Raw genomic sequence first — 111956 nt, forward strand, 5'->3', positions numbered from 1 at the left:
ACAGGCCTTCGAGGTCGAGGACGCCGAGCCCGCCGGCCTGGCCCAGCGCGATCGCGGTGGCCGGTGACATCACCGAGTCCATCGGCGCCGCGATCACCGGCAGCTCGAAGCGGTACGCGTCGATCTGCCAGGCGACCGACACCTCTTGCGGGTCCCGGGTACGCCGACTGGGCACCACCGCGACGTCGTCGAAGGAGTACGCCCGACGTCCGCGCTTGCCGCGCCCGATCTCGATCTCGCTCACGCCGGTCAGGCTACCGGTCGCCCGCGCCGCGGCCACTCGCCCCTACGCTGCACGGATGGGCGAGCAGAACTGGGCCGGCAACGTCGACTACGGCGCGGCTCGACTGCTGCGCCCGACCAGCGTGGAGCAGCTGCAGGACATGGTCCGGCACGCGGGCCGGGTCAGGGTGGTCGGGTCCCGGCACTCGTTCAACGAGCTGGTCAGCACCCCCGACACCCTGATTTCGTTGGCCGAGCTGCCGTTCGACATCGAGGTCGGTGCCGACGGCCGGACTGCGACCGTGCCCGGTGCGGCGACGTACGGCGCGGTCACCGCGGCCCTGCACGCGCACGGCCTGGCCCTGCCCGCGCTGGCGTCGCTGCCGCACATCTCGGTGGCCGGCGCCTGCGCGACCGGCACGCACGGTTCGGGGGACGGTGTGAAGGGGCTGGCGTCGGCCGTCACCGCCGTCGAGTTCGTGCAGGCGGACGGAGCCCTGGAGACGCTGCGCCGCAACGATCCGGAATTCGCGGCCGCCGTGGTGAACCTCGGTGCGATCGGCGCCGTGGTGCGCGTGACGTTCGACGTCGTGCCCGCGTTCGACATCCGGCAGGACGTGTACGACGACGTGCAGATCGGCCCGTACGGCGACGAGCTGCTCGACGCACTCGGGCAGGCCTACAGCGTCAGCCTGTTCAGCGACTTCGGCTCGGACCGGTTCACGATGGCCTGGCTCAAGCGCAAGGTGCCCAGCGACGGCTTCGCCGCACCCTCGCCGACCTGGCGGGGCGGCCCGCTGGCGGACGGCGCCCGGCACCCGGTGCCCGGTCAGCCGCCACTGGGCACGACGCGGCAGAGCACGGTTGGGCCCTGGCACGAGCGACTGCCGCACTTCCGGCTCGACGTACCGCCGAGCAGCGCCGGGAACGAGCTGCAGTCGGAGTTCCTGGTTCCGCGTGGGCAGGCGCCGGCCGCCTGGCGGGCGCTGCTGCAGGTGCGGGAGGTGATCGCGCCGCTGCTGCAGATCAGCGAGGTGCGCAGCATCGCGGGCGAGGAGCAGTGGCTGAGCCCGGCGTACGCGCGCGACAGTGTGGGCTTCCACTTCACCTGGGTCCCTGACGTGGTCGGGGTCGACCTCGCGTTGACCGTCCTGGAGCCGCTGCTCGCGCAGTTCGACGCGCGCCCGCACTGGGGCAAGGTGTTCGTCACGCCCGTGCGGGAGGTGGCGCACCGCTACCCCCGGATCGCGGACTTCGCGGCGGTGGTGCACCGGCGGGACCCGGAGGGCCGGTTCCGCAACCGCTTCGTCGAGCAGGTCATCGGCTCGCACGCCTGAGCTCAGGCCGACGACCGGCCATCGGTTCACGTCGCGCAGGGAAACGAACTGGTTCGAGCACGCCGTGCCAGATCGGCACAACCGTGCCCGTCTGGCACGCGCCACCCGACGAAATCGATGGGTGTACGGCGGACTCAGCCCTTGCCGTCGGTACGCAGGCTGGTGTCGAGGTCGTCGTCCAGGCTGTCCAAGTCGGCCGACGGGTCGACCTCCGGCCCGTCGACCGGCTCGACGCCCCGGCTGTCCAAGTTGCCGTCGTTGTAGCTGCCGTCGTAGGACAGCTCTTCCGGCGGCTGGCCACCGTGCGGCTGCACACTCGCACCGGGCTCGGTCGCTGACGGCACGCCGTCCTGCTCGGTGAGGTCCTGCTCGCTGAGGTCCTGCTCGGTTAGGTCCGGTTCGCTCATACCGTCCAACGTGGCACGGACGGCGAGCGCCGCAACTCGGGCTCAGCGGCTGCTGTAGTTCGGCGCCTCGACGGTCATCTGGATGTCGTGCGGGTGCGACTCCTTGAGCCCGGCCGCAGTGATCCGGATGAAGCGGCCGTTGGCCTGCAGCTCGGGGATCGTCCGCGCACCGCAGTACCACATCGACTGGCGCAGTCCGCCGATCAGCTGGTGCGCGACCCCGGACAGCGGGCCACGGAACGGCACCTGCCCCTCGATGCCCTCGGGGATCAGCTGGTCGTCGGCCGAGACGTCGGCCTGGAAGTAGCGGTCCTTGGAGAACGAGCGGGACTGCCCGCGGGACTGCATCGCGCCGAGCGAGCCCATGCCGCGGTAGGTCTTGAACTGCTTGCCGTTGATGAAGACCAGCTCGCCGGGGCTCTCCTCGACGCCGGCCAGCAGCGACCCGAGCATCACCGTGTCCGCCCCGGCCACCAGGGCCTTGGCGATGTCGCCGGAGTACTGCAGCCCGCCGTCGCCCATCAGCGGCACGCCAGCCGGCTTGGTGGCCAGCGAGGCCTCGTGGATCGCGGTGACCTGCGGGACGCCGACCCCGGCCACCACGCGGGTGGTGCAGATCGAGCCCGGTCCGACGCCGACCCGCACGCCGTCCGCGCCGGCGTCCACCAGGGCCTGGGCGGCCTCACGGGTCGCCACGCTGCCGCCCATCACGTCGATCCCGGCGGCCGCCGAGTCACGCTTCAGCGCCGACACCATATCGAGCACGCCGCGGGAGTGGCCGTGCGCGGTGTCCACCACGATCAGGTCGACCCCGGCGTCCACCAGGGCCATCGCGCGCTTCCAGGCGTCGCCGTGGAAGCCGACCGCCGCGGCCACCCGCAGCCGGCCGGCGTCGTCCTTCGTCGCGTTCGGGTACTTCTCGGACTTGGCGAAGTCCTTCACCGTGATCAGCCCGCGCAACCGGCCGGTGTCGTCCACCAGCGGGAGCTTCTCGACCTTGTGCTTGCCGAGCAGGCCCATCGCGTCGTCCGGGCTGATCCCGACGTGGCCGGTGACCAGCGGCATCGGGGTCATCACGTCACGCACGAGGCGACTCTGGTCGGACTCGAAGCGCAGGTCGCGGTTGGTCACGATGCCCAGCAGCATGCCCTCGCGGTCCACGACAGGCAGGCCGGAGACGCGGTAGCGGGCGCAGAGCTCGTCGACCTCAGCCAGGGTCGCCTCGGGACCGGTGGTCACCGGGTGGCTGACCATGCCGGCCTCGGAGCGCTTGACCAGGTCGACCTGGCTGGCCTGGTCCTCGATCGACAGGTTGCGGTGCAGCACGCCGAGGCCGCCCTGACGGGCCATCGAGATGGCCATCCGCGACTCGGTCACCGTGTCCATCGGGGACGACACGAGCGGCATCGACACGCTGATCCGCTTGGTGACCCGGGACGTGGTGTTCGCCTCGGAGGGGATCACGTCGCTCTCGTAGGGCAGCAGGAGCACGTCGTCGAAGGTCAGGCCCAGGGCCGCGAACTTGTCCGGGACTGCGGTGCCTTCGTGGCTCATGCGGGCCTCTCTCGCGCGCGGGGATCGATGTCCCAGCGTACCTGCGCGAGGGGGCAGGTCAGTGCACCAGACCCCAGCGGAAGCCGACCGCGACGGCCTGCGCGCGGTCCGCGGCACCCATCTTGCGGAACAGTCGACGCGCGTGCGTCTTCACGGTGTCCTCGGACAGGTACAGCTCGCGGCCGATCTCGGCGTTCGAGCGCCCCCGGCTCATGCCGGTCAGCACCTGCATCTCACGCTCGGTCAGCGTCGGCTGGGTCACGCCCCCGGTCAGGCTTGCGGCGGGGTCCGCGTTGCGCCGGCCGGCGACGTCCGACAGGGACTGCACGACGGTGGCGGCCAGCTCCTCACGGGTGGCGTCCTTGACCACGTAGCCACGAGCGCCTGCGGCGATGGCGCGAGCCACCCCGTCGACGTCCTCGGCCACGGTCATCATCAGGACGCACGCCTCGGGGTGCAGCGCGATCAGGCGGCGGGTGGCCTCGGTGCCGCCGATGCCCGGCATCCGAACGTCCATCAGCACGAGCGAGGGCCGCTCGACCGGCCAGCGGGCGAGCACCTCTTCGCCACTGGACGAGGCGAGCACGCGGGTCACGCCGGGGATCGTGGCCACGGATCGGCGCAGCGTCTCCCGCGCGAGCGGCGAGTCATCGCAGACGAGCACGGTCGCCATGCGCAGCGTCCTCCTGGTCCGATCCAGTCAGCCGCTTTCCCTGCAGCCGACAGCACGACGGCCTCTGCGTCGTGTCCGACTGCTACATCGGCAGGATGGGTGCCGGACCTGAGGGTTAGCCCGATCGAGGGCGACACACCTCACAGGATCGAGGCGATGATCTCCTCGACGGTCTCGCTGAGCGACTCGACCCTGGTCACGAACGGCGGCACGTCACGCCCCCAGCCCGGTCCACCGACCAGCACCCGCGGCGCCGGCCGGACCTTCGCCAGCTCGGCCAGCACCTCGGTGCTCTGCACCGGCATCGACGCGTAGAGCATGACGATCGCCGGGCCGCTGCGGCGCACTGCGGCGAGCAGCGCGCCGTCCGGCATCCGCATGCCCAGCTGGCGCACCAGCACGCCGCGCTCGGCGAGTGCCGCGGACACCGCGTGCAACGGCAGGCTGTGCTGCTCGTCGGACGGGCAGGCCAGCAGGACCTGCGCGGTGTTCCGCGGTTGGTCCAAGCTGGCCGTGGTGGCGTGCAGCACGGTGGTCAGGCACTCGCTGAACAGGTGCTCGACCTCGACGCCCTCACCCGTCGAGGCGTACCGCTCGCCGAGCCCGATCAGCACCGGCGAGACCAACGACTCCCAGGTCAGCACAACGCCGTCCGTGCGCACCTGACGGCGCAGCACCTCGGTGATGCCATGCGCGTCCAGGGTCATGGACGCTCTGGCCAGCCCCCGGGCCGCGGCCGACGCCTCGCGCAGCGGGACGACGCGGCCGCCGCCGGCACGGGCCAGCCGCTCGCCGACGACGTCCAGCTCGGTGACGGCCAGGTCCTCGCTGGACCGGCCGCTGAGGGCGAACTCGGCGGCCTGCGCGGGCGAGAGCCCCTCGTGAGTCAGTCGGCGCATCACGACCAGCCTGGCCAGGTCGGTCTTGCTGTAGCGCCGGTGCGATCCGGCGAGGTGGTCGGTCGGGCCGAGTCCGTAGCGGCGGGCCCAGGTGCGCAACGTCGCCGGGGCCACCCCAAGGCGGCGAGCCACCGCTGCGACCGTGAGCGTGGACGACTCGGGCAAACCGATCTCCTCCTGCCTGCGCCGCTCGCTCACGCCATCAGTGTCCGGTCTGACGACCCTGTTCGCCACTCGATCATGACGATCCGTCGACGGTTGCATACGATCTGATCCGGGTCTTGAACTACACCTGGCGCGGTTGTAGGTTGATCTTGCAAACCGCTTCAAGAGTAGTTCAACACCTGAGGAAATGATCTCTGTTCACCCCGCTCGAGCCATGGGCGGGGCCAAGCGAAACATGCAGTGGAGGCCTTCCATGGCTGAGATCTCACGACTACCGGGGCCAGTTGCAGACCTGTGGGAATGGCAGTACCAGGGTGCCTGCCGGCGCACTGACCCTTCCGTCTTCTTCCATCCAGAGGGCGAGCGGGGACCGACGCGGCGGCGTCGCGACGACGCGGCGAAGGCCGTCTGCTCGACCTGCCCGGTCATCCAGCAGTGCCGCCAGCACGCACTGACCGTGCGAGAGCCCTACGGCGTGTGGGGCGCGATGACGGAGGACGAGCGCGAAGCGGAGTACGCGCGGAGCAAGTCGGGCAGCGGGCTCGCCACCGCAAGCTGACCCGGACGACGAAGCGGCCCGCCCCCACTCGGGGGACGGGCCGCTTCGTCGTTGCGGGTGGTCGGCTCAGTGGCCGTGACCGTGCCCGTGACCGTGACCGGCCGACTCGGGCTCCTGCTCCTTCTTCTCGACCACCAGAGTGTCGGTGGTCAGCACCATGGAGGCGATGGACGCCGCGTTGCGCAGCGCCGACCGGGTGACCTTGACGGGGTCGATGACGCCGTCAGCCATCAGGTCGCCGTACTCGCCGGAGGCGGCGTTCAGGCCGTGCCCGGCGGGCAGGCCGCGCACCTTCTCGACCACGACGTAGCCCTCGAGGCCGGCGTTCTCGGCGATCCAGCGCAGCGGCTCGGCGGCCGCCTTGCGGACGATCGCCACACCGGTGGCCTCGTCGCCGGACAGGTCCAGCGAGTCGTCCAGCACCGAGACGGCCTGCAGCAGAGCGGCGCCGCCACCGGCGACGATGCCCTCCTCGATGGCCGCGCGGGTCGCCGAGACGGCGTCCTCGATGCGGTGCTTCTTCTCCTTGAGCTCGACCTCGGTGTGCGCGCCGACCTTGATCACGCAGACGCCACCGGAGAGCTTGGCCAGCCGCTCCTGCAGCTTCTCGCGGTCCCAGTCGCTGTCGGTGCGCTCGATCTCGCCCTTGATCTGGTTCATCCGGCCGCTGACCTCGGACGCGTCGCCCGCGCCCTCCACGATCGTGGTGTCGTCCTTGGTGACGACGATGCGGCGGGCCTTGCCGAGCTGGTCGAGGCCGACCTGGTCGAGCTTGAGCCCGAGCTCCTCGCTGATCACCTCGCCGCCGGTGAGGGCCGCGATGTCACCGAGCATCGCCTTGCGACGGTCACCGAAGCCGGGCGCCTTGACCGCGACCGCGTTGAAGGTGCCGCGGATCTTGTTGACGACGATGGTGGACAGCGCCTCGCCGTCGACGTCCTCGGCCACGATGAACAGCGGCTTGCCGGTCTGCACGACCTTCTCCAGCAGCGGGAGCAGGTCGGTGACAGCGGAGATCTTGGCCTGGTGGATCAGGATGTAGGCGTCCTCGAGGACGGCCTCCATCCGCTCGGCGTCGGTGATGAAGTACGGCGACAGGTAGCCCTTGTCGAACTGCATGCCCTCGGTGAACTCGAGCTCCATCGTGGTGGTCGAGGACTCCTCGACCGTGATGACGCCGTCCTTGCCGACCTTGTCGAACGCGTCCGCGATCAAGCCGCCGACCGTGGCGTCCTGGGCGGAGATGGTGGCGACGTGCGCGATGTCGTCCTTGCCGTCGACGTCGCGGGCGGCCTTGAGCAGCGCGTCGCTGACGGCGTCCACGGCCTTGTCGATGCCCCGCTTGAGGCTGGCCGGGCCGGCGCCCGCAGCGACGTTGCGCAGGCCCTCCTTCACCATGGCCTGGGCGAGCACGGTCGCGGTGGTCGTCCCGTCACCGGCGACGTCGTTGGTCTTGGTCGCGACCTCCTTGGCCAGCTGTGCGCCGAGGTTCTCGTACGGGTCGTCCAGCTCGATCTCGCGAGCGATGGTGACGCCGTCGTTGGTGATGGTGGGCGCGCCCCACGCCTTGTTGATGACCACGTTGCGGCCCTTGGGGCCGAGGGTCACCTTGACGGCGTTGGCGAGCTGGTCGACGCCGCGCTCGAGCGACTTGCGCGCGTCGTCGTTGAACTCGAGGGTCTTGGCCATGTGAAGTCAGGTGCCTTTCGCAGAAGGATTGCAGTGCGCGACCGCCCCGGAAGGCACCGGAAGGCCGGGCCCGCCGGGGCGGTTGCTGTGCGGGCTCAGCCCGCGGATGTCACTTCTCGACGATCGCGAGGACGTCGCGCGCGGAGAGGATGAGGTACTCCTCGCCCGCGTACTTGACCTCGGTACCGCCGTACTTGCTGTAGATGACCTTGTCGCCGACGCTTACGTCGAGCGGGACACGGTTGCCGTTGTCGTCGATACGGCCCGGGCCGATGGCCTTGACCTCGCCCTCCTGGGGCTTCTCCTTGGCGGTGTCCGGGATAACCAGGCCGGAAGCCGTGGTCGTCTCGGCCTCGACGGCCTGGACCACGATGCGGTCCTCGAGCGGCTTGATGCTGACCGACACTTGCTGACCTCCCCCTTCGGGAATGTCGCTGATGAACGAATGGTCTGTGGGGGCCGTCGCACCGCCGTCGCGGGGGTCGGAGCGGGGCTTCCCGTTGGCACACTCGGGGTGAGAGTGCCAACGCTGAATCTATGCCGGTGATTAGCACTCGGTCAACCTGAGTGCCAAGCCGAGCGCCCAGCCGTGCTGCAGCCGGCCACGCCGTTGATCACGTTATGTGCGTCTACGCCCGCTTCGGCAGGCGTAGAACCCCCGAGAAGTGGACGGAACCCTCGAGGAGCGGACGTCGGAAGCCCGCCCGCAGTTGGACGACGGCGCACGTCGGACGACGACGCCCCGGACACGTTCGCCCGGGCGCGGGCGCAGTGACAGGATGAGGCCGACCGCAGCCGACCACCCCGGAGGATCGATGACCCAGCGTGTCGAAGCCGAGCTCGTAGCCAACGTGATCAAGGTGCTCGTCGCGCCCGGCGACCGGGTTGCGGTCGGCGACATGGTCGTGCTGCTGGAGTCGATGAAGATGGAGATCCCGGTCGAGGTCGAGTGGGCCGGGACGATCGCGGAGGTCGGGGTCAGCGAGGGCGACGTGGTCAGCGAGGGCGACCTGATCGTCGTCGTCGACGACAAGTAACCCTGGTGGATCTCGGCGGCATGCGGGCGTTGCTCACCCCGGACGGGTGGGCGCTGCTGGAGTCGCTGCCCCCGTATGACGAGAAGCAGGCCATCGCCCTCGGCGAGCGGCTGCGCTCGGAAGGCCACGACCCGGCCACCGTCGCCGCGGCTCTGACGCAGTCCAGGCTGCGAGCCAAGGCGCACGACAAGCTCGGCCCGTTCGCCGACGCGATGCTGTTCACCCCGGACGGCCTCGAGCAGGCCACCCGTCTGTCGGTCGCTGCGCACCACGCCCGCCGGTTCGTCGGCGCCGACGTGCAGCGGGTGGCCGACCTCGGTTGCGGCCTGGGCTCGGACGCGATGGCCTTCGCGGGGCTGGACCGCGCCGTCCTGGCGATCGACGCCGACGAGCTGACCGCGGCGTTCGCCACCGTGAACCTGCGGCACTGGTCCGACGCCGAGGTGCGTTGCCACGACGTGATGGCGCTCGACCTCGAGGGCATGCTCGAGCGCAGCGACGGCGTCTGGCTCGACCCGGCCCGGCGCACCAGCGGCCGAGGCGGCTCCAAGCGCACCTTCGACCCCGAGGCGTTCTCGCCGCCGTACTCGTTCGTGCTGGACGTCGCGTCTCGGTTCCCGGCGACCGGGGCGAAGCTGGCGCCGGGCATCGCGCACCGGCTGCTGCCGGACGACGCCGAGGCGCAGTGGGTCTCGGTGCACGGGGACGTCGTCGAGTGCGCGCTGTGGAGCGGCCGGCTGGCCCGCGAGGGCGTTCGCCGCAGCGCCCTGGTGCTCGGCGCGAACGGGTCGGTGCACGAGGTCGGCGACGCCGGCGAACCGGTCCGCCCGCCGTCCGGCGCGGTCGGGGCGTTTCTGCACGAGCCGGACGGCGCGGTGATCCGGGCGGGGCTAGTCGGTGAGGTCGCGGCACGGCTGGGCGCGCGGGTGATCGACCCGACCATCGCGTACCTGACCACCGACAGCGCGGCCACCGACCCGCTGGTGCACTCGTACGCCGTCGAGGAGGTGCTGCCGTTCCACCTCAAGGCGTTGCGCGCCCTGCTGCGCGACCGCGGCATCGGCACCCTGACGATCAAGAAGCGCGGGAGCGCGGTGGACCCGATCCAGCTGCGCCGCCAGCTGCGGCTGACCGGCGAGGCCGAGGGGACGATCGCGCTGACCCGGGTTGCCGGACGTCCGCATGTGCTGCTGCTGCGACCGCTTCCCTGAGCCGGGTCAGCCGGCGCCGGTTACAGAGTCCAGACGGTGTGAGGGATCTCCCAAACGCCAAGAAAGGCGTCAGAATCAGGCGTACGCTACAAGCCGCTGGACGTCGCGGTTCAGCGTCAGGGGGGCCTGTCATGGCCAAGCATGTTGACTTTCACGTCATCCTTCGCTGGGCCGGCAACGGCCGCTTCGACGTGACAATCCTATTCAACGCCCCCGATGACATCGAGGACTACCAGTACTTCAGCAGTGAGCCGATCAGCATCGACCTGGGCCGGCTCAACGACCTGAAGCAGGACATGCGCGCCTACGGCACCGAGCTGGGGCGGATGGTCTTCGGGCAGAGCGCGATCTCCTATCTTGACCGCGCGCTCAGGAACGCGCAGTCGCTGCCCGTGCACACGCGCCTCGTCGTCACCGATGACGCCCCGCTCGACTACCAGACCATCCGCTGGGAGGCACTGCGCCACCCCGAGTCAGGTGCTCGGCTCACGACGACTGACAACATCCGGTTCTCTCGCTACCTCAGCAACCCCGACGGTCGCTCCCCCGCATCGCTCAGCCTGCAGGACCAGCTTTCCGCTCTTGTCGTGGTCGCCAACCCCGCCGGAATAGAGGGATACCACGACGGTCTCAGCCGGTTGACCTCCATTGACGTCGAGGCTGAGATCGACCGGGCCAGGACGGCACTGGCCGGCATGTCGGTGCGGGTCCTGGCTGGCGACGAGGGACGGGCGTCGGCCGACAACATCATCACGGCGCTGCGCGAACGCAGAACAGATGTCTTGTTCCTGGTTGCCCACGGCACGTTCGACGAGCAGGGACCGGTGTTGTTCTTGGAGAACGAACGGGGCAACGTCGCCAAGATCGACGGGACGGACCTGGCGGACCGGATCGCCGACCTCCAGGCGAGCGTGCCGACCCTGGCCGCGCTCATCTCCTGCCAGTCCGCGGGGCGTGCGGACACGGCCGCAACGCCGGCGCAGGCAGCCGAAGCCGAGGACATCGTTCTGGCCCGCGACGCGTCGGCTGCGTCGCTGTGTGCGTTCGGACCAGCACTGTCCCTCGCTGGGTGCGCGGTCGTCGTGGCGATGCAGGGCAACATCTCGATGGAAACCTCAGCCAGGTTCGTACCCAAGTTCTTCAGAGAGCTCAAGAAGGACGGCATCGCGGCGCGGGCGATGGCCGAGGCACGCTCGGACATCAGCGACTCCGACGACTGGTACGTGCCCGTGCTCTACTCCCGGCTCAAGCGGGGTAGTCCGTGGTACGTGCCGCGATTCGGCAACCAGCGCGACGAACGACTTCGCAACCTCCACATGCGCATCGCTGAAGCGCACGCAACGCCGGTCGTCGGCTCAGGCGTGGGAGCCGAGGACGGCATCCTGCCGACACGACAGAGGATGGCCCGCGACTGGGCCGAACGCCGGCAGGCGCCGATTCTCGACCCGGCGAAGAGCGACCTCGCGTCGGTCGCGCAGTACATCGTCGTGGAGACCGACGACCCCGCGATGACTCGCGACGAGCTGGCCCAGTACATGCGAAGCTACTTGAAGACTGAACACGGGCCTCGACTGCCGGACCGGGACTTCAGCAAGGGTGACCTGGACGAGCACATCCGAGCGGTCGGGCGGCTCGTGCGAGAAGCGTCCGGAGGGAAAGACAACCACTCCAGGCTCGCTGCGCTGGAACTACCGGTCTTCGTCACCTCGGCCTGGAACAGCTTGCTCGAGGACGCGCTGCGGGCTGCCGGGAAAGAGCCAGTCACACTGCATTTCGAGTGGTACCGCAGCGTGCCATCGCAAATGCCCGCCCCCGACGAGTTCGGCGTCGAACGGCCGCTCGTGTACCACCTCTTCGGCACGTTGGACGAGCGGAAGTCCATCGTGCTCACGGAGGACGACTACTTCGCGTGGCTGCGCGCCTGGATGAAGCAGGTGGACAAGAGCGACGGGATACCAAGCTACATCAAGCCGCCCCTGACCGAGCATGCGCTGATGTTCCTCGGCTACGGCTTCGACGACTGGGAGTTCCGGATGATCTTCGAGGCCGTCAAAGGATTCGAAGGTAGGTCGTTCGAGTCGTACAGCCGGCACGTCGGCGTCCAACTCGAGAGTGGGGCGCTGCCCATCGAGCCCGAGGCCGTGCAGGAGTATCTGGAAAGCTACCTCGGCGGTGACCAGCTCGACATCTTCTGGGGCAGCTGTGGGGAGTTCCTCGAGGACCTCGAAGACACCAGGCCGACATCATGACCGACGTGGCCGCTTCCTCCCCCGCAGCACCCAGCAAGGGCGGCAGGTTCATGGATCCGACGAACCCCTATGTAGGGCCCCGACCGTTCAACCGGGATGAGTACTTCTACGGTCGCGAGCGGGACGCGTCCTCAGTGGTGGACTCCCTGCTGTCCGGCAGGGTCATGCTGCTGCACTCGCAGTCCGGGGCTGGGAAGACCTCACTGATCCATACATCGGTGGTGCCGAGCTTCGAGAAGCGCCAGTTCGTGATCTGCGCGACGACGCAGCCCTCCTTCTCGGCATTGAGAGTGAACCTGCCACCGCCGGCCGAGCTCTCCGTGCGCAACAGATACGTCTTCAGCGTGGTGAACGGGCTCATCGGCGAGTTCACCGACCGCCACGTCGCCGCCCAGATGACCCTGGACGAGGCCATCGGACAGTTCGTCGACCGTCATGGCGACAAGCGGCGTGCCCTCATCGTGATCGACCAGCTCGAAGAGGTGATGACCCTCGACCCCTCCGACGTCACCGGGCAGACTGCCTTCTTCGAACAGCTTGGACAAGCCCTCGAGGACCGTTCCCGATGGCTGCTGCTGGCCATCCGCGAGGACTACGTCGGCGCGTTGGACCGATTCAGACGGTTCCTCCCCGGCCAGCTCCGAGCCACGTTCCGTCTGGAGCTGCTCGACGAACGTGCGGCCCTGCGCGCAGTCCAGGAGCCGGCCAAGAAGGTCAACATCACGTTCGAGGACGACGCGGCGCAAGCGTTGGTCAACGACTTGAGGCTCGTCCAGTCCACCGCGCTGGACGCAGACGGCCAGAAGGTCCGGTACCCCTACATCGAGCCGGTGCTCCTTCAAGTGGTCTGCTACAGCCTCTACCGCAAGCTCAGGAACCGACAGCGCGAGAAGTTCACCGCCATCACCCTGAAGGACGTCGACGATTTTCGGCCGTTCGACCGCGCGATCTCGACTTTCTACCGCACCATCATCGACGAGGTCGCGGACGGCGACCGCAGGACCAACCAGCTCTTGCGCGACTGGGTCGGACACGAGCTCATTGGCAAGAAGGGCCTTCGCCGGCAGACCCGGCACAAGCCGCTGGTCGCCGACCCGGACCAGGCGCTGAGCGGGATGCAGTCCCGGTACCTGGTGCGCGACGACCCCCGCCCCGGCGGGATGCCGCTGTGGGAGCTGACGCACGACCGGCTCGTCGGCCCCATCATCGCGGACAACCAGGCCTGGCGGACGAAGAACCTTGAGTGGTGGCAGTGCCTTGCCGAGGACTGGCACGTCTCCGACCACGACCCGCGGTACCTGCTACGCGGGACCGACTACCGCAGCCTGCACACCGGCCGACGCCGCGAGCTCACCGAGACCGAAACCGCCTTCCTCGAAGCGTCGGCCAACGCGTCTACCGCCGACGGGCGGCTGGCCCTGCTGCGGGCGCAACTCGGCATGCTTCGCGTACTCGTCTGCGTGTCGCTGATCTTGAATGTCGTGCTGGCGTACTGGGTTCTTCGAGGCTTCTAGGAGACAGCCATGGGGTTCAGGGCATGCGCGGACGGAGGCGACCCGTTCGAGAAGAGAGTGCGCGAGCTGTACGGGGCTAACGTTGTGGGCGCCCCTCGGGCTGGGATCGACCCCTTGCTGACCGTCGCACGGCAGGACGACCGGCTGGAGCCGCGGGGTGCACTGAAGTACATCCTTGAAGGGGAGCCGGACCTTCCGGAGGTTACCTCCGCCCCTGCTCCGGCCATGTCGGGCACACGCTCCTCGGAGGTCAAAGCGAGGGTGGGGCTTGACCTGTCCGCTCACTTCCTGACCGCGCTCGGGCTACCGGTCCCAGGGGCGGAAGTGACCGCGACGCTCTGGGACGGCGCCACCAAGTTCGCGTTCGAGGTCCGTGACGTCCTGGAGAACCAGGTCGACCTCGCCGAGCTGGCGCGGACGATCGACGGCGAGGTGATAGCTGACAACGCCGCCACGTCGATCTTCCTCTCGGACGCCTCTCAACAGCTCTTGCTCGTGACGCGCACCCTCACGGCCACCACGTTCGCAGCGCGCGCCGGCTCAGCGGGGGGCCAGACCCTGGGTGTCTCCGTGGACGCCGTCTCCGACCTGATCGGAAAGGCGAACGCCGACGTGTCGTGGAAGCGCGAGAAGGACGACTGGGTCAGCTTCCACGGGCCAGTGCCGGTGACCTTCGGGTTCTCTGTTGTGCCATGCATCATCGGTCCAGACCGCCGGCTGAAGTTCGGACTCACCAGGAAGGACCTCACGTTCGGTGTCAAGAACGTTCAGCCGGTGATCGCGTCGGTCCCGGCCATCGCCGAGAACGGCCGTGTCGGAATCGTCCAGTTCGAGTAGACCGCGTAGCGGCTCGGATCAGCCCGAGTAGTCCAGGACGCCGTACCGCTCGCGGGTGCGCAGCGCCCAGGCGGAGGCCGGGACGGCGAGCAGCCCGGCGAGCACGATCAGGCCACCGAGCACGATCCACCCAGGCCCACCCCACTCGATGCACAGCAGGGCGATCAGTGGCGGCCCGACGATGCCGGACAACGAGAAGCTCATTCCGGCGAAGCCCTGGTACTGGCCCTGCCGGTCCCGTGGTGCCAGCCCCATCTGGATTCCCCACTGCCCGCCCGAGCCAACCATCTCGCCGACCACGTGCACCCCGGCCCCGAGTACGACAAGCACGACGGACAACCAAACGTCGCGGCCCTGGGACGCCGCGATCAGCGCGAATCCGCCCAGGATCCAGAAGCCGGCGATGGCGAGCGCCCGCGCCGAGGTCGTCACCGCGGTCGCACCCCGGGACAGCCGCACCTGGAACAGCGCGACGGACACCGTGTTGACCAGCAGGACGACGGCGACCAGCGAGTGCGGCGCCGACGTCCGGGTGGCGATCCACAGCGGGATCGCCAGCTCCATCACCAGGAAGTGGATCGCGAAGATCCCGGTGAGCAGCGAGACGACGACGTACGGGGTGTCCCGCAGCACCTGCATCCGCGGCGCGCCGTCCTCCCGGGCCGGCGCCGGCTCGACGTGCGGCAGCAGCCGCAGCGCGAACGCGGTCGCGACGAACGTCACCGAGTCGAGCGCGAACACCGACAAGTACGCCCACGTCTGGTCGATCGCCAGCGCGACGCCGCCGAGCAGCGCACCGAACGAGATGCCCACGTTCGTGACCGCCCGAAGGTAGGCCTTGAACGCGACCGCCTGGCCACCCTCGGCGAGCCGCGCGATCATCCCGCTACGCACCGCGCTAGCGCCGCGGTCGAACACGGCCTGCACGCCCAGCACGGCGCACAGCAGCCAGATGTTGTGGGTGACCAGCAGGCCGACGCTGGCCACGCCCGCGGCAGCGGTGAGCACGCAGAGCACCTCGCGGGGGCCGCGGGTGTCGGCTAGGTGGCCCAGCGGCACCTGGCCCAGCATCCCGGCGACCGCGCCGACCGACAGCGCCAACCCGACCTGGGTGGCGGGGATGCCGACGGCGTGGGTGAAGTAGAGCGCGAACGTCGTCATCATGGCGCCGTTGCCGGCTGTGTTGACCAAGGTGGCCACGGCCATCGTGCGCAGGTTGGGGTCGACCGGGATACCGCGCCGGGTCAGCCGGGTGGGCGCGGCGTCCTGAACAACACTCATAGGTACACTCTACAATTTATCTCGATGTCGAACTAACTGGTTTCGGGTCAGCGGCGAAGGAAGGTCGCCAGTCCGCGGGCCAGGCCCGCTGCGTACACCGAGTCCCGCCAGGACGCGCTGCGCATGTGCGCGGCGTCGGTGGCGTTCTTCATGTTGCCCAGCTCGACCATCACGGTCGGCACGTTGCTCCAGTTGAGCGTGCCGAGGTCGCCTCGGGTGTCCAGGCCGTCACCGCCGTTGTAGTTGGCCCGCGGCAGCCCGGCCGCCTGCAGCCCGGCCCGGACGTCGAGCGCGAGCCGGCCCGAGCCGGTGTAGATGTCATCGGTCCAGCCCTGCTTGCGGGCCGGGCGGATGGCGAAGAAGCCGTGGAACCGCGACGCCGTGCCGTCGGCGTGCACCGACACCACCGCGTCGGCATGCACCGTGTTGCCGAATCGGCCCCGGACGTCCACGCAAGGCCCCCAGGCGCTGGCCGAGTTGCTGCTCCGGGTCAGGTAGACCGTCGCGCCCTGAGCGACCAGCCGGGCCTTGAGGTACGTCGCCACCGACCACGCGAAGGTCGCCTCCGGGTAGCCGCTGGCGGTGGCCGTTCCCGTGGTGTTGCAGGGCTTGCGGCTGCCACCGGCGTTGACCAGCCGGCCGATCTGCGCCGCGTGCCTCGAGTTGCCGAGGTTGTGTCCAGGGTCGATCACGACCACCCGGCCGGCCAGCGGCTTCGCCGCCGACGCGGCCGTCACGACCGTTGGGGTGGAGCGGACCACCAGCCGAGCCGCACCGGTCGGGGGCGCTGACGTGCCGGACGTCGGCGACGCCGAGCAGGCGGTCACGGCAAGCGCCACGACGGGCAGCACGAATGGCAGCACGACGGGCAGGGCCGCAGGCGGGCAGCGTCGACCGAGGAGGCGCATACCCTCCTATCGGCCGGTGTCCCCCGATCCTGACCGGCCGACGGCGGCGAGCCAGAGCGCGCGCCAGCGTTCGCCGTCCACGCCAAGGGCGACGTCCACCTGGGTCGGTGGTATCCCGTGCGGGTCGTGGTCCAGGTCGCCCACCCACTGGCGTTGGTCCACCACGGTCTGGCCTCGGGTCCGTGCGCCGGCCAGCTCGACGTGCACGGCGAGAGAGGCCGTGGTCAGCCCCGCGGGATCGAGCACCGCGCAGACCGCACCGGCGTCGCCGATGGTCGCGGACGTCGCAGCGAACCGCTCGCACTGCGCGCGGATGAGCGCGCCGGCCAGGCGACCGGCCGGCTGCTGCATGGCGAGCAGCAGGTCAGCTTCGTCCAGCGTGATCCGGACGTCGTAGAACACGTCCAGGCCGTACATGGTCACCGGGACCTGCAGCTCGCGCGCCGCGTCCAGCACGATTGCGGCGGCCTCGGGATCGTGCCAGACGTTGAACTCCGCCGCCGCAGTGGCGTTGCCGACCGCCGCCGCGCCGCCCATGAACACGATGCGGGCCAACCCCTTGGCCGTCTCGGGGTAGCTGCGCAGCAGCAGCGCGATGTTGGTCAGCGGACCGAGCGGGACGAGGATGACCGGCTCACCGGCGCTCACCGCGGCGAGCAGCTCGTCGCGCAGCAGCTCGACCGCGTGACGCTGGTCGACCTCGGCGGGCTCGGTGGGCAGGCCGAGCGCTGCGTGGTCGAGGTCCCCCAGCCCGTCCTCGCCGTGCACGTGCCGGGCCGGCCGGGCCGGCTCCAGCAGCGGCCGGGTCGCGCCGCGCGCCACCGGCACCTCGTGCCGGCCGGCGGCCGCGAGCACCACCTGGGTATTGCGAACGACCTGATCGACGTCGGCGTTGCCGGCCACGCAGGTCACCGCGCGCAGGTCCAGGTCCGGGTGCAGGGCGGCGAGCAGCAGCGCGCACGCGTCGTCCAAGCCGGTGTCGACGTCGAGGATCACGGGGATGGCCACGCCGCCATGATGCCCGGTGCCCCGCCGGACCGACAGGCTCGAGGTGCGGACCGGGCAAAGCAGGCGCAAGGTGTCAGCCGTGAGCACCGTGACGACGCGCATCCCCGCCCGCCTCGACCGTCTGCCCTGGTCGCCCTGGCACCGCATGGTGCTGGTCGGCCTCGGCACCGTCTGGATCCTGGACGGGCTGGAGGTGACGATCGTCGGCTCACTGTCGGACCGGCTGACCGAGAAGGGCAGCGGGCTGGAGCTGACCGCGAGCCAGATCGGTGTAGCCGCGGCGATCTACGTCCTCGGTGCGTGCCTGGGGGCGCTCTACTTCGGGCACCTCACCGAGAAGCACGGCCGCAAGAGGATGTTCTTCATCACCTTGACCGTCTACCTGGTCGCCACCGTGCTGACCGCGTTCTCGTTCACGCCCATCTGGTTCTTCGCCTGCCGGTTCTTCACCGGCGCCGGCATCGGCGGGGAGTACGCCGCGATCAACTCGGCGATCGACGAGCTGATGCCGAGGAAGCTGCGCGGGCGGATCGACCTGGTGATCAACGGCTCGTACTGGCTCGGCGCCGCGGCCGGCGCCGCCTTGACCATCGTGCTGCTGAACGAGGACTTCCTGCCGGCGAACATCGGCTGGCGGGTGGCGTTCGGGCTGGGCGCGGTGCTCGGGCTGATCGTGCTCTTCGTACGGCGCAACGTGCCGGAGAGCCCTCGCTGGCTGTTCATCCACGGCCGCGACGAGGAGGCAGAGCGCATCGTCGCGGAGGTCGAGGCGCGGGTCGCCGAGGAGGTGGACGAGCAGCTGCCGGCGGTCGGCGCGGACGACGACCTCGAGATCGAGCAGCGCGAGAAGACGACGTTCCGCGAGATCGCCCGCACGCTGCTGGCGGACTACCGGCAGCGCACGCTGCTCGGACTGGCGCTGTTCATCGGGCAGGCGTTCCTCTACAACGCTGTCTTCTTCACCCAGGGCCTGGTGCTGACCACGTTCTTCGGCGTGGGCTCGGGATCCGCCGGGTGGTACATCATCCCGCTGGCCCTGGGGAACTTCCTCGGGCCGGTGCTGCTCGGTCGGTTGTTCGACACCATCGGCCGCCGCATCATGATCTCGATCTGCTACATCGGCAGCGGTCTGCTGCTGGTGGCCACGGCGATATTCCTGACCGGCCTCGACGCCACCACCCTGACGCTGTGCTGGTGCGCGGTGTTCTTCCTCGCCTCGGCCGGCACCAGCGCCGCCTACCTGACGGTCAGCGAGATCTTCCCGATGGAGACCCGCGCGATGTCGATCGCCCTGTTCTACGCGGTCGGCACCGGGCTCGGCGGCATCATCGGACCGCTGCTGTTCGGCAAGCTGGTCGCCACGAACGACCTGGGCAACGTCGCGGTCGGCTACTACATCGGGGCCGGGCTGATGATCGCCGGCGGCCTGGTCGAGGTGTTCCTGGGCGTGGACGCGGAGCGCAAGTCGCTCGAGGACGTCGCGGAGCCGCTGTCCGCCCAGGACGCCGACGAGTCCGGCACGACCTGAAGGCCCGGGTCCGCCGCCCGCCCGACCAGCCTCCGGTCCTGGTTGGATGTGGTCCGTGAGCAACCCATGGGACGAGGAGTTCCTGCCGTCGACCGGCGCGCGGAACACGCTGCAGTGGGCCCACGAGCACGGCGCGGAGACGCTGGGCGAGGCCTACGACCTGCTCGACCAGCTGGCGGTCTCGAACGACGTCCCCGAGGTGCTCGGGCACGACGACAGCGTCGACGACATGCGCGAGGAGCTCGAGCTCGGCATCGACCTCGTCGGCCCGGACGCGTCACTGACCGACCTGCTGTAGCCCTGACGTCCGACCCGGCTCGCCGGTCAGCTGCGCGCCGGCTCAGCGCGATCGCGACCGAGGAGGCGGATGAGCAGCCTCGGGTCGGTCGGCCACGCCGCCAACATGGTCTCCCGGGGCACACACCTCGCCGCGTAACGCAGCAGCAGGATCACCGCGACCACATCATCGAGCGGTCCGATGACGGGCAGGAACTCCGGCAGGAGGTCGATCGGCGAAACCACCCAGACCACGGCGATCAGTAGAGCGACCTTGGCCCGCCGCGGCACGTCCGGATTCTTGCGCAGGGCCCTGGCAGCGGCGACGCAGGACGGGAGGAACTCCGCGACCTGACGCATCAGCCCGTCCGGCAGCCGCGACGCGAACGCGATCATCACCAGGCAGCTGACCGCCCACAGCACGAGCGCTGCGCCCGCCAGCAGCAGGATTCGCTCCACGCCGAAACGGTACCTCTCGGCTCAGGTCAGGCTTTCGTCCTGCGGGCCCGCAGACCGGTGACGGCCAGCCAGACACCGACGAGCGCGACGACGGGTCCGACCACCGCCCACAGCGTCTCGCCGGACATACCGCTGCCGCCGATCCAGCCCATGCCCTGACCGAACCAGATGCCGCCGACCACCACCAGGAGCACGCCCACCAGGATGCGGACCACGTCACTCACCTCGCCTCTCCACCGAAAGGGTAAGTCCGGCGGCGCGCAATCGGTCGACGAGCGCGCCGCCCATCGCGGTGGCCGGAGTCAGCACTCCGGCCCGGTCCGGCAGCCCGCGGCCGTCGGCCAAGGCCAAGGCACTCTCGCCGAGCATCACGGCGGTCGCCGCGTACCCCGGGTCACCCTGCGCGGCAACGGTTGCGACGTACTGCGCGCCACTGGTGGTGGTGCTGCGCAGTCGCATCCGGAAGTATCCGGCGGCCCGCTTGTCGGCGCTCGGCCCTTCACCGGGCGACGGCAGTGCGCGGTCGACCAGGCCGCGCAGCCGCGGCTTCTGCATTCCCGTCAGCACGGCCCCCAGCACGCCGGTGACCGCGGTCGCGGTGGCCCGGCCCTTCGCACCCCGCCCGTAACCGGCCAGCTCGCGGTAGCGGAAGGTGCGCCCGTAGGCCCAGCCCTGCAAAGCGTTGCTGCGCCGCACGATCCGGGTGTTGAACGAGGCCATCACGAAGGGGCCAACCCACCCGCCGAGCTCGTCGCTCTGGAACACCGAGACGCGGTCCCGCTCGTCGCCGAGGTCAGGCTCGCGGTCCCGGTCCGGGCTGAGCGCGTACGGGTCGATGACCATACGGCGCAACGACTTCTCGGTCTGCACGGCCTCCACCTGCGCGCGCATCGAGTCGATGGTGCCGCCACTGAATCCGCCCTTCAGCACGGCCACCAGCGTCGTGTCGCCAAGCTCGCCCGCACCGTCGGACGCGGCGGCCTGGTGCAGCAGCAGCACGCCGAGGTCGGAGGGGATCGAGTCGAAGCCGCAGGAGTGCACGATCCGCGCGCCACTGGCCCGTGCCGCCTCGTCGCAGGCGTCGATGGCGGCCCGGACGAACAGCACCTCACCGGTCAGGTCCGCGTAGTGCGTTCCCGCTGCGGCGCAGGCCTTCGCGAGCGGCAGCCCGTAGCGCAGGTACGGGCCGACCGTGGTGGCCACCACCCTGGTACGGCCGGCGAGCTCGGCCAGTGCGTCCGGGTCGGCGCTGTCCGCGACCAGCAACGGCCAACGGCGGGCCCGCTCCCCCAGGCCACGACGTACCTCTTCCAGCCGCTCCAGCGAGCGCCCGCCCAGACCGATCCGGGTCCCCTCCGGGGCGTGCTCGACCAGGTAGTCGGCCACCAGCCGGCCCACGAAACCCGTCGCGCCGAACACGACGACGTCGAACTCACGATCGTCCTGAGAATTCAGCATGCAGCGACGATGGCACGGTGGATCCGCTGAGGCGACACGGGGTAGGCGGTTCTCATGGTCGGGGCGAACAGGCTGACCCGCAGCTCCTCGATCATCCACCTCACCTCGAGCAGCGCCGGCGGTGGTTCGCGGCCGGCCGGCAAGGCGTCCAGCGCCTTCGCCAGCTCGTCTGCGGCCATCTCGATCTGCGACTGCGAACCACGGTCACGCGCCGGGTCGCCGGGCAGCCGGTCCAGCCGCACCGCCATGGCCTTGAGGTACCGCAGCACGTCGGGCAGCCTCGCCGCACCGGCGTCGCGAACGAACGACGGCCGGACCAGCCCGTCCAGCTGCGCCTGCAGGTCGGTCATCGCGGGCAACAGGACCATGGACGTCGCCCCGCGCAGTCGCGCCTGGACGTCGAAGGCCGTCGCGAGCACCTCCTCGACCCGCTCCACCACGTCGAGGGTGCGCTGGTCGAGGCCGTCCGCGACGGCCTGGCGCAGGTGCTCGAACGCGGCCCGGTCGCGGACGTCCACGGCACCGCCCGCGGCGAGCACCAGCGCGTCGACGGCCGCGTCCGTGCAGTCGTTCACCAGCTCCGTCGCCGTGGCGTGCTTGGCTCGGCTGAGCACCAGCTTGCTCGCGTTGGACAGCTCAGAGAGCACGTAGGGCACCGGCGACCGGGTGGTCAGCCGCAACAGCCGGCGCAGACCGGCGGTGTGCGCGGCGTCGGCCTCCTCGCACGTGGTCAGCACCTGCACCGCGACGCTCTCGCCCTGGTCGACCAGTGCTGGGAACCCGGTCACCTCGTGGCCGTCCACGACGGTGCGGTGCTCGCGGGGCAGCGCGTCGAGGTCCCAGGCGTGCAGGCCGGATCGCTCGATGCTGTCCGGACGCCGGGCGATGGCCTCGCGCAGTCGCGGCCGCAGCTTCGCCTGCAGCGCAACCAGTTCCTGACCCTCCCCCAGAGGTTGCCCCTTGTCACCCTCGACCCGGAACGTGACGCGCAGGTGCGCGGGGAGCGACTGCGGCGCCCAGTCGTCCGGACCGATCCGGGTCCCGGTCAGGTCCTCCAGCGCGGCGCCGACCACGTCGAGCAGCGGGCCGTCCTGGGGCCCCACCCGGGCCAGCACGTCGGCCGCCCGGTCCGGGGCCGGGATCAGGCTGCGCCGCAACGACTTCGGCAGGCCGCGGATGAGCGCCGTCACGAGCTCCAGGCGAAGCCCCGGGATCTGCCAGTCGAACGGGCGCGGGCTGAGCTGTCCCAGCACCGGCAGCGGCACGTGCACGGTGACCCCGTCGGCTGCCGTCCCCGGCTCGAACTGGTAGGTCACCGCCAGCTCCGAGCCGCCAGCCGACCACGTCGTCGGGTAGGCGTCGTCGTCGACCGCGCCGGCCTCGTCGCGGACCAGCAGGTCGCGGGTGAAGGTGAGCAGCTCGGGGTCCTCGTGCCGACGGCGCTTCCACCAGACGTCGAAGTGCCTTCCGGAGGTCACCTCCGACGGGATCCGGTGGTCGTAGAAGTCGAAGATGACCTCGTCATCCACCAAGAGGTCACGCCTGCGGGTGCGTTGCTCCAGCGCCTCGACCTCGTCAAGCAGCTCGCGGTTGCGCTGCAGGAAGCGGTGCGGCGCTCGCCAGTCCCCCTCGACCAGCGCGTGCCGGATGAACAGCTCACGGGCCAGCTCGGGCTCCACGCTGCCGTAGCCGACCAGCCGGTCGACCACCAGCGGCACCCCGTACAGCATGACCCGCTCGCGAGCCATCACGGCGGCCCGCTTGGAGCTCCAGTGCGGCTCGCTGTACGTACGCCTGATCAGGTGCGGCCCAAGGGCCTCGGCCCACTCCGGCTCGATCCGGGCCACTGTGCGACCCCACAGCCGGGACGTCTCGACAAGCTCGGCGGCCATCACCAGCGTCGGCGGCTTGCGGCTGACCGCCGATCCCGGCCAGATCGCGAAGCGGGCGCCGCGGGCACCCAGGTAGTCGCGCTGCACCGGGTCGCGCACGCCGACGTGCGAGAGCAGCCCGGACAGCAGGGCGCGATGCAGCCGGTCGGCGTCCACGCTGCCGTCCTCGTGCAGCCCGCTGGAGCGCACCAGGCCCAGCTGCTTGACCACCTGCTTGAGCTGGGCGTGCACGTCCTGCCATTCGCGCACTCGCAGGTAGTGCAGGTACTCGCTGCGGCACATCCTGCGGAAGGCGTTGCCGGACAACGCCTTCTGCTGCTCGCGCAGGTACTCCCACAGGTTCAGCCAGGTCAGGAAGTCCGACGTCGGGTCGCGGAACCGGGCGTGCTGCTGGTCGGCCTGGGTCTGGGCGTCGACCGGTCGCTCGCGCGGATCCTGGATGGACAACGCGGCGGCGACCACCAGAACCTCGCGCAGGCAGCCCTCGCGGTCAGCCTCGATGACCATCCGGGCCAGCCGCGGGTCCAGCGGCAGCTGGGCCAGCTGGCGACCGGACGCAGTGAGCCGGCGACGGGGGTCGGGCTGGTCCGGGTCGATCGCGCCGAGCTCGTGCAGCAGCTGGACGCCGTCCCGCACGCTGCGCCGGTCCGGCGGCTCGACGAACGGGAATGCGCCGATGTCGCCGAGCCCGATCGACGTCATCTGCAGGATGACCGAGGCGAGGTTGGTGCGCAGGATCTCCGGCTCGGTGAACTCAGGCCGCGCCTCGAAGTCCTCCTGGCTGTAGAGCCGGATGCAGATGCCGTCGGCGACGCGACCGCAGCGTCCGGCCCGCTGGTTCGCCGAGGCCTGCGAGACCTTCTCGATCGGCAGCCGCTGCACCTTCAGACGCCTGCTGTAGCGGGAGATCCGCGCCGTCCCCGGGTCGACGACGTAGCGGATTCCTGGGACCGTTAGCGACGTCTCGGCGACGTTCGTGGCGAGCACGACGCGTCGTCCGGTGTGCGGCTGGAAGACCCGGTGCTGCTCGGCCGACGACAAGCGCGCGTAGAGCGGCAGCACCTCGGTGAACCGCAGGTCGAGCGCGCGCACCGCCTCGGCCGCGTCGCGGATCTCCCGCTCGCCGGACAGGAACACCAGGATGTCGCCGCCCCCGTCGCCGGTGAGCTCGACGACCGCGTCGCAGATGGCCTGCACCTGGTCGCGATCGGGATCGGCGTCCGGGTCGTCCGGGTCGACCACCGGGCGGTAACGCATCTCCACGGGGTAGGTGCGTCCGGACACCTCGATCACCGGCGCGTCGTCGAAGTGCCGGGAGAAGCGCTGCGGGTCGATGGTGGCCGAGGTGATGATCACCTTGAGGTCGGGGCGGCGTGGCAGCAGCTGCTTGAGGTAGCCGAGCAGGAAGTCCACGTTCAGGCTGCGCTCGTGGGCCTCGTCGATGATCAGCGTGTCGTACCGGGACAGCATCCGGTCGCGCTGGATCTCGGCGAGCAGGATGCCGTCCGTCATCACCCGCACCAGCGTGCGGGGGCCGGCCCGGTCGGTGAACCGCACGCTCCACCCGACCTGCTCGCCGACGTCCGTGCCGAGCTCCTCGGCGATCCGCTCGCACACTGTGCGGGCCGCGATCCGCCGCGGCTGGGTGTGTCCGATCATCCCGGTGATCCCGCGCCCCAGCTCGAGGCAGATCTTGGGCAGCTGGGTGGTCTTGCCGGAGCCGGTCTCGCCGGCCACGATCACCACCTGGTGGTCGCGGATCAGCGCCGCGATCTCGTCCCGCACCGCACTGACCGGCAGCTGCGGGTACGAGATGGGCGGCACGCTGGCGCGGCGCGCCTCGACGTCCGCCGGGGTGAACGGCGGTCGGCGGGCCCTGTGTGGGCGTTGCCCACTCCGCCGCCGCTGTTCACCCACGACGTCCACGATAGGCGCGCCGCGCAAGCGGGTTTGTGCGGGCTACGTGGTCCTGGAACTGCTCGGGCTCGTGGCCGACGAGCTGCCGGACGAACCCGGCTTCGCGTCCTTGCGCCGCTCCCGGCGGTCCTTGCGCGCGTCGCGGATCTGCTTGCGGAACTCCCGGAAGGCCTTCGCGTCGGCCGGGTGCGCCTTGGCCCACGCCTTCAGCTCGGTCCGGCGCTGCTCCGGCGACATCGCGGCGACCTTCTTCAGCTCGGTGACCACCGCCGGGTGCGCGTCGGCGAACTTCTGCCAGCCCTCGAGGCGGGTGACCAGCGCCTGCGCGGCCTTCGGGTGGGCGGCCAGGAAGTCGTCGAGCTCCTGCTGCTGCGCGTCGGTCAGGCCGGTGACCGGCGCGGACGAGGTCTTGGTCGGCGACGGCCCGTTGTCGGCCGCCATGGCCGGCAGGGCGAGGGCTCCCCCGGCGATGACGGCGGCCACGGCCCCGGCCGCGATGGTCTTGCGTCGCATCTGCACTCCTCGTGCTGTCGGTGGACGCCGCGGGTCCGCGACGTCGAGATCGACGGTAGGTGGCCGTTGTGCGACTGCTGTTGGCCGATTGTTCGAGGTCTGTGCGGGATGCTAGGCCGGTGAGCACGCGCAGCGCGGGCATCCTGGTGCACCGTCACACGTCCGGCGTCCTGCAGGTGCTGCTCGGCCACATGGGCGGCCCGCTGTGGTCCCGCAAGGACGAGGCCGCGTGGTCCATCCCGAAGGGTGAGTACGGGCCGGAGGAGACGGCCGAGGCCGCGGCCCGTCGGGAGTTCAGCGAGGAGCTCGGCCTGCCGGTACCGGACGGCGAGCTGCGACCGCTGGGCGAGCTGCGGGCCTCGAGCTCGAAGGTGCTGACGATCTGGGCGCTGGACGGTGACCTGGACGTCGACGCGGTGCGGCCGGGCACGTTCGAGATGCAGTGGCCGCCGGGCTCGGGCCGGATGCAGGAGTTCCCGGAGATCGACCGTGCGGCGTGGTTCGACCTGGACACGGCGCGGGTCAAGCTGGTGAAGGGCCAGCGTCCCTACCTGGACCGCCTGGCCGCTGCACTCACCGGCTGACCCGCACCGCGCTCACGCCGCGGCGGTCCCTCACGTGGCGTACTTCCACTCGGCCGGCTTCGTGGGCGTGGAGCCCTTGGGGTTGTGGCCGCCGCGGTCGCGAGAGTCCACGTGGATCACCTTGCCCGTGGACTGCTTGAAGCCCATGCCGGCAAAGAGCCCCAGGTTCTCCTTCTGGTCCAGCGTCAGCCGCCCGTCGATGTCAGTGGCCGCGCCGAACAGGTGCTGGCTCGAGCTCACGCCGCCGACCTTCTTGTTGTACTGCTTGCACCGACACCCGGACACGATCCGGATCGACTTGCCGCCGATCGAGGCCCGGTACTTCTCGAGCCGGCGCACATGCGAGCGCAATATCCAGATGCGCCGGCAGCTCTCGAAGACTGCGCCGTCCTTGCAGCGGAACTCCCGGTACGAGAAGTGTGCGCTCATGTCCGACTTGTGGGCCTTGAACCGGGCGTAGGAGATGCGCAGCGCATCGCTGGTCTTGGGGCCGAACTTGCTGTCCACCTTCAGGGCGGGGCCGAGGTTCCAACCGCGCTGGAAGCCGTTCACCGCAACGGTGAACTTCTTGTTCGCGTTGTCGAACCCGAGCTTGGTCAGCATGGCCTTCGCCTGGGCGTTCGTCAGCTGCGGAGCCATCACGCACCCCCGGGGGTGACGACGTCGTTGAACAGGTCGAGGTCGAACTCGTCGGCCGGGCCGAAGCCGACGTCGTCGACATCGCCCACGTCCACGTCGTCCACGAGCCCGTCGATCTCGTCGTCGCCCGGCAGGTCCTCGTCCGGGTTGTCGTCCTGGCCGTCCACGTCCGTGGGCGCATTCGGATCGACGTCCGGATCACCGTCCGGATCCGCCGTGTCCGGCTGGTCAATCCCAGCGCCCAGGTCCGTGAGGAACCCCTCCTCCTCCACGGCGACCACCGCCGGGAGCAGCTGTGGGTCCGCTATCGGATCTACCGGACCGACCACGAACTGCGATTCCTCGGGGCCGTCTCCACCGGTCTCGTCGTCCTTCATGCTTACCGACCTCCCCTGGCCACCCACCATGGAACTCCTCTCGGGTCCAGGGCACAAGCAAGAATCGAACTAGGCGAGCACCCGCGTCACCGGCATCGAGGAGTCGGCCGGCAGATCCAGCGCGGACGGCGCGCGACCGCGGCGGACCATGGAGGAGCCGAGGGCCGCGACCATAGCGCCGTTGTCGGTGCACAGGCCGGGACGCGGCACCCGCAGCTCGATCCCGGCGGCGGCGCAGCGTTCGGCAGCCATCGCCCGTAGTCGTGAGTTCGCTGCCACGCCGCCACCCACCAGCAACGTGTCGACTCCCTCGTCGCGGCAGGCCGCGACTGCCTTGCGGGTCAGGACGTCGACCACGGCCTCCTGGAAGCTCGCAGCCACGTCAGGCACGGACACGTTCTCTCCCAACGCGACCCGCTGCTCGACCCAGCGCGCCACCGCCGTCTTGAGCCCGGAGAACGAGAAGTCGTAGCGATGACGCTCGAGGTCCTTCGGTCGGGAGAGCCCACGGGGGAAGGCGATAGAGGCCGGGTCGCCGTCGCGGGCCACCCGGTCGATGTGCGGGCCGCCCGGGAACGGGAGCCCGAGCAACCTCGCCACCTTGTCGAACGCCTCGCCGGCCGCGTCGTCGATGGTCGCACCGAGCGGACGCACGTCGTGCGTCACATCCGGCACGAGCAGCAGCGAGGAGTGCCCGCCGGACACCAGTAGTGCCAGCGTCGGCTCGGGCAACGGGCCGTGCTCGAGCTGGTCCACCGCCACGTGGGCGGCCAGGTGGTTGACCCCGTACAGCGGCTTGCCCAGCGCGAGGGCGAGCGCCTTGGCCGCCGCCACTCCGACGAGCAGCGCGCCGGCCAGCCCCGGACCGCTGGTCACCGCGAACGCGTCAATGTCGTCCAACCGGACACCGGCTTGCCTGCACGCGCGCTCGATCGTCGGGGCCATCGCCTCGAGGTGGGCTCGGCTGGCCACCTCGGGCACCACCCCACCGAAGCGGGCGTGCTGCTCGACGCTGCTGGCCACGGCGTCCACCAGCAGGGTCTCGCCGCGCACGATGCCGACGCCGGTCTCGTCGCAGGACGTCTCGATGCCGAGCACCAGGGGCGCGTCACTCACCGGTCGAGGCTATCCGCAGCTGCATGACCCACGCGTCCGCGGGACCCTGCGGAGTCCTGTAGTACCCGCGGCGGACGGCGATCCGCTCGAACCCGACACTGCTGTACACCCGCTGCGCGGCCACGTTGTCGGCGCGCACCTCGAGCATCATCCGGCCGGCTCCGCGGGCCCGCGCCAGGGTGACCAGCTGCTGCACGAGGAAGCGACCCAGCCCCTGCCCCTGCCGGTCCGGCGAGACGGCCACCGTCATGAGGTCCGCGACCCCTGCCGCCACCGAGACCCCCGCGTACCCGTCGACGTCGCCGTCGGTTGCGCCCTGGAGCACGACGTAGTCCCGCTGCTCGCACTGGGCCAGCTCGGACCACCAGGTTGGCGCACTCCACGCCTCGTGGCCGAACAGCCGGTCCTCCAGCGGCAGCAACCGCTCGACGTCCCACCAGCGCATCGGCCGCACCACCGGGTCCGCGGCCGCAGTCATGACAGGACGCTCTTGCGCCCGCCGCCTTCATGCACGTCCGGGCGGCGCAGGTAGCGCGGGGTCAGGTCGCTCAGGTCGGCACCGGCATCCAGCAACCGGACGACGAGCCCGGCCAGCGCGGCCGCGGAGGGGTCGATCGGCCCGACCGAGATGCCCAGCGAATCCGGGTAGAGGTCGGCGCCGCGGCCGACGACCGCGCGTCCGTCGACCGGCACATCGTCCGGCCGGCTCACGTCGGGCCCGTGCACCCGGCGCGGGGTCGTGCCGACCGCACCGTCCGGGACCGACTCGTACGCCGCCCAGTACACCTCGCGCCGGCGAGCGTCGGTGGCCACCAGGAACGGGTCGTCGCCGACCGCGCCGTCCTCGGCGGCGCGCACCGCGAGCGCGTCCAGGCTGCAGACGCCGTGCACCGGCACGCCGAGCGCGTCGCCCATCGTGCGGGCGGTGACCAGGCCGACCCGTAGCCCGGTGAACGGCCCCGGCCCGGTGCCGACGGCGACGTCGGTCAGGTCCCGGGCGCAGGCGCCCGCCTCGCTGAGCACGGCCTGGATGCCCGGGGCCAGCAGTTCGCCGTGCCGCCGCGCGTCGACCGACAGCGACTGCGCGACCACGGTGTCACCGTCGTGCAGGGCCACCGTGACCGCCGGGGTCGAGGTGTCCAGGGCCAGCAGCAGCACGTTCAGACCTCCAGCTGGATGCCGGACCAGCGCTCGCCGATTCCGCGGATCCGGATCCGCCGCGGCTCGTCCAGCACGTCGTCCTCGTCGTCCACGTCGTCGCGCTCGTCGTCGTCCACGTCGTCGCGCTCGTCGTCGCGCTCGTCGTCCACGTCGGCCCCGTCGACCCCGTCGACCCCGTCGACCGTGGCCCCGTCGACCGCCCCGTCGACCGTGCCCCCGTCGACCGTGGTCGCGGCGCCGTGCGGTCGCAGGATCGCGACGTGCAGCCGATCGCTGGCCAGGTCGTCGACCAGCCCCTCGCCCCACTCGACCACGGTGACGCTGTCCTCCAGGCTCGCGTCCAGGTCGAGGTCGTCGACCTCGGCGATCGAGCCCAGGCGGTAGGCGTCCACGTGCACCAGAGCCGGCCCGCCGCGCTCGCTGGGGTGAACGCGGGCGATCACGAACGTCGGCGAGGTGACGGGTCCGCGCACGCCCAGACCGGCGCCGATCCCTTGGGTGAGCGTGGTCTTGCCGGCGCCGAGGTCACCTGTCAGCACGACCAGGTCGCCAGGGCGCAGCGTGCCGGCCAGCCGGCGCCCGAGGTCGTGCATGGCGTCGCGCGTGGAGGCGGTGAGCTCGATGCTCTTCTCGTCCGGCGCGGGCACGGCGGCCATCGTACGTGCTCGGCCTGCGTCCGGCGCAGCACGTTCAGGCGCGGCGCGGTCGGCGCAGCCGCGGACGGCGGCCGCCGCGTCCCTGGGCCCGGACGACGGCCCGGTCGGCTCGGTCCAGCAGATCACCCAGGTGCAGGTTGACCACGTCGGGGTGCTCGAGCATGACCATGTGGCCGGACTCGGGCACCAGCACGTGCTCGGCACCGGGCATCCGCCGGACGATCGCCTCGCTGTGCTCGGGCGGGGTGAGCAGGTCGTCCTCGCCGGACAGCACGAGGGACTCGATGCCGTCCAGCGCCGCCAGCGCCTCACCCTTGTCGTGCACGTCGAACCCGGGTAGGAACCCGGACACCACGTCGATGGGGGTCGCCGCGATCATCGCGGCGGTGAACCGGACCAGCTCCGATGGCACCGGTGAGGCGTAGGAGTAGCGCTTGACCAGCAGCTGTTCGAAGTCGCTGCCGATCCGGCGGGTCCGGTCGACCAGCCGGGGCGCGCGGGTGAGCCCGACCATCGCGACCGGGGCGATCCGGTGCGCCACCCGACCGACCGAGCCGGTCAGTCCCCAGTGCACGTCAGCCAGGCCGCCGGAGCTGGTGGCGAGCAGCGCGGCGCCGACCACCCGGTCCCGGATCAGGTCCGGGTACTCACCGGCCAGCGCCATCACGGTCATGCCGCCCATCGAGTGCCCGACCAGCACCAGCGGACCGGTCGACGCGACGGCGTCGATCACCGCGCGCAGGTCCGCACCGCACTGGTCGACCGTGTAGTTCTGCTCCGGCCCGGTGGCGGACCGGCCGTGACCGCGCTGGTCCCAGAACACCATCCGGTACCGGCCGCGCAGCCACTGCCGCTGGTAGTGCCAGATGTCCTGGTTCAGGCAGAAGCCGTGGCTGAAGACAACGGTGACCGGGGAGGTCTGCTCCGCGTCCGGCGGCCCGTCGACGTCCAGCTCGTCCACTTCCACGTGCAGCGCGGTGCCGTCGTCCGCGCTGACCCGCTGGGTGGTGCCGCGCAGCGACCCGTAGGACTCGCCGCCGGCCTCACCCTGCACCCGCCCGGCGGTCCAGCGTTCGGCGGCCAGCCCGAGCGCGGCGCCGACGCCGGCGGCAGCCAGCCCGGCACCGACGCCCAGCACGGTGCGCGACGGAGACCTCACGAGCCCGCATCCAGGTAGGTCCGCGGCACTCGAGAGCCGATCCGGGTGACGATCTCGTACGAGATCGTGTCCACCGCCTCGGCCCAGTCCTGCGCGGTGGGCTGGCCGTCGCGACCGTCGCCGAACAGGACGACGAGGTCCCCGGCCCGCACCTCGGCGACGTCGGGACGGCCGTCCAGGTCGACGACGACCTGGTCCATCGAGACCCGGCCGGCGATGGTGTGCCGTCGCCCTGCGACCCAGATCGGGCCGCAGTTTCCGGCGGCGCGCGGGACGCCGTCGCCGTACCCGAGCGGCACCAGGCCCAGCGTGGTGGCCCGCGGCGTCGTGTAGGCGTGGCCGTAGGAGACGCCGGACCCGGCCGGCACCTGTTTGACCAGGGCCAGCCGGGCGCGCAGCGTCATCGCCGGGCGCAGGCCGAAGTCGGCCGGGCCGCCAAGGTCGGGCACCGGCGACAGCCCGTACACGGCCAGGCCCGGCCGGACCAGGTCGTAGTGCAGGTCGGGCCGGGTCAGCGCGGCGGCCGAGTTGGCCAGGTGCCGGACCTCGGGACGGGCGCCGCGGGCGTGCGCGACGTCCAGCGCGGCCTCGAAGGCCTCAGCCTGCCGGTCGGTCGTCGGGTGCTTCGGGTCGTCCGCCCAGGCCAGGTGGGACCAGATGCCGACCACCTCGAGCAGGCCGTCGGCCTGCGCGGTCAGCGCGTGGTCGACCAGCGCCGGCCAGTCGTCCGCGCTGGCGCCGGCCCGGGACAGCCCGGTGTCGATCTTCAGGTGCACCCTGGCCGTCCGTCCGGCGGCCCGCGCGGCCGCCGCGATCTCGTCCACACCCCACGTCGCGTTGGCCGACAGGTCGACGTCGGCCGCTACCGCGTCGGTGAACGCGTCGCCCGGCACGTGCAGCCAGGACAGCACGCGCCCGGTGTCGCCGGCCGCACGCAGCCGCAGGGCCTCGGCGATCTGGGCCACCCCGAGCCAGGTCGCGCCGCCGGCTCGGGCCGCGCGGGCGGACGGCTCCAGACCGTGCCCGTACGCGTCGGCCTTCACCACCGCCATCACCTCGGCGGACGGCGCGTGCCGGGTCAGCGACGCCACGTTGGCCGAGATGGCCCGCAGGTCCACCTCGGCCTCGGCAGGCAGCACCGGACGGCTCGGATCGTTCACACTGGCCAGTCTCTCAGGGTCGCGACGGCGCAGGGCACCGCGTCGAGCAACCGGCCGGCGTCCACCGGGCCGCCGGCGCTGGCCAGCGCGCCCGCGCGGCCGTGCACCGCCGCGGCCACCGCACCGGCGAGCAGCGGCTCGAGCCCGGCCGCGAGCAGGGTCCCGGCCACGCCGGCGAGCACGTCCCCGGAGCCCGCGGTGGCCAGCCAGGGCGGCCCGCCGCGCTGCGCCAGGGCGGTGCCGCCGTCCGGGGGGACGACGAGCGTGGTGGAGCCCTTGAGCAGCACGGTGGCGCCGGTGAGCTGGGCGGCGCGGCGGGCGTGCTCGAGCGGTCGGGCCTCGACCTCGGCCCGGTCGACCTCGGCCCGCCCGGTGTCGTTGCGGTCCAGCCGGGACAGCAGCCGGGCCAGCTCGCCCGCGTGCGGGGTGAGCAGGGTGGCTGCCTGCCGGCGTTCGGTCAGCAGGTCCAGGGCGCCGGCGTCGACCAGGCAGGGCAGCTCGCCGGCGAGCACGTCGCGGACCCGGTCGCCCTGGCCGTCGCCGGCGTCGGGATCGAGCCCCGGACCGAGCACCCACGCCTGCACCCGGCCCTGGCCGGGCACCACCTCGGGCCAGCGGGCGCGGACCAGGGCGGTCGGTTCGGCCGGCCCCAGGTAGCGGACCATGCCGACCCCGCTGCGCACCGCACCGCCGGTGCACAGCACTGCCGCGCCGGTGTAGCCGGTCCCGCCGGCCACCACGCCGAGGACGCCGCGCCGGTACTTGTCATCGCCGGTGGCCGGCCACGGCCAGGCGGCGGCCAGCGCCGCGTCGTCCAGGGCGGCCACGGTCGGCGTGCCGTCGGCGGCCAGGTCGTCCAAGCCGATGTCGACCAGCTCGAGCCGCCCCGCGTGCTCGACGGCCGGGGGCAGCAGCAGCGCGGGCTTGGCCACGCCGAAGGTCACGGTGACGTCCGCCCGGACCGCGCCGGGGCCGACCTCGCCGGTGTCCGGATGCACCCCGCTGGGCAGGTCGACGGCGACCACACAGGCGGCTGGCGCGGCGCGGTCCAGCAGCGCGACGGCCTCGGCGTCCAGGCCGGGTCGCCCGCCGATGCCCAGGATGCCGTCGACGAGAACGTCGGCCAGCCCGAGCACGTCCTCGGGCAGGTCCGCGGCGCGGTGCACCCGGCCGCCGGCTCGCCGCAGCGCCGCCAGACCCTGCGGGTGGGCGCGCTCGGCCAGCAGGACGGCGTCCACCCGCGCCCCGCGGGCGCAGAGCCGGGCTCCTGCCCACAGCGCGTCCCCGCCGTTCGAGCCGGCGCCGACCAGGAGCACCACGCGGGCGCCGTACACCCCGCCCCGGGACGACGCCAGCTCGCGGGCCACGACCGCAGCCAGACCCGCGGCGGCACGCTGCATCAGGGTGCCGTCCGGCAGCTGCGCCATCGTGGCGGCCTCTGCGCGGCGCACGGCGGCGACGTCCCAGGCGGTACTCATCGGCCCCATCATCGGGGGGTCAGGCGGACTCTGCCACCACGACCGCGCTGGCGATCCCCGCGTCGTGCGAGATCGACAGGTGCAGGTGGACGGCGCCCAGCTCGCTGGCCCGGGCCGCGACGGTGCCGCTGACCTGCAGCTCCGGGCGGCCGGTGTGGTCGGCCACCACGGTGGCGTCCAGCCAGTGCAGTCCGGCCGGTGCGCCCAGCGCCTTCGCGAGCGCCTCCTTGGCCGCGAACCTCGCCGCGAGGGAGGCCAGCGGCAGGCTCCGCTCGGATTCGGTGAACAGCCGGTCGACCAGCTTCGGGGTGCGCCCGATCGTCTCGCCGAAGCGCGCGACGTCCACCACATCGATGCCGACGCCGATGATCACGTCGCCGCTACTCGACCGTGACGGACTTGGCCAGGTTGCGCGGCTGGTCGACGTCCAACCCCTTGGCCATGGCCAGCTCGCAGGCGAACACCTGCAACGGAACGGTGGTGACCAGCGGGGCCAGCAGGGTCGGGGTCTGCGGCACCCGGATGATCGTGTCCGCGAAGGGGACCACGTCGTCGTCCCCCTCCTCGGCGATCACGATGGTGCGCGCACCGCGGGCCCGGATCTCCTGGATGTTCGAGACGACCTTGCCGTGCAGCGAGTCCCGACCGCGCGGCGAGGGGACGACCACGAACACCGGCAGCCCCTCCTCGATCAGTGCGATCGGGCCGTGCTTGAGCTCACCGGCCGCGAAGCCCTCGGCGTGGATGTACGCGAGCTCCTTGAGCTTGAGTGCACCCTCCAGGGCCACCGGGTAGCCGACGTGCCGGCCGAGGAACAGCACGACCTTGGCGTTGGCCATCTCGCGGCCCAGCTGGCGGACCGGCTCGATGGAGTCCAGCACCTGCTGGATCTGGTCCGGCACCTCGGCGAGCCGGCGCAGCAGCTCGCGCACCTCGTCCTCGTACTTGTTGCCGCGTAGCTGGGCCAGGTAGAGACCGAGCAGGTAGCAGGCGGTGATCTGGGCCAGGAACGCCTTGGTCGAGGCGACTGCGACCTCCGGCCCGGCGTGGGTGTAGATCACGGCGTCGGACTCGCGCGGGATGGTCGAGCCGTGGGTGTTGCAGATCGCGATGACCTTGGCGCCCTGCTCGCGGGCGTGCCGGACGGCCATCAGCGTGTCCATCGTCTCGCCGGACTGCGAGATGCCGACCACGAGCGTCTTCTCGTTGACCACCGGGTCGCGGTAGCGGAACTCGCTGGCCAGCTCGACCTCGGTCGGCACCCGGCACCAGTGCTCGATCGCGTACTTGGCGACCTGCGCGGCATAGGAGGAGGTGCCGCAGGCGATCACCACGATCTTGTCCACCGAGCGCAGTACGGACTCGCTGATCCGCAGCTCGTCCAGCACGAGGTGGCCTTCGGCGTCGGTGCGACCGAGCAGGGTGTCGGCCACCGCGCGAGGCTGCTCCTCGATCTCCTTCATCATGAAGTTCGGGTAGCCGCCCTTCTCGGCGGCGGAGGCGTCCCAGTCCACGTGGTACTCGGTGGTCTGCGCCGGGGCGCCGTCGAAGCCGATCACCGCGACGTCGTCCTTGGTGATGGTGACGACCTGGTCCTGACCCAGCTCGATGGCCTGCCGGGTGTACTCGATGAAGGCCGCCACGTCGGAGCCGAGGAAGTTCGCACCCTCGCCGCGGCCGACCACCAGCGGTGAGTTGCGGCGGGCGCCGACGACCACGCCGGGCTCGCCGGCGTGCACGGCGAGCAGCGTGAAGGCGCCCTCCAGCCGGTTGCAGACGGCGCGCATGGCCTCGGTCAGGTCACCCAGGTCTTCGTAGGCGCGGCCGACCAGATGCGCGGCCACTTCGGTGTCGGTCTCGGACGAGAACTGGACGCCGTCGGCGACCAGCTCGGCCTTGAGGGTGGCGAAGTTCTCGATGATGCCGTTGTGCACGAGGGCCAGCCGGCCGTCGGCACTCAGGTGCGGGTGCGCGTTCGCGTCCGTCGGGCCGCCGTGGGTGGCCCAGCGGGTGTGCCCGATGCCCGTGACGCCGAGCGGCAGCGGCTCGTCGGTCAGCGCCTTCTCGAGGTTGGCCAGCTTGCCCGCCCGCTTGTCGACGCTGAGCACGCCGTCGGCCTCGATGACGATCCCGGCCGAGTCGTAGCCGCGGTACTCCATCCTCCGCAGGCCCTCTAGCACGACGTCCAGGGCGCCCGTGCCGCCGACCGGACCGGTGTACCCGACGATTCCACACATGCCGCCAAGGGTAGCCTTGCCCGCCGTGGCCCCCGGCAACGGCGCCAGCCTGCCCACCCCGTACGTCGAGCTCGACCGTGCGGCCTGGGCGGGACTGCGCGCACAGACCCCGCTGACCCTCAGTGCGCCCGAGCTCGAGCGCCTGCAGGGTCTGGGCGACCGCGTCGACCTGGCCGAGGTCGAGGAGGTCTATCTGCCGCTGTCCCGGCTGCTCAACCTGTACGTGCGCGCGGCCGGGCAGCTGCACGGGGTGGCCCGGGACTTCCTGGGCGAGCGGCACGACCGGGTGCCGTTCGTGATCGGCATCGCCGGGTCGGTGGCGGTGGGGAAGTCCACGACCGCCCGCATCCTGCGCGACCTGCTGGCCGCCTGGCCGGACACCCCGTCGGTGGAGCTGGTCACCACGGACGGGTTCCTGCTGCCGAACGCCGAGCTCGAACGCCGCGACCTGTTGCAGCGCAAGGGTTTCCCGGAGTCCTACGACCGCCGCCGGCTGCTCCGTTTCGTGGCCGAGGTGAAGTCCGGCCGGGCCGAGGTGTCGGCACCGGTGTACTCGCACCTGACGTACGACATCGTGCCGGGCGCGCAGGTGGTGGTCCGCCGTCCGGACGTGCTGATCGTCGAGGGGCTGAACGTGCTGCAGCCGCCCCGGCTGGACGCCCAGGGTCGGTCCGGCCTCGCGGTCAGCGACTTCTTCGACTTCTCGCTGTACGTGGACGCCAAGACCGAGGACGTCCAGCGCTGGTACGTCGAGCGGTTCCTGAGGTTGCGGCGCACGGCGTTCGCCGACCCGTCGTCGTACTTCCACCGGTACGCCGCGCTCAGTGACGAGGAGGCCGTCACCACCGCGCGCGGCATCTGGGAGCGGATCAACGAGCGCAACCTCGTGGAGAACATCCGGCCCACCCGCGGCCGAGCCACGCTGGTGCTCACCAAGGGCGCCGACCACGCCGTGACCCGGATCCGGTTGCGCAAACCCTGAGCGATGCCACGAGCACGGACTGCGCGGGACGTCTCGTGCGTGCACGAGCTCGGTGGGTCCTCAGCGGTCGATCATCTTCTGCATGGCCTCTGGGTAACGGTCGCCTTGGACCGACACGCTGGCTGACGCACCGTTGAGCTCGGCCAGATCCTCGACGGTGAGGTCGAGCTCGGCCGATCCCAGGTTCTCGTTGAGGCGCTCGAGGCGTCTGGTCCCGGGGATCGGTACGATCCACGGCTTCTGGGCGAGGAGCCAGGCCAGTGCTACCTGGCCTACGGTGGCGTTCTTGCGCTCGGCGACGTTGGTGACGAGGTCGACCAGGGCGAGGTTGGCTTCGAGCGCCTCGCGCTCGAAGCGGGGAAGAGAGGCGCGGATGTCTCCTTCGCCGAACTGGGTCGTGGCGCTCACCTGACCGGTCAGGAAGCCTCGTCCGAGCGGGCTGAACGGCACGAAGCCGATGCCGAGCTCCTCCAGCGCGGGCAGGATCTCGTCCTCGGGCTCGCGCCAGAACAGGGAGTACTCGCTCTGCAGCGCCGTGACGGGCTGGACGGCATGGGCGCGGCGGATCGTTCCAACGCCGGCCTCGGACATCCCGAAGTGGTGCACCTTGCCGGCCTCGATGAGCTCTTTGACGGTGCCGGCGACGTCCTCGATGGGCACGGCCGGGTCAACGCGGTGCTGGTAGAGCAGGTCAATGGCATCGGTGCGCAGGCGACGCAGCGAGCCCTCGACGGCGGCGCGGATGTCGTCCGGTCTGCTGCTGACACCGGTCTGGTTGCCGTCCTCGTCGAACGCGAACCCGAACTTGGTGGCGATCACGACGTCCTCGCGGACCGGTTCCAACGCCGCTCCCACCAGCTCTTCGTTGTGGAACGGGCCGTAGACCTCGGCGGTGTCGAAGAGGGTGACGCCTCGGTCGACTGCGGCGCGGATGAACGTGATCATCTCCTCGCGTGGCGGTCGTGGCCCGAAGGACTGGCTCATGCCCATGCAGCCCAGGCCGAGTGGGGACACCTGAAGGGCTTGCGAACCGAGGGTGCGTGCCTGCATGGTGCTTCTCCTTCTCTAGACGAAACCCTGTTTCGCTGTGCCTCCCAGATTCGAGGACAATGCCATGACTGCTACGAACGGGAGGCAAGCGTGAGGCTTCTCCTCACATCCGCCGGCGTCAAGAACGCCAGCATCCAGAAGGCGTTGGTCGAACTCCTGGGCAAGCCGATCGCGGACTCGAGCGCCCTGTGCATCCCCACCGCGCAGTACGGGCACCCGATGGTCGGCCCCGGCGTCGGTGCCTGGCGGTTCATCAGTGGGAATTCGGACCTTCCGATGGTCGACCTGGGTTGGAGGTCCGTCGGCGTGCTTGAGCTCACCGCACTACCCAGCATCGACGAAGAGCGCTGGGTGCCATTGGTGCGGGAGGCGGACGTCCTGCTGGTGGCGGGCGGCGATGCCCTCTACCTGTGCCACTGGATGCGAGAGTCCGGGCTGGCGGACCTGCTTGCGTCGCTCAGCGAGACGGTCTGGGTGGGGCTGAGCGCCGGGAGCATGGTGATGACCCCGAGGATCGGCGAGGACTTCGTCCAGTGGAAGCCCCCGACCGGTGACGACAGCACATTGGGCATCGTCGACTTCTCGATCTGCCCCCACCTGGCTGAGGACGGCAAGCCGGGCAACTCCATGGCCGAGGCGGAACAGTGGGCGGCCGGCATCTCGGGTCCGGCGTACGCGATGGACGACGAGACGGCCATCAAGGTTGTCGATGGCGCCGTCGAGGTCGTGTCAGAAGGGCACTGGCGGTTCTTTCCTGCCGAGCCGCCGACGCCGACCACGAGGCAGCCAAGCCTCAGTCCCTAGCGCAGTCCGGCGAACAGGTCGTCCTCGGGGAGCGGGCTGTCCGTGTGGTCCTGCACTCGCACGAACGTCTCGGTACCCATCAGCCGTGAGAAGCGCTCGAGGCCCATGCGCAGGAAGATGATGTTCTCCTCCTGGCTGGCGTGGGCGGCAAGCGCGTCGTACTTCTGCCCGGCGAACGGGGCGGTGTCGACCCACGTCGAGATCTCGTCGTCCGGCAGTCCGAAGTCGTCGGGCAGCTCCTCGTCGGGACGTTCCGCTGCGGCGTCGGCGAGCTCTGGCGCGAGCTCTCGGAAGACCTGGAACATCTCCTCCAGGCCCGAGCGCGGCGCCGTCGTCCAGTAGACCTTGGCCTGGATGCCACTGAGGGCCACCGCAGCCATGGTGACCCGATGCGCCTGGATGTGGTCGGGGTGACCGTAGAACCCGTTCTCGTCGTAGGTGACCACCACATCGGGCCGGTAGCGGCGGATCAGCTCGCTGAGCACGGCGGCCGCCTCTGCCACCGGGGTGGTCCAGAACGATCCCGGGGCGTCGTTGCTCGGCCAGCCCATCATCCCGGAGTCGCCGTAGCCGAGGAGCTCGAGGTCACTGACCTGGAGGACGCGACAGCTCTCTTCGAGCTCGAGGCGCCGGGCGGCCGCGACGGCGGCCGGCTCGTGACCGGGATCGCCCGGCTTGACCCCGCCGGGCCCGTCGCCGCAGCGACCGTCGGTGCAGGTCACCAGGACCGTCCGGATGCCCTCACTGGCATACCGGGCCAGCACGCCGCCCGTCCCGGTCGCCTCGTCGTCGGGATGGGCGTGGACCGCCATCAGCGTCAGCCGTCGAGGCTCTGGCCCGGAGTGCGACACGTTCGATGACCTCTCGATCGCTTGTGAAACTCGCCCCCACGACACTGCCATACCGACGAGCCGCCGGCGGCCACGGCCCCCGTCAGGCCGTCTCTGGCGGCTGCCTGCGGACCTGGAAGCGTCGCACCTCCTGCGGCCAACCGCAGGCCACCGCGATCTTTCCCGCCCACAGCCGCGCCGCCTCCTCGTCGGCCACGTCCACGACCGCGAAGCCGCCGAGGTACTCCTTGGACTCGACGTACGGACCGTCGGTGAACAGCGGGGTGCCGCTCGACGCATCGACACTGAAGACCGGGGCCGTATCGTCCAGGCCGCCGGTGAAGATGAGGACCCCGGCGGCCTTCATCTGCGCGACCAGCGGCCGCAGAGCCTTGGACTTCTCGCGCAGCTGCTCGTCCGTGTGGTCCGGAACCCAGGTGTCGTTGAAGGCGATGAGGTACTCGGTCATGTCCCCTCCTCTTGGCGGGTGGCCACCGCGGCCGACCTCCACCTTCTCTACGAACGGCGGATCCACGATTCGACATCACGTCAGGAACTCATAGCGCGCGTGGGAGGCGTACTCCAGCTTCGCTGAGAGGCGCATCGACCGCCACGCGCGCAGACTAACCGACAGCCGTCGGTTCGCATCGGTCAGTGTTCACGCCCCCCTTCCCCACTTGTGATGAGTGTTGGGGGCCTCAACGACGGTTGAGACCCCGATACCTCCCCACAAGTGGGCGCGGGCGGGCACGGGGACGTCGGACGTCGGACGCCGGACGTCGCACCACGGCAGGATGGGCCCCATGCTCCAGCTCCGGCTCGTCGTCCCGACCGCTCGTCGCGAGCCGATCGAGAAGCTCCTGCTGGCCGACCCGCGAGTGGTCAACGTGGTCGTCCTGCGGGACGCCGCCCTGGACCCGGTCGGTGACGCCGTCAGCTGCGACGTCGCCCGCGAGGCCGCCAGCGACATCATCGCCAGGCTGCGCGAGCTCGGGCTTGACGACGGCGGCACCGTGGCCATCCAGGAGGTCACCGCCTCACCGTCGAAGGCAGCTCGGCGGGCCGAGGAAGCGGCACCGGGCAACCCGGACGACGGGGTGGTCTGGGACATCGTCACCGGCCAGGCCTACGAGCACGTGCGCCCGTCCTGGACGTTCTACGTGTTCCTCACCCTGGCCACGATGATCGCCTCCATCGCGGTCATCGAGGACTCGTCCATCCTCGTGGTGGGCGCCATGGTCGTCGGTCCCGAGTACGGCGCGGTGGCCGGCGTCGCCTTCGGCTTCGCGATGCTGGAACGGCGGCTGATCGGCCGCGGGATCAGGCTCCTGCTGCTCGGCTTCACGGTGGCCATCCTGATCACCGCGGTCTTCGCGCTGCTGTGGGCCGCACTGGGCTGGATCGACAGCGACACGCTCAACTCACCTCGACCGCAGACCGGGTTCATCTGGCGGCCGGACCACTGGTCCCTGGTCGTGGCGGTCCTGGCCGGGGTCGCTGGGACGCTGTCCCTGACGGCGGGGCGGACCGCCGTCCTGGTGGGCGTCTTCATCTCGGTCACCACGGTGCCCGCGGCCGGAAACTTGGCCCTCGCCCTGGCGCTCGCGGACCCCTCGGAGCTGCGCGGATCGGGCGCCCAGTTGCTGCTCAACCTGGTCGGGATGATCGCGGCCGGCGCGATCGTCCTGGTGCTGCAGCGCGTGGTGTGGGCGCGCTGGGGTCGGCTGGTGCGGTTCGACGCCCGCGGCCGACTGATCCGGCCGCGCGCACGCTAGAGGGCCAGGCGCGCCTTGACGACGACGGCGAGCCGGTCGGCGACGATCTTGGCGTGCTCGGCCTCACCGGCCTCGACCATCACCCGCACCAGCGGCTCCGTGCCGGACGGGCGCAGCAGCACCCGACCCTGCCCGGCCAGCTCGAACTCCGCCTCGCGCACCGCGGCCTGCACGTGCTCGTCGTCCGCGGCGCGGGCCTTGTCGACGTCCGCGACGTTCACCATCACCTGCGGCAGCCGCCGCATGACGCCGGCCAGATCGCCGAGCGGACGTCCGGTCTGGGCCACCTGGGAGGCCAGCAGCAGGGCGGTCAGCATGCCGTCGCCGGTGGTCCCGTGGTCGGACAGGATGACGTGGCCGGACTGCTCGCCGCCCAGCGTGAAGCCGCCGGAGCGCATCCGCTCGAGGACGTAACGGTCACCCACCGCGGTCTGCTCGACGACGATGCCCTCGCGCTCCATGGCCTGCAGCAGGCCGAGGTTGCTCATCACGGTAGCGACCAGGGTGTCGTCGGTCAGCGCCTGCCGCTCGCGCAGCGCCAGGGCCAGCACGGCCATGATCTGGTCGCCGTCCACGAGCTCACCGCCGGCGTCCACGGCGAGGCAGCGGTCGGCGTCCCCGTCCAGTGCGACCCCGAGGTCCGCACCGTGCTGGACGACCGCTGCCTGCAGGTTGCCCATGTGGGTCGAGCCGTAGCCCTCGTTGATGTTCAGACCGTCCGGCTCGCCGCCGATCACGTCGACCCTGGCGCCGGCAGCGGTCAGCAGGGCGGGCGCGACGACGCTGGCGGCGCCGTGCGCGCAGTCCACCACGAGGTGCACGCCGTCCAGCCGGTGCGGCAGCACGGCCAGCAGGTGCGCCACGTAGTCCTCCGCGGCCGCGCCGTCCTGCCGGACCCGCCCGACGGCTGCTCCGGTCGGGCGCTTCCACGGCTCGCGGAGCCGCTGCTCGATGGTGTCCTCGATGACGTCGTCGAGCTTGTGCCCACCGCGGGCGAAGAACTTGATGCCGTTGTCCGGCATGGCGTTGTGCGAGGCCGAGAGCATGACGCCCAGATCGGCGCCCCGGGCCGCGGTCAGGTATGCCACGGCGGGCGTGGGCAGCACGCCGACGTCCAGAACATCGATCCCGGCGCTGGCCAGCCCGGCCACCACGGCGGCGGACAGGAACTCGCCGGACGCCCGCGGGTCGCGGCCGACGACCGCGAACGGTCGGTGTCCGGCGAAGGCGCCGGTGTCGGCGAGCACGTGCGCCGCCGCGACCGAGAGGTCCAGCGCGAGCTCGGCCGTGACATCTCGGTTGGCGAGCCCCCGGACCCCGTCGGTCCCGAACAGTCGTGCCACAAGTGCGCCTCTCGTCGAGCGGGTGGACCAAACGACGACGGCCCCGGGGAACGCTACCCCCGAGGCCGTCGGCGTGCGCGCGCCCACGGATGCGGGCCGCGCGGTGGATCAGCGCTTGCTGTACTGCGGAGCCTTGCGGGCCTTCTTCAGACCGGCCTTCTTGCGCTCGATGGCGCGCGGGTCGCGGGTCAGGAAGCCGGCCTTCTTCAGCGTCGGGCGGTTGGCCTCTTCGTCGACCGCGTTCAGCGAGCGGGCAATGCCGAGACGCACCGCGCCGGCCTGGCCGCTGGGGCCGCCGCCGTGCACGCGCGCGATGACGTCGTAGGAACCGTCCAGCTCGAGCACCTTGAAGGGCTCGTTGACGATCTGCTGGTGGACCTTGTTGGGGAAGTAGTGCGCCAGCTCGCGGCCGTTGATGGTCCAGCGACCGGTGCCCGGGACGATCCGGATGCGCGCGACGGCCTCCTTGCGACGGCCGGTGGCCGCAGCAGGGGAGGTGACGACGACACGCCGCGCGGGCGCCTCGGTGGACTCGGTGGTGTAGTTGCTCGGCGCGTCCTCTGCGTCGAGCTCGACCTCGGTGGTGGACTCAGCCACGGTTCTCCTCGTGCTCCTGTTAGGTGCTGCTGGTGACTCGGCCGTGGCTTACTGCGCGACCTGGATGATCTCGAACGGCTGGGGCTTCTGCGCGGCGTGCGGGTGCTCCGAGCCGGCGTAGACCTTCAGCTTGCCGAGCTGGGCGGCGGCCAGGGAGTTCTTCGGCAGCATGCCCTTGACGGCCTTCTCGACCGCCTTGGTGGGGTACTTGTCGAGCATCTCGATGTACGTGCGCGAACGCAGGCCGCCCGGGTAGCCCGAGTGGCGGTAGGCACGCTTCTGCTCGAGCTTCGCGCCGGTCAGGGCGACCTTCTCGGCGTTGATCACGATCACGAAGTCACCGGTGTCCACGTGCGGCGCGAAGGTGGCCTTGTGCTTACCGCGCAGCAGCACGGCGACCTGGCTGGCGAGCCGGCCCAGCACGACGTCGGTGGCGTCGATGACGTGCCACTGGCGGTCGACCTCGCCGGGCTTCGGGGTGTAGGTACGCACGGTCGTAGCCTTCGTTCTCGTCTACAGATGGTCAAGCACCGGTGCTGGCGCCCGCTGGCATTGGTGTCGCGCTCGCGGCGCCGCCCCTGATCAGGGGCACACCGGACACGCACGACGACGTCCCAGAGTACCTGTCCTGCGCACCGAGGGTCAAAACGCGCTCCCCACCACTCGAAACCAGAGTACTGGGGCACCTCCGCGACCTCAGGTGCCCCAGTTCTCTTGTCTGGCCGGACCGGTTCAGGGTTCGACGAGGACGGCCACCGTTCGGGCCGGCACGGTCGCGGTGCCGGACGTCGAGTCCCAGCTCGTGCCCTTGACCACCGGGTCCGACCCGGCCGACTGCACCGCGGACAGCGCGAGCGCGTGCCCGCTCAGTCCCGGCACCACCTGGCTGACCGCAGACGGAGTCGCGTTGACCACCACGACGAGCCCGCGCAGGCTGCGGTCGACGTCCGGACCGACCGTGTCGTCGATCCGCATCACGAGCACGCCCGGGTGCGCGGACGGCGTCCCGCTGGCCGGGAAGCCCACCTTTGCTCCGATCAGGTCGGCCGAACCGAGCCGGAACAGCCTGGACGACGAGCGGAGCCGAAGCAGGTCCTGCGCGGCGGCCGAGGCGCTGGCCACCTGCGCCGCGGTCGGCTTGAGCGCGGCGTCCGCCAGCAGCGGCCTCTGGAACGGCCACTTCGCCTCGTTGTCCGCCTTGGGCGGCAGCCCGTGGCCGAAGCCGTTGTCCGCGCCGGTCCAGTCCAGGGTGTTGAACCAGTCGCCCGAGTCGAAGCTGTTGCGGTCCAGCGACTTACTGCGTAGCAGGTCCGCGCCGGCGTGCCAGAACGACGGCGACTGGCCCAGCGCCGTGGTGGCCAGCGAAAGCGTGTTCATCCGGATCCGGTCGCTCATCGCCGTCGCCTGCGGCAGCTTGTAGGTCAGCGCGTCCCACAACGTCTCGTTGTCGTGCGCGTCGACGTAGCTGATCACCTCGGCCGGCTGGTCGGCGTACCCGGCGGGGTTGCCGTTGTAGTCGATCTGGTCGCCCCGGACGACGTCCCCGGCGGTGTCCCGGAACGTGTACGCGCGCAGGTTGCCGGCCATCCCGAGCTCGACCAGGTCGGTGGCGTGGGCCAGCGTGGCAGCCTGCTGGGCCGCGTCGCCGTTAACCGCGGCGCCGTTCGGGTCCCCGGCCAGGCCGGAGCCCAGACCCTGGACCCGCGGGTCGTCGTCGAACGGCCCGCCACCCCGGACTGCGTCGCGAAGCCGGTCGCTGAACGTGCCGATGCCGGTGCCGCCGAGCTGGCCCTGGGTGGCCTGGTAGAAGAGCGCGTTGTTCGCCACCTCGCCAAAGTTCCAGCCCTCGCCGTACAGGTAGATCCGCTTGCCGTCGACGCCGTCACGGCCGAGGGTGAGCGCGTCCAGCGCGTGCCGGACGGCGAGCATGTTCGCCTTCGAGGCGTGGCCCATCAGGTCGAACCGGAACCCGTCGACCTTGTACTCACGGGCCCAGCTGACCACCGAGTCGACCATCAGCTTCTGCGCCATGGCGTGCTCCGTGGCGACGTTCTGGCAGCAGGTGGAGGTCTCGACCGCGCCGGTGCCGGGGTTCAGCCGCTGGTAGTAGCCGGGCACGATCCGGTCCAGCACGGACGTCGGCGCCTGGCCGGAGGCCGAGGTGTGGTTGTAGACCTGGTCCAGGACGACACGGAGCCCGTCCGCGTGCAGCGCCCCGACCATGGTGCGGAACTCACGCACCCGCGCAGTGCCGTTGGGATTGGTCGCGTACGAGCCCTCGGGCGCCATCCAGTGGTACGGGTCGTAGCCCCAGTTGTAGCCGTCGGTGGCCGCCTGCGCGGTGACGCAGGCCTGCTGCTGCTCGGAGTCCGGCGCGAACGAAGGCAGGTCGCAGTTCGGCGTCGTGCGGTCGGACGCGTCCTCCGGCACCGAGGTCAGGTCGAACGTCGGCAGCAGGTGCACGGTGTTCAGCCCGGCATCCGCCAGCGCCTTGAGGTGCTCGGTGCCGGCGCCGTCGTCCGCGAACGCCAGGTAGCCGCCGCGGTGCGCGGCCGGCACGCTCTGGTCGCCGACCGAGAAGTCCCGCACGTGCAGCTCGTAGATCGTCGAGTCGACCGGGTTCGCGAGCGTCGGCGACGCGGTGCTGCGCCACTGGTTCGGCCGGAGCGCGGCGTCGTCCAGGTCTGCGACCACCGACCGGGCCGAGCCGGTGGTCAGCGCCAGCGAATAGGGGTCGGTGACCTGGTTGTGCTCGACGACCTTCGTGGTCGGCGCGTACACGCTGACGTCGTACAGGTACTGCGCGTTCCGCCAGGACGACGAGCCGCGCGCCGACCACACGCCGGAGTCCGAGCGCTGCAGCTGGATCCGTTGCGGCGCAGCACCTGTCCGGCCCGGACGCCAGAGCAGCAGGTCGACGTCCTGGGCCGTGGGAGCCCACAGCGCGAGTGCAGGTGTCGAGCCGCGCCAAGTCATGCCGAGGTTCGCCGAGGCTGCGCCGGCGTAGAGATCGTCCAGCACGCCAGGCAACTGCACGCCGGTGGCATCGGTGAGTCGGCCGAGCGAGTCGTACTGCCCCACCGCCACCTGGCCGCGCAGGATGCGACCGGCCTGGGCGGCCGTCGCGGGAGCCAGGCGCAGCGCCAGGAACCCTTGCAGCTGTGGGTACTTGGCGACCACGGACGCCGGTAGCCCTCGCGCGTCATAGCGCAGCGCCGCGGACTCGCCGCCGGTCACGGCCTCGTCGTCCACGGCGAGACCACCGGACGCCGACCAGTGCAACCGCCAGCGCAGCTGCTCGGGCGGCGTCCCGGCCGGCAGCGCGGTGGCCGGCCAGGCGATCAGGTTGCGGGACACCCAGTGCGCCTTCGCCTTGGACAGGTCGGGTGCGGCGCCGGCGCGTGACGTGGCCACGGTCAGCACATGCGAGCTCAGGGTGTACGAGAACGTCGTCACCACCCCTGCGCCCGGCACGGTGAACGCGATGTTCGCGCCGGTCGGCGAGCCGCCTGCGCCGTAGCTCTCGTCCCAGCTGAGCCCGTGCGCCGCCTTGACCTCGTAGTCCCCTGCGGGGATCTGGTCGGTGCTCCAGGTGAACACCCCGTCGCCGTCGGGATCCTGCAGCCACGGCCGCATGCAGTCCGGGCTCCAGTCGGCCGGGCAGCCCAGCTCGGACTGGAACGACCCGGGCGCCGTCACGATCGGGCCCTCGGCGTCCGAGGTCACGTAATGGGTGGACTGGTCGTAGTAGAAGCTCACCGGTCCGGCGGGCGCGGTGTAGGAGATGTTCGGGCCGTCCTTGACGCCACCGGCGCCGTAGTTGACGTCCCACGTCTTGTTGAGGGCGGCCTTGTAGGCGTGCGGGGCCTCCGGCAGCGTGTACGTGCCCTTCCAGATCTGGTCCTTGGGGTCCAGGGTGAGCTGGGCCTGGTCACACGCCGGGTCCCAGTCAGCGGCGCAGCCCATCTCGGAGTTGTGGTCGCCGGGCACGCTGACGTTGTCCGGCTGGACGACCGGGCCGACGCCGCCGCCACCGCCACCGGTCGGCGCCGGATCGCCGACGACGCCGTAGGTGGACGTCGCGGAGTATCGGCCGCTGGAGTCCTTGAGCACCGAGCGGTACTCGACCAGCGTGCCCTTGGCCAGCCCCGAGGTGTCGTGGAAGACCCGGTACGGCGCGTTGTCGTCCGTGCCGAGCCGCTGCCAGGTGCTGGTGCCCACCGGCCGGAACGCGAAGGTCACCTCGGCGAGGGCGTTGTCCGGCACCGAGACGCCGATCTCGGCGCGACCGCCGACGACGCCGCCGGGCTGCGGCGACGCCGGGTAGACGGCGGGCGCGTGGTTGCTGCGGTCGACGGCCCTGGTGGCCCTCCAGACCGCCACAGACAGTGGTGCGACGGTGATCTGGGTGCGCTGCTCACCGTTGGTGCGCAACGACTTCGTGCTGCCGAGCAGCGGCCTGAACGTCGCGTTGCGGCCGAACGTGGCGACCTCGACGGTCTTCGCGGACGTCGAGTTGTTGGCCGCCACCAGATACTCGACCTTGGACTTGCGGTCGACCCGGCTGAACGCGTAGATGCCTGCGGCGGACGACGCGTAGCGGTGCACCTGGGTACCGTCGGCCAGCGCCGGGTTGGCCTGGCGCAGCGCGGCGACCTGCTTGATCGCCCGGTACATCGGCGAGCCGGTCAGGTACCGGTCCTTCGACCCCGGTGTGCCGCCGATGACCACCGGGTCGTCGTTGTACTCGGCCACCTGGCTGGCGAACATGTCCTGCCGCGCGGACTGGTCGTTGCCACCGCCCGCACCCGTGAAGCCCTGCTCGTCGCCGTAATAGACGACGGGCTGCCCGCGGGTCAGATACATCAGCTGGTGGGCGAGGGTGTCCCGCTGAAGCTGTTCGGCGGGATCGCTGACCCCACCGGCCTTGAGGAAGTATCCGATCCGGCCCATGTCGTGGTTGCCGAGGAACGTCGGCAGCTCGTACGCGTTGGAGTCGGTGTCGGTGTAGTAGTCGTCGCCGGCGAACAGGTCGCGCACCTCGTTGGTCGGCTTGCCGAGCGCGAAGTCCTTCGCCGCGGCCTGGAACCCGAAGTCCAGCGTGGCGGGCAGCTTGCCAGTGGTCGTGTACTGCGACATGAAGCTCGGCCGCGCATCGTAGACCTCGCCGAACATGAAGAAGTCGTCGTTGCCCTGGGCCTTCGCCTCAGCCTGCATGGCCGGTGAGAAGGACTGCCAGAACTCCATGTTGACGTGCTTGACGGTGTCGATCCGGAAGCCGTCGATGCCGAAGTCCACCCACGACTTGTAGATGTCGGTCATACCCTTGAGCACCGCGGGCTGCTCGGTGAACAGGTCGTCCAGGCCGACGAAGTCGCCGTACTCCGCGCTCTCGCCGGCGAAGGTCGAGTCACCGCGGTTGTGGTAGTACGTCGGGTCGTTCAGCCAGGCCGGCACCTTCACGGTCTTGTCGGCCTCGGTGCGGAAGGTCGGCGTGTACGGGAACGACGTCGCGGCGTCCAACGTCGGGAAGGTGTCGGTGCCCGCGTAGTCCTTGTCGTCAAAGGTGTTCCCAGCGGCGTCCTTGTACGGCTTGGTCGCCTTGTCGATGTAGGTGTACTGCTGCTGGGTGTAGTCGATGACGTCCGCGGTGTGGTTGGTGATGATGTCGAAGAAGACCTTCATCCCCTTGCGGTGCGCGGCGGCCACCAGGTTCGTCAGGTCGGCGTTGGTGCCCAGGTGCGGATCGACCTGGGTGAAGTCGGTGATCCAGTAGCCGTGGTAGCCGGCACTGGCATCGGACCCGCTGCCCTGCACCGGGCGGTTCTTGAACGACGGGGTCAGCCAGATCGCGGTCGTGCCCAGGCCCTTGATGTAGTCCAGCTTCCCGGTCAGGCCCTTGAGGTCGCCGCCGTGGTAGAAACCCTTCGCGGTCGGGTCCAGGCCGGTCTCGAGCCGTCCACCGGTCAGGCCGCCGGCGTCGTTGGCCGTGCTGCCGTTGGCGAACCGGTCGGCCATCACGAAGTACATCCGCTCGCGGGTCAGCGGTGCCCGCAGGCTCGGCTGGGCCAGCGCCTTGTCGGCCGCCGTCACGGGGCCAGGCAGGTCGGTCGGCGCGATGCCGATCCGGTGGCTGGCGTGGTCGTAGCTGAACTCCAGGGTCGCGTCCCCGGCCAGGGTGATCGCGATGTTGGCGCTGCCGCCGTCCTTGCCGTAGCTCTCGTCCCACGAGTCGTTGAGCGCGACCTTCAGCTCGTAGGACCCGGCCGGCACCGCGAACCGGGCACTGAACACCGCGCTGTCGCCGACCCGCTGCAGGTGCGTCTGTGCGCAGGCCGGGTCCCAGTCACCGGAGCAGCCGAGCTCGCTCTGCAATGAGCCGATCAGGGTGACCGTGGCCGGCACGGGCGTGGGTTCGGCGGCTCTGGCCGGCGCCGCCGCCGGCGCCGCCAGCAACGCCCCCAGCAGCGCCAGGACGGCGAGCACCGCCCACGGTGCGGGGAGGGTGCTCAGGATCCGACGGTGGTGCGAGGCAGCCATGGCGCGCTCCCAACGAGGCGGACGTCGATGTCCGAGGTGTCCGTTTGGTGCGTGACAATAGTCCCGGTTGCCGCCTTGAGGAAGGGCTGACCGAAAGTTTCTGCAAGTTCTTTCAGTACGAAGACCCGGCCGGCGGCGTCCTGCGCGGCGGGTCGACCCACTGCAGTGGCAGCGACTCGTGCAGGTTCGCGCGCTCCGTACGCAGGTGCATGGACGTGCGCGGGCGCAGCAGGAGGGTCAGTAGCGTCGCCGCCGCGAGCGCCAGCATGCACGTGGCCACCAGGTAGAACCACGGCACCGGGTAGGCCAGCGAGGAGAGAGAGTCCAGCAGCAGACCGACTGCGAGCACCACCCCGAACGTGCGGCACTCGCTGACCCGGTGCAGCACCCCGAACACCAGCAGGCAGCTGACCAGCACGACTCCGAGGTCGAGCAGGGCGCTCCACTGACCCGGCGTGTGCAGCTCGGCCATGGCCCAGCCGGCGGCGGTGGACATGTCCAGGTGCCGGGTGCGCCCGTAGGCCCGCATGAACTCAGGCCACTGGCCGGCCACCATCCACAGGCGCAACGCGGCCAGCGCGACCAGTGAGACCAGCAGCGCGCAGGCAGCGCGCACCGCATCGGGCGCGGCACCCCAGTCGCCGCGCTCAGCAGGGATCTCAAGATCCCGGACGTCGAACACCGTGGCCTCCAGCCGCCGGCCCGCACGTGGCCGCCTGGAACCGCGATCGTGCGGGTCGTCGTCACAGTGACCCTAAGCGTGCGGGCCCCCGCACGTCAGCGGTCGTGACCCAACCCCCGCCCAGTCGTGACCGAACGGAGATCAGCCGGTCCCGGGCCCTGAGGCCCCGGCCTCCAGGTCGTGCCGCAGGACGGCGTCCTCGATCACCGGCGTCCGCCACAGCAGCACGATCACGATCCCGGTCAGCGCCACCATCGCGATGGTCAAGGCGTAGTACCACCACGGCGACGGTACGGCGAGCGAGCCGAGGGTGTTCAGACCGCCGGCGGCACTCAGGACCAGGGCGAGGTTGCGGGCCCACGGCGTGCCACTGCCGACCCGCAGAACCAGCGGGATCAGCAGCAGCAAGGCGCAGAGCAGGCTGAACACCGCGGAGTCGAAGTGCCCGGGCACCTCGCGCTTGGCGATCTCCAGACCCAGGAACGTCCCGGTGTCCAGGTGCTTGTAGTCGGCGTAGGCCTGCACGAAGGACATCCGTGCGTAGTGGCACACCAGCACCCGGACCACGCCGATCCCGATCGTCACCAACAGGAGCAGCCGCACCCACGTCACCCTGGCCATGCCCAACACGTTCCCGCTCATCGCTGCCTCGCCACCCTGCCCTCGTCCCACACCGGTTCGTCTGACTCGTAGACCGTGCCGTCCGCCCCGAACACCAGGAACCGGTCGAAACCCCTGGTGAACCATCGGTCGTGCGTCACGGCCAGGACCGTACCCTCGAACACCGACAGCCCCTCTTCGAGCGCCTCGGCCGAGTGCAGGTCGAGGTTGTCGGTCGGCTCGTCCAGCAGCAGCAGGGTCGCGCCGCTCAGCTCGAGGAGCAGGATCTGGAACCGCGCCTGCTGCCCGCCGCTGAGCGATTCGAAGACCTGCTCACCGGCGCGCGCCAGCTCGTAGCGGTCCAGTGCCCGGGCCGCCTGCTCGCGGGGCAGTCCGTCGCGGTGCTCGTCGCCGCGATGCAGGATCTCCAGCAGCGTGCGACCGACCAGCCGCGGGTGCTCGTGGGTCTGCGCGAACCAGCCGGGGCGCACCCGCGCGCCGAGCCGGGCCCGACCGCCGTGCTCGACGGGGGCGATGACGACGTCGTCGACCGGGCGGTGCTCGGCGTCCGGGTCGCTGCCGCCAGCGGCCAGCAGGCGCAGGAAGTGCGACTTCCCGGACCCGTTCGAGCCGAGCACGGCGACGCGCTCGCCGTACCAGACCTCCAGGTCGAAGGGCTTCATCAGACCGGCCAGCTCGAGGCGCTCGCAGATGACGGCACGCTTGGCGGTACGGCCCCCCAGCAGCCGCATCCGGACGTTCTGCCGCTGTGGCAGCTCCTCGGGCGGGCCGGCCTCCTCGAACTTCGCCAGCCGCGTCTTGGCCGCCTGGTAACGGCTGGCCAGCCCGTCGTTGTACGCCGCCTTGATCTTGTACATCTGGACCAGGTCCTTCAGCTTCTGGTGCTCCTCGTCCCAGCGCCGGCGGAGCTCCTCGAGCTTGGCGAACCGCGCCGCGCGCGCCTCGTGGTAGGTCGAGAAGTGCCCGGGATGCACCCAGGCTGTGCTCCCGGCCGCGCCCGGCTCGAGCGTGGCGATCCGGCTGGCGGCCCGGTCCAGCAGCTCGCGGTCGTGGCTGACCAGCAGCACGGTCTTGGGCGTCTCACGCAGCCGCTCCTCCAGCCAGCGCTTGGCCGGGACGTCGAGGAAGTTGTCCGGCTCGTCGAGCAGCAGCACCTCGTCGGGACCGCGCAGCAGCGCCTCCAGCACCAGCCTCTTCTGCTCACCACCGGACAGGGTGCGCACCTCGCGCCACTGCGCCTTGTCGTACGGCACGCCGATCGCGGCGACGGTGCAGACGTCCCACAGCGTCTCCGCCTCGTAGCCGCCGGCGTCGGCCCAGTCCGCGAGCGCCTGCGCGTACCGCATCTGGATGGCCTCGTCGTCCGACTCCATCATCAGCAGCTCAGCGTCCTCGAGCGCCTCGGCGGCCGCGCGCACCCGCAGCGGGGCGACGGTCAGCAGCAGGTCGCGGACGGTGGTGGTGTCGCGCATCTGGCCGACGAACTGACGCATCACACCGAGCCCGCCGCTGCGCGTGACGGCGCCGGCGTGCGCATCCAGGTCGCCGGCGATGATCCGCAGCAACGTCGTCTTGCCGGTGCCGTTCGGGCCGATCAGCGCGACGGTGGCGCCGTCCCCCACCCGGAACGAGACGTCGTCCAGCAGGGGCCTGCCGTCTGGCAGGTGGTAGCTGATGGCGTTCAGGTCGACGTGTCCCACGAGCGACAAGTCTCCTCTGTCCGGTCCCTGCCCGGCACCTGGATATTCCAGGCCGCGATGTCAGGGGGTCGCGCGAAGCAGTGCCCGGTAGCCGGCAGCGGCTGCGAGGGCCGCGACGAGCAGCGGCAGCGCCACCATCGTGACCAACGTGGAGGAGTCCGCGAACCAGTCGAAGAACGCTCCCCAGGCGTCGCGCCAGGTGAGCAACGCGGCCACCGCGCCGAGCAGCAACCCCACGGCCACCGACAGCGCGAACACCCCGTGCTGACGCCACCGGTGGTGCACGACGCCGACCCCCATCATCACCGCACCCAGCAGCACGAACGGGACGGCGTAGACCACGAGCTGGGCCGCTGCGTTGTCCTGCACCAGTCCCGGCACGCGGAAGAAGTGCAGCTGGACGCCGAACCCGTCGCTGGCACCCTCCAGGTAGCGCAGCACCGTCAGAACCGCTGCGAACGCCAGCGACCCGAGCACCAGCACCAGTCCGGTGCCTGCAGCGAAGGCGCGCCGGGTCACGCCCGCGCCCAGCGCGAACGGGAAGATCTGGGCGATCGTCTGGTACGCCCAGACCGCGACCACGACGTAGATCGAGGCGATACCCCCGCTGAAGCCCTGGGCGCGGCTGGCCGGATCGAGCAGAGCCTGGATGACCAGGTTGATAGCCAGCGACGAGGCCAGGATCAGCCACGGCCAGGCGATCGTGTACCCGAACGCGATCAGGTGCAGCCGGGACGCGGTCAGCACGTGCTTCATCGCAGCACCTCCGTGCTGGGTTGGTCGACCAGTTGGTTGGTCTGTTGAGTGGTCGGTTGAGTGGTCGGTTTGGCGGTCGGGGGGCCGGTCAGCTCGCTGCCGGCCGGCTGCGGGCAGCCGCCGGCCTGGGTGGTGCGTACGACCAGCTGCTGCAACGACAGCGGCTCCACGGTGAGCCCGGCTCGCCGAGCCTGCGCCCGGACGTCGTCCGCGGCGCGGGTGCGCACCGTGACCCGGGCGAGTCCGGCCAGCTGCTCGCAGTGCAGCACCCGGCGTCCGTTGACCACGTCCTTGACCACGGCGGCCGGGCCGCTGACCACGATGGCTCCGGCGCGCAGCTCGTCCGCGTCCTCGTCGACCAGCACCCGCCCGTGGTCGACCACCACGACGTGCTCGAGCAGCTCCGCGACCTCGTCGATCAGGTGGGTGGACAGCACGACCGTGCGCGGGTGCTCGGCGAAGTCGGCGAGCAGCCGGTCGTAGAAGGTCTGGCGTGCCACGGCGTCCAGACCCAGGTAGGGCTCGTCGAAGAACGTGAGCTCGGCCCGCGAGGCGAGCCCCACCACGACGCCGAGCGCCGAGCGCATGCCGCGGGACAGCTTGCGGACCCGTCGTCCCAGCGGCAGCTCGTACTCGGCGAGCAGCTGGTCGGCGAACGCGTCGTCCCAACCCGGGTGCAGCAGCCGGGCGGCGGCCAGGACGTGGCAGACCCGGTAGGCGTCCGGGTAGGCCTGGCCCTCGGCGACGAAGCAGGTGCGGGCCAGCACGTCCGGGTTCTCGTACGGGTCCTCACCGAAAAGCCTGGCCTGGCCGGAGGTCGGCACGTCCTGTCCGGTCAGCAGCTGCATCAACGTCGTCTTGCCGGCGCCGTTGCGGCCGAGCAGCCCGTGGATCCGGCCCGCCTCCAGCGCCAGGTCCACCTGGTCGACCGCGGTCACCTCGCGGAAGCGCCGGGTCAGTCCGGCGGCCTGCACCACCGCGCTCATGCCCGCACCACCGCGTCGTCCAGCAGCCCCTTGATCTCGTCTGGCCCCAGGCCGAGCTTGCGTGCTTCGGCGACCAGTGGCTCGACGTACTGGCGGGCGAAGTCCGCCCGCCGTCGCTGCCGGAGCAGGTCGCGGGCCCCTGCGCTGACGAACATGCCGATACCCCGTCTCTTGTAGAGGACCCCGTCAGCGACCAGGCGGTTGATGCCCTTCAGCGCCGTGGCGGGGTTGATCCGGTGAAACGCGGCGAGCTCGTTCGTCGAGGGGACCTGGGTCTCCTCGGCGAGGCTGCCGTCGATGATCGCGGACTCGAGCTGCTCGGTGATCTGCACGAACAGCGGTCGGTCGTCGAACACCATCACCGGTTCCTTGGTTCATTACTCACGTAACTAACCATGCAACCTGGACGGGCCGGCCGTCAAGCCCTTTCGCCGGACCGGGCCCGGAACCAGTCAGACCGGCGGCAGGCTACGGACCGCGCGGGCCTGCTCGCTGCGGACGGCGAGCTCGTCGTCCGGCGGGTAGACCACCTCCTCGAGCGAGAGCCCGTGCGGCGGCATGACGGCGACGGCCGCGTCCCGGACCCCCACCGCCATCACCTGCGCCGGCCACTCGACCGGACGACGTCCCTGACCCACCGGAAGGACCGCGCCGACCAGCGACCTGACCATCGAGTGGCAGAACGCGTCGGCGACGACCCTGGCCGCCAGCACCCCGTCGTCCCTGCGGCACCAGGTGTAGTCCAGCAGCGTGCGCACGGTGCTCGCTCCCTCGCGTCGCTTGCAGAACGCGGCGAAGTCGCGCAGGCCGAGCAAGGTCTGGGATGCCTCGCGCAGCGCATCGACGTCGAGCGGCTCCTTGACCACGACGGTGTCGTTGCGGCGCAGCGGATCCAGCTCGTGCGGACGGTCGCAGACGCGATAGCGGTAGCGCCGACGCAGCGCGCCGAAGCGGGCGTCGAACCCCGGCGGCGCGACCGACACCGCGTGCACCACGACGTCGTCCGGCAGGACTCCGGCCAGCCGGGTCAGCGCTGCGGCCTGCGGCGGCCGGCCGGACCGCCCGGGCAGGGCGGCCCACGCCCCGGGGTCGACGTCCACGTGCACGACCTGGCCGCGGGCGTGCACGCCGGCGTCGGTCCGCCCCGCGACGGTGAGCCGCACCAGCTCGGGCGCCCGCAGGATCGTGGTCAGTGCCGTGGCGAGCTCCTCCTCCACGGTGCGCCGACCCGGCTGCGCGGCCCAGCCGGAGAAGTTGGTGCCGTCGTAGCCGAGGTCGATCCGCAGCCGCACCAGCTCGCCCTCGCTCATGCGGGCCAGGCTAGCCGCGCCCCCTACCCCGCACGCGCCCCCTACCCCGCACGCGCCCCCCGTTGTTGATCACGTTAAGTAGGTGTACGCCTGCTTCCCAAGGCCAGGAACCCGGGTTAAGCGTGCCTAGGCCTACTTAACGTGATCAACAACCGGACGGCGGGCGGGGACGGCGAGAGCCCGCCACCCCGGAAGGGCGACGGGCTCTCGTCGAGAGGGTGTCTCAGGCGTCCTTGTCGGACTCCTCGGCCGCCTCTGCCTCCGCAGCCTCGTCGGCGTCCGGCATGGAGCCCGGCGCCTCGAAACCGGCGGCCTCAGCGGCCTCCTGGTTCGCGAACCACACCTCAGCGTCGGTCTGGTCGTACCAGGGCGACTCCGGGGTGTGGTACTTCTTCGAGCCCTCGTTGCCCTTGATGTCAAAGCCCTCGGGGGCCGAGCCGTCGGCCAACGGGGCGTGCGAGCCCTCGCCGTACGGCGCCTCGGTCGCCTCGGTGACGTCCTCGGCCGGAGCCTCGCTCGCCTTGGCGGCCTTCTTGGCCGCGGTCTTCTTGGTCGCCGACTTCTTGGCGGCCTTCTTGGTCGCCGACTCGGCCTCCTTGACGGTGGCCTGCTTGGCGGACAGCGGCTCGCGAACCAGCTCGATCACGGCCATGGGGGCGTTGTCGCCCTTGCGGGGAGCGATCTTGGTGATCCGGGTGTAGCCACCCTGGCGATCGGCCACGTCCGGCGCGATCTCGGTGAACAGGCGGTGCACGACGCTCTTGTCGTGGATCACCGCGAGCACCCGACGACGGGCGTGCAGGTCACCGCGCTTGGCGAAGGTCACCAGCCGCTCGGCGAGCGGGCGCAGGCGCTTGGCCTTGGCCTGGGTGGTCGTGATGCGGTCGTGCTCGAACAGCGCCTGGGCGAGGTTGCCGAGGATGAGCCGCTCGTGCGCCGGGCCGCCGCCGAGGCGCGGACCCTTCGTGGGCGTGGGCATGGTGGTCGATCTCCTACCGGTCGGTCACGGGGTTCGGGTCAGGTCCAGGATCAGTACTGCTCGTCCTCGGCGTAAGCGGCGTCGTCATCGGCGCCGTACGCCTCGACAGCAGCGGCCGGGTCGAACCCGGGCGGGCTGTCCTTGAGCTGCAGCCCCATGCCGACGAGCTTGGCCTTGACCTCGTCGATCGACTTGGCGCCGAAGTTGCGAATGTCGAGCAGGTCGGCCTCGCTGCGACCCACGAGCTCACCCACGGTGTGAATGCCCTCACGCTTGAGGCAGTTGTAGGAGCGGACCGTGAGGTCGAGCTCCTCGATCGGCAGGGCCAGGTCGGCAGCCAGCGCGGCGTCCGTCGGCGAGGGGCCCATGTCGATGCCCTCGGCCTCGACGTTGAGCTCGCGGGCCAGGCCGAACAGCTCGACGAGTGTCTTGCCGGCCGAAGCCATGGCGTCGCGCGGGGTCATGCTGGCCTTGGTCTCGACGTCGACCACGAGGCGGTCGAAGTCGGTGCGCTGCTCGACGCGGGTCGCCTCGACCTTGTAGGTCACCTTGAGCACCGGCGAGTAGATGGAGTCGACCGGGATGCGGCCGATCTCGGCGTCGCCGGACTTGTTCTGGGCGGCGGAGACGTAGCCGCGGCCGCGCTCGACGGTGAGCTCCATCTCGAGCTTGCCCTTGGCGTTCAGCGTGGCGAAGTGCAGCTCGGGGTTGATGATCTCGACGCCGGCCGGCGGCACGATGTCGGCGGCCGTGACCGCGCCGGGACCCTGCTTGCGCAGGTACATCACGATGGGCTCGTCGTGCTCGCTGGAGACGACCAGCGACTTCACGTTGAGGATGAGCTCGGTGACGTCCTCCTTGATCCCCGGGATCGTGGAGAACTCGTGCAGCACGCCGTCGATGCGGATGCTGGTCACTGCCGCGCCCGGGATGGACGACAGCAGGGTGCGACGAAGGGAGTTGCCGAGGGTGTAGCCGAAGCCCGGCTCCAGCGGCTCGATGACGAACCGCGAGCGAGCGTCGTCGACGCTCTCCTCGGTGAGCTGGGGACGCTGTGCGATCAGCACTGGTGCTTTTCCTTTCCACGGGTGTCCGCCATATGACACCTCGCGACCGTGCGCCGTCCCGGGTCACCCCGGGCGGGCGCTCCCGTGCGGTCTCTGTCCGCCGCGCGGGATGTGCTGGACGCCGGCCCGACCCGCAGGTGCGCGCGGGCCGACGTCCGTCAGTGGTTCAGTTCTTCGAGTACAGCTCGACGATCAGCTGCTCCTGGACCTGCGTGTCGATGACCTGCCGGGCCGGGAGGGAGTGAACGAGGATGCGCATCTGGGTCGGGATCGCCTCGAGCCATGCCGGCACGGTGCGCTCGCCGGCCTCGGCGCGAGCGACCACGAACGGGGTCAGCTCGTGCGAGCGCTGGCGGACCTCGATGATGTCCTTCTCGCGCACCCGGTACGACGGGATGTCGACCTTGACGCCGTTCACGATCAGGTGACCGTGGCGGACCAGCTGGCGCGCCATGTCACGGGACTTGGCGAAGCCGGCCCGGTACACGACGTTGTCCAGCCGGGTCTCGAGGATGCGCAGCAGGTTCTCGCCGGTCTTGCCGGTGGAACGGTGCGCCTCCTCGTAGTAGCCGCGGAACTGCTTCTCGAGGACGCCGTACATGCGCGCAGCCTTCTGCTTCTCGCGCATCTGGAGCAGGTACTCGGACTCCTTGGTCCGGGCACGGCCGTGCATACCCGGGGGGTACGGACGGATCTCGATGGGGCACTTGGGCCCATCGCACTTGGAGCCCTTGAGGAAGAGCTTGGTCTTCTCGCGACGGCAACGCTTGCAGTCTGGGCCGGTGTAACGCGCCATGTGGCTGGTTCTCCTTGGGTAAGGCGCTAGCAGGGAAAGAGGCGCAGCTCAGACGCGGCGGCGCTTGGGAGGACGGACGCCGTTGTGCGGCACGGGGGTCACATCCTGGATCGAACCGACCTCGAGGCCGGTAGCGGTCAGGGAGCGGATCGCCGTCTCGCGGCCCGAGCCCGGGCCCTTGACGAAGACGTCGACCTTGCGCATGCCGTGCTCCATCGCGCGACGGGCGGCTGCCTCGGCAGCCATCTGAGCCGCGAACGGGGTGGACTTGCGCGACCCCTTGAAGCCGACCTGCCCGGCCGAGGCCCAAGAGATCACGGCCCCGCTGGGGTCGGTGATCGACACGATCGTGTTGTTGAACGTGCTCTTGATGTGAGCGTGCCCGTGGGCGACGTTCTTCTTCTCCTTGCGGCGCACCTTCTTGGCGCCCGCAGCGGTACGGCCCTTGGGAGGCATCTGCTGGTTACTCCTACGTTCGAGGTTCGGGACCCGTGCACGTCAGCGCACGGAGGGGCTGGCTACTTGCGGCCGGCCTTCTTCTTGCCGGCCACCGTGCGCTTGGGCCCCTTGCGGGTACGCGCGTTGGTCTTGGTGCGCTGTCCGCGCACCGGCAGGCCACGGCGGTGCCGCAGCCCCTCGTAGCTACCGATCTCGACCTTGCGGCGGATGTCGGCAGCAACCTCGCGACGCAGGTCGCCCTCGAGCTTGAAGCTCGCCTCGAGGTGGTCACGCAGCTTGACGAGGTCTTCGTCGGTGAGGTCACGCACGCGCACGTCGGGGCTGACCCCGGTCGCTGCGAGCGTCTGCTGGGCGCGGGTGCGCCCAACGCCGAAGATATAGGTGAGCGCGATCTCTACACGCTTCTCGCGCGGGAGGTCGACGCCAATCAGACGTGCCATGTGGCGGTGTCTCCTGGTCTGTCGTACGGAGGTCTGGAGCAGCACCGGCCCCCACCGTTCGAGGTGGGGTCCCCGGCCTCCGCGGCCGGGGGTGGCGTCCGACGCTGTCGCGTCGGGGTCGGGTGCTGCGGCTTGTCTTGTCGTTCGGTCCTGAAGTGCTGCCGTGCAGGTGGCTGCTCAGCCCTGGCGCTGCTTGTGGCGCAGGTTCTCGCAGATCACCATGACCCGGCCGTTACGGCGGATCACCTTGCACTTGTCGCAGATCTTCTTGACGCTCGGCTTGACCTTCATCGCCCTGCTGTCTGCTCGTGGTTGGTCGGTGGGTCGGTGGTGCTCAGTGGTGCTCAGTGGTGCTGAAATGCGGTGGCGCTGACGTGCGGTGGTGCGGACGTGGCGCCTCAGCGGTACCGGAAGACGATCCGGCCGCGCGTGAGGTCGTACGGGCTGAGTTCGACGACGACCCGGTCCTCGGGGAGGATCCGGATGTAGTGCTGGCGCATCTTGCCTGAGATGTGCGCCAGAACCTTGTGGCCGTTGCTCAGCTCGACGCGGAACATCGCGTTCGGCAGAGCCTCGACGATCGTGCCTTCGATCTCGATGACACCGTCCTTCTTCGCCATATCCTCCGCAATCCGTCGTTTCGTGGGCAGCCCACACGTGGGCCACCCCCTGGGTGGTAGTGCTGCAGCGCACGCGTCACAGCGTCCTCATGCCGCCAGAACCAGCCGCGGGACGGGGCGAGGACGAGGGTGCTCGTGAGCCGACACAGCAGAATACGCCAGATCGTGCTCAGAACCCAAACTCGCGAGGCTCAGGCGCTCAGCACGCCACCCTCGAACACCTGGTGCTGGCCGCCACCGGACTCCACCTCGGTGTCGCCGAGCGGGTATCCCCACGAGCCGGACACCCCGCCGTCCGCCTGCCAGGCGGCGAGCACCCGGCTGCGCACCACGTACGCGGTGTTGCCGCTTCGGGCCCACAGCTGCCCGCTCTGGAAGGTCTGGCCCACCCCGCCGCCGGGCCCCCCGACCTGCGCCTGGACCGGCCAGCCGATCACGCTGCTCGGGCCGGACAGGGCGGTCCAGCGCTGCCAGATCGCGCCGTGCACCGCGAATGTGCCGTGCGAGGTGCCGCAGATCGCGCCGGCCCCGAACGGCTGTATCCAAGCGGTGGGGCTGGCCGGGTACGTGCGGTCCGAGCTGGGGTAGCCGAGCACGCCGCCCTCGCGGCCCAGCCCGACCCACACGGAGTAGGCGGTCGACCAGACCGCGCCGACCTTGGTCCGGCCAGGGGTGATCGCGATCGCGCCGCCTTCGAAGGTCTGGACCAGGCCCTTGCCGTCCATCGCGGGGCCGACCTCGTCCGTCGGGTAACGCAGCACCCCGGTCGTCCCACCGCGGGTCAGCCAGCGGGTCAGCGCCCACCCGGTCATGATCGCGTGCGCGCCAGGGCTGGGCGCGGAGTAGATCTGCCCGTTCTCGCAGGTCAGGTACTGCCCGCGGCCGTCCCCGACCTCGCGGATGGCGTTGGTCGAGGCACCGAGCGCCCCGCCGTTGGACCCGAGCTGGTCGTACTTGCGCTGGATCGCCCCGGGCCGGGGCAGGCAGACCGCGCTGTGCTCGGCGGTCGCGTTGTCGGTCAGCGAGGTGGTCGTGCAGTTCGTCCAGTTGTACGGCGCGACGCAGCTGACCACCCGGCAGGCGACGCCGCCGCTGCACCGCACCTGGGTGTTGCACTGGCCGTACCGGAACGCGTTGCAGCACACCTTGCGCTTGTCGCAGCCGGACGACGTCGAGCAGCGGCAGTTGCAGCTCCAGCAGCTGGAGTTGCAGATGTTGTCGTCCGAGCAGCCGGTGCTGCAGTCCGAGCAGGAAGCGTTGCAGTCGACGATGTAGCGGTAGCCGCCACCGCACCACGAGGAGTCCGCCGCCTTCCACCAACCGGCGGCGAAGGTCCCGGGCGGGCAGGAGTTGTGGCCGCGGTTGATGGTGCAGCAGAAGACCGTGTAGCCGTCCGCGCAGGCCGCTCCCGGCCCGCATACCGTCGCGGCGGCGGTCTGTGGTCGCAGGACATAGCCCTTCGGGTCGACCACCAGAGCCGAGCCCACCACCGCGGTCTGCACCAGGAAGCCGCGCCGGCTGAACCTGGCCAGTCCGCGCGAGACGCGACCGGCGATCCGCATGGCGGTCGACGTCTCGGCCGTCGCCTCCAGCAGCGTGGTCATCGCATCGCCCCCATCCGCTGCATCGTGCGCCGGTCGGTGATCCGGACAGTGCGGACCAGCCGCTCCGCACGTGGCACCAGCACCATCCGGCGCGAGTGCGCACCCAGCACCACGAACAGGCAGAACGCGCGTCCGCCCACCGAGAGGAAGTGCTGCGCCGCGCTCACGCCCGGGATCGAGCGAGCCATCCGGTTGGCGCTGAACTGGGACGGGCGCAGCTGCGGCATGCCCTGCGGCGCGAACAGCCCCTGGTCGGCGACCTCCGGCCCGAACTCGATCAGCGACACGAACACGTCCTCGCGGCCGAGCCGGTCCACGATCCCCGAGCCGAAGTCGCCGCGGTCGGCCGGCAGCGGGAGGGTGCATGCGTGCAGCACCGGGTAGGTCTGCTCGCCGGGGCGCTCGGCCTCGCGCCGGTAGATCCGCGACTCCCAGCCCTGGTCCGCGCCGTCCAGCTCCAGCCCGTGCTTCGACACGGTCATCTCAGCTCCACCCCGCTCCGGCCACGACGACCGCGGTGACCACCAGTGCTCCACGGGACAGCCGGTCCACCGGCCTACGCCACCTGTCCAGCCGCTTGAAGAAGACATGCAGGTCGCCCGGTGACCGCACCCCGTGCAGGGCCAGGATCGGCAGCGCTCGAGCCAGGCCGAACACCGCGCCCAGCACCAGCCCCACAGCTGGGGTCGCGGACCAGACCGCCAGCAGCAGTACCGCGTACACGGTCGAGCTCGTCACGATGGTCAGCACGCCCGCCCCGAGCTGGAGGCCGAAGCCGAGCCCGTAGACCCAGCCGCGGTAGCGCGTCAGCCAGGCCTCGTCGACCTGCCGGCGCCACGACGGCGGCCCGTGGCCGCCGGACCGGACGTCTAGCAGCAGGCCGGTGAGCACGGCGAGCGCGACCAGGCCCGCCGCGAGTGGCGACCCCCACCAGGACGAGGGCAGCAGGGTGCCCAGCGACGCCGCGAGGACTCCCACGACGGCACCGCCGACCAACGACCCGACGAGGTAGGCGGTGACGGTCAGTCCCCACCGGGCACGACGCGCCCGCTCACCGAGCGGGCTGATGCTGGACAGCATCGACTCCCCTCAAGGTGACCAGGTCGAGCGCACCGCGGCCACCACAGCCAGCGGGACGCCGAGGACAAGGGCAAGCGTGCTCGCAGTCATCGCCGTCCCGGACTGTCCGCGTCGGGATCGACGAACAGGCTCGGGTGCCCCGGCACGATGCCCGCGCTCAGCAGGTCGCGGTCGGTGCGCGGCAGGTCGTCGCGGTCGGACGCCGCCCCGCCGGGGGCCGTACTCACCTGACCCGGGCCGGCGCGGCCGGCACGCCGCCGGGCCTCGGCCGAGTCGTCGACCGCCTGGCTCATCAGATCCCGCACCTGCGCCCAGCTGGTCGAGGAGCCCTCGCCGGTGATCACACCGTCCTCGACGTACACGAAGTACGGCGAGCCCGGCACCTCGTAGTCCGTCCAGGCCGCCGAGGACTGCACGACCTCGAGGGTCGGACCGGCCAGCTCCCGTAGCCGGGTGGGGCTCTCGTCCTCGACGCCCTTGGTGACCACCACCAGCCGACCGTCGCCCGGGACGTCGACGCCTCCCGGCGCCAGCTCGTCCCAGAACGTCTGGCAGACCGAGCATCCACTGGTCAGGAACGCGATCAGCGTGCGCCGGCCGGAGCCGCGGACCGGGATGGTCGCCTCCTCGCCCGCCACCGTGGTGCCTACCACGGCGGCGGCACGGGAGCTGCCCGCGCGGGTCGCGGGAACCACGCCCGGCTGCACGTTGATCGGCACCGGCCCCGACACCGACGGCGCCGACGACCCGCCGCGCTCGAGGTCCAGCCCCGCACCCAGCTCGTGCAGAGCCCGCAGGATCAGCGCATGACTGCGCAGCAGGCCCAGCACCAGCACGGTGAGCAGGACGATGGCCAGGCCCTCGGCGACGACGACAGCGAGCACGGTTCAACCTCTCTGCGGAGCGCTCGCCGAGCGCACCGCGGCGGGGGTGAGGGTGGGCAGGACGGCGATCACCAGGTAGCTCAGCGCTGCGACCAGCACGGCGAAGGCCGCGCCGACCAGGGCGAGCACGGGCTGGTCGGTCAGGACGGTCCACGGTGCCGGGTCGGGCGGCGACGCGGCGACCAGCAGGCCGGAGGCCGCCAGCAGCAGCGTCGTGAGCAGGTGCGCCGGCGTGGCGGGGGTGTCCGGCCGCCCGAAGCAGCCGCACGAGGCCAGGACGCCGCCCCGACGCAGCACGAGCAGCACGAACGCGGAGAACGCCAGGTAGCCGACCGCCACCAGGACGCCGGTCACCCGGCCCGGCCGGACCACTGCGGCCACGCCCAGCAGCACCTCACCGGCGGCGAGCAGCCGGACCACTGGCCGGCGGGCGATCGGCGCGGTCAGCTCCACCGAGCGCAGTGCCCGGACCAGAGGGAGCGGGTCCTTCAGCTTGGGAAGCCCGGCCAGCACCAGCAACCCGGCGGCAGCCAGGAACGGACAGATGGCCGCGCTTCCCATGTGGCTCGACGTTACACGGCGCCAGCCGGAAGCTACGTCAGGTCAGCGGCGCGAATTTCGCGCCGAGCTCGGTGAGCTTCTGCTCGCCGCCGTCCAGCGCCGTGAGCACCCACAGTCCGGCCTCGGTGACCGCCACCGTGTGCTCGAAGTGGGCGGCACGCGAGCCGTCCAGCGTGACGACCGTCCAGTCGTCGGCGAGCACCCGGGTCTGCGCTGAGCCCCTGGTGAGCATCGGTTCGATGGCCACCGCCAGACCGGGACGCACGCGCACGCCCTTGTCGCGTACCCGGTAGTTGGGCACCTGCGGGTCCTGGTGCATCTCGGTGCCGATGCCGTGGCCGACGTACTCCTCGACGATGCCGTAGTCATGGTCGGCGGACAGCACGAGGTCCTCGACGGCCGCGCCGACGGCGTGCAGCCGCTCGCCCACCGCGAGGGCGGCGATGCCACGCCACATCGACTCCTCGGTGACCCGAAGCAGCTCGGTGTCCGCGGGGTCCGCGTGCTGGCTGCCACCCACGACCAGGCTGATCGCGGAGTCGCCGTGCCAGCCCTGCAGGATCGCGCCGCAGTCGATGGACACCACGTCGCCGTCCTGCAGCCGCCGCGCGCCCGGGACGCCGTGCACGATCTCGTCGTTGACCGAGATGCATACGGTGGCGGGGAACGGCGGGTGCCCGTAGCCCAGGAAGCTCGGCGTGGCGACCGCGTCCCGGATCGTCCGCTCGGCGAGCTGGTCGAGCTCACCGGTGCTCGTCCCGGCGACCGCGGCCTCGCGCAGCCGCTCGAGGGTCTGCCCGACGAGCAGCCCGGCCTGCCGCATCAGGCGCAGCTGGTCAGGCGACTTGTACTGGATCCGGTCGCGGCCGATCATCTGCGGGCCTCAGCGTGCGGAGTCGATGGCGGCGACGAGTCGGCCGGTGACGCCCTCGACGTCCCCGAGGCCGTCCACGGCGACCAGTAGGCCGCGCTCGCGGTAGACGTTCACCAGTGGTGCCGTCTCGTCCGCGTAGATCTGCTGGCGCCGGCGGATGACGTCCTCGGTGTCGTCCGTGCGGCCGTCGGTCTCGGCCCGCTTGAGCAGGCGGCCGACGATCTCCTCGCGGTCCACGGTCAGCTCGGCCACGACGTCCAGGGCGTGACCGCCCTCGGCGAGCATCGCGTCCAGCTCGTCGACCTGCGCCTTGGTGCGCGGGTAGCCGTCGAGCAGGAAGCCGGGCTCTGCGTCCGCCTGGGCCAGCCGGTCGCGGACCATCGCGTTGGTGATCTCGTCCGAGACGTAGCCGCCGCTGTCCAGGATCTCCTTGACCTGCACGCCCAACGGGGTGCGCTGGGAGATGTTGGCGCGGAAGATGTCGCCGGTGGAGACGGCGGGAATGCCGTAGTGCGCGGCCAGCCGAGCTGCCTGGGTGCCCTTTCCGGCCCCCGGCGGTCCGAGGATGACGAGACGCATCAGCGCAGGAACCCTTCGTAGTGCCGCTGCTGGAGCTGGGACTCGATCTGCTTGACGGTCTCCAAGCCGACCCCGACGATGATCAGGATCGACGTGCCGCCGAACGGGAAGTTGCCGCTGGCGTTGACCAGGGCCAGCGCGATCAGCGGGATGAGCGAGAGCACACCGAGGTACAGGGCGCCGGGAAGGGTGATCCGGCTGAGGATGTAGTCCAGGTACTCGGCGGTCGGCCGACCTGCCCGGATGCCAGGGATGAAACCGCCGTACTTCTTCATGTTGTCGGCGATCTCGTCGGGGTTGAAGGTGATCGCCACGTAGAAGTACGTGAAGAACACGATCAGCACGAAGTAGACGAGCATGTAGAGCGGGTGGTCGCCGCGCACGAAGTAGCGCTGCACCCAGACCACCCAACCGGTGGTCTTGTCGTGCTGGAACTGGGCGATCAACGCCGGCAGGTACAGCAGGGACGACGCGAAGATGACCGGGATGACGCCCGCCTGGTTCACCTTGATCGGGATGTACGTGCTGGTGCCGCCGTACTGGCGCCGGCCGATCATGCGTTTCGCGTACTGCACCGGGACCCGTCGTTGGGACTGCTCGACGAACACCACTGCGGCGACGATCACCAGACCGACCGCGACGACCAGCAGGAACACGCCCCAGCCCTTGGATGCCTTGATGGCCCACAGGGCGGTCGGGAAGCTGGCTGCGATCTGGGTGAAGATCAGCAGGGACATGCCGTTGCCGATGCCGTGATCGGTGACCAGCTCGCCCAGCCACATGATCAGGCCGGTGCCGGCGGTCATCGTGGCGACCATGATCAGGATCGTGGTCCACGAGTCGCTGGGCACCAGGTCCTGGGCGCAGCCGGGGAACAGCGTCCCGGGGTTGCGGGCCACCGACACCAGGGTGGTGGACTGCAGGATCGCCAGGCCGATGGTGAGGTAACGGGTGTACTGGGTCAGCTTGGCGGTGCCCTGCTGACCCTCCTTCTTCAGCTCCTCGAACCGCGGGATCACCACGGTGAGCAGCTGGACGATGATGCTCGCCGTGATGTAGGGCATGATGCCGAGCGCGAAGACGGACAGCTGCAGCAGCGCGCCGCCGCTGAACATGTTCACGACGCCGAGCAGCGAGTTGTCCTTGGTGAGGTCGATGCACTCACGCACGGCCGGGTAGGAGATCCCCGGCGTCGGCAGCAGCGAGCCCAGCCGGAACAGCACGATGATGGACATCGTGAACAGGATCTTCTTGCGCAGGTCAGGCGTGCGGAATGCCCGTGCGAACGCGGTGAGCACGAATCCTCCAAATCCACCGCGGTGGCGGCATTGACGGCCCGTCACGACGGACCTGCGGACGATAACACCCCGGAACCCGGCTTTGGCGGGGTCCGGGGTGTCGGCCGTGAGCCCGGGTCGCGGGCTCGCTGCGCGGGTTAGAGCTCGGTGGCGCTGCCCCCGGCTGCGGCGATCTTGTCCTTCGCCGTGGCCGAGAACTTGTGCACCGTGACGTTCACGGCCACCGAGATGTCGCCGGTACCCAGGACCTTGACGGGCTCGCCCTTGCGGACCGCCCCCTTGGCCACGAGCTCGTCGACGCTCACGTCGCCGCCGTCCGGGAACAGCTCACCGAGGCGGTCGAGGTTGACCACCTGGTACTCCACCCGGAACGGGTTCTTGAAGCCGCGAAGCTTCGGCAGCCGCATGTGCAGCGGCGTCTGGCCACCCTCGAAGCTCGCCGGCACCTGGTAGCGCGCCTTCGTGCCCTTGGTACCGCGACCAGCGGTCTTCCCCTTGCTGCCCTCACCGCGACCGACGCGGGTCTTGGCCGTCTTGGCCCCCGGTGCCGGGCGAAGGTGGTGCACCTTCAGCGTGGTGTCCTTGGCCATGTCAGTCGACCTCCTGGTACGTCACGAGATGAGCCACCGTGGCGATCATGCCGCGGATCTCGGGACGGTCCTCTTTGACGACGACGTCGCCGATTCGCTTGAGACCGAGCGTGCGCAGGGTCTCTCTCTGGTTCTGCTTGCCACCGATCGTGGATCGGGTCTGGGTCACCTTGAGCCGTGCCATCAGGCACCCATCCCAGCAGCCCGGGCCCGCAGCATCGCGGCCGGGGCCACGTGCTCGAGCGGCAGCCCACGGCGGGCGGCCACGGCCTCGGGGCGCTCAAGGCCCTTCAGCGCGGCCACCGTCGCGTGCACGATGTTGATCGGGTTGTCCGAGCCGAGCGACTTGCTGAGCACGTCGTGGATACCTGCGCACTCGAGCACGGCGCGCACCGGACCACCGGCGATGACACCGGTACCTGGAGCAGCCGGACGCAGCAGCACGACACCGGCGGACGCCTCACCCGTGATGGGATGCGGGATGGTGCCCTGGATGCGCGGGACCTTGAAGAACGACTTCTTGGCTTCCTCGACGCCCTTGGCGATCGCCGCGGGCACCTCCTTGGCCTTGCCGTAGCCGACGCCCACGGTGCCGTCGCCGTCGCCGACCACCACGAGGGCGGTGAAGCTGAAGCGGCGGCCGCCCTTGACGACCTTGGCCACCCGGTTGATGGTCACGACGCGCTCGACGTACACGTTCTTGTCGCCGGAGTCGCGGCCGCGGCCGCCGCCACCGTCACGACGGTCACGACGCTCGTTGCTGCCACCGGCACCGGCACCGGCACCGGTTCCACGGCGCTGGGGTCCAGGCATCAGACGTTCCTCTTCTCTGCGACTACGGAGTTGGCCTCGAGGGCGATGGTCGCCATCACAGCGCCAGACCCCCCTCGCGGGCACCGTCGGCGATCGCCGCGACCCGGCCGTGGTACTTGTTGCCGGCCCGGTCGAAGACGACCGACTCGATGCCGGCGCTCTTCGCGCGGTCGGCGAGCAGCTCGCCGACCTTTCGCGCCTTGGCGGTCTTGTCGCCGTCCAACGCCCGCACGTCCGGCTCCATCGTCGAGGCCGACGCCAGGGTGATGCCCTGGGTGTCGTCCACGACCTGGACGAAGACGTGACGGGAGGACCGGGAGACGACCAGGCGAGGACGCGCGGCCGTGCCGGAGATCTTCTTGCGGACACGCAGGTGACGACGGCCGCGTGCGGCCACCTTGCCCTTCGCCCGCTTGACGGTCACTGCCATGACTTACTTCCCAGCCTTTCCGACCTTGCGGCGGATGTGCTCGCCGGCGTACCGCACGCCCTTGCCCTTGTACGGGTCAGGCTTGCGCAGCTTGCGGATGTTGGCGGCGACCTCGCCGACCTGCTGCTTGTCGATGCCCTGGACGCTGAGGCGCAGCGGGCCGTCGGTGGTGAAGCTGATGCCCTCGGGGGCCTTCACCGTGATGGAGTGGCTGTAGCCGAGCGCGAACTCCAGGTCGGACCCCTTGGCCACCACGCGGTAGCCGGTGCCGACGATCTCGAGCTTCTTCTCGTAGCCGTTCGTGACGCCCTCGACCATGTTGGCGATGAGCGTGCGGGTCAGACCGTGCAGCGAGCGGTTGCGACGCTCGTCGTCCGGACGGGTGACGTTGATCGTGCCGTCGTCGTCCCTGGCGACGGCGATCGGCGTGGCCACGGTGTGCGACAGGGAACCCTTGGGGCCCTTGACGTGCACGTCCTGGCCGTCGATGGTCACCTCGACGCCCGAGGGCACGGTGACAGGGAGTCGACCGATGCGAGACATGGCTTCCCTCCCTTACCAGACGTAGGCGAGGACTTCCCCACCCACGCCCTTCTGAGTCGCCTGACGGTCGGTGAGCAGACCCGAGGACGTCGACAGGATCGCGACGCCCAGGCCGCCGAGCACCTTCGGCAGGTTGGTGGACTTGGCGTAGACCCGCAGGCCGGGCTTCGACACGCGGCGGATGCCGGCGATCGAGCGCTCGCGGCTCGGGCCGTACTTGAGCTCGATCACGAGCTTCTTGCCCACCTCGGCGTCCTCGACGGCCCAGGAGGAGATGTAACCCTCCGCCTCGAGGATCTCGGCGATGTGGGACTTCAGCTTGCTGAACGGCATGGCCACGGAGTCGTGGTACGCCGAGTTCGCGTTACGCAGACGCGTGAGCATGTCTGCGATGGGGTCGGTCATCATCGGGCTTTCCTGCCCTTCCTCACCGTGGTTTCACGAGCCGAACTGGCTCAGGACCTGCGGTGTAGTGGTTACCAGCTGCTCTTGGTGACGCCCGGCAGCTCGCCGCGGTGTGCCATCTCGCGAAGGCAGATGCGGCAGAGGCCGAACTTGCGGTACACGGAGTGCGGACGGCCGCACCGCTGGCACCGGGTGTAGCCGCGAACCTTGAACTTGGGGGTCTTGTTCGCCTTGTTGACGAGCGAGGTCTTGGCCACGTCAGTTCTCCTTGAACGGGAAGCCGAGCTGCTTCAGCAGCGCACGGCCCTCGTCGTCGTTGGTCGCGGTCGTCACGACCGTGATGTCCATGCCGCGCACGCGGTCGATCCGGTCCTGGTCGATCTCGTGGAACATCGACTGCTCGTTGAGACCGAAGGTGTAGTTGCCGTTGCCGTCGAACTGCTTCGGCGACAGGCCGCGGAAGTCGCGGATGCGGGGCAGGCCCAGGGATACCAGTCGGTCCAGGAACTCCCACATGCGATCCCCGCGCAGCGTGGTGTGCGCACCGATCGGCATGCCCTCGCGCAGCTTGAACTGCGCGATGGACTTGCGGGCCTTGGTCACGACCGGCTTCTGGCCGGTGATCGCGGTGAGGTCCTTGACCGCACCCTCGATCAGCTTCGAGTCGCGGGCCGCCTCGCCGACACCCATGTTGACGACGACCTTGACGACGCCGGGCACCTGCATGACGTTCCCGAAACCGAACTGCTCGGTCAGGTTCGCGATGATCTCGTCGCGGTACTTCTGCTTCAGCCGCGGTAGCGCGCGCGGCGTGCCGGTGGACTGCTCAGTGGTGGTGGCGGTCATCAGACGTCCTTCCCCGACCGCTTGGCCACGCGCACGCGAACCGTGCGCTCGCGGCCGTCACGCTCGACGGTCTCGGTGCGGTACCCGGCCCGGGTGCGCTTCTTGGTCTCGGGGTCGACCAGCATGACGTTGCTGATGTGCAGCGCCGCCTCCTGGGTGATGATCCCGCCGGTCTTCGCGCCACGGCCGGACGTGCCGACCTTGGTGTGCCGCTTGACCTGGCGCACGCCCTCGACGAGCACCCGCTGGCGCTCGACGTCGACGCTGATCACCTTGCCCTGCTTGCCGCGGTCGCCGCCGTTCTTCTGCGAGCGGCCGGTGATGACCTCGACGAGGTCACCCTTCTTGATCTTGAACTTCGCCATGGTCAGAGCACCTCCGGCGCAAGGGACACGATCTTCATGAACTTCTTGTCGCGCAGCTCGCGACCGACCGGCCCGAAGATGCGCGTCCCGCGCGGGTCGCCGTCAGCCTTGAGGATGACGGCGGCGTTCTCGTCGAAGCGGATGTACGAACCGTCCGGACGCCGGCGCTCCTTGCTGGTGCGCACGATGACCGCCTTGACGACGTCGCCCTTCTTGACGTTGCCGCCGGGGATGGCGTCCTTGACGGTGGCGACGATCACGTCACCGATACCCGCGTAGCGCCGACCCGAGCCGCCGAGAACACGGATGCAGAGGATCTGCTTGGCACCCGTGTTGTCGGCGACCTTGAGTCGCGACTCCTGCTGGATCACTACTAACTCCTGTCGTCGCGCTGGTTCTCGTCCAACGAGCCTTGCGGAACTGGTGTTTGGACTACTTGGCCTTCTCGAGGATCTCCACGACGCGCCAGCGCTTGGTGGCTGACAGCGGGCGGGTCTCCATGATCACGACAAGGTCGCCGGCGCCGGCTGAGTTCTGCTCGTCATGCGCCTTGACCTTGCTGGTGCGTCGCAGGACCTTGCCGTAGAGCGGGTGCTTGACCCGGTCCTCGACCTCGACCACGACGGTCTTGTCCATCTTGTCGCTGACGACGTAGCCGCGACGCGTCTTGCGGGCGGCGCGGTCGGCCTCGGTGCTGGTGCTCACAATGTCCTTCTCAGTCTTCTCGCTCATGCCTGGCCCTCCGAACGGGTCCGGATGCCGAGCTCGTACTCGCGCAGCACCGTGTAGATGCGGGCGATGTCGCGACGGACGGCGCGCAGCCGACCGTGGCTCTCGAGCTGGCCGGTGGCCGACTGGAAGCGCAGGTTGAACAGCTCTTCCTTGGCCTTGCGCAGCTCCTCGACGAGGCGCTCCTCGGTCATCTCGGCCAGGGCCGAGGTCGTGAGGTCCTTGGAACCAACGGACATCAGAGGTCACCGCCTTCACGCCGCACGAAACGGCACTTCATGGGGAGCTTGTGCATCGCCCGCAGCATCGCCTCGCGGGCGATCGGCTCCGGGACGCCGGACAGCTCGAACATCACGCGTCCGGGCTTGACGTTGGCGATCCACCACTCCGGGGAACCCTTACCGGAACCCATGCGGGTCTCGGCGGGCTTCTTGGTCAGCGGACGGTCCGGGTAGATGTTGATCCACACCTTGCCGCCACGCTTGATGTGCCGGGTCATGGCGATACGCGCGGACTCGATCTGCCGGTTGGTGACGTAGGCGGGCTCGAGAGCCTGGATGCCGTAGTCGCCGAAGGCGATCGCGGTGCCGCCCTTGGCAGCGCCCGAGCGACCCGGGTGGTGCTGCTTGCGGTGCTTCACACGACGAGGGATCAGCATGGCTCAGCCCTCCGTTGCCGGGGTAGCGGTGGCCTCTGCGGGAGCGGACTCAGCGGCCGCCGGGGCGTCGCTGCGCGCGCCACGGGTCGGACGGTCGCCACGCGCGCCGCGCGCGGGACGGTCGCTGCGGTCACTGCGCGGGCCGCGGGGCGCGCGGGGGGCAGCGGCCTGCTGCTGCGCGAGCTCCTTGGCGGTGACGTCGCCCTTGTAGATCCACACCTTGACGCCGATCCGGCCGAACGTCGTGCGGGCCTCGTACAGGCCGTAGTCGATGTTCGCGCGCAGTGTGTGCAGCGGGACGCGACCCTCGCGGTAGAACTCCGAGCGCGACATCTCGGCGCCACCAAGGCGACCGGAGCACTGCACCCGAATGCCCTTGGCGCCGGCGCGCAGGGAGCTCTGCATCCCCTTGCGCATGGCACGACGGAACGACACGCGGGCGGAGAGCTGCTCGGCGATGCCCTGGGCGACCAGCTGCGCGTCGATCTCGGGGTTCTTGACCTCGAGGATGTTCAGCTGGACCTGCTTGCCCGTGAGCTTCTCGAGCTCGCCGCGGATGCGGTCGGCCTCGGCGCCGCGGCGGCCGATGACGATGCCCGGACGCGCGGTGTGGATGTCGACGCGGACGCGGTCACGCGTGCGCTCGATCTCCACCTTCGAGATGCCGGCCCGCTCCATGCCCGTGGACATGAGCTTGCGGATCTCGACGTCTTCCTTCACGTAGTCGCGGTAGCGCTGACCCGGCTTGGTGCTGTCGGCGAACCAACGGCTCTTGTGGTCGGTGGTGATGCCGAGACGGAACCCGTGCGGGTTGACCTTCTGTCCCACTAGCGGGTCCTCCCCTTCGTGGCGGCCTTCTTGCTCTGGCCGGTGGTATCGGTGTCGACAGTGCCCACGACCACGGTGATGTGGCTCGTGCGCTTGCGGATCCGGTAGGCACGCCCCTGGGCGCGCGGACGGAACCGCTTCATCGTCGGGCCCTCGTCGACGTACGCCTCCTGGACGACCAGGTCACGCTCGTCGAAGGCCTCGGAGGCCTTGTCCGCCTTGACCCGCGCGTTGGCGACGGCGCTGAGCAGCACCTTGCGGATCGGCTCGCTGGCCGCCTGCGGAGCGAACTGCAGCACCGCGGAGGCCTGCGTCGCGTCCTTTCCTCGGATGAGGTCGACGACGCGCCGGGCCTTCTGGGGCGTGACACGGACGTACCGCGCCTGCGCCTTGGCTTCCATTGCTGTCCCTTGTCTCTCGGTGAGTTTCGTTGTGTCCGGTGAGTGCCGGCGCGTCAGCGCCGGCGACCCTTGCGGTCGTCCTTCTCGTGCCCGCGGAAAGTGCGGGTCGGAGCGAACTCACCGAGCTTGTGGCCGACCATCGACTCGGTCACGAAGACCGGGACGTGCTTGCGGCCGTCGTGAACGGCGATCGTGTGACCGAGCATGTCCGGCACGATCATCGAGCGCCGGGACCAGGTCTTGATGACGTTCTTGGTCCCCTTCTCGTTCTGCACGTCCACCTTCTTCTGCAGGTGGTCGTCGACGAAGGGGCCCTTCTTCAGACTACGAGGCATGTGTCAGGGCTCCTCAGCGCTTCTTGCCGGTACGACGGCGACGGACGATCATCTTGTCGCTGTCCTTGTTGGGACGACGGGTGCGGCCCTCGGGCTGACCCCACGGGCTCACCGGGTGGCGGCCACCAGAGGTCTTGCCCTCACCACCACCGTGCGGGTGGTCGATCGGGTTCATCGCGACACCACGGACGGTCGGGCGCTTGCCCTTCCACCTCATGCGGCCGGCCTTGCCCCAGTTGATGTTCGACTGCTCGGCGTTGCCGACCTCGCCGATCGAGGCACGGCAGCGCAGGTCGACGTTGCGGATCTCGCCGGACGGCATGCGCAGCTGCGCGTAGGGGCCGTCCTTGGCGACGAGCTGAACGCTCGCACCGGCCGAGCGGGCGATCTTCGCGCCGCCGCCGGGCCGAAGCTCGATGGCGTGGATGACCGTACCGACCGGGATGTTGCGCATCGGCAGGTTGTTGCCGGGCTTGATGTCGGCGGACGGACCGTTCTCGATCAGGTCGCCCTGCTTCAGCTTGGCCGGCGCGAGGATGTAGCGCTTCTCGCCGTCCGCGTAGTGCAGCAGTGCGATCCGCGAGGTGCGGTTCGGGTCGTACTCGATGTGCGCGACCTTCGCCGGCACGCCGTCCTTGTCGTGACGACGGAAGTCGATCACGCGGTAGGCGCGCTTGTGACCGCCACCGATGTGACGGGTGGTCACACGACCGGAGTTGTTGCGACCGCCGCTCTTGCTGAGCGGGCGAACCAGCGACTTCTCCGGCTGCGAGCGCGTGATCTCGACGAAGTCGGCGACGCTGGAGCCGCGACGGCCCGGCGTTGTCGGCTTGTACTTACGGATACCCATAGCTCAAAGTCCTCTTCGAAGTTCTCTCGTCGGCAGCCCGGTCAGGAGACCGGACCCCCGAAGATGTCGATGGACCCCTCGCTCAGGGTCACGATCGCCCGCTTGGTGTCCTTGCGCTTGCCCATGCCGAACCGCGTGCGACGGGTCTTGCCCTTGCGGTTCAGCGTGTTGACCGACTTCACCTTGACGCCGAACACCTGCTCGACCGCGATCTTGATCTCGGTCTTGTTGGCGCGCGGGTCCACGACGAAGGTGTAGGCACCATCGTCCAGCAGGCCGTAGCTCTTCTCGGAGACCACGGGGGCGAGCAGGATGTCCCGCGGGTTCTTCTGCAGGGCGCTCTCGGTGCTCACTTCGCAGCCTCCTCGTCGGCGGCCTCGGACTCGGTGGCCACGGCCTTGGCGCTCTTGCCCTTGACCGGCCCGGCCACGAACGCGTCGAACGCACCCGAGGTGAAGACCACGTCGTCGGAGCACAGCACGTCGTAGGTGTTGAGCTGGTCGGGCACGATCACGTGCACGCGGTCGACGTTGGACAGGCTCTTCCAGCCGGTCACGTCGGCGCGCTCGACGACCACGAGCAGGTGCTTGCGGTCAGACACGGCGGCCAGTGCGGCCACAGCGGCCTTGGTGGACGGTGCGTCACCCTCGACCAGCGAGGAGAGCACGTGCACCCGGCCGTTGCGGGCCCGGTCGGACAGGGCGCCACGCAGGGCGGCGGCCTTCATCTTCTTCGGGGTGCGCTGGCTGTAGTCACGCGGCTGAGGGCCGTGCACCACGCCACCACCGGCGAACTGCGGCGCGCGGGTCGAGCCCTGACGGGCGCGGCCGGTGCCCTTCTGCCGGTACGGCTTGCGACCACCACCGCGGACCTCGCCGCGGGTCTTGGTCGAGGCGGTGCCCTGGCGGGCCGCGGCCTGCTGGGCCACCACGACCTGGTGGATCAGTGGCACGTTCGTCTGCACGTCGAAGATCTCGGCGGGCAGCTCGACCGTGCCGGCCGTCGTGCCGGCCGGGGAGAGGACGTCGATCGTCGTCATGGCGTCAGGCCCCCTTCACAGTGAGCTTCGCGGCGGTCTTGACCAGCACCACGCCACCCTTGGGGCCGGGAACGGCGCCCTTGATGAGCAGCAGACCCTTGTCGGCGTCGATGGCGTGCAAGGTCAGGTTCTGGGTGGTCATGCGCACGTGGCCCATACGACCGGCCATCTTCAGGCCCTTGAACACGCGGCCGGGCGTCGAGGCCCCGCCGATGGAACCGGGCTTGCGGTGGTTGCGGTGCGCACCGTGGGAGGCGCCGACGCCGTGGAAGCCGTGACGCTTCATGACACCGGCCGTGCCCTTGCCCTTCGTGGTGCCCACGACGTCGACCTTCTGGCCGGCCTCGAACACCTCGACGGTGAGCTCCTGCCCGAGGGCGTACTCACCGGCATCGGTGGTACGCAGCTCGACCAGGTGGCGACGCGGAGTGACACCGGCCTTCGCGAAGTGACCGGCCATCGGCTGGTTCACCTTGCGAGGGTCGATCGCGCCGTACGCGATCTGGACGGCGTCGTAGCCGTCGCTGTCGGAGGTACGGACCTGGGTGACGACGCACGGCCCGGCCTGGACGACGGTGACCGGAACCAGCCGGCCGTTCTCGTCCCAGACCTGGGTCATGCCGAGCTTCTCACCCAGGACGCCCTGAATCTGCTTGGTCATTGAAGGGTCCCTTAGAGCTTGATCTCGATGTTCACGTCAGCCGGCAGGTCGAGACGCATGAGCGAGTCGACGGCCTTCGGCGTGGGATCGATGATGTCGATGAGGCGCTTGTGCGTGCGCATCTCGAAGTGCTCGCGGCTGTCCTTGTACTTGTGCGGCGAACGGATGACGCAGTAGACGTTCTTCTCCGTCGGCAGCGGCACCGGACCAACGACCGTCGCACCAGCGCGCGTCACCGTGTCGACGATCTTGCGCGCCGAGCTGTCGATGACCTCGTGGTCGTAGGACTTCAGCCGGATGCGGATCTTCTGTCCCGCCATCGCTTCGGTTAACTCTCTCTCGCTGCTCGGTGTCCCGGTTCGGCGGTAGCCGCTCCGGGTGGCGACCTGTCCGACCCCCGAGGTCGGGCGTGTCGCGCTTGCGCCACGCGCCGAGGCTGCGCATCTGCGATGCTGGTCCTCGTCGGGTCTTCTTGGTCACCGGCCAGGGCCGGACGTCGACACGCTTTCCCCGCCGTGAGGCGGAGCGCCGAGAGCCGCCCACCAACTCGTGGTGGTCAGCCGCACCGGGGCGCGTCGAGCAACTTGTCTATTGTGCCAGAGGCACCCGTGCCTTGGCGAATCCGCTCGAGGCGGCTGCCGGGCAGCAGGGCTCCGGCCGTGCCGCGGGGCCCGGGCGTAGCGCCCGAGCCCCGTGGCCGGTGGTGCTTTGGATCAGGCGAGGATCTTGGTGACGCGGCCCGCACCGACGGTGCGGCCACCCTCGCGGATGGTGAAGCCCATGCCCTCGTCCATCGCGATCGGCTGGATGAGGTCCACCGTCATCTCGGTGTTGTCACCAGGCATGACCATCTCGGTGCCCTCGGGGAGGGTCACCACGCCGGTCACGTCCGTCGTCCGGAAGTAGAACTGGGGGCGGTAGTTGCCGTAGAACGGCGTGTGCCGGCCACCCTCGTCCTTGGACAGGATGTAGACGTTGGCGTCGAACTGCGTGTGCGGGGTGATCGAACCCGGCTTGCAGACGACCTGGCCGCGCTCGACGTCCTCGCGCTTGATGCCGCGAAGCAGCAGGCCGACGTTCTCACCGGCCTGGCCCTCGTCGAGCAGCTTGCGGAACATCTCGATACCGGTGACGGTCGTCTTGGCCGCCGGGCCGGTGTGGATGCCGACGATCTCGACCTCCTCGTTGACCTTGAGGATGCCGCGCTCGATACGACCGGTCACGACGGTGCCGCGGCCGGTGATCGTGAAGACGTCCTCGACGGGCATGAGGAACGGCTTCTCGGTGTCGCGGACCGGCTGCGGGATCGACTCGTCGACCGCGTTCATCAGGTCCATGAGCTTCTCGCCCCACTCGGCGTCGCCCTCAAGCGCCTTCAGCGCCGAGACGCGCACGACCGGCAGGTCGTCGCCCGGGAACTCGTAGGAGGACAGCAGCTCGCGGACCTCCATCTCGACGAGCTCGAGGATCTCCTCGTCGTCGACCATGTCGGCCTTGTTGAGCGCCACGACGATGTAGGGGACGCCGACCTGGCGGGCCAGGAGGACGTGCTCCTTCGTCTGCGGCATGGGGCCGTCGGTGGCGGCGACCACGAGGATCGCGCCGTCCATCTGAGCCGCACCGGTGATCATGTTCTTGATGTAGTCGGCGTGCCCGGGGCAGTCGACGTGCGCGTAGTGGCGAGCCTCGGTCTGGTACTCGACGTGCGCGATCGAGATCGTGATGCCGCGCTGCTTCTCTTCGGGCGCCTTGTCGATCTGGTCGAACGCAGACGCCTCGTTGAGGTTCGGGTACTTGTCGTGCAGCACCTTGGTGATCGCGGCCGTCAGCGTCGTCTTACCGTGGTCGATGTGACCGATGGTGCCGATGTTGACGTGCGGCTTAGTCCGCTCGAACTTCGCCTTACCCACTGTGGGTCCTCCTCAGGACTGGGTGTTTGTTGCCGCGGTTCTGGGTGATGCGGCTGGTCTGTGTTGTCTGGAGCTGGTGGAACGAGCTGGCCGGCCGAAGCCGGGTCACTCGCCCCGGGCCTTCTTGATGATCTCTTCCGAGACGTTCCGAGGAACCTCAGCGTAGGAGTCGAACTGCATGCTGTAGTTGGCACGGCCCTGGGTCTTGGACCGCAAGTCGCCAACGTAGCCGAACATCTCCGACAGCGGCACGAGAGCCCGGACGACCTTGGCGCCGCTGGCGTCCTCCATCGACTGGATCTGGCCACGACGGGAGTTCAGGTCGCCGATGACGTCGCCCATGTAGTCCTCGGGCGTACGGACCTCGACGGCCATGACCGGCTCGAGCAGCACGGGGTCGGCCTTGCGGACGGCCTCCTTGAGCGCCATCGAGCCGGCGATCTTGAACGCCATCTCCGAGGAGTCGACGTCGTGCGCCGCGCCGTCCAGCAGCGTCGCCTTCAGCCCGACCAGCGGGTAGCCGGCAAGCACACCGAGCTGCATGGCGTCCTGGATGCCGTGGTCGACGCTGGGGATGTACTCGCGCGGAACGCGGCCACCTGTGACCTTGTTCACGAACTCGTACATCGCGCCGTCCTCGGACTCCAGCGGCTCGAAGTTCAGCTGGACCTTCGCGTACTGGCCCGACCCACCGGTCTGCTTCTTGTGGGTGTAGTCGAACTTCAGCACCGAACGACGGATCGTCTCGCGGTAAGCGACCTGCGGCTTGCCGACGTTCGCCTCGACCTTGAACTCGCGACGCATGCGGTCGACGAGGATGTCGAGGTGGAGCTCGCCCATGCCCTTGATGATGGTCTGGCCGGTCTCTTCGTCCTGCTGCACCTGGAAGGTCGGGTCCTCTTCCGCGAGCTTCTGGATCGCGGTGCCGAGCTTCTCCTGGTCGCCCTTGGTCTTGGGCTCGATGGCCACCGAGATGACCGGGTCCGGGAACGTCATGGATTCGAGCACGACCTGGTTGGTCGGGTCGCACAGGGTGTCGCCGGTGGTGGTGTCCTTCAGGCCGATCATCGCGTAGATGTGGCCCGCGGTGGCGTCCTCGACCGGGTTCTCCTTGTTGGAGTGCATCTGGAACAGCTTGCCGATGCGCTCCTTGCGGCCCTTGGTCGAGTTGATGACCCCGGAGCCCGACGCGACGTGACCGGAGTACACGCGCACGTAGGTGAGCTTGCCGAAGAACGGGTGCGAGGCGACCTTGAAGGCCAGCGCCGAGAAGGGCTCGGAGGAGTCCGGCTTGCGGATGATCTCCTTCTCCTCGTCGCGCACGTCGTGACCGATCATCGGCGGGACGTCCAGCGGCGAGGGGAGGTAGTCCACGACCGCGTCGAGCATGGGCTGGACGCCCTTGTTCTTGAACGCGGAGCCGCACAGCACCGGGTAGATGTCGCCGGTGACGGTCAGCTTGCGCAGCGCGCCCTTGAGCTCCTCGGGGGTGAGCTCGTCGCCGCTGAGGTACTTCTCGAGCAGGTGCTCGTCGCTCTCGGCCAGCGTCTCGACCAGGGTGTGCCGGTACTCCGCGGCCTTCTCGGCCATGTCGGCCGGGATCTCCTCGATCGTGTAGGCCTCGCCCTTGCCTGTGTCACCGCGCCAGGTCAGGGCGCGCATGTACATCAGGTCGATAACGCCGACGAAGTCGCTCTCGGAGCCGATCGGCAGCTGGACCGGCAGCGGCTTGGCGCCGAGCCGGTCGATGATCGTCTGCACGGTGAAGTAGAAGTCCGCACCGAGCTTGTCCATCTTGTTGACGAAGCAGATCCGCGGGACGTTGTACTTGTCGGCCTGGCGCCACACCGTCTCGGACTGCGGCTCGACACCCTCCTTGCCGTCGAACACCGCAACGGCACCGTCGAGCACGCGCAGCGAGCGCTCCACCTCAACGGTGAAGTCGACGTGGCCCGGGGTGTCGATGATGTTGAACTGGGTGCCCTCCCAGAAGCAGGTCGTCGCGGCGGACGTGATCGTGATGCCGCGCTCCTGCTCCTGCTCCATCCAGTCCATCGTGGCGGCGCCGTCGTGCACCTCACCGATCTTGTAGTTGATCCCCGTGTAGAAGAGGACCCGCTCGGTGGTGGTGGTCTTGCCGGCGTCGATGTGCGCCATGATGCCGATGTTGCGGACCTTCGTGAGGTCGGTCAGCACGTCCTGTGCCACGGTTTCCTGCCCGTCTACGTCGTGTGTGTCCTGGCGGTGGGGTGGGGGCCGGTCCGGCCCCCCGTCATCACCAGCGGTAGTGCGCGAAGGCCTTGTTCGACTCGGCCATCTTGTGGGTGTCCTCGCGGCGCTTCACAGCGGCACCGAGGCCGTTGCTCGCGTCCAGGATCTCGTTCATCAGGCGCTCGGTCATGGTCTTCTCACGACGGTCGCGCGAGTAGTTGACCAGCCAGCGCAGCGCGAGGGTCGTGGAGCGGTTCGCCTTGACCTCGATCGGCACCTGGTAGGTGGCGCCACCGACGCGACGGCTCTTGACCTCGATCGCCGGCTTGACGTTGTCCAGGGCACGCTTCAGCGTCACCACCGGGTCGGTGCCGGTCTTCTCCTGGGCGCCCTCGAGGGCGCCGTAGACGATCCGCTCGGCAACGGACTTCTTGCCGTCGAGCAGGATCTTGTTGACCAGCTGGGTGACCAGCGGCGAGTTGTACACCGGGTCGACGACCAGCGGCCGCTTCGGGGCGGGACCCTTGCGGGGCATTAGCTCTTCTCCTTCTTGGCGCCGTAGCGGCTGCGAGCCTGCTTGCGGCCGCGCACACCCTGGGTGTCGAGCGAGCCGCGGACGATCTTGTACCGGACGCCCGGGAGGTCCTTCACACGGCCGCCACGCACGAGCACGATCGAGTGCTCCTGCAGGTTGTGACCCACACCCGGGATGTACGCCGTGACCTCGATGCCGCTGGTCAGGCGGACGCGAGCCACCTTGCGCAGCGCCGAGTTCGGCTTCTTGGGGGTCGTCGTGTAGACGCGCGTGCACACGCCCCGCCGCTGCGGGCTCCCCTTGAGTGCGGGGGTCTTGGTCTTCGTGACCTTGTCCTGCCGACCCTTTCGGACCAGCTGCTGGATCGTGGGCACCCTGTCTCCGTCTCTTGCGCGGTCATGCTGTCAGTGATGGTTCGTGTACGTGGTGCGCTCCAGGGCTCCGCCCACGACCCCCGAGGTCGGGAGTGTCGGACGATGCCGCCGCGCGGTTCTTTGCCCCGCTGCTCGCGCCGCACCCGACAGCCTGAGAGCGTCGGCGGGCGCGCACGCCCGGGTCTCCCCAGGCACGGAGCACAACTTTACCCGCCCGTGCTCAGCCTGGTCAAAACGAGGCGAGTCCGGACGTCGGCGGTCCCACCCCGCGAAGGGCGGGACCGCCTGTCCAGCAGTCGATCAGCCGCGCAGGTCCCCGAAGTCGAGGTCCTCCAGCGGCACGGCCTGGCCGGAGCCAGCACCGAAGGGTGCGTAGTCGATGTCCTCGTAGCCAGGCATGGCGTACATGAGGGACCGCGCCTCCTCGGTGGGCTCCACCCGGACGTTGCGGTAGCGGGGCAGGCCCGTACCGGCCGGGATCAGCTTGCCGATGATGACGTTCTCCTTCAGGCCCAGCAGCGGATCGCTGCGCCCGTTGATCGCGGCATCGGTGAGCACCCGGGTGGTCTCCTGGAACGAAGCCGCGGAAAGCCACGACTCCGTCGCCAGGGAGGCCTTCGTGATGCCCATGAGCTCGGGTCGACCGGACGCCGGGGAGCCGCCCTCGGCGACCACTCGGCGGTTCTCCGACTCGAAGCGGGTGCGCTCGGCCAGCTCGCCGGGCAGCAGGTCCGCGTCACCGGACTCGATGATCGTCACCCGGCGCAGCATCTGCCGGACGATGACCTCGATGTGCTTGTCGTGGATCGACACGCCCTGGCTGCGGTAGACCTCCTGCACCTCGTCCACGAGGTGCGTCTGCACCGCGCGCGGACCGAGGATGCGCAGGACCTGCTTCGGGTCGATGGCGCCCTGCACCATCTTGTGGCCGACCTCGACGTGGTCGCCGTCGGCGACCAGCAGACGCGAACGGCGCGAGACCGGGTACGCGTGCTCCTCGGAACCGTCGTCCGGGGTGAGCACGATCCGACGCGTCTTGTCGGTGTCCTCGATCGCGATGCGGCCGGTGGCCTCAGCGATCGGGGCCACCCCCTTGGGGGTGCGGGCCTCGAAGAGCTCGACCACACGCGGCAGACCGTGGGTGATGTCATCACCCGCGACGCCACCGGTGTGGAACGTGCGCATCGTCAGCTGCGTGCCCGGCTCACCGATGGACTGGGCGGCGATGATGCCGACCGCCTCACCGATGTCCACGAGCTTGCCGGCGGCCAGCGAGCGGCCGTAGCACTGCGCGCAGGTACCGACCTTGGACTCGCAGGTCAGGACCGAGCGGACCTTGACCTCGCGCACGCCGTGACCGATCAGCAGGTCGATCGAGACGTCACCCAGGTCCGTGCCGGCCACGAGGACGACCTTGCCGTCCACCGCGACGTCCGCAGCCAGGCTGCGGGCGTAGACCGAGGTCTCGACGTCGTCGTGCTTGCGCAGCTGTCCGTCCGAGCCCTCGACCGCGATCGGCAGGACGAAGCCACGCTCGGTGCCGCAGTCGTCCTCTCGGACGATGACGTCCTGCGAGACGTCCACCAGACGACGGGTCAGGTAACCCGAGTCAGCAGTACGCAGTGCCGTGTCGGCCAGACCCTTGCGGGCACCGTGGCTGGAGATGAAGTACTCCAGGACGGAGAAGCCCTCGCGGAAGTTCGCCTTCACCGGGCGCGGGATGATCTCGCCCTTCGGGTTGGCGACCAGACCACGCATACCGGCGATCTGACGGACCTGCATCCAGTTACCACGAGCACCGGAGTTGACCATCCGGTAGACGGAGTTGGACGCCGGGAGGTTGGCCTCCATCTCCTTCGCGATCTCGTTGGTGGCCTGGGTCCAGATCTCGATGAGCTCCTGACGGCGCTCGTCGTCGGTGATCAGACCACGCTCGTACTGGCCCTGGACCTTGGCGGCCTTCTCCTCGTAGGTCTCGAGGATCTGCTTCTTCCTCGGCGGGGTCACGACGTCCGAGATCGCCACCGTGGTGCCCGAGCGGGTACCCCAGTGGAAGCCGGCCTCCTTGAGCGCGTCGAGCGAGGCGGCGACCTCGACCTTGGGGTAGCGCTCGGCGAGGTCGTTGACGATCGCGGAGAGGCGCTTCTTGTCGACCGGCTCGTTCACGAACGGGTAGTCGACCGGAAGGGTCTCGTTGAACATCGCGCGGCCCAGGGTCGTCTGCACCAGCAGCTGGTCGCCCTGCACCCAGCCCTCGGGCAGCTCGGTGTCGAGGTCCGGGACGACGTCGTCCAGGCGCAGCTTCACGGTCGCGCCGAGCGAGAGGTCACGCGCGTCGTACGCCATGATCGCCTCGGCCAGCGAGGAGAACACCCGACCCTCGCCCACCGGCTCCTCGGTCAACGAGGTGAGGTGGAACAGGCCGATGATCATGTCCTGGGTGGGCATGGTCACCGGACGGCCGTCGGCCGGCTTGAGGATGTTGTTGCTGGACAGCATCAGCACGCGGGCCTCGGCCTGGGCCTCGACCGACAGCGGCAGGTGCACAGCCATCTGGTCGCCGTCGAAGTCGGCGTTGAACGCCGAGCAGACGAGCGGGTGGATCTGGATGGCCTTGCCCTCGACCAGCTGCGGCTCGAAGGCCTGGATGCCGAGGCGGTGCAGCGTCGGTGCGCGGTTCAGCAGCACCGGGTGCTCGGTGATGACCTCTTCCAGCACGTCCCAGACCACGGCGCGGCCACGCTCGACCATGCGCTTGGCGGACTTGATGTTCTGCGCGTGGTTGAGGTCGACCAGCCGCTTCATGACGAACGGCTTGAAGAGCTCGAGCGCCATCTGCTTGGGCAGACCGCACTGGTGCAGCTTCAGCTGCGGGCCGACCACGATGACCGAACGGCCGGAGTAGTCGACGCGCTTGCCGAGCAGGTTCTGGCGGAAGCGACCCTGCTTGCCCTTGAGCATGTCGGACAGCGACTTCAGCGGCCGGTTCCCCGGGCCGGTGACCGGACGACCACGGCGACCGTTGTCGAACAGTGCGTCGACGGCCTCCTGGAGCATCCGCTTCTCGTTGTTGACGATGATCTCGGGGGCGCCGAGGTCGAGCAGCCGCTTGAGGCGGTTGTTCCGGTTGATCACCCGGCGGTACAGGTCGTTCAGGTCGGACGTCGCGAACCGGCCACCGTCGAGCTGCACCATCGGGCGCAGGTCCGGCGGGATGACCGGGACGCAGTCCAGCACCATGCCCATCGGCGAGTTGCGGGTGGTCAGGAACGCCGAGACGACCTTGAGCCGCTTGAGCGCGCGGGTCTTCTTCTGGCCGCGGCCGGTGGCGATGGTCTCGCGCAACGACGCTGCCTCGGCGTTCAGGTCGAAGCTCTCCAGACGCTTCTGGATCGCCGCGGCCCCCATGCCGCCCTCGAAGTACAGACCGAAGCGGTCCCGCATCTCGCGGTAGAGACCCTCGTCGCCCTCGAGGTCCTGGACCTTGAGGTTGCGGAAGCGGTCCCAGACCGCCGCGAGGCGCTCGAGCTCGAGGTCGGCCCGCTTGCGGATCTGGTTCATCTCGCGCTCGGCCGACTCGCGCACCTTGCGGCGGGCGTCGGCCTTGGCGCCCTCGGACTCCAGCTGGGCCAGGTCGCCCTCGAGCTTCTTGGCACGGGTGTCGACGTCGGAGTCGCGACGGTTCTCGACCTCCTTCTTCTCGACCTCGATCTGCGCCTCGAGCGAGGACAGGTCGCGATGACGCGCCTCGTCGTCGACGGACGTGATCATGTAGGCCGCGAAGTAGATGACCTTCTCGAGGTCCTTCGGGGCCAGGTCGAGCAGGTAGCCCAGACGGCTGGGCACACCCTTGAAGTACCAGATATGCGTCACGGGAGCAGCGAGCTCCACGTGGCCCATCCGCTCACGACGCACCTTGGCGCGAGTGACCTCGACGCCGCAGCGCTCGCAGATGATGCCCTTGAAGCGCACTCGCTTGTACTTGCCGCAGTAGCACTCCCAGTCCCGGGTGGGACCGAAGATCTTCTCGCAGAAGAGCCCGTCCTTCTCCGGCTTGAGGGTGCGGTAGTTGATGGTCTCCGGCTTCTTCACCTCGCCGTACGACCACTGGCGGATCTCGTCCGCGGTCGCAAGGCCGATGCGCAGCTCGTCAAAGAAGTTGACGTCCAGCACGTGTGTCCTTCTCTCAGTCTTCTCGGTCGATCGGGTCTGACGGTCGGTTGACGGCTAGCTGCTCCGTCAGACCTCCTCGACGCTGCTCGGCTCGCGCCTGGACAGGTCGATACCCAGCTCTTCTGCGGCGCGGAAGACGTCCTCGTCCGCGTCGCGCATCTCGATGGACGTCCCGTCGCTGCTGAGCACCTCGACGTTCAGGCACAGCGACTGCATCTCTTTCAGCAGCACCTTGAACGACTCCGGGATGCCCGAGTCAGGGATGTTCTCGCCCTTGACGATGGCCTCGTAGACCTTCACCCGGCCCTGGATGTCGTCGGACTTGATCGTCAGCAGCTCCTGCAGCGTGTAGGCCGCGCCGTACGCCTCCAGCGCCCACACCTCCATCTCGCCGAACCGCTGGCCGCCGAACTGGGCCTTTCCGCCCAGGGGCTGCTGCGTGATCATCGAGTAGGGGCCGGTCGAGCGAGCGTGGATCTTGTCGTCGACCAGGTGGTGCAGCTTCAGGATGTACATGTAGCCGACCGAGACCGGCTCCGGGAACGGGTCGCCGGTGCGGCCGTCGTACAGCAGGCCCTTGCCGGTGCCGTCGATGAGACGGTTGCCGTCGCGGGTCAGCAGGGTGCTGTCGAGCAGCCCGGTGATCTCGTCCTCGCGGGCACCGTCGAACACCGGGGACGCCACACGGGTGCCCGCAGGGGCCTCCAGCGCGTCGGCCTTCATGTCCTTGGCCCACTCCGGGGAGCCCTCGACCTTCCAGCCGCGCGAGGCGACCCAGCCCAGGTGCGTCTCGAGCACCTGGCCGACGTTCATCCGGCTCGGCACACCGAGCGGGTTGAGCACCACGTCGACCGGGGTGCCGTCGGACAGGAACGGCATGTCCTCGATCGGCAGGATCTTGGAGATGACGCCCTTGTTGCCGTGCCGGCCGGCGAGCTTGTCGCCGTCGGTGATCTTGCGCTTGTTGGCCACGTAGACGCGGACCAGCTGGTTCACGCCCGGCGGCAGCTCGTCGCCCTCGTCGCGGTCGAAGACCTTGACGCCGATGACCGTGCCGGTCTCACCGTGCGGCACCTTCAGCGAGGTGTCGCGCACCTCGCGCGCCTTCTCACCGAAGATGGCGCGCAGCAGGCGCTCCTCCGGCGTCAGCTCGGTCTCGCCCTTGGGCGTGACCTTGCCGACCAGCAGGTCGCCGTCGCGGACCTCCGCGCCGATCCGGATGATCCCGCGCTCGTCGAGGTCCGCGAGGACCTCCTCGGAGACGTTGGGGATGTCCCGGGTGATCTCCTCCGGGCCGAGCTTGGTGTCGCGCGCGTCGACCTCGTGCTCCTCGATGTGGATCGAGGAGAGCAGGTCGTCCTGCACGACGCGCTGGCTGAGGATGATCGCGTCCTCGTAGTTGTGACCCTCCCACGGCATGAACGCCACGAGCAGGTTGCGACCCAGCGCCATCTCGCCACCGTCGGTGGACGGACCGTCGGCCAGCAGCTGGCCGGCCTCGACGCGAGCGCCCTCGTCGACTGCAGCGCGCTGGTTGTACGAGGTGCCCTGGTTCGAGCGACGGAACTTGGCCACCCGGTAGGTGGTGTAGGTCGCGTCGTCGTTGGCCACGGTCACGACGTCCGCGGAGACCTCCTGCACGACACCGGCCTTCTCGGCCCGGACGACGTCGCCCGAGTCGAGTGCAGCGCGGTGCTCCATGCCGGTACCGACCAGCGGCGCCTCGGCCTTGACCAGCGGCACCGCCTGACGCTGCATGTTCGAGCCCATCAGGGCGCGGTTCACGTCGTCGTGCTCGAGGAACGGGATCATCGCGGTCGCGGCCGACACCATCTGGCGTGCAGCGACGTCCATGTAGTCCACGTCCTCGGCCGCGACGAGCTCGACCTCGCCACCCTTGCGGCGGACGGTGACCATCTTCTCGGAGAACTTGCTCGAGTCGTCCAGCGGCGCATTGGCCTGGGCGATGACGAACTCGTCCTCCTCGTCGGCGGTCAGGTAGTCGACCTCGTCGCTGACCTTGCCCTTGGTGACCTTGCGGTACGGGGTCTCCACGAAGCCGAACGCGTTGATCCGCGCGTAGGTCGACAGTGAGCCGATCAGGCCGATGTTCGGGCCTTCCGGCGTCTCGATCGGGCACATCCGGCCGTAGTGCGACGGGTGGACGTCGCGGACCTCGAAGCCGGCACGGTCACGAGACAGACCACCCGGGCCCAGCGCCGACAGGCGACGCTTGTGCGTCAGGCCGGCGATCGGGTTGGTCTGGTCCATGAACTGCGACAGCTGGCTGGTGCCGAAGAACTCCTTGATGGAGGCGACGACCGGCCGGATGTTGATCAGCGTCTGCGGCGTGATGGCCTCGACGTCCTGCGTGGTCATGCGCTCGCGAACGACGCGCTCCATGCGGGACAGACCGGTGCGGACCTGGTTCTGGATCAGCTCGCCGACCGTGCGCAGACGACGGTTGCCGAAGTGGTCGATGTCGTCCACCTCGACGCGCAGGTCGACCTGCTCGCCGTTCTTGACGCCCGGCATGGTCGAACCACCGGCGTGCAGGGTCACCAGGAACCTGATCGTCGCCACGACGTCGTCGACGTCCAGCACGCTGGCCGACGGCTCCTTGTCGACGCCGAGCTTCTTGTTGACCTTGTAGCGGCCCACCCGGGCCAGGTCGTAGCGCTTGGCGTTGAAGTAGAGGTTCTCCAGCAGCGTCTGCGCGGCCTCGCGGGTCGGCGGCTCACCCGGACGCAGCTTGCGGTAGATGTCCAGGAGCGCGTCGTCCTGACCCGTGGTGTGGTCCTTCTCCAGGGTCTGGATCATCGACTCGAACTCGCCGAACTCCTCGCGGATCCGGGCCTCGGTCCAGCCCAGCGCCTTGAGCAGCACCGTGACGGACTGCTTGCGCTTGCGGTCGATGCGGACACCGACCATGTCGCGCTTGTCGATCTCGAACTCGAGCCAGGCGCCGCGCGAGGGGATGACCTTCGCGGTGTAGACGTCCTTGTCGGAGGTCTTGTCGGCAGTGCGCTCGAAGTACACGCCCGGCGAGCGGACGAGCTGGGAGACGACGACGCGCTCGGTGCCGTTGACGACGAAGGTGCCGCGCTCGGTCATCAGCGGGAAGTCGCCCATGAAGACCGTCTGGCTCTTGATCTCACCGGTGTTCGTGTTCATGAACTCGGCGGTGACGAACAGCGGGGCGGCGTACGTCATGTCCCGCTCCTTGCACTCGTCGATCGAGTACTTGGCGGGCTCGAACCGGTGGTCCCGGAACGACAGGGACATCGACCCCGAGAAGTCCTCGATCGGGGAGATCTCCTCGAAGATCTCCTCCAGACCGGACTTCTCGTGGATGTGGCTGTCGCCGGAGCTGGCCAGCACCCGGGCCTGCCAGCGCTCGTTGCCGAGGAGCCAGTCGAAGCTGTCGGTCTGCAGAGCGAGGAGGTCGGGAACCTCAAGCGGTTCATGAATCTTGCCGAAACTGACACGGCCTGAGGCCGTAAGAGCGGTGGACTTCGCGGGTGCGGTGCGCGAGGCAGCCAAGGAGGGTCCTTCCACGGGCCTTTGATGCGGTAAGTACGCACGCCGATCGACCCGGCGCTGGGAAGAGCACGTATGTGCTCACCCCGTCGACGGGTAGAGATACAGGCAGCGCAAAGCGCAAGCATACACGACACAGGGCACGCTGCGAAACGCCCCTGTCAAGGTCACTCGCGGCCCGCACGGGACTAGCCCGGGGCCGCCGCGGTGACGACAACGGTGCGCTGCGCCACGAGGATGGCCCTGATAGGCGCTGACGTCAAGATCCCAGCCTGAGAAACGGCGTGGCGAGGTGCCCTCGAGCGTGCCGTCCGGACCCATCGACAGAGCCGGTCGGCAGGGTCACACTGAGCCCCGTGCCGCGTAGCGCGCTCGCGAAGCACCTGCTCGTCGCCGTGGCAGGCGCCGCCACCCTGGCCCTCCTGGTCGCCTGTACCGACGCGGCCGACCAGTCGAGCGACCCGACGAAGTCCGGCAAGGCCACCGCGACCCCCGCGCCGGTCTCCTTCGTCCCGTGCGGGCAGGCCAGGTGCACCGGCAGCATCAACGGCGCGAAGTACGAGATCCAGCTGCCGGCCAGGTGGAACGGGACGCTGCTGCTGTACTCGCACGGGTACGTCGAGGCCGCCCCGATCGCACCCGACTTCGCCACCCCGACCCTGGCGGCCGAGTCGTCCCCGGACGACGACATAGCCCACGAGATGCTCGCCGAGGGTTACGCGCTGGCCGGGTCGTCGTTCAGCCGGCTCGGCTGGGCGGTGCCCGAGGGCGTCAAGGCCGACGAAGAGCTGTACGCCTACTTCGCCGCCAAGGTCGCCAAGCCCCGGCAGGTGATCGTCTGGGGCAACTCGATGGGCGCCGTGATCACCGAGGGGCTGGCGGAGAAGAAGCTGGCGTGGGTCACTGCGGCTGCCCCGATGTGCGGCCCGCTGGCCGGCACCAACGAGACGCTGGACCTGAGCCTGGACGTCGCCTACGCCGTCCGGACGCTGCTGGCGCCCAAGCTGCAGATCGCCGGGTTCACCAGCCACAAGGCTGCGGTGCACGCCTGGGAGTCCGCGCGCAAGGCGCTGGAAGCAGCGGGGAACGAGGTAGCAGCCGGGGACACCGCCGGACCAGCCAAGCTCTACCTGATATCTGCACTCATCGACGCTCCGGACCAGTCCTTCTTCTCCGACGGGTCCGACTCGGTCCTGCGGGCTGGGGTCGCGGTGGAGGATGCGTTGCACCAGATGAGCGTTGACACCGACGTGCGTTACGACATCGAGCGGCGCGCCGGCGCAAGCGTCTCCGGCAACGCCGGGGTCGACTACGCGACACGGATCAGTCCGGCCGAGCGGACGTTCGTCGACGAGACCGGTGGCCCCGGCACCACCGACCGGCTGCTCGCGAAGCTCGCCGCTGGTCAGCGGGTCTCCGCCGACAAGCGGGCCAGAGCCGCAGCGGGCCGCACCATGGGCGAGCCGACCGCTGCGCTGTCCGTCCCGACAACCACGCTGCACACGGCCAAGGACCCGGTCGCCATCGTTCAGCACGAGCAGCTGTTCGCCCAGCGTGCCCAGCGCGCAGGCAGCCAGAATCTGCTGCTGCAGCTGTACTCGGTCCCGCCGGCCAAGTACGACCCGCCGCCGAAGGACGGCGGAGCGGGCCACTGCAACCTCACCGCCGGCCAGGTGACAGCCACGGTCGCCCTGCTCAGCTCGTGGGCTGCGACGCACACCCGACCGACCGACCAGGAGGTCACGGCGGCAGCCAGCAAGGTGCCGAGCCTGAGCGGGACCTTCGTGCCGGCGCCGTGGCCGGACCCGCGCGCTACAGGCCCCTGACCTGCGAGACCAGCCAGCGACCGTCCCGCTCGACCATCGTCATCTCGACCCGGTTCTGGTCGACCTGAGGGCGCTCGAGCCGGTTCGAGGTCGTCGTCTGGTTGACGAACAGCAGCACGACGAACTGGTGCGCCGAGGCGCGCTGGACGCCGGTCGCGGCGACCTGGGCCACCACGGTGGCCTTCGTCTGGGTGGCCAACGACTTCACCGCGTCCCCGGTGGTCCGCGCGTACTGGTCGGCGAAGGCCCCGGTGGTCAGCGCCTTGCCGGCCGCGAAGTCGGCGTCCAGGTGCCGGTAGTCGTAGCTGAGGATCCTGGTCGCAGCCGACGAGGCGGCCCGAACGGCCTGCCCACGAGCCTGGTCGGCGGCCTCGGCCCGACGGTCAAGCAGCACGAACGCGCCCGCCCCGGCGACCGCGAGCAGCAGAAGCACGGCCAACGCTGCGAGCAGCCAGCCGGACGCCGTCCGCACCCCCCAACTTGTGACGCCTTGTCGGGGCCTCACGGGCCCCGGAGACCCCCGCAACTCATCACGAGTGGGGGTGGGGGTGGGGGTGTGGGTGGGGGTGGGGGTGGGTTGCGGGCGGGAGCGCTCGCCGGCGACCCGGCGGCGGGACGGCGAGGGACGTGCTCCGCGCATCACAGGACCTTCAGCTCGTCGGACGTCGGTCATCTCGGTTTCCTCCTTCAGCCCACGAACTGCAGCTGGTTGGCGAGCCAGCGCGAACCGGCGCGGCTCAGGTCGACCTGGATCCGGTAGTGCCGCGGCACCGCGGTGGCGGCGGAGGAGTTGGTCACGTCGGCGTCCACCACGAGCAGCACCCGGGCGCTGTCCGCGTCGCGGGAGACCAGCCCGGCCGAGAGCACCTTGCCCTTGCTGACCGCCTTGTTCGCCGTGACCAGCTTGCGCAGCTCGGCGGACTGGGCGGTGAACTCCTTCTTGAACTCCCCCGTCGAACCGGCGAGCACCCGGCTCGAGTCCCGGTCGAAAGTCTGGTAGTCGAGCGTCGTGAAGTTGACCCCCAGCTGGCTGGCTGCGGCGACCGCGTCGTCCCCGGCCGCCGCGTCGCGGCGCGCGTCCAGCACCCGGCGTCCGGCGAAACCGCCGACCACCACCGCGGCCAGCACCAGCAAGGCCATCCCCACCGCGAGCAGGTTGCGCGTCCTGCGTGTCATGACTGGTCTCCGATCAGCATCCAGGTGAACGAGTCGGCGCCCTGCGGCGGGACAGAGGTGACCACGGTCGGGGCGTCGTACCCCGCCGTGCCGATCTGGTCGGTCGGGTCGAAGGGCACGGACGACGCCGAGCCGGACGACGAGGGCGTCCCCGGCTGCGGGGCGTTCTGCGCGCCGCGCACCGAGGTCGCCGAGCCGCGCGGCTCGGCGCAGCGCACGCCGGTGTTCAGCGGCGGCATCCCGGTGGTCTGCTGCGGATCGGTCCGCTTGGTGTCCCCGTAGCCCTTGGTGCAGGACGGCGGGTTGCTGACGTTCAGCTGCAGCCCGAAGTGTGCGGTGCCGTCACCGGGGAGGACGGTGTATCCGCCACGGACGACGTCCGGGTAGGTGATGAACATCTGCCGGATGCCCGCCGTGCGGGTCACCGTGACCTGCCCGACGGTGACCAGGTTGGTCAGCAGCGCCCCGAGGTTCGAGCGGTTCTCGGTGAGCAGCGCGTTGACCTGCTGGCTGGCGATCACTCCGCGGTCCAGCACGGTGCGCAGGTCGGTGTCGCTGGCCCGCAACTGGCCGGACAGGTCGTCCAGGTCGGCGGCGAACGAGCGGATGTCGGACCCGGACGCCTTCTGGGAATCCAGCACGGTGTGCCCGTCCTGGATCAGCTTGGTGGTCTCCGGCAGCGCCTCGGACGCCGATCGGGTGAGCGCGTCGCCGGAGTCGATCAGCCGCTGCAGGTCGGTGCCGCCGTCCGCGAACGTCTTGCCGAGCTCGTCGACCGTGGTGCTCAGGTCGTCCTTGGGCACCGACCGGACCAGCCGGTCGACGTCCAGCAGCACGGTGTCCACCCGGGTCGGGGTGCGGGTGTCGGACCGGTCGATGCGCGCACCCCCGGTCAGGTAGGGACGCGAGTCCGTGCGCGGCTGCAGGTCGACGTACTGCTCGCCTACTGCCGAACGGTTTTCCACCACCGCCAGCGTGTCCCGCGGCACCTGCGAGCCGCGGTGCATCCGCAGGTCGACCAGGACGCCGCCGTCGGTCAGCCGCAGCCGGTCGACCCTGCCGACCGTCACGCCGCGGTACGTGACCTCGGCGCCGGTGAAGATGCCGCCGGAGTCCGCGAAGTCGGCCGTGACCACGTAGGAGCCCCCGGCGACCTTGTCGAACAGCCCGACGTAGCGGGCGGAGAGCACGCTGACGGCGACCAGCGCGAGCGCCAGGAAGGCGACCAGCTGGATCCGTACTCCTCGGGTGACCATCAGCTCACGCCCCCCATCAGCAGGCCGGCCAGGTTGGGGCTGTACTCCTGGCCGGACGTCCCCGGCGCGCCCTCGGCCGCGCCCAGGCACAGCACGCCGGGCAGGCAGAGTCCGCCGCCGCCGCTGGGTGCCGGGGTGGGCTGGGCCGACACCTTGGTCCAGCCGGCCGGGCAGGACACTCCGCGGAACGGCAGCACCAGCGCCCTGATGGTGTCGTTGCGGCACTGCACGGTCAGGTCGCCGGGGGCGATCGCCGCCGGGCACTTCGCGCCGGGGAACTGCACGACCTGGCCGAGGATGGTGCACGGGATGGACTTCACGTCGGGCAGCTGGGGGATGCTGCCGAGCCCCGGGACGCCGGGCAGCGGACCGCTCGGGCCGGTGCCGACGTCCAGCAGCGAGCGGGCGTCCAGGTCGGCGGTGATCCACAGGTTGGTGTAGTCGCCCTTGATGCCGTTCACGGCCGCGTCGGGGAAGGGGTAGGTCAGCAGCAGCTGGAGCGACTCGGGCAGGTCGTCGCCGGCGTCGTTCAGCGACTTCAGCACCGGCTTGAGCGCGGTCAGGTTGGCGACCGTGTCGTTCTTGGACGCCTGGATCACCCGCGAGCCGACGTCGCCGAGCCGGTCCAGCGAGGTGAGCAGGGTGGTGAGCTGCTGGCGCTGGTCGGCGAGGACCTTCAGGCCGCCGGGCAGCTGGTCGAGCGCGGTCGCGAGGTCGTCGCGCTGAGCGGCCAGCCGGGCGGCGAGCCGGTCGATCTGGTCGATGGCCCGGTTGATCTCGCCCTTCTGGGAGTCCAGCGAGCCGACCAGGGTGTCCAGCTTGGTGAGCAGGTCGCGCACCGAGGACTCGTTGCCGGTCAGCGCCTTGTTCAGCTCGGTCTCGATGATCTTCAGCTGCGCGACCCCGCCGCCGTTGAGCAGCAGCGACATCGCACCGAGGACCTCCTCGACCTCGGGGTTGCGACCGCTGCGGGACAACGGGATCACGTCGCCGTCGGCCAGCCGACCGACCGCCGCCGCGTCGCTCGGTGCGGCCAGCGAGACGTACTTCTCGCCGAGCAAGCTGGTCTGCTTGAGCTCGGCGGTCGCGTTGTCCGGCAGCTGCACGGAGTCCTTGAGCCGCACCGTGACCCGCGCCGTCCAGCCGTCCAGCGAGATCTTCTCGACCGAGCCCACGGTGACGTCGCCGACCTTCACCGAGGACTGCGGCACCAGGTCGAGGACGTCGGCGAACTGAACGGTGACCCGGTAGATGTCGCCGCGGCTGGCCACCCCGCCGGGCAGCGCGACGTCGTAGGCGCCCTGGCAACCGGCTAGCGCGACGGCAAGCACCGCCGCCGCCGCGGCCAGGACGGCGCGCCGCACCCGGGCGCTCATCGCGCACTCCCGAGGATGCCGCCGAGGGTGGGATCCAGCCCGATCAGCGGGGACAGCAGCGGGCTGAGCGCCTGCTGGCAAGCCGTGGCCTTGCTGACCTGCTGGTTGATCAGCCCGCAGATCAGCTCGTCGGGGTGGTTCAGCTGGTCGGTGTTGTCCCGGACGTCGAGCGTGCCGGACGCCGGGTTGTAGGCGTTCTGCAGGTTGGACAGCGCGACCGGGGCGTTGTCCAGCAGCTCGGCGAGCTGGTTGCGGTCGGCGGCGATGGTTCCGGTGACCGAGGTCAGGTCGGCCACGTCCGTCTTGAGCACCGAGCGGTTGTCGGCGACGAACGTGGACACCTCGTTCAGCGCCACGGCGAGGTTCTTCAACGCCAGGCCGAGGTCGTCCTTCTCGCCGTTCAGCTGGTCGGCGACCGAGGCCAGGTCAGTGTTGAGCCGGCGCACCTGCGGGTCGTTCGCGGCCAGCGTGGAGGTGAAGGTCTGCAGGTTCTTCACGGTGGTGAACAGGTCCTCGCGGCTGCCGGACACGGTGCCGAGCGCGAGCGAGAGCTGGTGCACGGCCTCGTTCGCCTTGTCCCCCTCACCGCCCAGGTTGGCGGCGCTGGTGGTCAGCAGCCGGGACAGCGAGCCGGTGGAGTTCGCCCCCCGCGGGCCGAGCGCCTTGCTCAGGTCGTCCAGGCTCTGGGTAACCCGATCCAGCTCGACCGGCACGGCCGTGCGGTCCAGCGGAATGTCCGCGTGGTCCGCCATCCGCGCGCCGCCGGTATAGGCCGGCAGCAGCTGGACGTACCGGTCGCTGACCAGGGACGGCGACAGGATCGCGGCCTGCGCGTCAGCAGGCACCTTGACGTCGCCGTTGACCTTGAGCACCACCGCGACCTGCTCGCCCTGCGGCGTGACGCTCTGCACGGTGCCGACCGGCACCCCGAGCACCCGGACCTGGCTGCCCTGGTAGAGGCCGACGGCGCGGGTGAAGTGCGCCGTGACGGTCCGGTCCGGCGTCCCCGGCCAGAACGCGAAGGCCGCTGCGGCGAGCACGCCGACCGCCAGGACGCCGACCAGGACGCCGCGCAGGTCGAGCCGCGGCAGATCGACCTTCTGGAGCTTCACCGGGCACCTCCGGGGATCGTCCCGCCGATGGGCACCAGGTTCGGGATGTAGGTGTCGAACCACCGGCCGTTGCCGAGGGTGTTGGCGAAGACCCGGGTGAACGGCGCCATGGCCTTGATCCCCGCGTCCAGGTCGTCCTGGTGCTTGCGCAGGGTCGCCAGCACGCCCTGCAGCTCGGTCAGCGCCGGCTTGAGCTGGGCCCGGTTGTCGCGGACCAGACCGGTGATCTGCGCCGCGAGCGCGGCGGTGTTGGTGAGCAGCGTGTGGATGGCCGCCCGCCGCTTCTGCAGCTCGACCAGCAGCAGGTCGCCGTCCTTGATCAGCGACTGCACCTCGCCGTTGCGGGCCGCCACCGTCCCGGAGACGTCCTTGGCGTGGGCGAGCAGCTCGGCGAGCTGCTGGTCGCGCGAGGAGATCGTCCGGGACAGCCGGGTCAGCCCCTCGAGCGAGGCCTTGACCTGCGGCGGGCTGTCCTTGAACTCGGTGGCCAGCACGTCCAGCGACTTCGACAGCTGCGGGACGTCGATCGCCTCGGTCGTGGTGGTCAGGTCGCTGAACGCGTCGATCACGTCGTAGCTGGGTACCGTCCGGCTGGTCGGGATGAGCGAGCCCGTCTTGAGCTGGCCCGGACCCTGCGGGTCGAGCGCGAGGTACTTCTGGCCGAGCAGGGTCTTCAGCTTCACCGCCGCACCGGTGCGGGTGCCGAAGTGCGCGGGCTCGGTGACCTTGAACGAGATCAGCACCTGGGCGCCGTCCAGCTCGATCTTCTTCACCTTGCCGACCTTGACCCCGGCGACCATCACGTCGTCGCCGGTCTTCAGCCCGCCCACCTCGGTGAACGCGGCCCGGTAGGTGTCTCCGCGGCCCAGCAGCGGCAGCTTCTGCACGTTGAACGCGGCGATCAGCAGGGCACCGATCAGCAGTAGCCCGACGGCCCCGATGGGCACCGGGTTGCGCTCGCGGAACGGGATCGCCATCAGCCGACACCCCCGCACCGCGCGGCCTTGTTGTCGGCCACGTTCACCGGCAGCCGGGAGTCCTTGGTCAGGCCGAGCGCACCGGTCGGCAGCACCACCGAGCCGTCGAACTTGCAGAGGTAGAAGTTGAACCAGGAGCCGTACGTGGCGGTGCGGGTCAGCGTGTTCACCTTGCCCGGCCAGGTGTCCATGAAGTGCTCGAAGGTCTTGGTGTTCGCCGGCTTATTCAGCGTCCTGGACAGCGTGCCCAGGTTCGCGATATCGGCCTTCAGCGGCGACCGGGCCTGGGAGAGCAGGCCTGCGGTGTCGGCGGCCAGCCCGTTGATCGAGGTGAGCGAGTTCCCGATCGCCACCCGGTCGGCGGACAGGCCGGAGACGAACCGCTGCAGCTGGACCAGCAGCTGGTCCAGCTGGTCGTCGCGGCTGTCCACCGTGCCCAGCACCGTGTTGAGGTTGCTGATGGTCCGGCCGATCACCGCGTCGCGGTCGGCGACCGACGAGGTGAGCGACGCTGTGTGCGCGAGCAGGCTGTTGATCGTGCCGCCCTCGCCCTGCAGCACCTGGATGATCTCGCCGGACAGCTGGTTGACGTCCTGCGGGGACAGCGCGGCGAACAGCGGCTTGAACCCGTTGAACAGCACGGTCAGGTCCAGCGCCGGCTGGGTCCGCTCGATCGGGATCGTCGAGCCCGCTGCGAGCTGCGACCCCGCGCCGGCCCCCTGCACCAGCGCGACGTACCGCTGCCCGATCAGGTTGCGGTACCGGACCAGCACCTGCGTGGTGTCGGTCAGCCGGTGGTCCGCGTCGACGTCCAGGGTGACCAGGGCGCGGCTGCGTCCAGCCAGCCCGATGTCCTTGACCCGGCCGACCTGGACGCCGGCGATCCGCACGTCGTCGCCCTTGGCCAGCCCGGTCGCGTCGGCCAGGACCGCCTTGTACTCGGTGCGGCTGCCGCCGGCGATGGGCGAGATGGTCAGTGCGAGCATGCCGAACGCGGCGATCGTCGTGACGGCGAAGACCACCAGCTTGACCAGGCTGGCCGTCGTCCTCACTACGCGGCCCCCTGGCTGACCTGGGTGCCGCGGACCATCGGTCCGAGCAGCAGGTTGGAGATGTCCGGCATGGCGTCCGGGCTCATTCCCATCGCCGGCGCGAACAACGCGTCCGTGACCGCCTGCTCGCCCGGCGTCCCGGCGTCCCCGCTCTGCGGGTCGGTGTACGATCCGCCGTCGGTCAGGGACGACGGCAGCGCGCTGCCACTGGAGGCGTTGTAGCTGTTGCCGGTGCCGTCCGGGATGAAGTCGCCGGTGTACGGGTGCGCCTGCGAGCCGGTCTTGGCCGGCAGCCCCTTGCAGTCCGGCGCGCGGTTCGCGATCCACTCCGGCTCCTCGCCGGGCTGGTACGCCCGGCGCTGCGGGACGACCTCGAGGGTGATGTGCAGCGAGCTGTCCCCGAAGGCCTGGTCGATCCGCGGCAGCCAGCCGGTCAGGCCCTGGGCGAAGCACGCGTAGATCGGCGAGTAGCGCTGCAGCAGAGCGAGAGTGGGCCGGTTGACCCGCCCGACCCGAATGATCCGGTCCTCGTCCTCGTTCAGCACGGCGGTCGTGGTGTTCGCGAAACCCGTTGTGCCGGCGAGGAAACCGGCCAGCGCGCTCTGCTTCTCGACCAGCGTCCGGCTGGTCACCGACAGGTTGCCGGCCATCTTGAGCAGGTCCGGTGCGGCGTCCGCGTAGATCGAGGCGACGTCGGCGAGGCCGCTGATGTCCTGCTTCAGGGCGGGCAGGTTCGGGTTGAACGCGGTCAGGTACCGGTCGGCCAGCACCAGGTTGTCGCCGAGCTGCTGGCCGCGACCCTCCAGCGCAGTGGCCATCGCGTTCAGCGTGGTGGCCAGCTGCCCGGGCTTGACGGTGCGCAGCAGGGGCAGCAGGTTGTCGAATACCTGCTCGAGCTCGATGGCCACCGAGGTGCGGTCCTGGCCGATCACGTCGCCGCCCTTCAGCGGGATGCGGGACGGGTCGGCGGGCGGCACCAGGTCGACGTACCGCTCGCCGAACAGGGTCTTGGGCAGCAGCCGGGCGCTGACGTTGGCCGGGATGGCGCCGACCTGGTCCGGCGCGAGTGCGAGCTGCACCTGGGCGCCGTCCCCGATGTGCGTGATGCTGCGCACCTCGCCGACCACCAGCCCGCGGATCTTCACGTCCGAGGTGGTCTGCAGCTGGTTGCCGACGTGGTCCGTCCGGAGCGTCACCAGGGTGACCGGGGTGAACCGCTTCTGGTACATCGCGACCGACAGGGTGAGCAGCAGCACGAGCACCAGCAGGAAGGCCACCCCGTACAGGTGCGTGGCGAAGCGCGAGAGGAATCCTCTCGTGGTGGGCCGGACTGCCATGTGCACGGTCGCTACCCCGCGATCCGCACGGTCGTGGTGGCGCCCCAGATCGCCAGGGACAGGAAGAAGTCGATGATGTTGATCGCCACGATGGACGTCCGGACGGCGTTGCCGACCGCCACCCCGACACCGGCCGGGCCGCCGCTGGCGGTGTAGCCGTAGTAGCAGTGGATCAGGATGATCACGACGGCGAACACCAGCACCTTGCCGAACGACCAGAGCACGTCGCCCGGCGGCAGGAACAGGTGGAAGTAGTGGTCGTAGGTGCCCTTGGACTGGCCGAAGTACTCGGTGGTGATGAACCGGGTGGCGAAGTACGAGGACAGCAGCCCGACCACGTACAGCGGCATGACCGCGACGAAGCCGGCGATCATCCGGGTGGTCACCAGGAACGGAACGCTCGGCAGGCCCATCACCTCGAGGGCGTCCACCTCCTCGCTGATCCGCATGGCACCGAGCTGGGCGGTGAAGCCGCAGCCGACGGTGGCGGCGAGCGCCAGTCCGGCGACCAGCGGGGCGATCTCGCGGGTGTTGAAGTAGGCGGAGATGAAGCCGGTGAAGGCGCCGGTGCCCAGCTGGTTCAGCGCGCTGTACCCCTGCAGGCCGACCTCGGTGCCGGTGAAGAACGCCAGAAAGGTGATCACGCCGACGGTGCCGCCGATGACCGACAGCGCGCCGGTGCCGAGGCTCACCTCGGCCAGCAGCCGCATGACCTCCTTCCGGTAGCGGCGCAGCGTGCGCGGCGTCCAGGCCAGCGAGCGCACGTAGAAGCGCAGCTGGCCGCCGAGGCTGTCCAGTCCTGCGACCGGCTTGCGGGCGGTGTCTGCGACCTTGGTCCCGATGGTTGCCATGGCCGTCACCCGAGCTTCTGCGGGACGACCTGGAAGTACACGGCCGTCAGGACGAAGTTGACGACGAACAGCAGCATGAAGGTGATGACGACGGACTGGTTGACCGCGTCGCCCACCCCCTTCGGGCCGCCGCCGGCGGTGAGCCCCTTGTAGGAGGCGACGATTGCCGCGATGGCACCGAAGATCAGCGCCTTGACCTCGCCGGAGCCCAGGTCGGCCACCTGCGCGAGGGCGGTGAACGACGCGAGGTACGCGCCCGGCGTCCCGCCCTGCAGGACGACGTTGAAGAAGTAGCCGCCGATGACGCCGACCACCGAGACCAGGCCGTTGAGCAGCAGCGCGACCAGCATCGAGGCGAGCACCCGCGGCACGACCAGCCGCTGGATCGGGCTGATCCCGAGCACCTCCATGGCGTCGATCTCCTCCCGGATCTTGCGTGATCCCAGGTCCGCACAGATCGCTGAGCCCCCTGCGCCCGCGATCAGCAGTGCCGTGACGATCGGGCTGGCCTCGCGGATGATCGCCAGCACCGAGGCGGCGCCGGTGTAGGACTGCGCACCGAGCTGGCGGGTCAGCGTGCCGAGCTGCAGGGCGATGACCGCACCGAACGGGATGGAGACCAACGCGGTCGGCAGGATCGTGACGCTGGCGATGAACCAGGCCTGCTGGATGAACTCCTTGCCCTGGAAGGGCCGGCGCGGCAGCGCGCGCAGCACGTCGAGGGTGAGGGCGAAAAGGTTCCCGCTCTGTCGCATCGCACCGACCGCCGGGTCGCTCACGAGGCCACCTCGTCGCGGGTGCGGGCCCGGTCGGCGCCGAGGTTGGCGAAGGAGCCGGGCGGCGGGACGACGCCGTTGTCCCGGCACCAGGCGCCCGGCTCGCGCTGGTGGCGGCGCAGGGCGCCGGAGCTCGTCGTGAGCTGCTCGGGGATCGGCGGCAGCGGGGGCAGCTCCTGGCCGGACTCGGCGGCCAGCTCGTCGGCGTCCTTCTCCTCGCTCATCCCGATCGGACCGACCCGCTGGGCGTTCAGGAACTGCCGGACGACGGGCTCCTCGCTGCTGAGCAGCATCTCGCGGGGCCCGAACATCGCCAGGTGCCGGTGGTAGAGCAGGCCGATGTTGTCCGGCACCGTGCGAGCGGTGTTGATGTCGTGGGTGACGATCAGGAACGTGGCGTCGATCTGCGCGTTGAGGTCGACGATCAGCTGGTTCAGGTACGCGGTGCGCACCGGGTCCAGCCCGGAGTCGGGCTCGTCGAACAGGATGATCTCGGGGTCGAGGACCAGCGCGCGGGCCAGGCCGGCCCGCTTGCGCATGCCGCCGGAGATCTCGCCGGGCAGCTTCGCCTCGGCGCCCTGCAGCCCGACCAGCTCGATCTTCTCGTGCACGAGCGAGCGGATGTCGGACTCGGACTTCCTGGTGTGCTCGCGCAGCGGGAAGGCGATGTTGTCGAACAGGCTCATCGAGCCGAACAGGGCGCCGTCCTGGAACAGCACGCCGAAGAGCTTGCGGATCTCGTAGAGGTCGTGCTCGCGCAGGGTGACGACGTCCTGGCCCTCGATGGTGATCGACCCGCGGTCCGGCTTGAGCAGCCCGACAAGGGTCTTCAGGAAGACCGACTTGCCGGTGCCGGAGGGCCCGAGCATGACGGAGATCTCCCCCGCGGGCAGGGTGAGCGACACGTCCTGCCAGATGGTCTGCGGACCGAAGGACTTGGTCAGTCCCTCGACGCGGATCTCGACTCCCACGTTCCACCCCTCACCGGTGAGGGCACCACCTGCAGGTCGCAGGGCGGTGCACCGTGCTCAACGAGCGGGTGGAGCGGAGGTTACGGGCGGGTCGTCAGGACGATCTTGCCGCGCACCTGGCCGTCCTGGAGCTGACGGATGGCCGCGGCGGCCTCGGCCAGCGGGAAGGTCCGGTCGAGCGCGGGCCTGACCTTGCCCGCTTCGACGAGCTCGCTGAGTGCGAGCAGGTCCTCGTGGTTCTCGCTGGCGATGAACGTGCCCAGCTTCTGGCCGACGAACAGCGACAGCACCAGGGCGCGCAGCTGGCGGTCGGTGCCGCCGAGCCAGCGACCGTCCGTCTCGCCACCGACGATGACCAGCGTCCCGGTGCCGGTCAGCGCCCGCCGCAGGCGGGTCAGCGAGGAGTTGCCGCCGACGTCCAGCACGACGTCGTACTGCTGCTGGCCATCCGCGAAGTCGTCGACGCGGTAGTCCAGGACGTGGTCGGCGCCGAGCGAGCGGACGAGGTCGGTCTTCGCGGCGCTGCACACGCCGGTCACCTCGCCGCCGAACGCCTTGGCCAGCTGGACGACGTAGCCGCCGACGCCGCCGGACGCGCCGATGACCAGCACGCGCGCGCCGGGCCGCACCTGCGCGCGGTCGCGCACGGCCTGCAGCGCGGTCAGGCCGGAGACGGGCAATGCCGCGGCCTGCTCGAAGGTCAGCCCGGCCGGTTTGGGCGCGAGCTTGGTCTCGTTGGCGCTGGCGTACTGCGCGAACGAGCCCTGTGCGATGCCGAACACCTCGTCGCCCGGACGGAACCGGGTCACCGCGGCGCCGACCTGGTCGACCACACCCGCGACGTCCGACCCGAGGACGAGGTTCTTGGGTGCCCGCACGCCGTAGCCGGCCAGCCGGATCGGGTACGGCAGACCCGTCATCACGTGCACGACGCCGCGGTCGACCCCGGCCGCCACCACCCGGACGAGGACCTCGTCGGCCGCGACCTGCGGGCGAGGGACGTCACGGAGCTCGACGCTCTCGACCGAGCCGTAGCGATCGCGGACGACAGCCTGCATCTGGGTCTTCTGGACGGTGGTCATGATGACTCCCCTATCTGACTTACGTTGTATGCTTACGTCGTAAGGTAGCCTGGTTCACGCACGCTGTCCACCCCCGACGACGAGGACGCAACATGACGACCGACCGGACGCCGGCGCCGCGACGAGCGGCGCTGACCCGCGAGCGCGTGCTGCGGGCCGCCATCGAGCTGGCCGATGAAAGCGGGCTGGGGGCGTTGACGATGCGCCGGCTCGGCCAGCAGCTCGGGGTGGAGGCGATGTCTCTCTACAACCACGTCAAGAGCAAGGACGACATCCTCGACGGCATGGTCGACCTCGTGCTCGGCGACATCGACGTGCCCCGGACCGGCACCCCCTGGCAGCCGGCCATGCGCCGCCGGGCCATCTCGGCGCACGAGGTCCTGCTCGCACACCCGTGGGCCGCGATGCAGATCATGTCGCGCTTCAACATCGGGCTGGGCATGACCCGCTACCTCGACGCGACGCTCGGCCGGCTGCTGGAGGGCGGCTTCACCATTCCGGGAGCGCTGGACGCCTGGCACGCCCTGGACAGCCACATCTACGGCTTCACCCTGCAGCAGCTCAGCCTGCCGTTCGAGGCCGACGCGGCGCCTCAGGTCTCCGCCGACGTCCTAGGGTCACTGGACGCGGCCACGTACCCGCACGTGGTCGGCGTCATCACCCACGTCATGCGTTCGGGGCGAGTCGAGGACTTCGAGTTCGGGCTCGACCTCATCCTGGACGGCCTCGAGCGGACCCTGCGGGCGACCTGAGCGAGCCCTCGCACGTGCCGCCCCTTGCTGGCGAACACCGCCTGCGGCCGGGCAGCCCGGCCACCTAGCCCGAAGATAATCGAAGTCATGACTATTCTTATTGGGTGAAAAAGAGAGTAAGAAGGTGTCTTATGATCCACTCAGCGTAGGATTACCTCTGGTTATCTTCTCGACACCTGAGGACGTGATGGTTGTGGCCCGCACCGTGAGTACGCCACGCGCGCGGGGGCGTGCCCGCACCGCGCTGGACCGTCGCTTCGACCAGTTGCGTCCGGCGCTGCCGTTGGCGCAGCGACCGAGGGAGGGCTGGATCCGTACGCTGCGCGAGGCTCTCGGGATGAGCGCTGCCGAGCTCGGGCGCCGAATGGAGGTCGGTCCGAACGCTGTCATCAAGCTAGAGGCAGGTGAACGCGCCAACCGCATCACGCTGGGCTCCCTAGAGCGCGCAGCGGAAGCGCTGGGTTGCGACCTCGTCTACGTCATGGTTCCGCGGCAGTCGTTGGATGAGATGGTCGACCGCCAGGCCGCATCTGTCGTCGGCGCCACGCTTGCGGCCGTGGGTCACACGATGCTTCTGGAAGACCAGCAGGTCTCGGGTGCCGTCAGTGACGAGCAGTTCGGTGAGCAGGTCCGCGAGGTGCGGGACCAGCCCGGGCTCTGGGCGGATGTCTACTAGCAATGCCCCGCGCGACCACCAGGGCATTGACGCTCTCGAGGTTGCCGGTGCCACCCCGCTCACTCCGGACGAGCTCGAAGATCTCATTCCCAGCTACCTCGTCACCCGTGACGAGCTCAATGCCGCCGAGCAGCAGAACATCAGCCGCGCGCTCACTTCGAGCAGGTGGCGCCGGCGGTTCGAACCCCTACAACTACTGGACGATCTGGTGGCTCGCGACCTGCACAAGGACCCGTTCGGTGAGGTGTGGAGGTGGGCTGGCCGCTATCGCCGGACCGAGCGCAACATCGGAGTCGACCCGACCCGCGTCGCATTGGACGTGCGTTCCCTCATGGAGAACGCCCGGTACTGGTTCGCGCCCGATTCGACTATGCCCGTCGACGAGGCCGGCGCCATGTTCCATCACCGCCTCGTCCAGATCCACCCGTTCCCCAATGGCAACGGCCGACACTCACGCGCGATGACCGACCTGCTGTTGCAGTCAGCAGGCATCGACCGATTTACCTGGGGACGGGTAAGCCTCGTCGAGTCCGGTCAGACTCGAGGGTGGTACATGAGCGCCCTGCACGCTGCCGACGGAGGGAACTACGGACCTCTGAACGAGTTCGTCCGATCCTGAGGCACGTCAGCGAAGGCTGAGCGCCGCCCGCAGCTCGCCGAGCGTCAGGGAGCCGGGTCCTTTGCCTCCGGACGTCGCCTGCCGCACCAGCGCCTGGACGGCGGCGTTGAGCGGGGCGTGTCCACCGTGGGCCCGGGCGATCGCCGCGATCTCGCCGTTGAGGTAGTCCGCCTCGTTCGAGTCGCTGCCTCGCGCCAGCGACTGCCAGGTCGAACCACCCATCAGCGCAGGCTCACCGGGAACGACCTGGTCCGCGAACAGGTCCCTGCGCCAGTCGTCCTCCTCCTGCGCACTCGCGTACTCGATGCCGGCCTGCGCGAGCACGGCGGCTCCCTCCTCGCGCAGTCGAGCCGAGACCGCGCCGGCGCCCTCGACGCCGGGACCGACCAGCGCCTGCACGGCATTGCCGAGGTTCGTCAACAGCTTGCGGTACTTCCAGCGCATGACGTCCTCGACCACGTGCACCTCGAAGTCCGCCGCCTCGAGATCCGCGGCGACGGCGTCCAGGGGGTCCGCTTCGCGGCCGACCGGCACGGGTCCGACAATCAGCACCCCAGTCCGTGGTGCGATCCGGACGAACACCTCGCCAGGCTGCAGGCTGACCGAAGGCAGCCACACGCACACGCCGAACACCCGGTCGAAGTACCGCTGGGCGATCTGCTCGGCCGCGACACCGTTGAGCGCCAGCAGCACCGGCAGCCGCTCGCGTGCGGTCCCGACCAGCTGCTCGCCGTCGAACACCGGGGCGTCCACCCACTCGCGCAGCGCCGCCTCGACCTGCTGGGTCTTCGTGGCGACGAGCAGGACGTCATCCGGGCGCAGCCGCGCGTCGGCAGGCGAGCGCGCGACGTCCACGCCGACGACGAGGTCCTGGTCGGGCGTCCGCAGGTGGATCCCGAGGTGCTCGATCATGTCGGCTCGTTCGCCGCGGGCCACCAGCACGACCCGTACGCGGAGCTGCTGGGCCAGCCTGGCGGCGATCGCGCCACCGATCGCGCCGGCGCCGATCACGACGTACCGCATGCCACCTCCTGGGTCGGTCCGCCCATCCTGCCGGTGCGCCATGGTCCGCCCGCCGATGGGTGCGGCCTATCGGTGCGGGCTGTCCACGGGTGATCACCCCGGTCCTGCCCACACCGATCCGCGCACCACCCACGGAGGCACAGGCGCCGCGAGCAGGAAGCCACGGCGCAAAAGCGAGCCAGGGCCGACCCGGCGTACCGGATCGGCCCTGGCTCAGGGTGCTCAGCGAGTCGCCGAGCGGGAGGTCACTTGACGGTGACAGTGGCTCCGGCGCCCTCGAGCGCCTCCTTGCCCTTCTCCGCAGCAGCCTTGTCGACCTTCTCCAGGACGACCTTGGGGGCGCCGTCCACGAGGTCCTTGGCCTCCTTCAGGCCGAGGGAGGTGAGGGCGCGCACCTCCTTGATGACCTGGATCTTCTTGTCGCCAGCAGCCTCGAGGACGACGTCGAACTCGTCCTGCTCGGCCTCGGCCTCGGCGGGGGCAGCGCCACCACCGGCAGCGGCGACCGCGACCGGAGCCGCAGCGGTGACCTCGAAGGTCTCCTCGAACTTCTTCACGAACTCGGAGAGCTCGATCAGGGTCATCTCCTTGAACGACTCAAGCAGGTCGTCCGTGCTGAGCTTCGCCATGTCGGCGTTCCTTCCTGTCTTCGCCCGAGAGCGGGCGGTCGTGTGTGGGCGGGCTCGCCCGAGGGGTGGTGCTTCGGGCAATCAGCCCTGGTCCTGCTCGACCTTCTGACGCAGGGCGTCGACCACGCGAGCGGTCTGTGCCAGCGGGGCGGCGAACAGGGCCGCAGCGCCGGACATCGAGGCCTTCATGGCGCCGGCCAGCTTGGCCAGCAGCACCTCGCGGGACTCGAGGTCCGCGAGCTGCTTGACCTCGTCGGCCGAGAGGGGCTTGCCGTCAAGCAGGCCGCCACGGATGACGAGAGCGGGGTGGTCCTTGGCGAAGTCCCGCATCGACTTGGCCGTCTCCACCGGGTCACCGGTGATGAAGGCGATCGCGGTCGGGCCGGCGTACTGGCCGTCGAAGGCCGAGACACCGGCCTCCTTCGCCGCGATCTCGGTGAGGGTGTTCTTCACCACGGCGTACGTAGCGTGCTCACGGATGGCGCTGCGCAGCTTGGTCAGCTGGGCCACGGTGAGACCGCGGTACTCGGTCAGCACGGCCGCGTTGGACTCACGGAACTTGTCGGTGAGCTCAGCGACAGCGGCTGCCTTGTCGGGCCTGGCCATGGGCCTCCTTCCACGGGTGAAGCGCCGGCTGCTCGGGTCCGCACACGGAAAACGCCCCGGCGCGAGGCGCACGGGGCGGTCACGGGCTGGGACCACGGCACGGGGCCGGGTCGTCGTCCGAGGATCGACACGTTCACCTGCGCGGGTCGCTCGCCGGAGCGGGCTTTCGGACGTCGTGCCAGGAGGCATTCGGTCGACCAGCGGTCTTGGGCAGCCTCCAGGATACGGGGAGCAGGCCGTCCGACCAAATCGGGCCGGGTCGGCCACTCGCCACGCGCAACGCGAGGGCGAATTCACCCGAATGGCCGATCCAGCGCGCCCTCCCCCACCCGTCCGGGCGCCTGTTTGGCCCTGCCTTCTCAAGGGCCCTCCCGCGGGGACCGACAAGGCGTCAGGGGGTTGGACTCCGTTTGAAAGGCAACGCAGGAATGACGAGCGCACCGATGCAGCGGTACCGGCGATGGCCTGTGCCCTCACGGCTGCCGCTGGCGACCTTTTACGCGGTCGTCGTGCTGGTCTACGCGGCCTTCACCGTTTCCACGCTGCCGGGTGTTCGGCAGAACCCCGGCTACAACCTCTTCCTGGACGGTTGGCTGAACAACGTCGCCTACATGCTCAGCCCGCTGGTCTGCCTGACCCGGGCCCGGGCGGCCGGCAGCTACACCCGCAGCTGGCGGGTACTGGCCGTCGGGCTCGCCCTGTACGGCATGGGCAACGTCTACTGGACCGTCTACATCCGGCCTCTGACGCCCGAACCCTTCCCGTCACCGGCCGACGGGCTGTGGCTGACCTTCTACGGCTTCGCGTTCGTCGCTCTGCTGCTGATCGTGCGTGAGGCCGCGAACCAGCTGCCGGTCAGCCTCTGGCTGGACGGCATCGTTGCCGGGCTCGCAGTGGCCGCCGTGATGGCCGCGATCGCCGGACCCGTCCTGGCGGTCACCGGCGGCGGCAGCCTGCCCGCCGTGGTCACCACGCTGGCCTACCCGCTGCTGGACGTCGTCCTGCTGCTCATCGTGACCGCCGTGCTGGCTCTCTTCCACTGGCGGCCGCCGGCCGGGCTGTGGTTCCTGGTCGCCGGACTGACCGCCTTCGTCGTCGCCGACCTCGTCTACCTGTTCCACGCCGCGAACGGCACGTACCAGCCGGGCGGCGTCAACGATGCGGTCTGGGTGCTGGCCACCTTGCTGATGGCTTTCGCCCCCGGGTGGTCGAAGCGACCGGCCGGTGCGGCGCTGCCCTCCTGGGTCCTGCTCGGCGTACCGGTCGGGGCAACCGTGGTCGCGGTCGCCCTGCTGGTCTTCGCGAACGCGCACCGGCTGCACCCGGTGGCCATCGGTCTCGCCGCCGCCACGGTGATGGCGGCGATCGGCCGGCTCATCGTGACCTTCGGCGAGGTGCGCGCACTCGCGCACAGCCGCCAGCTGGCCCTGACCGACGAGCTGACCGGGCTGGGCAACCGGCGCGCCTTCTACGAGCAGGTCGAGGCGAGAACCCACAGTCTGGGCGCGCCCCCCGCCGGGGCGCTGCTGCTGCTGGACCTCGACCGCTTCAAGGAGGTCAACGACAGTCTGGGCCACCACGCCGGCGACGACCTGCTCTGCCAGGTGGCCGGCCGGCTGGCCAACGTCCTGCACGGCAACGACGACCTGCTCGCCAGGCTCGGTGGCGACGAGTTCGCCATCTACCTGTCCCTGCCGGACGGCGCGAGCGAGACGGTGAAGGTGGCGGCCGAGCACGTCGCCGAGCGCGTGCACGCGGTACTGGAGCCGCCGTTCACGGTGGAGGGCGTCACCGTCCGGGTCGACGCCAGCGTGGGGATCTCGCACTTCCCGGCCCACGGGCGGGAGGTCGCGGGCCTGCTCAGAGCGGCGGACGTCGCGATGTACCAGGCGAAGTCCGCGCGCACCGGGCACTCGTCGTACAACAGCGACGGCGACCTCAACGGCGGCCAGGACCGCCTGCGGCTGCTCGAAGAGCTGCGTGAGGCCGTGCTCGGGGGCGGGCTGTCGGTCTTCTACCAGCCCAAGGTCGACTCGAAGTCGCTACGGGTGGACGGCGTCGAGGCGCTGGTGCGCTGGGCGCACCCGACCAAGGGCCTGCTGCTGCCGGACTCGTTCCTGCCGCTGGCCGAGCAGTCCGGACTGATGCGTGACCTGACCACGGCCGTTCTCGTGCAGTCGCTGGACCAGGTGAAGGACTGGCGCGACCGCGGCCGGACGCTCGCCGTGGCGGTCAACCTGTCGGCGTCCTCGCTCGTCGATGTCGAGCTGCCGCAACGGGTGGCGCAGATCCTGGCCTGCCGCGGTCTGCCCCCGGAGTCCCTCGAGCTGGAGATCACCGAGGACTTCCTGATGGGCGACCGCGAGCGCGCCCGGTCGATCCTGACCGAGCTGCGCAGCCTGGGCATCCGGGTCTCCGTGGACGACTTCGGCACCGGCTACTCGTCCCTGACCTACCTGCGCGAACTGCCGATCGACCAGCTCAAGCTCGACCGCTCCTTCGTGCTGCCGATGTCGGAGGACACCCGAGCCGCCGCGATCGTCCGCTCCACCATCGCGCTGGCGCACTCGCTCGGCATGACGATGGTTGCCGAAGGCGTCGAGGACGCCGCCACCGCGCTGGAGCTGGCGGCCTGCGGCTGCGACGAGTCCCAGGGCTTCTACTTCTCGCGGGCGCTGCCACCCGCCGAGCTCGAGCAGTGGCTGGACGATCGCGTGATCCCTGCCCCGCCGGCCGACAGCGCAGTGATCCAGAGCGCGCCGTGACCGCCGAACCGCGCACCACCACCGCGCCCGGACGCGCCTCGAGCCGGTTGGCGCAGCCTGCGCCCGGCACCAGCCCGCGGTCCGCGCTGCGCTCAGTCGTCCTGGTCGGCGAGCAGCTGGACACCTTGTTCGGTGCCCAGCTCGACGCGCTCGCCGACCGGTGCGGTGCCGGCGCGACGTCACGCTCGGCCTGGCTCGCGCCGACCGCGCGAGCCCTCGGCAGCAGGGTGTGGGCCGTCGCTGTACACGACCAGGACCACGAGCTGCGGGCCGCCATGGTGCTGCTCGACGAGCAGCGGCTGGCCCGCGTGCTGGACGGCTCGGACCCGGGCCGCAGCCCGCACCGGCTGGTGGACGTCGTCCAGCTCGCCGGCAGCTCGGCCGGCCACTGCAGTGCCGTCCTGGCCGACGACGCCCCTGCCGCGCGACTGCTCGGCCACGCGTACTGGGAGGCCCTGAAGGGCCGCGGCCGACCGGTGCTGACCGCGCTTGGTCCCGTTGCCCCGGGCGGCGCGGACCTGCTCGACGTCGCCGCCGGCATGCCCGGCGCTGAGCTGGTGGCGGCCTGCGCGGTGCCGACGATCGAGCGCCGGGACAGCCCGCTCGCGGAGGACTACCTGAGCGCCTCGATGCGTCGCACCCTGCGCAAGGCGGCCAACCGGACGAACACCGACGGACGACGGACGACTCTCCGGTTCACCGCCGACCTCGCCGAGATCCGCGCCCTGCTGCCAGACCTGGAACGGCTGCACCGCGACCGCGACCACGACCAGGGACGAATCAGCAGGCTGGACGACCCGCACGAGGTCGTCCTGCACCGCGGCCGGCTCACCGCGCTGGCCGAGGCTGGGTGCCTCGAGGTCGCGACCCTGCGCATCGACGACGAGCTCGCGGCGCACGTCGTTGGCCTGCTGGACGGCCGCACCTACCGGGTCCTGGAAGGGATCCTGGCCAGCCGGTTCGCCCGCTACTCCCCCGGCCGAGTGCTGGAGACCGAGGTGCTGCAGCGGATGCTGGACGACTCCGGCCTGGACACCCTGGACTGGGTCAGCTCGGTCGCGTCCGAGACCTTGCTGGCCGCCAACGGGGCGGTGCCGACGACGTTGCTGCGCGCCGCGATCGCCGGCCCGGCCGTCCCCGCCGTCCAGGACTGAGCGCGGTCCAGCCGGCTCCGCGTCAGGCCGGGATCGCGGCCAGCCGGCGACGGTCGAGGGCGGACTGGCGGCGGTCCAGCCGCTTGGTGAGCAGCAGCCTGGCCTCCTCGCACCGACCGGCGTGGACCAGCGCGTCGAGCAGGGTGTCCTCGACGATCTCGCGCTGCGCCGCGCTGCCACCAAGCTGGCTCAGCCAGGGACCGAGCAGCCGCAGCGAGCGGACCGCCTCCGCCCAGCGCTCCTCGACCACGGCGTCCAGCGCCTCCCACATGGTGACGACCACGTCGCTCGTCGCGGCGGCGCCGGTGGCCAGCACCACCCGGCGCG

At 70.1% G+C, this 111956-nt stretch carries 116 protein-coding genes and 2 pseudogenes (2 of these 118 running past the window's edge); 19 read left to right on the top strand and 99 right to left on the bottom strand.

Features of this window, described 5'->3' with window-relative positions; translation table 11 throughout:
* Positions 1–244, bottom strand: the 5' end (the start) of a protein-coding gene (locus ACPPVT_RS18765) for a GuaB3 family IMP dehydrogenase-related protein (protein WP_426562947.1). 878 nt of this gene lie to the left of the window's left edge; only the first 244 of its 1122 coding nucleotides appear in the window; the start codon lies at positions 242–244; its stop codon lies off the left edge, out of view.
* Between the two features lie 55 nt (positions 245–299).
* Here ACPPVT_RS18765 and ACPPVT_RS18770 point away from each other — a divergent pair, with 55 nt between their 5' ends.
* On the top strand, positions 300–1559 hold the full coding sequence (locus ACPPVT_RS18770) for an FAD-binding protein (RefSeq protein ID WP_426562949.1): 1260 nt from the start codon (positions 300–302) through the stop codon (positions 1557–1559).
* 134 nt (positions 1560–1693) lie between these two features.
* On the opposite strand, the gene ACPPVT_RS18775 is transcribed toward ACPPVT_RS18770, so the two are convergent.
* From ACPPVT_RS18775 to ACPPVT_RS18790, 4 genes are all read right to left on the bottom strand, one after another.
* On the bottom strand, positions 1694–1966 hold the full coding sequence (locus tag ACPPVT_RS18775) for a hypothetical protein (protein ID WP_426562951.1): 273 nt from the start codon (positions 1964–1966) through the stop codon (positions 1694–1696).
* Between the two features lie 42 nt (positions 1967–2008).
* Positions 2009–3520: an IMP dehydrogenase gene (guaB, locus tag ACPPVT_RS18780; RefSeq protein WP_426562953.1), complete on the bottom strand. Its 1512-nt coding sequence runs from the start codon at positions 3518–3520 to the stop codon at positions 2009–2011.
* 58 nt (positions 3521–3578) lie between these two features.
* Complete coding sequence (locus ACPPVT_RS18785; protein WP_426562955.1) at positions 3579–4193, bottom strand: response regulator; 615 nt, start codon at positions 4191–4193, stop codon at positions 3579–3581.
* A gap of 140 nt (positions 4194–4333) precedes the next feature.
* A complete protein-coding gene (locus tag ACPPVT_RS18790) occupies positions 4334–5290 on the bottom strand; it encodes a MerR family transcriptional regulator (protein WP_426562957.1) in 957 nt (318 codons plus the stop codon).
* A 220-nt stretch (positions 5291–5510) separates the two neighbouring features.
* Here ACPPVT_RS18790 and ACPPVT_RS18795 point away from each other — a divergent pair, with 220 nt between their 5' ends.
* A complete protein-coding gene (locus tag ACPPVT_RS18795) occupies positions 5511–5816 on the top strand; it encodes a WhiB family transcriptional regulator (protein WP_426562959.1) in 306 nt (101 codons plus the stop codon).
* A 66-nt stretch (positions 5817–5882) separates the two neighbouring features.
* Here the strand turns inward: ACPPVT_RS18795 and groL are convergent, their stop codons facing one another.
* Positions 5883–7505: a chaperonin GroEL gene (groL, locus tag ACPPVT_RS18800; protein ID WP_426562961.1), complete on the bottom strand. Its 1623-nt coding sequence runs from the start codon at positions 7503–7505 to the stop codon at positions 5883–5885.
* Positions 7506–7614: 109 nt separating this feature from the next.
* Positions 7615–7911 carry a co-chaperone GroES gene (gene groES, locus ACPPVT_RS18805; RefSeq protein WP_426562962.1) on the bottom strand — a complete coding sequence of 99 codons (297 nt, stop codon included), beginning with the start codon at positions 7909–7911 and terminating at the stop codon, positions 7615–7617.
* 409 nt (positions 7912–8320) lie between these two features.
* On the opposite strand from groES, the gene ACPPVT_RS18810 reads away from it, so the two are divergent.
* The 5 genes from ACPPVT_RS18810 (at position 8321) to ACPPVT_RS18830 (ending at position 14353) form a co-directional block, all read left to right on the top strand.
* A complete protein-coding gene (locus ACPPVT_RS18810) occupies positions 8321–8542 on the top strand; it encodes a biotin/lipoyl-binding carrier protein (protein ID WP_426562964.1) in 222 nt (73 codons plus the stop codon).
* A 5-nt stretch (positions 8543–8547) separates the two neighbouring features.
* Positions 8548–9753, top strand: coding sequence for a THUMP-like domain-containing protein (locus ACPPVT_RS18815; protein WP_426562965.1), 1206 nt, complete (start codon positions 8548–8550; stop codon positions 9751–9753).
* A gap of 131 nt (positions 9754–9884) precedes the next feature.
* Positions 9885–12002: a CHAT domain-containing protein gene (locus ACPPVT_RS18820; RefSeq protein WP_426562967.1), complete on the top strand. Its 2118-nt coding sequence runs from the start codon at positions 9885–9887 to the stop codon at positions 12000–12002.
* A 5-nt stretch (positions 12003–12007) separates the two neighbouring features.
* Entirely contained in the window at positions 12008–13516 is a 1509-nt protein-coding gene (locus tag ACPPVT_RS18825) for a hypothetical protein (protein WP_426562969.1), read from the top strand.
* Positions 13517–13573: 57 nt separating this feature from the next.
* Positions 13574–14353 (top strand): hypothetical protein, encoded by a 780-nt coding sequence (locus ACPPVT_RS18830; RefSeq protein WP_426562971.1) that lies wholly within the window; start codon positions 13574–13576, stop codon positions 14351–14353.
* Between the two features lie 18 nt (positions 14354–14371).
* On the opposite strand, the gene ACPPVT_RS18835 is transcribed toward ACPPVT_RS18830, so the two are convergent.
* The 3 genes from ACPPVT_RS18835 to ACPPVT_RS18845 form a co-directional block, all read right to left on the bottom strand.
* Positions 14372–15634: an MFS transporter gene (locus ACPPVT_RS18835; protein ID WP_426562972.1), complete on the bottom strand. Its 1263-nt coding sequence runs from the start codon at positions 15632–15634 to the stop codon at positions 14372–14374.
* A 47-nt stretch (positions 15635–15681) separates the two neighbouring features.
* Entirely contained in the window at positions 15682–16485 is an 804-nt protein-coding gene (locus ACPPVT_RS18840) for an N-acetylmuramoyl-L-alanine amidase (RefSeq protein ID WP_426562974.1), read from the bottom strand.
* A gap of 63 nt (positions 16486–16548) precedes the next feature.
* Positions 16549–17550, bottom strand: a complete 1002-nt coding sequence (locus tag ACPPVT_RS18845) for a nucleoside hydrolase (protein WP_426562976.1) — start codon at positions 17548–17550, stop codon at positions 16549–16551.
* A gap of 145 nt (positions 17551–17695) precedes the next feature.
* Here ACPPVT_RS18845 and ACPPVT_RS18850 point away from each other — a divergent pair, with 145 nt between their 5' ends.
* Together ACPPVT_RS18850 and ACPPVT_RS18855 are read left to right on the top strand one after the other, a co-directional pair.
* The gene (locus ACPPVT_RS18850) at positions 17696–19078 is read left to right on the top strand and encodes an MFS transporter (RefSeq protein WP_426567206.1); all 1383 of its coding nucleotides are present in this window, start codon (positions 17696–17698) and stop codon (positions 19076–19078) included.
* A 46-nt stretch (positions 19079–19124) separates the two neighbouring features.
* Entirely contained in the window at positions 19125–19376 is a 252-nt protein-coding gene (locus tag ACPPVT_RS18855; RefSeq protein WP_426562978.1) for a hypothetical protein, read from the top strand.
* A gap of 26 nt (positions 19377–19402) precedes the next feature.
* Here ACPPVT_RS18855 and ACPPVT_RS18860 read toward each other — a convergent pair whose 3' ends face one another.
* From ACPPVT_RS18860 to ACPPVT_RS18880, 5 genes are all read right to left on the bottom strand, one after another.
* Complete coding sequence (locus tag ACPPVT_RS18860) at positions 19403–19750, bottom strand: YkvA family protein (RefSeq protein ID WP_426567207.1); 348 nt, start codon at positions 19748–19750, stop codon at positions 19403–19405.
* 89 nt (positions 19751–19839) lie between these two features.
* Positions 19840–20037, bottom strand: coding sequence for a hypothetical protein (locus ACPPVT_RS18865; RefSeq protein WP_426562980.1), 198 nt, complete (start codon positions 20035–20037; stop codon positions 19840–19842).
* The gene (locus tag ACPPVT_RS18870) at positions 20030–21271 is read right to left on the bottom strand and encodes a saccharopine dehydrogenase family protein (RefSeq protein WP_426562982.1); all 1242 of its coding nucleotides are present in this window, start codon (positions 21269–21271) and stop codon (positions 20030–20032) included. The genes ACPPVT_RS18865 and ACPPVT_RS18870 overlap by 8 nt, the downstream gene beginning before the upstream one ends.
* The gene (gene hrpA / locus ACPPVT_RS18875) at positions 21265–25080 is read right to left on the bottom strand and encodes an ATP-dependent RNA helicase HrpA (protein WP_426562984.1); all 3816 of its coding nucleotides are present in this window, start codon (positions 25078–25080) and stop codon (positions 21265–21267) included. The genes ACPPVT_RS18870 and hrpA overlap by 7 nt, the downstream gene beginning before the upstream one ends.
* Before the next feature lie 42 nt (positions 25081–25122).
* Positions 25123–25593, bottom strand: coding sequence for a hemophore-related protein (locus ACPPVT_RS18880; RefSeq protein ID WP_426562986.1), 471 nt, complete (start codon positions 25591–25593; stop codon positions 25123–25125).
* Between the two features lie 119 nt (positions 25594–25712).
* On the opposite strand from ACPPVT_RS18880, the gene ACPPVT_RS18885 reads away from it, so the two are divergent.
* A complete protein-coding gene (locus tag ACPPVT_RS18885; RefSeq protein ID WP_426562988.1) occupies positions 25713–26177 on the top strand; it encodes an NUDIX domain-containing protein in 465 nt (154 codons plus the stop codon).
* 30 nt (positions 26178–26207) lie between these two features.
* On the opposite strand, the gene ACPPVT_RS18890 is transcribed toward ACPPVT_RS18885, so the two are convergent.
* From ACPPVT_RS18890 to glmS, 11 genes are all read right to left on the bottom strand, one after another.
* Positions 26208–26816, bottom strand: coding sequence for a D-Ala-D-Ala carboxypeptidase family metallohydrolase (locus tag ACPPVT_RS18890; protein ID WP_426562990.1), 609 nt, complete (start codon positions 26814–26816; stop codon positions 26208–26210).
* Positions 26816–27193 carry a hypothetical protein gene (locus ACPPVT_RS18895; RefSeq protein WP_426562992.1) on the bottom strand — a complete coding sequence of 126 codons (378 nt, stop codon included), beginning with the start codon at positions 27191–27193 and terminating at the stop codon, positions 26816–26818. The genes ACPPVT_RS18890 and ACPPVT_RS18895 overlap by 1 nt, the downstream gene beginning before the upstream one ends.
* Before the next feature lie 69 nt (positions 27194–27262).
* Positions 27263–28309, bottom strand: coding sequence for a tRNA (adenosine(37)-N6)-threonylcarbamoyltransferase complex transferase subunit TsaD (tsaD, locus tag ACPPVT_RS18900; RefSeq protein WP_426562993.1), 1047 nt, complete (start codon positions 28307–28309; stop codon positions 27263–27265).
* Positions 28302–28787 (bottom strand): ribosomal protein S18-alanine N-acetyltransferase, encoded by a 486-nt coding sequence (gene rimI, locus ACPPVT_RS18905; protein WP_426562995.1) that lies wholly within the window; start codon positions 28785–28787, stop codon positions 28302–28304. The genes tsaD and rimI overlap by 8 nt, the downstream gene beginning before the upstream one ends.
* Entirely contained in the window at positions 28784–29467 is a 684-nt protein-coding gene (gene tsaB, locus ACPPVT_RS18910; protein ID WP_426562997.1) for a tRNA (adenosine(37)-N6)-threonylcarbamoyltransferase complex dimerization subunit type 1 TsaB, read from the bottom strand. The genes rimI and tsaB overlap by 4 nt, the downstream gene beginning before the upstream one ends.
* A gap of 2 nt (positions 29468–29469) precedes the next feature.
* Positions 29470–30126 (bottom strand): tRNA (adenosine(37)-N6)-threonylcarbamoyltransferase complex ATPase subunit type 1 TsaE, encoded by a 657-nt coding sequence (gene tsaE / locus ACPPVT_RS18915; RefSeq protein WP_426562999.1) that lies wholly within the window; start codon positions 30124–30126, stop codon positions 29470–29472.
* 34 nt (positions 30127–30160) lie between these two features.
* Positions 30161–31285 carry an alpha/beta fold hydrolase gene (locus tag ACPPVT_RS18920; protein ID WP_426563001.1) on the bottom strand — a complete coding sequence of 375 codons (1125 nt, stop codon included), beginning with the start codon at positions 31283–31285 and terminating at the stop codon, positions 30161–30163.
* Positions 31282–32445, bottom strand: a complete 1164-nt coding sequence (gene alr, locus ACPPVT_RS18925; RefSeq protein ID WP_426563003.1) for an alanine racemase — start codon at positions 32443–32445, stop codon at positions 31282–31284. The genes ACPPVT_RS18920 and alr overlap by 4 nt, the downstream gene beginning before the upstream one ends.
* Entirely contained in the window at positions 32442–33923 is a 1482-nt protein-coding gene (locus ACPPVT_RS18930; RefSeq protein WP_426563005.1) for an NAD(P)H-hydrate epimerase, read from the bottom strand. Before ACPPVT_RS18930 ends, alr begins: the two co-directional genes overlap by 4 nt.
* 19 nt (positions 33924–33942) lie before the next feature.
* Entirely contained in the window at positions 33943–34296 is a 354-nt protein-coding gene (locus ACPPVT_RS18935) for a holo-ACP synthase (protein ID WP_426563007.1), read from the bottom strand.
* 7 nt (positions 34297–34303) lie between these two features.
* A complete protein-coding gene (gene glmS, locus ACPPVT_RS18940; RefSeq protein WP_426563008.1) occupies positions 34304–36160 on the bottom strand; it encodes a glutamine--fructose-6-phosphate transaminase (isomerizing) in 1857 nt (618 codons plus the stop codon).
* Between glmS and coaA the strand changes: the two genes are divergently transcribed.
* Positions 36159–37142 (top strand): type I pantothenate kinase, encoded by a 984-nt coding sequence (gene coaA / locus ACPPVT_RS18945; RefSeq protein ID WP_426563010.1) that lies wholly within the window; start codon positions 36159–36161, stop codon positions 37140–37142. The genes glmS and coaA overlap by 2 nt on opposite strands.
* A 60-nt stretch (positions 37143–37202) precedes the next feature.
* On the opposite strand, the gene ACPPVT_RS18950 is transcribed toward coaA, so the two are convergent.
* The gene (locus ACPPVT_RS18950; RefSeq protein ID WP_426563012.1) at positions 37203–38192 is read right to left on the bottom strand and encodes an aldo/keto reductase; all 990 of its coding nucleotides are present in this window, start codon (positions 38190–38192) and stop codon (positions 37203–37205) included.
* 90 nt (positions 38193–38282) lie between these two features.
* Here ACPPVT_RS18950 and ACPPVT_RS18955 point away from each other — a divergent pair, with 90 nt between their 5' ends.
* Positions 38283–38996, top strand: coding sequence for a Type 1 glutamine amidotransferase-like domain-containing protein (locus ACPPVT_RS18955; RefSeq protein WP_426563014.1), 714 nt, complete (start codon positions 38283–38285; stop codon positions 38994–38996).
* On the opposite strand, the pseudogene ACPPVT_RS18960 reads toward ACPPVT_RS18955, so the two are convergent.
* From ACPPVT_RS18960 to ACPPVT_RS18970, 3 genes and pseudogenes are all read right to left on the bottom strand, one after another.
* A pseudogene (locus ACPPVT_RS18960) lies at positions 38993–39220 on the bottom strand (PIG-L family deacetylase); the annotation flags it as partial. The gene ACPPVT_RS18955 and the pseudogene ACPPVT_RS18960 overlap by 4 nt on opposite strands.
* A gap of 86 nt (positions 39221–39306) precedes the next feature.
* Positions 39307–39808, bottom strand: a pseudogene (locus ACPPVT_RS18965) (PIG-L family deacetylase); the annotation flags it as partial.
* A gap of 121 nt (positions 39809–39929) precedes the next feature.
* On the bottom strand, positions 39930–40295 hold the full coding sequence (locus ACPPVT_RS18970) for a YciI family protein (RefSeq protein ID WP_426563016.1): 366 nt from the start codon (positions 40293–40295) through the stop codon (positions 39930–39932).
* Positions 40296–40629: 334 nt separating this feature from the next.
* On the opposite strand from ACPPVT_RS18970, the gene ACPPVT_RS18975 reads away from it, so the two are divergent.
* Positions 40630–41601, top strand: a complete 972-nt coding sequence (locus ACPPVT_RS18975) for a DUF389 domain-containing protein (RefSeq protein ID WP_426563018.1) — start codon at positions 40630–40632, stop codon at positions 41599–41601.
* On the opposite strand, the gene glmM is transcribed toward ACPPVT_RS18975, so the two are convergent.
* The 53 genes from glmM to rpoB form a co-directional block, all read right to left on the bottom strand.
* Positions 41598–42944: a phosphoglucosamine mutase gene (gene glmM, locus ACPPVT_RS18980; RefSeq protein WP_426563019.1), complete on the bottom strand. Its 1347-nt coding sequence runs from the start codon at positions 42942–42944 to the stop codon at positions 41598–41600. The two genes, ACPPVT_RS18975 and glmM, sit on opposite strands and share 4 nt — an antisense overlap.
* A gap of 108 nt (positions 42945–43052) precedes the next feature.
* Positions 43053–43541, bottom strand: coding sequence for a 30S ribosomal protein S9 (gene rpsI / locus ACPPVT_RS18985; RefSeq protein WP_426563021.1), 489 nt, complete (start codon positions 43539–43541; stop codon positions 43053–43055).
* 48 nt (positions 43542–43589) lie between these two features.
* A complete protein-coding gene (rplM, locus tag ACPPVT_RS18990) occupies positions 43590–44033 on the bottom strand; it encodes a 50S ribosomal protein L13 (RefSeq protein WP_426563023.1) in 444 nt (147 codons plus the stop codon).
* Positions 44034–44273: 240 nt separating this feature from the next.
* Positions 44274–50081, bottom strand: coding sequence for a pullulanase-type alpha-1,6-glucosidase (gene pulA / locus ACPPVT_RS18995; RefSeq protein WP_426563025.1), 5808 nt, complete (start codon positions 50079–50081; stop codon positions 44274–44276).
* A gap of 112 nt (positions 50082–50193) precedes the next feature.
* Positions 50194–50763: a hypothetical protein gene (locus ACPPVT_RS19000; protein ID WP_426563027.1), complete on the bottom strand. Its 570-nt coding sequence runs from the start codon at positions 50761–50763 to the stop codon at positions 50194–50196.
* Positions 50764–50904: 141 nt separating this feature from the next.
* The gene (locus ACPPVT_RS19005; RefSeq protein WP_426563029.1) at positions 50905–51405 is read right to left on the bottom strand and encodes a hypothetical protein; all 501 of its coding nucleotides are present in this window, start codon (positions 51403–51405) and stop codon (positions 50905–50907) included.
* A complete protein-coding gene (locus ACPPVT_RS19010) occupies positions 51402–53084 on the bottom strand; it encodes an ABC-F family ATP-binding cassette domain-containing protein (RefSeq protein ID WP_426563031.1) in 1683 nt (560 codons plus the stop codon). Before ACPPVT_RS19010 ends, ACPPVT_RS19005 begins: the two co-directional genes overlap by 4 nt.
* A gap of 60 nt (positions 53085–53144) precedes the next feature.
* Entirely contained in the window at positions 53145–53840 is a 696-nt protein-coding gene (locus tag ACPPVT_RS19015) for an ABC transporter permease (protein ID WP_426563033.1), read from the bottom strand.
* Entirely contained in the window at positions 53837–54826 is a 990-nt protein-coding gene (locus ACPPVT_RS19020; protein WP_426563035.1) for an ABC transporter ATP-binding protein, read from the bottom strand. The genes ACPPVT_RS19015 and ACPPVT_RS19020 overlap by 4 nt, the downstream gene beginning before the upstream one ends.
* Positions 54823–55185 (bottom strand): GntR family transcriptional regulator, encoded by a 363-nt coding sequence (locus tag ACPPVT_RS19025; RefSeq protein WP_426563037.1) that lies wholly within the window; start codon positions 55183–55185, stop codon positions 54823–54825. Before ACPPVT_RS19025 ends, ACPPVT_RS19020 begins: the two co-directional genes overlap by 4 nt.
* A gap of 93 nt (positions 55186–55278) precedes the next feature.
* Positions 55279–56136 (bottom strand): tRNA pseudouridine(38-40) synthase TruA, encoded by an 858-nt coding sequence (gene truA, locus ACPPVT_RS19030; RefSeq protein ID WP_426563039.1) that lies wholly within the window; start codon positions 56134–56136, stop codon positions 55279–55281.
* A gap of 223 nt (positions 56137–56359) precedes the next feature.
* The gene (gene rplQ, locus ACPPVT_RS19035) at positions 56360–57115 is read right to left on the bottom strand and encodes a 50S ribosomal protein L17 (RefSeq protein WP_426563041.1); all 756 of its coding nucleotides are present in this window, start codon (positions 57113–57115) and stop codon (positions 56360–56362) included.
* A gap of 50 nt (positions 57116–57165) precedes the next feature.
* Positions 57166–58182, bottom strand: coding sequence for a DNA-directed RNA polymerase subunit alpha (locus tag ACPPVT_RS19040; RefSeq protein WP_426563043.1), 1017 nt, complete (start codon positions 58180–58182; stop codon positions 57166–57168).
* 166 nt (positions 58183–58348) lie between these two features.
* Positions 58349–58978, bottom strand: coding sequence for a 30S ribosomal protein S4 (gene rpsD, locus ACPPVT_RS19045; protein ID WP_426563045.1), 630 nt, complete (start codon positions 58976–58978; stop codon positions 58349–58351).
* 48 nt (positions 58979–59026) lie between these two features.
* Positions 59027–59434: a 30S ribosomal protein S11 gene (gene rpsK, locus ACPPVT_RS19050; protein WP_426563047.1), complete on the bottom strand. Its 408-nt coding sequence runs from the start codon at positions 59432–59434 to the stop codon at positions 59027–59029.
* A gap of 62 nt (positions 59435–59496) precedes the next feature.
* Entirely contained in the window at positions 59497–59877 is a 381-nt protein-coding gene (gene rpsM, locus ACPPVT_RS19055) for a 30S ribosomal protein S13 (protein ID WP_426563049.1), read from the bottom strand.
* 177 nt (positions 59878–60054) lie between these two features.
* Positions 60055–60168 carry a 50S ribosomal protein L36 gene (rpmJ, locus tag ACPPVT_RS19060; protein ID WP_034266058.1) on the bottom strand — a complete coding sequence of 38 codons (114 nt, stop codon included), beginning with the start codon at positions 60166–60168 and terminating at the stop codon, positions 60055–60057.
* A 107-nt stretch (positions 60169–60275) separates the two neighbouring features.
* The gene (infA, locus tag ACPPVT_RS19065; protein ID WP_013493543.1) at positions 60276–60497 is read right to left on the bottom strand and encodes a translation initiation factor IF-1; all 222 of its coding nucleotides are present in this window, start codon (positions 60495–60497) and stop codon (positions 60276–60278) included.
* 191 nt (positions 60498–60688) lie between these two features.
* Positions 60689–62101, bottom strand: coding sequence for a hypothetical protein (locus tag ACPPVT_RS19070; protein WP_426563053.1), 1413 nt, complete (start codon positions 62099–62101; stop codon positions 60689–60691).
* Positions 62098–62583 carry a hypothetical protein gene (locus ACPPVT_RS19075; protein ID WP_426563055.1) on the bottom strand — a complete coding sequence of 162 codons (486 nt, stop codon included), beginning with the start codon at positions 62581–62583 and terminating at the stop codon, positions 62098–62100. Before ACPPVT_RS19075 ends, ACPPVT_RS19070 begins: the two co-directional genes overlap by 4 nt.
* A gap of 1 nt (position 62584) precedes the next feature.
* Positions 62585–63181 carry a hypothetical protein gene (locus tag ACPPVT_RS19080; RefSeq protein WP_426563056.1) on the bottom strand — a complete coding sequence of 199 codons (597 nt, stop codon included), beginning with the start codon at positions 63179–63181 and terminating at the stop codon, positions 62585–62587.
* Positions 63182–63267: 86 nt separating this feature from the next.
* Entirely contained in the window at positions 63268–64065 is a 798-nt protein-coding gene (locus tag ACPPVT_RS19085; RefSeq protein WP_426563058.1) for a hypothetical protein, read from the bottom strand.
* 3 nt (positions 64066–64068) lie between these two features.
* On the bottom strand, positions 64069–64626 hold the full coding sequence (locus ACPPVT_RS19090; protein WP_426563060.1) for a MauE/DoxX family redox-associated membrane protein: 558 nt from the start codon (positions 64624–64626) through the stop codon (positions 64069–64071).
* Positions 64627–64663: 37 nt separating this feature from the next.
* On the bottom strand, positions 64664–65500 hold the full coding sequence (gene map / locus ACPPVT_RS19095; protein WP_426563062.1) for a type I methionyl aminopeptidase: 837 nt from the start codon (positions 65498–65500) through the stop codon (positions 64664–64666).
* A 9-nt stretch (positions 65501–65509) separates the two neighbouring features.
* Positions 65510–66079, bottom strand: coding sequence for an adenylate kinase (locus ACPPVT_RS19100; RefSeq protein ID WP_426563064.1), 570 nt, complete (start codon positions 66077–66079; stop codon positions 65510–65512).
* On the bottom strand, positions 66079–67377 hold the full coding sequence (gene secY / locus ACPPVT_RS19105; protein WP_426563066.1) for a preprotein translocase subunit SecY: 1299 nt from the start codon (positions 67375–67377) through the stop codon (positions 66079–66081). Before secY ends, ACPPVT_RS19100 begins: the two co-directional genes overlap by 1 nt.
* Before the next feature lie 137 nt (positions 67378–67514).
* Positions 67515–67967, bottom strand: a complete 453-nt coding sequence (rplO, locus tag ACPPVT_RS19110) for a 50S ribosomal protein L15 (protein WP_426563068.1) — start codon at positions 67965–67967, stop codon at positions 67515–67517.
* 1 nt (position 67968) lies between these two features.
* Entirely contained in the window at positions 67969–68151 is a 183-nt protein-coding gene (rpmD, locus tag ACPPVT_RS19115; protein ID WP_345715402.1) for a 50S ribosomal protein L30, read from the bottom strand.
* Positions 68151–68780 (bottom strand): 30S ribosomal protein S5, encoded by a 630-nt coding sequence (gene rpsE / locus ACPPVT_RS19120; RefSeq protein WP_426563070.1) that lies wholly within the window; start codon positions 68778–68780, stop codon positions 68151–68153. Before rpsE ends, rpmD begins: the two co-directional genes overlap by 1 nt.
* Before the next feature lie 55 nt (positions 68781–68835).
* Positions 68836–69210 carry a 50S ribosomal protein L18 gene (gene rplR / locus ACPPVT_RS19125; protein ID WP_426563072.1) on the bottom strand — a complete coding sequence of 125 codons (375 nt, stop codon included), beginning with the start codon at positions 69208–69210 and terminating at the stop codon, positions 68836–68838.
* Between the two features lie 3 nt (positions 69211–69213).
* Positions 69214–69753 (bottom strand): 50S ribosomal protein L6, encoded by a 540-nt coding sequence (gene rplF, locus ACPPVT_RS19130; RefSeq protein WP_426563074.1) that lies wholly within the window; start codon positions 69751–69753, stop codon positions 69214–69216.
* A gap of 12 nt (positions 69754–69765) precedes the next feature.
* The gene (gene rpsH / locus ACPPVT_RS19135; protein WP_345715406.1) at positions 69766–70161 is read right to left on the bottom strand and encodes a 30S ribosomal protein S8; all 396 of its coding nucleotides are present in this window, start codon (positions 70159–70161) and stop codon (positions 69766–69768) included.
* A 68-nt stretch (positions 70162–70229) separates the two neighbouring features.
* Positions 70230–70415: a type Z 30S ribosomal protein S14 gene (locus ACPPVT_RS19140; RefSeq protein WP_426563076.1), complete on the bottom strand. Its 186-nt coding sequence runs from the start codon at positions 70413–70415 to the stop codon at positions 70230–70232.
* Between the two features lies 1 nt (position 70416).
* Complete coding sequence (rplE, locus tag ACPPVT_RS19145) at positions 70417–71004, bottom strand: 50S ribosomal protein L5 (protein ID WP_426563078.1); 588 nt, start codon at positions 71002–71004, stop codon at positions 70417–70419.
* The gene (rplX, locus tag ACPPVT_RS19150) at positions 71004–71369 is read right to left on the bottom strand and encodes a 50S ribosomal protein L24 (protein ID WP_426563080.1); all 366 of its coding nucleotides are present in this window, start codon (positions 71367–71369) and stop codon (positions 71004–71006) included. The genes rplE and rplX overlap by 1 nt, the downstream gene beginning before the upstream one ends.
* Before the next feature lie 2 nt (positions 71370–71371).
* Positions 71372–71740, bottom strand: a complete 369-nt coding sequence (gene rplN, locus ACPPVT_RS19155; protein ID WP_426563082.1) for a 50S ribosomal protein L14 — start codon at positions 71738–71740, stop codon at positions 71372–71374.
* Between the two features lie 61 nt (positions 71741–71801).
* Positions 71802–72101, bottom strand: a complete 300-nt coding sequence (rpsQ, locus tag ACPPVT_RS19160; protein ID WP_426563084.1) for a 30S ribosomal protein S17 — start codon at positions 72099–72101, stop codon at positions 71802–71804.
* Positions 72098–72337, bottom strand: a complete 240-nt coding sequence (gene rpmC / locus ACPPVT_RS19165; protein WP_426563086.1) for a 50S ribosomal protein L29 — start codon at positions 72335–72337, stop codon at positions 72098–72100. Before rpmC ends, rpsQ begins: the two co-directional genes overlap by 4 nt.
* Positions 72337–72756 carry a 50S ribosomal protein L16 gene (rplP, locus tag ACPPVT_RS19170; RefSeq protein WP_426563088.1) on the bottom strand — a complete coding sequence of 140 codons (420 nt, stop codon included), beginning with the start codon at positions 72754–72756 and terminating at the stop codon, positions 72337–72339. Before rplP ends, rpmC begins: the two co-directional genes overlap by 1 nt.
* A 3-nt stretch (positions 72757–72759) precedes the next feature.
* Entirely contained in the window at positions 72760–73584 is an 825-nt protein-coding gene (rpsC, locus tag ACPPVT_RS19175) for a 30S ribosomal protein S3 (RefSeq protein WP_426563090.1), read from the bottom strand.
* On the bottom strand, positions 73584–73985 hold the full coding sequence (gene rplV / locus ACPPVT_RS19180; RefSeq protein WP_426563092.1) for a 50S ribosomal protein L22: 402 nt from the start codon (positions 73983–73985) through the stop codon (positions 73584–73586). Before rplV ends, rpsC begins: the two co-directional genes overlap by 1 nt.
* 53 nt (positions 73986–74038) lie before the next feature.
* Positions 74039–74320: a 30S ribosomal protein S19 gene (rpsS, locus tag ACPPVT_RS19185; RefSeq protein ID WP_345715416.1), complete on the bottom strand. Its 282-nt coding sequence runs from the start codon at positions 74318–74320 to the stop codon at positions 74039–74041.
* A gap of 13 nt (positions 74321–74333) precedes the next feature.
* Positions 74334–75170: a 50S ribosomal protein L2 gene (gene rplB / locus ACPPVT_RS19190; protein WP_426563095.1), complete on the bottom strand. Its 837-nt coding sequence runs from the start codon at positions 75168–75170 to the stop codon at positions 74334–74336.
* A 41-nt stretch (positions 75171–75211) separates the two neighbouring features.
* A complete protein-coding gene (rplW, locus tag ACPPVT_RS19195) occupies positions 75212–75523 on the bottom strand; it encodes a 50S ribosomal protein L23 (protein WP_426563097.1) in 312 nt (103 codons plus the stop codon).
* Positions 75520–76209, bottom strand: a complete 690-nt coding sequence (gene rplD, locus ACPPVT_RS19200) for a 50S ribosomal protein L4 (protein ID WP_426563099.1) — start codon at positions 76207–76209, stop codon at positions 75520–75522. Before rplD ends, rplW begins: the two co-directional genes overlap by 4 nt.
* A 4-nt stretch (positions 76210–76213) precedes the next feature.
* Positions 76214–76870: a 50S ribosomal protein L3 gene (gene rplC / locus ACPPVT_RS19205; RefSeq protein ID WP_426563100.1), complete on the bottom strand. Its 657-nt coding sequence runs from the start codon at positions 76868–76870 to the stop codon at positions 76214–76216.
* Positions 76871–76881: 11 nt separating this feature from the next.
* The gene (rpsJ, locus tag ACPPVT_RS19210; RefSeq protein ID WP_056675697.1) at positions 76882–77190 is read right to left on the bottom strand and encodes a 30S ribosomal protein S10; all 309 of its coding nucleotides are present in this window, start codon (positions 77188–77190) and stop codon (positions 76882–76884) included.
* Between the two features lie 393 nt (positions 77191–77583).
* Positions 77584–78780, bottom strand: coding sequence for an elongation factor Tu (gene tuf, locus ACPPVT_RS19215; RefSeq protein WP_426563102.1), 1197 nt, complete (start codon positions 78778–78780; stop codon positions 77584–77586).
* A 105-nt stretch (positions 78781–78885) separates the two neighbouring features.
* Positions 78886–80988 (bottom strand): elongation factor G, encoded by a 2103-nt coding sequence (fusA, locus tag ACPPVT_RS19220; protein WP_426563105.1) that lies wholly within the window; start codon positions 80986–80988, stop codon positions 78886–78888.
* Positions 80989–81055: 67 nt separating this feature from the next.
* Positions 81056–81526 (bottom strand): 30S ribosomal protein S7, encoded by a 471-nt coding sequence (gene rpsG / locus ACPPVT_RS19225; protein WP_426563107.1) that lies wholly within the window; start codon positions 81524–81526, stop codon positions 81056–81058.
* Entirely contained in the window at positions 81526–81900 is a 375-nt protein-coding gene (rpsL, locus tag ACPPVT_RS19230; RefSeq protein WP_056675708.1) for a 30S ribosomal protein S12, read from the bottom strand. Before rpsL ends, rpsG begins: the two co-directional genes overlap by 1 nt.
* Positions 81901–82200: 300 nt before the next feature.
* A complete protein-coding gene (locus ACPPVT_RS19235) occupies positions 82201–86073 on the bottom strand; it encodes a DNA-directed RNA polymerase subunit beta' (protein WP_426563110.1) in 3873 nt (1290 codons plus the stop codon).
* A gap of 66 nt (positions 86074–86139) precedes the next feature.
* Positions 86140–89616 (bottom strand): DNA-directed RNA polymerase subunit beta, encoded by a 3477-nt coding sequence (rpoB, locus tag ACPPVT_RS19240; protein WP_426563112.1) that lies wholly within the window; start codon positions 89614–89616, stop codon positions 86140–86142.
* Positions 89617–89969: 353 nt separating this feature from the next.
* On the opposite strand from rpoB, the gene ACPPVT_RS19245 reads away from it, so the two are divergent.
* Positions 89970–91439, top strand: a complete 1470-nt coding sequence (locus tag ACPPVT_RS19245) for a hypothetical protein (protein WP_426563114.1) — start codon at positions 89970–89972, stop codon at positions 91437–91439.
* On the opposite strand, the gene ACPPVT_RS19250 is transcribed toward ACPPVT_RS19245, so the two are convergent.
* From ACPPVT_RS19250 to ACPPVT_RS19305, 12 genes are all read right to left on the bottom strand, one after another.
* Positions 91426–91911: a hypothetical protein gene (locus ACPPVT_RS19250; RefSeq protein WP_426563116.1), complete on the bottom strand. Its 486-nt coding sequence runs from the start codon at positions 91909–91911 to the stop codon at positions 91426–91428. The two genes, ACPPVT_RS19245 and ACPPVT_RS19250, sit on opposite strands and share 14 nt — an antisense overlap.
* A 215-nt stretch (positions 91912–92126) precedes the next feature.
* Positions 92127–92615 carry a hypothetical protein gene (locus ACPPVT_RS19255; RefSeq protein WP_426563118.1) on the bottom strand — a complete coding sequence of 163 codons (489 nt, stop codon included), beginning with the start codon at positions 92613–92615 and terminating at the stop codon, positions 92127–92129.
* On the bottom strand, positions 92612–93871 hold the full coding sequence (locus ACPPVT_RS19260; protein WP_426563119.1) for an MCE family protein: 1260 nt from the start codon (positions 93869–93871) through the stop codon (positions 92612–92614). Before ACPPVT_RS19260 ends, ACPPVT_RS19255 begins: the two co-directional genes overlap by 4 nt.
* Positions 93871–95247 (bottom strand): MCE family protein, encoded by a 1377-nt coding sequence (locus tag ACPPVT_RS19265; RefSeq protein ID WP_426563121.1) that lies wholly within the window; start codon positions 95245–95247, stop codon positions 93871–93873. The genes ACPPVT_RS19260 and ACPPVT_RS19265 overlap by 1 nt, the downstream gene beginning before the upstream one ends.
* On the bottom strand, positions 95244–96359 hold the full coding sequence (locus ACPPVT_RS19270) for an MCE family protein (protein WP_426563123.1): 1116 nt from the start codon (positions 96357–96359) through the stop codon (positions 95244–95246). The genes ACPPVT_RS19265 and ACPPVT_RS19270 overlap by 4 nt, the downstream gene beginning before the upstream one ends.
* Positions 96356–97336 carry an MCE family protein gene (locus ACPPVT_RS19275; protein WP_426563125.1) on the bottom strand — a complete coding sequence of 327 codons (981 nt, stop codon included), beginning with the start codon at positions 97334–97336 and terminating at the stop codon, positions 96356–96358. Before ACPPVT_RS19275 ends, ACPPVT_RS19270 begins: the two co-directional genes overlap by 4 nt.
* Positions 97336–98388, bottom strand: coding sequence for an MCE family protein (locus tag ACPPVT_RS19280; protein WP_426563127.1), 1053 nt, complete (start codon positions 98386–98388; stop codon positions 97336–97338). The genes ACPPVT_RS19275 and ACPPVT_RS19280 overlap by 1 nt, the downstream gene beginning before the upstream one ends.
* A complete protein-coding gene (locus ACPPVT_RS19285; protein ID WP_426563129.1) occupies positions 98388–99725 on the bottom strand; it encodes an MCE family protein in 1338 nt (445 codons plus the stop codon). The genes ACPPVT_RS19280 and ACPPVT_RS19285 overlap by 1 nt, the downstream gene beginning before the upstream one ends.
* An 11-nt stretch (positions 99726–99736) precedes the next feature.
* The gene (locus ACPPVT_RS19290; RefSeq protein ID WP_426563131.1) at positions 99737–100576 is read right to left on the bottom strand and encodes an MlaE family ABC transporter permease; all 840 of its coding nucleotides are present in this window, start codon (positions 100574–100576) and stop codon (positions 99737–99739) included.
* 5 nt (positions 100577–100581) lie between these two features.
* Entirely contained in the window at positions 100582–101331 is a 750-nt protein-coding gene (locus ACPPVT_RS19295) for an MlaE family ABC transporter permease (RefSeq protein ID WP_426567208.1), read from the bottom strand.
* Between the two features lie 20 nt (positions 101332–101351).
* Positions 101352–102323 carry an ABC transporter ATP-binding protein gene (locus ACPPVT_RS19300; protein ID WP_426563133.1) on the bottom strand — a complete coding sequence of 324 codons (972 nt, stop codon included), beginning with the start codon at positions 102321–102323 and terminating at the stop codon, positions 101352–101354.
* An 80-nt stretch (positions 102324–102403) separates the two neighbouring features.
* Positions 102404–103405, bottom strand: coding sequence for an NAD(P)-dependent alcohol dehydrogenase (locus tag ACPPVT_RS19305; RefSeq protein WP_426563135.1), 1002 nt, complete (start codon positions 103403–103405; stop codon positions 102404–102406).
* 92 nt (positions 103406–103497) lie between these two features.
* Between ACPPVT_RS19305 and ACPPVT_RS19310 the strand changes: the two genes are divergently transcribed.
* The 3 genes from ACPPVT_RS19310 (at position 103498) to ACPPVT_RS19320 (ending at position 105452) form a co-directional block, all read left to right on the top strand.
* On the top strand, positions 103498–104157 hold the full coding sequence (locus ACPPVT_RS19310; RefSeq protein WP_426563137.1) for a TetR/AcrR family transcriptional regulator C-terminal domain-containing protein: 660 nt from the start codon (positions 103498–103500) through the stop codon (positions 104155–104157).
* A 193-nt stretch (positions 104158–104350) separates the two neighbouring features.
* Positions 104351–104833, top strand: coding sequence for a mobile mystery protein A (locus tag ACPPVT_RS19315; RefSeq protein ID WP_426563139.1), 483 nt, complete (start codon positions 104351–104353; stop codon positions 104831–104833).
* Positions 104823–105452 (top strand): mobile mystery protein B, encoded by a 630-nt coding sequence (locus tag ACPPVT_RS19320; protein ID WP_426563140.1) that lies wholly within the window; start codon positions 104823–104825, stop codon positions 105450–105452. The genes ACPPVT_RS19315 and ACPPVT_RS19320 overlap by 11 nt, the downstream gene beginning before the upstream one ends.
* A gap of 6 nt (positions 105453–105458) precedes the next feature.
* Here the strand turns inward: ACPPVT_RS19320 and ACPPVT_RS19325 are convergent, their stop codons facing one another.
* The 3 genes from ACPPVT_RS19325 to rplJ form a co-directional block, all read right to left on the bottom strand.
* Positions 105459–106475 (bottom strand): ketopantoate reductase family protein, encoded by a 1017-nt coding sequence (locus ACPPVT_RS19325; protein WP_426563142.1) that lies wholly within the window; start codon positions 106473–106475, stop codon positions 105459–105461.
* A 245-nt stretch (positions 106476–106720) separates the two neighbouring features.
* Positions 106721–107104, bottom strand: coding sequence for a 50S ribosomal protein L7/L12 (gene rplL, locus ACPPVT_RS19330; protein ID WP_426563144.1), 384 nt, complete (start codon positions 107102–107104; stop codon positions 106721–106723).
* 81 nt (positions 107105–107185) lie between these two features.
* Positions 107186–107710, bottom strand: coding sequence for a 50S ribosomal protein L10 (gene rplJ, locus ACPPVT_RS19335; protein WP_426563146.1), 525 nt, complete (start codon positions 107708–107710; stop codon positions 107186–107188).
* A gap of 467 nt (positions 107711–108177) precedes the next feature.
* On the opposite strand from rplJ, the gene ACPPVT_RS19340 reads away from it, so the two are divergent.
* Both ACPPVT_RS19340 and ACPPVT_RS19345 read left to right on the top strand, forming a co-directional pair.
* Positions 108178–110475 carry a putative bifunctional diguanylate cyclase/phosphodiesterase gene (locus ACPPVT_RS19340; protein ID WP_426563148.1) on the top strand — a complete coding sequence of 766 codons (2298 nt, stop codon included), beginning with the start codon at positions 108178–108180 and terminating at the stop codon, positions 110473–110475.
* Complete coding sequence (locus tag ACPPVT_RS19345; RefSeq protein ID WP_426563150.1) at positions 110472–111629, top strand: GNAT family N-acetyltransferase; 1158 nt, start codon at positions 110472–110474, stop codon at positions 111627–111629. Before ACPPVT_RS19340 ends, ACPPVT_RS19345 begins: the two co-directional genes overlap by 4 nt.
* Positions 111630–111651: 22 nt before the next feature.
* Here ACPPVT_RS19345 and ACPPVT_RS19350 read toward each other — a convergent pair whose 3' ends face one another.
* Positions 111652–111956, bottom strand: the 3' end of a protein-coding gene (locus tag ACPPVT_RS19350) for an FAD/NAD(P)-binding protein (RefSeq protein WP_426563152.1). It continues 475 nt past the right edge of the window; only the last 305 of its 780 coding nucleotides appear in the window; its start codon lies off the right edge, out of view; the stop codon is at positions 111652–111654.

The organism is Angustibacter sp. McL0619 (assembly GCF_049994355.1).
GTDB lineage: Bacteria > Actinomycetota > Actinomycetes > Actinomycetales > Angustibacteraceae > Angustibacter.

Bases quoted from the DNA above. Each gene is read 5' to 3' on its own strand.
- ACPPVT_RS18770 (WP_426562949.1), top strand. From the start codon at position 300: ATGGGCGAGCAGAACTGGGCCGGCAACGTCGACTACGGCGCGGCTCGA.
- ACPPVT_RS18775 (WP_426562951.1), bottom strand. From the start codon at position 1,966: ATGAGCGAACCGGACCTAACCGAGCAGGACCTCAGCGAGCAGGACCTC.
- guaB (WP_426562953.1), bottom strand. From the start codon at position 3,520: ATGAGCCACGAAGGCACCGCAGTCCCGGACAAGTTCGCGGCCCTGGGC.
- ACPPVT_RS18785 (WP_426562955.1), bottom strand. From the start codon at position 4,193: ATGGCGACCGTGCTCGTCTGCGATGACTCGCCGCTCGCGCGGGAGACG.
- ACPPVT_RS18795 (WP_426562959.1), top strand. From the start codon at position 5,511: ATGGCTGAGATCTCACGACTACCGGGGCCAGTTGCAGACCTGTGGGAA.
- groL (WP_426562961.1), bottom strand. From the start codon at position 7,505: ATGGCCAAGACCCTCGAGTTCAACGACGACGCGCGCAAGTCGCTCGAG.
- ACPPVT_RS18810 (WP_426562964.1), top strand. From the start codon at position 8,321: ATGACCCAGCGTGTCGAAGCCGAGCTCGTAGCCAACGTGATCAAGGTG.
- ACPPVT_RS18820 (WP_426562967.1), top strand. From the start codon at position 9,885: ATGGCCAAGCATGTTGACTTTCACGTCATCCTTCGCTGGGCCGGCAAC.
- ACPPVT_RS18835 (WP_426562972.1), bottom strand. From the start codon at position 15,634: ATGAGTGTTGTTCAGGACGCCGCGCCCACCCGGCTGACCCGGCGCGGT.
- ACPPVT_RS18850 (WP_426567206.1), top strand. From the start codon at position 17,696: ATGGTGCTGGTCGGCCTCGGCACCGTCTGGATCCTGGACGGGCTGGAG.
- ACPPVT_RS18855 (WP_426562978.1), top strand. From the start codon at position 19,125: ATGTGGTCCGTGAGCAACCCATGGGACGAGGAGTTCCTGCCGTCGACC.
- ACPPVT_RS18860 (WP_426567207.1), bottom strand. From the start codon at position 19,750: ATGATCGCGTTCGCGTCGCGGCTGCCGGACGGGCTGATGCGTCAGGTC.
- ACPPVT_RS18870 (WP_426562982.1), bottom strand. From the start codon at position 21,271: ATGCTGAATTCTCAGGACGATCGTGAGTTCGACGTCGTCGTGTTCGGC.
- ACPPVT_RS18880 (WP_426562986.1), bottom strand. From the start codon at position 25,593: ATGCGACGCAAGACCATCGCGGCCGGGGCCGTGGCCGCCGTCATCGCC.
- ACPPVT_RS18890 (WP_426562990.1), bottom strand. From the start codon at position 26,816: ATGGCTCCGCAGCTGACGAACGCCCAGGCGAAGGCCATGCTGACCAAG.
- ACPPVT_RS18895 (WP_426562992.1), bottom strand. From the start codon at position 27,193: ATGAAGGACGACGAGACCGGTGGAGACGGCCCCGAGGAATCGCAGTTC.
- rimI (WP_426562995.1), bottom strand. From the start codon at position 28,787: ATGACTGCGGCCGCGGACCCGGTGGTGCGGCCGATGCGCTGGTGGGAC.
- tsaE (WP_426562999.1), bottom strand. From the start codon at position 30,126: ATGGCCGCCGTGCCCGCGCCGGACGAGAAGAGCATCGAGCTCACCGCC.
- ACPPVT_RS18930 (WP_426563005.1), bottom strand. From the start codon at position 33,923: ATGAGTACCGCCTGGGACGTCGCCGCCGTGCGCCGCGCAGAGGCCGCC.
- coaA (WP_426563010.1), top strand. From the start codon at position 36,159: ATGCCGCCAAGGGTAGCCTTGCCCGCCGTGGCCCCCGGCAACGGCGCC.
- glmS (WP_426563008.1), bottom strand. From the start codon at position 36,160: ATGTGTGGAATCGTCGGGTACACCGGTCCGGTCGGCGGCACGGGCGCC.
- ACPPVT_RS18950 (WP_426563012.1), bottom strand. From the start codon at position 38,192: ATGCAGGCACGCACCCTCGGTTCGCAAGCCCTTCAGGTGTCCCCACTC.
- ACPPVT_RS18970 (WP_426563016.1), bottom strand. From the start codon at position 40,295: ATGACCGAGTACCTCATCGCCTTCAACGACACCTGGGTTCCGGACCAC.
- ACPPVT_RS18975 (WP_426563018.1), top strand. From the start codon at position 40,630: ATGCTCCAGCTCCGGCTCGTCGTCCCGACCGCTCGTCGCGAGCCGATC.
- pulA (WP_426563025.1), bottom strand. From the start codon at position 50,081: ATGGCTGCCTCGCACCACCGTCGGATCCTGAGCACCCTCCCCGCACCG.
- ACPPVT_RS19005 (WP_426563029.1), bottom strand. From the start codon at position 51,405: ATGAGCGGGAACGTGTTGGGCATGGCCAGGGTGACGTGGGTGCGGCTG.
- ACPPVT_RS19015 (WP_426563033.1), bottom strand. From the start codon at position 53,840: ATGAAGCACGTGCTGACCGCGTCCCGGCTGCACCTGATCGCGTTCGGG.
- ACPPVT_RS19020 (WP_426563035.1), bottom strand. From the start codon at position 54,826: ATGAGCGCGGTGGTGCAGGCCGCCGGACTGACCCGGCGCTTCCGCGAG.
- ACPPVT_RS19025 (WP_426563037.1), bottom strand. From the start codon at position 55,185: ATGGTGTTCGACGACCGACCGCTGTTCGTGCAGATCACCGAGCAGCTC.
- truA (WP_426563039.1), bottom strand. From the start codon at position 56,136: ATGAGCGAGGGCGAGCTGGTGCGGCTGCGGATCGACCTCGGCTACGAC.
- rplQ (WP_426563041.1), bottom strand. From the start codon at position 57,115: ATGCCCACGCCCACGAAGGGTCCGCGCCTCGGCGGCGGCCCGGCGCAC.
- rpsD (WP_426563045.1), bottom strand. From the start codon at position 58,978: ATGGCGCGTTACACCGGCCCAGACTGCAAGCGTTGCCGTCGCGAGAAG.
- rpsK (WP_426563047.1), bottom strand. From the start codon at position 59,434: ATGCCTCCCAAGGGCCGTACCGCTGCGGGCGCCAAGAAGGTGCGCCGC.
- rpsM (WP_426563049.1), bottom strand. From the start codon at position 59,877: ATGGCACGTCTGATTGGCGTCGACCTCCCGCGCGAGAAGCGTGTAGAG.
- rpmJ (WP_034266058.1), bottom strand. From the start codon at position 60,168: ATGAAGGTCAAGCCGAGCGTCAAGAAGATCTGCGACAAGTGCAAGGTG.
- infA (WP_013493543.1), bottom strand. From the start codon at position 60,497: ATGGCGAAGAAGGACGGTGTCATCGAGATCGAAGGCACGATCGTCGAG.
- ACPPVT_RS19070 (WP_426563053.1), bottom strand. From the start codon at position 62,101: ATGACCACGCTGCTGGAGGCGACGGCCGAGACGTCGACCGCCATGCGG.
- ACPPVT_RS19075 (WP_426563055.1), bottom strand. From the start codon at position 62,583: ATGACCGTGTCGAAGCACGGGCTGGAGCTGGACGGCGCGGACCAGGGC.
- ACPPVT_RS19080 (WP_426563056.1), bottom strand. From the start codon at position 63,181: ATGCTGTCCAGCATCAGCCCGCTCGGTGAGCGGGCGCGTCGTGCCCGG.
- ACPPVT_RS19090 (WP_426563060.1), bottom strand. From the start codon at position 64,626: ATGGGAAGCGCGGCCATCTGTCCGTTCCTGGCTGCCGCCGGGTTGCTG.
- map (WP_426563062.1), bottom strand. From the start codon at position 65,500: ATGATCGGCCGCGACCGGATCCAGTACAAGTCGCCTGACCAGCTGCGC.
- ACPPVT_RS19100 (WP_426563064.1), bottom strand. From the start codon at position 66,079: ATGCGTCTCGTCATCCTCGGACCGCCGGGGGCCGGAAAGGGCACCCAG.
- rplO (WP_426563068.1), bottom strand. From the start codon at position 67,967: ATGGCCAAGGACACCACGCTGAAGGTGCACCACCTTCGCCCGGCACCG.
- rpmD (WP_345715402.1), bottom strand. From the start codon at position 68,151: ATGGCACGGCTCAAGGTGACCCAGACCCGATCCACGATCGGTGGCAAG.
- rpsE (WP_426563070.1), bottom strand. From the start codon at position 68,780: ATGCCTGGACCCCAGCGCCGTGGAACCGGTGCCGGTGCCGGTGCCGGT.
- rplR (WP_426563072.1), bottom strand. From the start codon at position 69,210: ATGGCAGTGACCGTCAAGCGGGCGAAGGGCAAGGTGGCCGCACGCGGC.
- rplF (WP_426563074.1), bottom strand. From the start codon at position 69,753: ATGTCTCGCATCGGTCGACTCCCTGTCACCGTGCCCTCGGGCGTCGAG.
- rpsH (WP_345715406.1), bottom strand. From the start codon at position 70,161: ATGATGACCGACCCCATCGCAGACATGCTCACGCGTCTGCGTAACGCG.
- rplE (WP_426563078.1), bottom strand. From the start codon at position 71,004: ATGACCGCCACCACCACTGAGCAGTCCACCGGCACGCCGCGCGCGCTA.
- rplX (WP_426563080.1), bottom strand. From the start codon at position 71,369: ATGGCGAAGTTCAAGATCAAGAAGGGTGACCTCGTCGAGGTCATCACC.
- rpsQ (WP_426563084.1), bottom strand. From the start codon at position 72,101: ATGAGCGAGAAGACTGAGAAGGACATTGTGAGCACCAGCACCGAGGCC.
- rpmC (WP_426563086.1), bottom strand. From the start codon at position 72,337: ATGTCCGTTGGTTCCAAGGACCTCACGACCTCGGCCCTGGCCGAGATG.
- rplP (WP_426563088.1), bottom strand. From the start codon at position 72,756: ATGCTGATCCCTCGTCGTGTGAAGCACCGCAAGCAGCACCACCCGGGT.
- rplV (WP_426563092.1), bottom strand. From the start codon at position 73,985: ATGGAAGCCAAGGCGCAGGCGCGGTACGTCCGTGTCACGCCCCAGAAG.
- rpsS (WP_345715416.1), bottom strand. From the start codon at position 74,320: ATGCCTCGTAGTCTGAAGAAGGGCCCCTTCGTCGACGACCACCTGCAG.
- rplB (WP_426563095.1), bottom strand. From the start codon at position 75,170: ATGGGTATCCGTAAGTACAAGCCGACAACGCCGGGCCGTCGCGGCTCC.
- rplD (WP_426563099.1), bottom strand. From the start codon at position 76,209: ATGACGACGATCGACGTCCTCTCCCCGGCCGGCACGACGGCCGGCACG.
- rplC (WP_426563100.1), bottom strand. From the start codon at position 76,870: ATGACCAAGCAGATTCAGGGCGTCCTGGGTGAGAAGCTCGGCATGACC.
- rpsJ (WP_056675697.1), bottom strand. From the start codon at position 77,190: ATGGCGGGACAGAAGATCCGCATCCGGCTGAAGTCCTACGACCACGAG.
- rpsG (WP_426563107.1), bottom strand. From the start codon at position 81,526: ATGCCCCGCAAGGGTCCCGCCCCGAAGCGGCCGCTGGTCGTCGACCCG.
- ACPPVT_RS19255 (WP_426563118.1), bottom strand. From the start codon at position 92,615: ATGACACGCAGGACGCGCAACCTGCTCGCGGTGGGGATGGCCTTGCTG.
- ACPPVT_RS19260 (WP_426563119.1), bottom strand. From the start codon at position 93,871: ATGGTCACCCGAGGAGTACGGATCCAGCTGGTCGCCTTCCTGGCGCTC.
- ACPPVT_RS19265 (WP_426563121.1), bottom strand. From the start codon at position 95,247: ATGAGCGCCCGGGTGCGGCGCGCCGTCCTGGCCGCGGCGGCGGCGGTG.
- ACPPVT_RS19275 (WP_426563125.1), bottom strand. From the start codon at position 97,336: ATGGCGATCCCGTTCCGCGAGCGCAACCCGGTGCCCATCGGGGCCGTC.
- ACPPVT_RS19285 (WP_426563129.1), bottom strand. From the start codon at position 99,725: ATGGCAGTCCGGCCCACCACGAGAGGATTCCTCTCGCGCTTCGCCACG.
- ACPPVT_RS19290 (WP_426563131.1), bottom strand. From the start codon at position 100,576: ATGGCAACCATCGGGACCAAGGTCGCAGACACCGCCCGCAAGCCGGTC.
- ACPPVT_RS19295 (WP_426567208.1), bottom strand. From the start codon at position 101,331: ATGCGACAGAGCGGGAACCTTTTCGCCCTCACCCTCGACGTGCTGCGC.
- ACPPVT_RS19305 (WP_426563135.1), bottom strand. From the start codon at position 103,405: ATGACCACCGTCCAGAAGACCCAGATGCAGGCTGTCGTCCGCGATCGC.
- ACPPVT_RS19310 (WP_426563137.1), top strand. From the start codon at position 103,498: ATGACGACCGACCGGACGCCGGCGCCGCGACGAGCGGCGCTGACCCGC.
- ACPPVT_RS19320 (WP_426563140.1), top strand. From the start codon at position 104,823: ATGTCTACTAGCAATGCCCCGCGCGACCACCAGGGCATTGACGCTCTC.
- ACPPVT_RS19325 (WP_426563142.1), bottom strand. From the start codon at position 106,475: ATGCGGTACGTCGTGATCGGCGCCGGCGCGATCGGTGGCGCGATCGCC.
- rplL (WP_426563144.1), bottom strand. From the start codon at position 107,104: ATGGCGAAGCTCAGCACGGACGACCTGCTTGAGTCGTTCAAGGAGATG.
- rplJ (WP_426563146.1), bottom strand. From the start codon at position 107,710: ATGGCCAGGCCCGACAAGGCAGCCGCTGTCGCTGAGCTCACCGACAAG.